Below are 114,904 nucleotides of genomic sequence, written 5' to 3'. Positions count from 1 at the left end.
TTGCCGGATTGTTTGGAGCGCTGCTTACGCTGTGGGCGACGTTTACCCCATGTTTCCTGTGGATATTCCTTGGCGCGCCCTACATCGAAGCGCTGCGCGGCAACAAGGCACTGTCGGCGGCGCTCGGTGCGATCACCGCCGCCGTCGTCGGCGTCATCATGAACCTCGCTCTATGGTTCGGCTTGCACGTCATCTTCGGCGAAGTGCGCAATGTCGGGCTTGGAATGGACGTGCCGGTGCTTTCATCGATAGACTGGCGCGCGGCGCTGCTTTCCTGTGCCTCGATGATCGCCATCCTGAAGCTGAAGATCGGCATGCTGCCGACGCTCGCCGGATCGGCACTGGCCGGTGTCTTGTTGCTGGCTGCGAGCGGGTAACGCTCAGCCGCCCATTCTGTCGCGCGGCAGCTTGATCATATCGCCGAAGCGGGCGCGCAATTTGTCGTCGACCGGTTTTGGCACATGGCGCGGGAAGCGTTCGGCAAGCACGCGTTTCTTCTCGATGATCGCCCGTTGCAGGATATCGGGCCTGCCTTTCTCATTCCATTCCTTCGGCGAAAAGCGGTCGCCGACGGCCGGATAGAAATATTCGGTCTGCATCAGCCGCAGCGTCTGCTCGTTGCCGAGATAATGGCCCGGCCCTTTCAGGCAGACATCGGCAATGGTGTCGATCGACAGCGACTCGTCCGTCACTTCGATGCCGCGCACGCAGCGCAGGCAGTGGCCGAGCATGTCATTGTCGATGATCAGGCTCTCCAGGCAGAAGCCGAGCAGCGACGCGTGCATGCCGGCCGATTCATAGACCAGGTTGAGGCCGGCGAGACCGGCCATCACGTCGGTTATGCCCTTTTCGTAGCCGGACTGAATGTCAGGCAGTTTCGAATCTGTCATGCCGGCGGCCGAACCGCCCGGCAGATCGTAGAATTGCGCCATCTGCGCGCAGGCCGCGGTCAGCACCGCCTGCTCGGCCGAACCGCCCGACATGGCGCCGGTCCTGAGATCCGAGACAAACGGCCAGGTGCCGAAGATCGCCGGATGGCCGGGCTTGATCGCGTTGACATAGATAAGGCCGACGAGCACTTCGGCGACTGCCTGCACCACGGCGCCCGCAATCGCCGCCGGTGCCGTCGCACCCGCCTGTCCTGCCGACAGCAGCAGGATCGGAATGCCGCCCTCGACGCAGGCTTCGAGAACGCCGCAGGCGTCCTCGGCAAACTTCATCGGCGGCACGACGAAGCAGTTCGAATTGGAGACGAAAGGCCGGGCGCGAAAATTCGCTTCGCCGCCCGCGATCGCATAGAGCATGTCGAGCGCCGGCTTAACGTTCTCGCGCACGGTAAACGAGGTCCCGACATGCTTCGACGTGCCCATGACGCAGGCGTAGAGCGTGTTGAAATCCATATCGAGCGGGTCGGGAATGTCGCGCGGCACCATTGGCCGCTGGAAGAAATGGATGTTGTCGAGCCCTTCGACCAGGCGCGCGGCATCGTAAATGTCCTGCAGCAGCGACTCGCGATACTCACGCTTTTCGACATCGACAAGATGCACCGCAGCACCAGCCGTGCCGTAATGCACACGCTTGCCCTGGATCACCATGTCGTGCTTCGGATCCTGGCCGTGCAGGGTGAAATGCCGCGCCGCTTTCTTGATGGTGTCGAGCACAAGGCCGCGAGGAAAGCGCAGGCGGCCGTCCTCACCGAGGGTCGCGCCCGCCTTGGTCAGTGCCTCGATGCAGGAGGGGATGGCATTGGCGAAGCCGACTGTCTCCAGAAGGGTAAGCACGGCCTCATGGATACGTTCGCAATCATTGCCGCTGAGCGGGCTGTAGCTCCCGCCTTCGAGGCCGGCGCGCACCGGCTTGACGTCGTCGGCAAGCGGTGCCGCCCGCATGGCGCGGCGCGCCTCGCGCCCGCCGGACCGCCGCGAACGCTGGTCTGCGGACACGTCCTGCTTCTCATGGGCCATTGGCATGAAGGCACTCCAACTTTAGCTGCGGAGCGGGCGCGGCGGTTGGTCCACCATCGGCCTGCTTCGTCCCCTCTATACAGCGACTATGCCGCCGGCATTGGCACAGCCTATGTGCCAGCCGGTCCCGTCGCATATGCCAAGGAGCTAAAGGACCGGAGCCGCACTACATGCGCCAGGCTCCGGTCGGGGAAGGGAGATCAGGCCGCTGCCGGCCTGCGTCCAGCTGCCGTCGCCAGTTCGCGGATGCCGGGTTCGATGTGCTGCAACGCGATCGAGGAAATGCCCAAGCGCATGAAACGCGATGGCTTTTCGGTGCGATCGAAGAAGCGGTCGCCGGGCTCGATGATGACGCTGCGCGAGGCTGCGGCCTCCGCCAGTCCGCGCGAATCGGTGCCGCGCGGCCCCTCGAGCCAGAGCGACGTACCGCCGGCCGAATCGGTCGAGCGCCACTCAGGCAGGAAGGCGGAAATCGCATGGACCAGACGCTTTCGCCTCTCGTCGAAGGCACTCGACAGCCGCCGCACCAGCGCCTCGTGATGGCCGAGCGACAGGAAGAGCGCCACGGCGCGCTGGTTGTTGGCCGGCGGATGGCGCAGCATGAAGCGGCGCAGCGCCCGCAGCTCGGAGATCAGCCCGGCCGAGGCGACGATGTAGCCGAGCCTGAGGCCGGGAGCGAGCGTCTTCGACATCGAGCCGACGTAGACGACGCGGCCGGACCGATCGAGGCTCTTCAGCGCCTGCTGCGGCGCCTCGTCCAGGAGCTGGCTGTCATAGCCGTCCTCGATGATGATCTGGTTGTGCCGGTTGGCGCGCGCCAGAAGATCCTGCCGCCGCTCCGCCGACAGCGGCACCATGGTCGGGCAATGGTGGCTGGGCGTGACGAAGACGAAGCCGGAATCAGTAGGAATAGCAGAGGTTACGATGCCGGAGTGGTCGACTGGAACCGGCTGGATATCGGCGCCGGCCAGCCGGAAGATCGAGCGTGCATCGGGATAGCCGGGGTCTTCCATCGCCACCTTGGAGCCCTTGGTCATCAAAAGCGTGGCCAGCATGTAAAGCGCGTTCTGCGCGCCCAGCGTCACGATGATCTCGTCCGGATTGGCGAAGATGCCGCGCCGCGGCAGCAGCCGGGCCTGGATCTGCTCGATCAGGAGCGGATCGTCGCGGTCGACCATGTCGGATGCCCAGTTGCGGATTTCGAGCACCGCCAGCGCCATGCGGTTGCACTCGCGCCATTCGGCGGTCGGGAACAGCGCCGGGTCGAACTGGCCGTAGACGAAGGGGTAGGACGACTTGATCCAGTTGTCGTGCTTGGCCGGCGGCGGCATGTCGCTCGCCGCGATCTGCCGGCGCGCCTTCCAGTCGATCTCGTTGGCCTGGTCGGGCGCCTTCTGGTGCGGCTTGGCCGGCGTCGCCAGCACCTCGGGATTGACAAAATGGCCGCGGCGCTCGCGCGCCACCAGGAAGCCCTGGTCGACCAGCTGCTGGAAGGCCAGCACCACGGTGCCGCGCGCTACGCCGAGTTTTTCGGCAAGAATCCGGCAGGACGGAAGCGGCATCGAAGCCGCGATCTGCCGGTCGAGGATGGCGGCGACGATCGCCTGGCGGATCTGCGCCTGCAGGGTCTGACCGGAGTCCGCCGAAATCCGGAACAGGCCGGACCATATGGCCGTGTCGTTTCGCTGTGGCATGGGAGATGTTCCTCGATGGCCAGCTTTTTTCACTTGGCTGGACCAGTCGAATGTACCGGTGGCACAAGGTGTTGCGCCAATCAATTTTTCTGATCGCTGGGATTTATACCAGTGATCCTTTGCGCCGGCCCGCGCTGCGCTGCGGCATCGCTGCGCATTGAAACAGATGGAATTCGACCCGATAGTTTGCCGCGACGACACGCGCCGGAAACATCCGGCCTGATAAGATGCACCTCAAGAACCGGAGCGAGGCAGTGGATCAACCGTCCTTTCAAAAGCAGCTCGGCGCGTTGCGCGATCATCGTGCGGCCAAATCGGGCTCGATGCGCGAGGCTTTCGCCGCCGATCCGCAGCGCTTCGAGAAATTCTCCGCCAGCGACGGCGACGTGCTGCTCGACTGGTCGAAATGTGCGGTCGATGCGCGGACGATGGAGTTGCTGGAGAAGCTGGCTGAGGCCGCCGACCTCGAAGGCCGGCGCGACGCGATGTTTGCCGGCAAGAAGATCAATGTCACCGAAGGCCGCGCCGTGCTGCACACGGCACTACGCAACCTGACCGGCAAGGGCATCGTGCTCGACGGCCAGGACGTGAAGGCGGAAGTCCTTGCCGTACTCGACGCGATGGGTGCCTTCGCCGACGCGGTGCGTTCCGGCAAGGCGGCCGGCGCGACCGGCAAGAAGATCACCGACATCGTCAACATCGGCATCGGCGGCTCCGATCTCGGCCCTGCCATGGCGACGCTGGCGCTGGCGCCCTATCATGACGGGCCGCGCGCGCATTACGTATCCAATATCGACGGTGCGCATATCCACGACACGCTGAAGGGACTTTCCGCCGAAACCACCCTGTTCATCATCGCCTCCAAGACCTTCACCACGGTCGAAACTATGACCAATGCCGAGACCGCGCGCGGATGGGTTGAGAAGGCGCTCGGCAAGGAAGCGGTCGGCAAGCATTTCGCCGCCGTCTCGACGGCGCTCGACCTGGTCGACAAGTTCGGCATCGCGCCCGATCGCGTCTTCGGCTTCTGGGACTGGGTTGGCGGCCGCTATTCCGTCTGGGGTGCGATCGGCCTGCCGGTGATGATCGCCATCGGCCCGAAGGATTTTCGCGCCTTTCTCGACGGCGCCCATGAGATGGACGAGCATTTCCGCACCGCGCCGCTGGCGAAGAACCTGCCGGCGCTGATGGGGCTGATCGGCTGGTGGCACCGCGTGATCTGCAAATACCCCGCTCGCGCCGTCATCCCTTACGATCAGCGTCTGTCCAGGCTCCCGGCCTATCTGCAGCAGCTCGACATGGAATCGAACGGCAAGAGCGTCACCCTGGACGGCGGCGCTGTGACGACGCCGACCGGCCCGCTGGTCTGGGGTGAGCCCGGCACCAATGGCCAGCACGCCTTCTTCCAGCTTCTGCATCAGGGCACCGATTTCATTCCGGTCGAATTCCTCGCCGCTGCCGTAGGCCACGAGCCGGAACTGAAGCATCACCACGACCTTCTGCTTGCCAATTGCCTGGCGCAGTCGGAAGCCTTCATGAAGGGCCGCACGCTGGAGGAAGCCCGCGCACAGATGCTGGCGAAAGGCATGAAGCCGGCTGATGTCGACAGGATTGCTCCGCACCGCGTCTTCTCCGGCGACCGCCCCTCGGTGACGATCCTCTACAGAAAGCTCGACCCCCACACGTTCGGACGGCTGATTGCGCTCTACGAGCACCGCGTCTTCGTCGAAGGCACGCTGTTCAACATCAACTCCTTCGACCAATGGGGCGTCGAACTCGGCAAGGAACTGGCGACCGGGCTGCTGCCCGTCGTTGAAGGAAAGGAGAACGCCGCAAAGCGGGACGCCTCGACTGCCGGACTGCTGGAATACATCCACCGCTTGCGCGGCCTGGAGTGAAAAGCTTGGCGGACATCAAGGGAATATTGTTCGACAAGGACGGCACGCTCGTAGATTTCAACGCGACATGGCTGGGCATCGCCGACTTCATGGCGATGGATGCGGCCGAAGGCGATCGCTGGAAAGCAGACAGGCTGCTTGCGGCGGCGGGCTTCGACTTCGCCAGCAAGCGCTTCAAGCCGGATTCGATTTTTGCCTCGGGGACCAACATGGACGTCGTCGAGCTGTGGTTTCCACGGCTGTCAGACGAGGACCAGATGCTTGCCGTCGCCCGCTTCAACGCCATCACTTCGGCGCAGGGATCGGCAATGGCGGTGGCGCTGCCGGGTGTGGTCGAGACGCTTGGCCTGCTTCACAGAAAATCCTACCGGCTTGGCGTCGCCACCAACGACTCGACCAGCGGCGCGGAAAAGACCTTGGTCACTCTCGGCGTCGCGCAGCTTTTCGACGCCGCCTATGGTTACGATGCGGTGGCCAATCCAAAACCGGCGCCGGATACGATCCTTGCCTTCTCGGATCTGACAGGGCTCAGGCCGGCGACGATCGCAATGGTCGGCGACAATCGCCACGATCTGGAGATGGCGCGGGCCGGCGGCTGTGGCCTGGCGATCGGCGTGCTGTCCGGCACCGGCACACGGGAATCGCTGTCGCAGATCGCCGACGTCATCCTCGATTCAGTTGCCGATCTGCCCGATTTTCTTGCGGCCCGAGTCAGCGAGACGGTCTAGACTCGCAGCTAAACTGTCCGAACGAGAACACGCCACTCGGTTTCATCGCCGCATTCCTGCCTTCGCCGACATCCGCCACCTCGTATTCGGCCAGCAGGCGAAGCCGCGAGCGGGGCAGATAGGCGCGGCCCGGATCGCCGACCAGCACCTCGATGCCGGCAGCGAGGCAGCGGTCGAGGAAGGGAACGACCCGGCCGGCAAGATCATGGGCGTAAAACAGGTCGCCGACCACCACGACATCCACCGGTGGCGGCGGACCGCTGGTTATGTCCCCGCCGATCGTCGCAATCACAACGCCGTTCGCCATCGCATTGAGGCCGATCGCGGCAACGCCGTTGCGGTCGATCTCGGCCGCGATCACCGCGCTTGCGCCGGCTTTTGCCGCTGCGATGCCGACGAGGCCCGAGCCGGCGCCGAGGTCGAGCACGCGACGGCCGGTCACGGTCTCCGGCCGGTCGAAAATATAGCGGGCGAGCACCGCGCCGCCGGCCCAGACATAGGCCCAATACGGTGGCTCCGGTTCAGGTCCGTCTTCTTCGGTAGCGTGTTGGTTCCACTCGACAAGCCGCCTGAGCCCGCTTCCCGGATGGGCGGTGTAAAGCCGAATTTCGGGAACCGCAGGTACTGCCGCGATCCGCATGTTCGCCCGGATGAACTCTGCCGGATCTGGGCGCGAGCCTATACCCACCGCATTGGCGCCGGCGATGCAATCGCTCAAGCTGCGCCTAGCCCCGCAACGCCCGTCGCAGGATCTTGCCGACCGGTGTCTTGGGCAGCTCGGTGCGGAACTCGATATGCCTGGGGCGTTTGTAGCCGGTCAGGTTCTCTTTGCAATAAGCCGCCAGCGCTTCGGCGGTCAGCCCAGGGTCCTTCTTGACGACGAACAGCTTCGGCACTTCACCCGAATGCTCGTCCGGCACGCCGATCGCCGCCACTTCGAGTACGCCCGGATGCTGCGCCACCACTTCCTCGAGTTCGTTCGGATAGACGTTGAAGCCGGAAACCAGGATCATGTCCTTCTTGCGGTCGACGATCTTGGTGTAGCCAAGCTCGTCCATGAAGCCCATGTCGCCCGACTTGAAGAAGCCGTCCTCAGTCATCACCTTGGCGGTCTCGTCCGGCCGGTTCCAGTAGCCGGCCATCACTTGCGGTCCGCGGATGCAGATTTCGCCGACTTCGCCGAGCGGCAAATTGTTGCCGTCGTCGTCGCGGATGGCGATCTCGGTCGAGGGCAGCGGCAGGCCGATCGTGCCGGTGTAAACGCCGTCGCTGAATTTGTTGATGGTTGTCCCCGGTGAGGTTTCGGTAAGCCCATAGGCCTCGCTGATCGGGCAGCCGGTCAGCGCCTTCCAGCGTTCGGCGATGGCCCTCTGCACCGGCATGCCGCCACCCAGCGTCAGGATCAGCGGCTTGAAATCGAGCTTGCGAAAATCCTCATTGTTGAGCAGCGCATTGAACAGCGTGTTGAGGCCCGGAAAGATGTGGATCGGGTATTTCTGCAGCTCTTTGACGAAGCCGGGAATGTCGCGCGGATTGGGGATGAGGACATTCTGTGCGCCTTGCTGCATGCCTACCAGCACGTTCGCCGTCAGCGCAAAAATGTGATAGAGCGGCAGCGCGCAGAGGAAGTTCAGATGCGCCGGCTTAGGCTTGACGGTAAAGGCGTCTTCAGCCCACAGCGCGTTCTGCGCGACGTTCGCCAAAATGTTGCTGTGCAAAAGCATCGCGCCCTTGGAGATGCCGGTCGTGCCGCCTGTGTATTGCAGGAAGGCGATGTCGTCGGCCGCGACCTTTGCGGGCCTGAAGGCCATGCCGGCGCCTGCCTTCAGCGCGGCGCTGAATTTGACATGGCCGGGCAGCGACCATGCCGGGACCATCTTTTTGACGCGGCGTACAACGAAGTTGACGATTGGTCCCTTGAGCCCGCCTAGCATGTCGCCCATCGAGGCGACCACGATATGCGTGACTGCGGTCCTGGCGATCACCGTCTGCAGGGTACAGGCGAAATTTTCGAGGATGACAATGGCTTGAGCGCCGGAATCCTTGAGCTGGTGCTCCAGCTCGCGCGGCGTGTAGAGCGGATTGATGTTGACCACGACATAGCCGGCGCGAAGCACTGCCATGATCGCCACCGGATATTGCAGCACATTCGGCATCATCAGTGCGACGCGCGCGCCCTTCTGCAGCCCCGTTGATTGCAGATAGGCGCCGAAGGCGGCCGACTGTCGCTCGAGGTCGGCATAGGTGATCGATTTGCCCATGCAGACGAAGGCCGGCCGATTCGCAAACTGCTTGCACACGGTGACGAGAAAGTCGCCGATCGAGCTGGCGGGCAGGGCGCCGATCTCGGCCGGCACGATCTTTGGATAACTCTTGAGCCACGGTTTTTCCGGCAGGCCGGCGGCCAGCGACGTGATCGCCTTTGGTAATCTCTTGGCCGGACCTGCCGACGGTCGGGGCGCTGTCGGCACTGCCTTCGCCGCCGGCTTGGCGGCAGACTTTGCAGCAGGCGCCGTCTTGCGGGTTGCCGGTTTAGCAGCCGTTCCAGCCGTGGTCTTCGCCGCCGGCTTCGCGCTTGCCTTCGCGGTAGCCGCCGGCTTGGCGTCGGCCGCTTTTGACTTGACTGCTTTCGATGTTGCCTCGGCCTTTGCTTTCGCCGCGCTGGTTGTCTTTGCCGGTTTTGCCACCTGTCGCTCCCTCAATCGTTCTTATTGTTTCGGCATGCTTGCGCGCCACCACCGCCCTGATCAACAAAGATATCCCAACGCTTGCCGCAATGCCCGAAACCCGGGAAAATTCGGCACGCTGCCCATCTATCTATGTATTGCCACAAGCGGCGGCCATGCAAGCCTTCGCCACCAGGAGTGCGGTAAGACTTGCCGTCAAACCTCTCGGCCGCGACCGGTTTTCGGACGCGGGTCTCTTGAACCGAAAGGCTCGATTCCCACAATTGGCGGCATCGCCGATCAACAAAAAATTGAAGTCGCTAATAATGTCGTGATCTGCGGATTCGGCTCGTTTTTTCCACAATTTGCCGCGTGCCGGAATTTTTTTCTGCTTCCCGTGGGTTAGGCAAACAAGCAGTTCCAAAGCTAGAAAAACGGTGCTTATATGCGGCCTTCGCGAGCCTGATAGAGGGGCTTGGAAGAACATCAGGGAGTGCTCAATGAAAAAGAAACTGACTTTTGCAGCCGCGTTGCTGGCTGCAAGCGTCCTCGGCGGCATGGCCAACGCAAAACAACTGGTCTATTGCTCGGAGGCTTCGCCGGCCGGCTTCGACCCGTCGCCATGGAGCGGCGGCAACGACTTCGACGCCTCGTCGCGCACCATCTATTCGCGCCTGGTCGAGTTCGAGCATGGCAAGACCACCATCTCCCCCGGCCTGGCAGAGAGCTGGACGGTTTCCGACGACGGTCTCGAATACACCTTCAAGCTTCGCCCTGGTGTGAAATTCCAGACGACCGATTATTTCACGCCGACGCGCGACCTCAACGCCGACGACGTGATCTTTTCCTTCGAACGCCAGTGGAAGAAAGAAAGCCCGTGGTACAGCTATCTGGAAGGCACCGGCTGGGAATATTTCACCGGCATGGGCTTCCCCGATCTCCTGAAGGAAATCGTCAAGGTCGACGACCTGACGGTGAAATTCGTGCTGAACAAGCCTGAAGTCGCGTTCCTGCCGGACCTCGGCATGGATTTCGCCTCGATCGTTTCCAAAGAGTATGCCGACCAGCTCGACAAGGCCGGCACCAGGCAGCAGTTCACCCAGAAGCCGGTCGGCACCGGTCCGTTCCAGTTCGTCGACTACCAGGTCGACGCGGTCATCCGCTACGCGGCATGGGACGGCTACTATGGCGGCCGCCAGAAGATCGACGATCTGATCTTCGCCATCACGCCCGATCCCGCCGTGCGCGCGCAGAAGCTGAAGGCGGGCGAATGCGATATCATGTCGTACCCGGCGCCAGCCGACATTGCCGGACTGCAGGCCGACACGAACCTCAAGGTCGATGAGCAGGAAGGCCTGAATATCGGCTACATGGCCTATAACACAACGCAGCCGCCCTTCGATAAGGTCGAGGTCCGCAAGGCCCTCAACATGGCGGTGAACAAGAAGGCAATCATCGACGCGGTCTATCAGGGTGCCGGCACGCCGGCCATCAACTCGATCCCGCCGACCATGTGGTCCTATAACAAGGACATCAAGGACGATCCCTACGATCCGGAGGCGGCCAAGAAGATGCTGGCCGACGCCGGCGTCAAGGATCTGTCGATGAAGATCTGGGCTATGCCGGTCAGCCGCCCCTACAACCCGAACGCCCAGCGCGTCGCCGAGTTGATCCAGGCCGACTATGCCGCCGTCGGCGTCAAGGCGGAGATCGTCAGCTACGAATGGACCGAGTATCGCCAGCGCGGCAAAGCCAAGGATCGCGACGGCGCCTTCCAACTGGGCTGGACCGGGGACAATGGCGATCCGGACAACTTCTTTTTCCTGCTCGGTTGCGATGCCATCGGCCAGTCCAATTATGCGATCTGGTGCAATCAGGAATTCGAAGCCCTGCTGAAAAAAGGCAAGGCAACGACGGACGTCGCCGAGCGCACCAAGATCTACGAGGAAGCTCAGGTGGTGTTCAAGCGTGAGGCTCCGTGGCTGACCATCGCCCACTCCAAGGTCTTCATGCCGATGAACAAGAAGGTGTCGGGCTTCGTTATGGACCCGCTCGGCATTCATCGGTTTGACGGCGTCGACGTCACCGAATAAGTCCTGAGAAATTGAACGGCGGCGCTGGACTTCCCGCGCCGCCGTTCTATGAAGCAAGATGCTCCGTTATCTCCTCCACAAGCTCGCTTTGATCATCCCGACCGTGTTCGGCATATCGCTGGCGGCGTTCGCTTTCGTCCGGCTTCTGCCCGGCGATCCCATCCTGGCCCTGGCCGGCGAGCGCGGCGTCAGCCCCGAACGCTACGCCCAGCTCATCGAGCAGTTTGGCTACAACCGGCCCTATGTCATCCAGTACCTGGAATATATCGGCAGGGTCCTCACCGGCGATTTCGGCATATCCATTGCCACCAAGCGGCCAGTGCTCGGCGAATTCCAGGCGCTGTTTCCGGCCACGCTGGAACTGGCGACGGTGGCGTTGATCATCGCCATCCTGCTTGGCATCCCTGCCGGCATTTTCGCTGCGGTCAAGCGGGGCTCCTGGTTCGACCAGGCGACGATGGGTGTCGCGCTGACCGGCTATTCGATGCCGATCTTCTGGTGGGGGCTGCTGCTCATTATCTTCTTCTCCGGCTATCTCGGCTGGACGCCGGTTTCCGGCCGCATCGGCCTGCAGTATTTCTTCAGGCCGACGACCGGGTTCATGCTCATCGACAGCTTGATCTCCGGCAGGAGCGGCGCTTTCAAATCCGCCGTCAGCCATCTGATCCTGCCATCGATCGTGCTGGCGACGATCCCGCTCGCCGTCATAGCGCGCCAGACGCGCTCGGCGATGCTCGAGGTGCTGGGCGAGGACTATGTCCGCACCGCGCGTGCCAAGGGCCTGGCGCCGCGCCGTGTCATCGGGCTGCATGCTTTTCGCAACGCGCTGATCCCAGTGGTCACCACCATTGGACTGCAGGTCGGCACGTTGATGGCAGGCGCCATTCTGACCGAAACCATTTTTTCCTGGCCAGGCATCGGCAAATGGATGATCGACGCCATCGGCAAGCGCGACTATGTCGTCGTGCAGAGCGGATTGCTGATCATCGCGCTGATCGTCATGGCGGTGAACCTGATCGTCGACGTGCTCTACGCGGTCATCAATCCGCGCATCCGGGTGCAGTGAGATGACCGACGAATCCGCCGCCGAAGCCACTGCTGCCTCCATCCCGACAGGCGGCAGGCAAAGGGCGTTTGCCGAGTTCTGGCATTACTTCTCGATGAACACCGGGGCCGTCATCGGTCTTGTCGTGTTTTCGGCGCTGGTGCTGGTGGCGATCTTTGCGCCGTTCGTCGCCCCGCATTCGCCCGACGAGCAGTTTCGCGATGCACTGCTGGCGCCTCCTGCCTGGCAGGAAAGCGGCAAATCGATGTTCCTGCTCGGCACCGATGCCGTCGGCCGCGACATGCTTTCGCGGTTGATCTTCGGCGCACGTTTTTCGCTGTTCATCGGCCTGGTGGTCGTCGTCTTCTCACTCACCAGCGGCATCGTGCTTGGCGTGCTCGCAGGCTATTTCCGCGGCTGGGTCGACACGCTGATCATGCGCATCATGGATATCATCCTGGCCTTCCCGTCGCTGCTTCTGGCGCTGGTGCTGGTGGCGATCCTCGGCCCGGGCCTGTTCAATGCCATGTTGGCGATCGCACTGGTGCTGCAGCCGCATTTCGCACGCCTCACCCGCGCCGCCGTGATGGCCGAAAAGAACCGCGAATATGTGATCTCCGCCAAGGTGGCCGGCGCCGGTCATCTTCGCTTGATGGTGAGGACGATCTTGCCGAACTGCCTGGCACCGCTGATCGTGCAGGCCACGCTGTCCTTCTCCAACGCTATTCTCGAGGCTGCGGCGCTCGGCTTCCTCGGTGTCGGTGCGCAGCCGCCGACGCCGGAATGGGGGACGATGCTCGCTTCGGCGCGCGAATTCATCCTGCGCGCGCCTTGGGTGGTGACCTTCCCCGGCCTTGCCATCCTGATCACTGTGCTTGCAATCAATCTGATCGGCGACGGCCTGCGCGATGCCTTCGACCCCAAGCTGAAGAGGTCATGATCCAATGCCTCTTCTCGAGATCAAGAACCTGACCGTTTCCTTCGACACCGCCGCCGGACCATTCATGGCGGTACAAGGCATCGACCTGTCGGTCGAACCGCGCGAGGTGCTGGCGATCGTCGGCGAATCCGGTTCCGGAAAATCGGTGGCGATGCTGGCGGTGATGGGGCTCTTGCCCAACACGGCGACGGTGAGGGCCGACCGCATGGCCTTCGACGGCATCGACCTGCTAAAGCTCGGCCCATCCGAGCGGCGCAAGATCGTCGGCAAGGACATTTCGATGATCTTCCAGGAACCGGTCGCCAGCCTCAACCCATGCTTCACCGTCGGCTTCCAGATCGAGGAGGTGCTGCGCTTTCATATGGGCATGGACCGTGCTCAGCGCCGGGCGCGCGCCATTGAACTGATGAAGCTCGTCGGCATCGCCGACCCTGAGGAACGGCTGGGCTCGTTCCCGCATCAGATGTCGGGCGGCCAGTGCCAGCGCGTCATGATTGCCATCGCCATCGCCTGCAATCCGAAGCTTTTGATAGCCGACGAGCCAACCACGGCACTCGACGTCACCATTCAGAAGCAGATCCTCGATCTGCTGGTCGGCCTGCAGGCCAAATACGGCATGGGCCTGATCATGATCACCCACAATATGGGGGTCGTTGCCGAGACCGCCGACCGTGTCATCGTCCAGTACAAGGGCCGCAAGATGGAAGAGGCCGACGTGCTGTCGCTGTTCGAATCCCCCAAGAGCAATTACACGCGCGCGCTCCTGTCGGCGCTGCCGGAAAACGCCGTCGGCGACCGGTTGCCTACTGTTTCCGACATGCTGTTCGAGCCGGCCCCCTCTGTAGTCGCAGCCCGATCCGCAGGAGGAACCGCCTCATGAGCGTGACGGTAGTCGAAGGCAAGAACATTGTGCGCGACTATCATGTCGGCGGCGGGCTTTTCCGCCCTTCCCGTACGGTTCATGCGGTCAAGGGTGTTTCGTTCAGCGTCGACAAGGGCAAGACGCTGGCCATCGTCGGCGAGAGCGGCTGCGGCAAGTCAACACTCGCCCGCATCATCACCCTGATCGACCCGGCGACCTCCGGCGAGCTTTTCATCGATGGCAAGAAGGTCGACATCGCGAGGGATGGTCTGTCGAAGGAAATGCGCCGCAAGGTGCAGATCGTCTTCCAGAACCCCTATGGTTCGCTCAATCCACGCCAGAAGATCGGCGATGTGCTTGGCGAGCCGCTGCTCATCAACACCGACAGCACGGCCGACGAGCGGCGCGATCTTGCCATGAAGATGCTGAAGAAGGTCGGTCTCGGCCCCGAGCACTACAATCGCTACCCGCATATGTTTTCGGGCGGCCAGCGCCAGCGCATCGCCATTGCCCGCGCGCTGATGCTCAACCCCAGTCTTCTGGTGCTGGACGAGCCGGTCTCGGCACTTGATCTTTCGGTGCAGGCGCAGGTGCTGAACCTGCTCGCCGACCTGCAGGACGAGTTTCAGCTGACCTATGTTTTCATCAGCCACGACCTGTCGGTGGTGCGCTACATCGCCGACGACGTGATGGTGATGTATTTCGGCGAGGCGGTCGAATACGGCTCGCGCGACGAGGTCTTCGCCGACCCCAAGCACAGCTACACCAGGACGCTGTTCGCGGCTACGCCGCGTGCCGACGTCGCCAGCATCAAGGCAAGGTTGGCGAAGAAGAAGGCCGCCTGATCCGGCGAGGTTTGCCGGCCGGCTACCGCTTCTCGATCCCCGGAATGCTGGAGATCTCCTCGACGAGAAAGTCGACCAGCAGCCGCACCCGGGCAATGCCCGCACGCTCCGGAACGATCAGCATGCTCAGCGGGACGGGAGGCGGAAAATAGCCCGGCATGACCACTTCCAGCCGGCCGGCGGCCAGAAGATCGTCGACAAGCCAGTGGTGGGCGGGTGCGATACCGCGTCCGGTGACAAGGGCTTCGCGCGCGGCAAGCCCATGGTCCACACGAAATCGCCCGCCAAAGGGCACCGCAAAGGTCTCGCCGCCCGGCCCCTGCAGGGTGAGCGTGTCGCTTCCCGCGATGTTCGACATCCGGATGCCTTCATGCGCAGGCAGACCCTGCGGGACAGCCGGTCTGCCCCGCGCCGCCAGATAGGCCGGCGCCGCCACCAGCAGACGCCGGGATTGCCCGAGCGCCCGCAGTTTCATCGAGCTGTCGGTGAGCGGACCGAGGCGAAGCGCAATGTCGACGCCCTCCCGCACAAGGTCGATGCGCTCGTCGGTGAGGCTAAGATCGATGCCGATATCGGGATAGCGGTCCTGAAAGGCGAAGATCAACCGGCTGACGTGCAAGACCCCGAGCGCCGCCGTGCAGGATATCCGGATCGTGCCGGCCGACGCGCCGCGCGTGCCCCGCGCCTCATCGCCGGCCTGCTCAACGAGGCGCAGGATCTGGACGCTGTCGGCATAGTAACGGCTGCCTTCATCGGTCATCGTCACACGCCGGGTGGTCCTGCTGAGCAAGGGCACTCCGACGGCCTCCTCGAGTTCTCGCAAATGCCGTGTGACCGTCGACTGCCCAACTCCGAGTTCGCGCGCCACCGCCGAGAGGCTGCCGCGCTCGGCGACGCGAACGAAGGTGCGCATGCGCTCGAGAGTGACGTCCGATCTATCCATTATTCGGCATAATCTTATACATTTCCTACATATAGTGGATCAGCCCGCGGCTGGCTACCTTTGGTGTCTATCGTCCTTCTTCGGAGTAGACCCATGAAAGTCCTGCTTGTTTTTGCTCATCCTGAACCGCGTTCGCTCAACGGCGCGCTGCGTGACGTCGCCATCAGGGAACTCGAGGCCCAAGGCCACGAGGTGCGGGTGTCGGACCTCTATGCCGACGGCTGGAAAGCCGAGGTGGACCGTGCCGACTTTCCGGCGTGGCCGCCCGAAGCACGCTTCCTGCCGGCCGGCGCCTCCAAAAAGGCTTTTGCGACCAACACTCTGACCGATGACGTCAAAGCCGAGATCGACAAGCTGCTATGGGCCGACACCCTGATCCTCCAGTTCCCGCTGTGGTGGTACGCCATGCCGGCGATCCTCAAGGGCTGGGTCGATCGCGTGTACGCCTACGGCTTCGCCTATGGCGTTGGCGAGCACAGCGACAAGCGGTGGGGTGACCGCTTTGGTGAGGGAACGCTCGCCGGCAAGCGCGCAATGCTGATCGTGACCACCGGCGGCTGGGAGGAGCATTATTCTGCCCGCGGCGTCAACGGCCCGATCGACGACGTGCTGTTCCCGATCAATCACGGAATTCTCTATTATCCGGGCTACGACGTGCTTCCGCCGTTCGTGGTTTACAGGGTGGACCGTTTTGGGGAAGCCGATTTCGAGCCTGTCGCGGAGCGGCTGCGCGAGAGGATGCGGACGCTCGAGACAATCCGGCCCATTCCTTATCGGCAGCAGAATGGCGGCGATTACCTGATCCCAAGCATGCAGTTGCGCCCCGGCCTGGAGAGCCCGGGTGCAACCGCTTTCGCGCTCCACCAGAACGGCGCAAGCGCAGCCGGACAGCCCGATCAGGACAGCCGGGCGATGACGGTACGCAGCGCCTCGCCGAAACGCCGAACTTCCTCAATCGTATTGTAATGCACCAGCGAGGCGCGGACGGCGCCGCTGTCCATGCTTAAGTTGAGCCGCTTCATCAGGCGCGGCGCATACATATGGCCGTCGCGAATGCCGATCTGCATCTCGGCCATTTCCTCGACGATCCTCTGCGGCGACAGCGTGCCGATGTTGAAACAGAAAGTCGGCACGCGCTCGCTGAGGCGTGCTTCGTCGGCGACACCATAGATCGTCGCGCCGCAACCCTTGAGCACCGCCAGCATTTCGCGCGCCAGCACCTGCTCGTAATCGCGGATGGCATTCATGCCGGCGACGATGTTGTCGCGACGCGACCGGTTATTCTCGGACAAGAAATTGCGGCCGATCGACTCGAGATAGCGCACCGCGGCATCCATGCCGGAGACGTTCTCGTAAATGAAGGTACCGGCCTCGATCTTGTAAGGCGGCTCGTCGGGGATGAAATCCTCGCGGAAGGTCGGCAAGCGCTTCAGTGTTTCGAAGCGGCCCCACAGGAAGCCCATATGCGGCGAGAAATTCTTGTAGCCGGAGCAGACCAGATAATCGCAATCCCAGGCCTGCACATCGATCAACCCGTGCGGGCCGTAATGCACGCAGTCTAGGAACACTTCGGCGCCTGCCGCATGCGCAATCCTAGCCACGGAAGCAACGTCGACAATCGAGCCGATCGAATGCGCCGTCACCGTGCAGGCGACGAGCCGGGTGCGCTCTGAGACCAGCGGGCGCAAATCGTCGACATGCAGATTGCCGTCCTCGCGCATCCGCCACCATTTGAACTTGGCGCCGGCGGGCGCCAGCGCCAGCCACGTCGCGATATTAGCGTCGTGATCCATGTCGGTGATGACGATCTCGTCACGCTCCCCGTTTGGGCGCTCGGAAAGCATCTGGCCGATGCCGAGGCTGACCAGGCGGATGAACGAAGTGGCGTTCATGCCGAAGCAGATCTCCGCCGGGTTGGTAGCGTTGATCAGCAAGGCCACGCTTTCGCGCGCGCCGGCCACTGCTTGATCGACGGTGACGCTGCGGCCATAGCGGCCGCCGCGCTGCACATTATGCGCGACCAAATGGTTGGTGACCGCATCGAGCACGCTTTGCGGGATCTGCGCGCCGGCGGCATTGTCCATGAAGACGAAGTCTCCGGCTTGCTGCAAGGCGGGAAACATGGCGCGGATCGTCTCGACCGGGAAAGCTGCGGCATCGCCGGTTTTCGAAATCTGATGCTGGTTCAAGCTCGTCTCCTGCGAAGTGCCTAACGGAAGTTGATATTCGGGGAATTGGCGGACGGAAATCGTTGGCGACCTCAGCGGGTCTTTTCGGTCTGGAAGCGGCGTTCCAGGAGGCTGACGAGTCGGACCATCGGCCAGAGAAAGATCAGATAGACCAGCGCCGCGCCGATCAGCGGTGAGGGATTGGCATAGAGCGATTGCGCGTTGGTCGCTTCCTTCAGCAGTTCAGGCAATGCTACCGTGGAGGCGAGCGAGGTGTCCTTGAACATCGACACGCAATTGCTGGTCATTGGCGGAATGACGACGCGGATCGCCTGCGGCAGCACTACCTTGCGCAAGGTCAGCAAGAACGGCAGGCCGAGCGCCTGCGCCGCCTCGAACTGGCCGCGCGGAATGCTCTCTATGCCGGAGCGGAACACCTCGGCCGAATAGGCCGCCATGATGATGGCGAAGGCCATCACCGCGGAAGTCCACGATGACAGGCGAATGCCGAGGAACGGCAGCGCATAGTAGATCAGGATCAGCACCACCAGCACCGGCATCGCCCGGAAAATGTCGATGTAGCCGACAGCCAGCAGCCGAAGCGGCTTTGGCGCATAGAGCCGCACTAGGCTGATCGCGAGGCCGACGGGAATACCGATGCCGATGCTCATGATTCCAAGCAGCAGGGTGTTCAGGAAACCGCGCAGCAGCGCCGGCAGGCTGGAGACCATGACGTCGGCGTTGAAGAAGGTGTCCAGCAGCGACATCGCAGCATTCCCGAAACGTTTGGCGTCCCGCGACGCTCGAGCCCAAGCCCGAAATCCGAAATCGTGCCGGCACGAAAGCCGGCACGACATTTAAGAGCGAACTGCCGCTCAGGCCTTCGGCATAGGCATTTCCTTGACGCTCGAGGAATCGGCCGGTGCGTCGCTGCCGAACCACTTCTTGTGGATCGCGGCCAGCGTGCCGTCCTTCTTCATCGCGGTCAGCGCGTCGTTCAGCTTGCCGAGCAGCGGGTGGTCCTTGGTCATCATCAGGCCGTACTGCTCGCCGGTCTTGATGCGCTCTTTTACGGCGAGATCCTTCATCCTGGTGAAAGAATATTCCAGGCCCGGAATATCGCTGACCGCCGCATCGACGCGGCCGGAGCTGAGATCGAGCAGCAAATTCTGCTGCGTGTCGTAGCCTTTGACGTCACTGAACCCGTCCGCCTCCTGGTGGGCCTTCACCCAGGCTTCGCCGGTCGAGCCGGACAGCACGCCGACGATCTTGCCCTTGAGGTCGGCCTCGGCTTTGATTGGGCTGTCGGCCTTCGCGGCGATGCCCATGTCGGAATCATAGTAGGGCTGCGTGAACGACTGAGACTTCAGCCGCTCCGGCGTGATGGTGATCGACGAGATGGCGACGTCGATGCGCTTCGAGGTGGTGGCGGCAAAAAGCGCCTGGAAACCGAGATCGGCGATGTCGGTGGTCATGCCGATACGCTTTGCCGCCTCATTGACGATGTCGACTTCGAAACCCTCGAACGTGCCGCTCTCGTTCTTGTATTCAAAAGGCGGATTGGTCGGATAGGCGCCGACATTCAGCGTGCCTTCGGCGTAGGCCGGGCCGCCGGCGATGCCGATCGCGGCAGCAACAAGAAGCAGGTTGCGACGGGTGAAGTTCATTTTCGTTCCCTCTGGTTGTGATCGGGCGGGTTTGGCCCCGCACGGTTTTGATGCGCCCAGTGACGGGACTGCCGGAAAGCCCTCCCGGCACGGCAGTCGTAAGACATCGGATGCTATCCAAAGTACGGCGCTTTTCAAGGCGAAAGTTTAAGCTTAAAAAATTGCCGCGTGTTGCCGTCACTCCGGAATAACCGCCGTGGCCTGGATCTCAACCTTGGCGCGATCCTCGACCAGCGCCATCACCTGCATGGCGGCCATCGCCGGAAAATGCCGGCCGATCACCTCGCGATAGACCTCGCCGATCCCCTTGAGATTGGCCAGATATTCCGCCTTGTCGGTAAAGTACCAGGTCATCGAGGTGATATGCTGCGGCTTGGCGCCGGCCTCGGCGAGCACGGCGACAATATTGGCCAGCGTTTGCCGCACCTGACCGACAAGATCATCGGTCTCGAAGCAGCCCTGTCCGTTCCAGCCGACCTGCCCGCCGACGAAGACAAGCTGCCCGCGCGCGGCGACGCCATTGGCGTAGCCGACGGGTTTCGCCCAGCCTTCCGGCTGCAGGATGGTGTGCATGTCAAAACCTCCCAATGCTCAAATCCGGTCGCTCAAAACTCGAGGACAAATCAATTTTGCGCAAACTGCTGTCTCAGCCCGCTCCCATCACTTGCCGTGCAATCACCACCTTCTGCACGTCGGACGCTCCCTCGTAGATGCGCAGTGCCCGGATCTCGCGATACAGTCTTTCGACGATATGGCCCTTGCGGACGCCGTCGCCGCCATGCAGCTGCACAGCCTTGTCGATCACCTCTTGCGCTTTGTCGGTAGCGAACAGCTTGGCCATGGCGGCTTCGCGGGTAACCCGAGCCGCGCCCATGTCCTTGGTCCAGGCGGCGCGGTAGACCAGCAAGGCGGCGGCATCGACATCCAGCGCCATGTCGGCGATATGGCCCTGCACCATCTGCAGCTCGGCCATCGGTGCACCGAACAGCTTGCGCTCGGCCACTCTTGTGATGCCTTCGTCCAGCGCGCGCCGGGCAAGGCCGAGCGCCGCTGCGCCGACAGTCGAACGGAATACGTCGAGCACCGACATGGCGATGCGAAAACCGTCACCGGGTTTGCCGATCAGCGCCGAGGCTGGGACGCGTGCATTGTCGAAAGATAGCCGGGCGAGCGGGTGCGGCGCGATCACCTCCAGCCGCTCGGCGATGGTCAGCCCCTCGGCCTCGGAAGGCACGACGAAGGCGGAAAGCCCCCTGGCGCCGGGCGCCTCGCCGGTACGGGCAAAGACAACATAAAAGTCAGCGATACCGCCGTTGGAGATCCAGGTCTTTTCGCCGGATAGGTGATAGCTGTCGCCGTCACGCGCGGCGGTCATTTCCATATTGGCAACGTCCGAGCCCGAACGCGGCTCCGAAAGCGCGAAAGCCGAAATCGCCTTGCCGGCCCGTGTCTTCGCCAGCCAGTGCTGCTGGTCTGGCGTGCCGAACAGGCTGAGCGCGCCAGTGCCGAGCCCTTGCATGGCGAAGGCGAAATCGGCCAGCCCATCATGGCGGGCCAGCGTCTCGCGCGTGAGGCAGAGCGTGCGCACGTCGAGCGGCCCGGGGCTTTCCGTGTCGAGCGCCGTTGGTTTCAGCCAGCCGTCTTGGCCGAGCTTCGCCACCAGCTCGCGACAGGCGGCGTCGACATCGTCATGGGCGACCGGCAGGTTTTTCCCGCACCAGGCATCCAGCTCTTCGGCGAGTGCGCGGTGTCGGTCCTCGAAGAACGGCCAGTTGAGGAAGGACCGATCAGGCATTTCTGCCTCCGCTATGCTTCGGGCCTCGCGCTCTACGGCGCCCCCCTCTGGCCTGCCGGCCGTCTCCCCCTCTAGGGGGGAGATTGGCAGCTTGGCCAGCAGCGCCTTTCCTGCGACGCTGGCGAATGGCGAAACCGGCGGTGACATCCGATCTCCCCCCAAGTGGGGGAGATGTCCGGCAGGACAGAGGGGGGCGCTGTCCCGCGAACCTGTCGGTCTTTATCGAAGCAAACATCCTCAATTCCCCTCGAACACCGGCTTTTCCTTGGCGACGAAAGCCTCGTACGCCCGTTCGAAATCGCGTGTCTGCATGCAGATCGCCTGCGCCTGCGCTTCCGATTCGATAGCCTGGTCAAGCCCCATCGACCATTCCTGATTCAGCTGCGTCTTGGTCATGCCATGGGCGAAGGTCGGGCCGGAAACGACGCGCGCGGCCATGTCGAGCGCGTCGGCCTCTAGCGTTGCGGCATCGACCAGCCGGTTGTAGAAGCCCCAGCGCTCGCCTTCCTCGGCGCTCATCGTGCGGCCGGTATAGAGCAGCTCGGCGGCGCGGCCCTGGCCAATGATGCGCGGCAGGATCGCGCAGGCGCCCATGTCGCAGCCGGCAAGGCCGACGCGGGTGAACAGGAAAGCCGTTTTGGCCTGTGGCGTGGCGATGCGGATATCGGAGGCCATGGCGATGATTGCGCCGGCGCCGACCGCCACGCCGTCGACCGCCGCAATAATCGGCTTGCCGCAATTCAGCATCGCCTTGACGAAATCGCCGGTCATGCGGGTGAAGGCGAGCAGCGCCTTCATGTCCATCTTGACCAGCGGCCCGATGATTTCATGGACATCGCCGCCCGAGCAGAAATTGCCGCCATTGGGAAGGAACACCACCGCATCGACATCGTCGGCATAGACGAGATCGCGAAAAGTGTCGCGCAATTCGGCATAGCTGTCGAAGGTCAGCGGGTTCTTGCGCTCCGGCCGATCGAGCCGGATTTTTGCGATCTTGCCTTCGACCTGCCAGAGGAAATGCTTCGACTTGCGGCCAGCCATCTTCGTCATTCCCGTCCCTCCCAATTGCTGCGGAAGGAGGTCAGCATGCCGGTCAGCCGGCGCGCCTCGTCCTCGCTCACATTGCCCAGCAACTCGCCGACCCATTTTTCATGCGCGGCGGCGATCACGGCGAAAGTCTTCGATCCCTCTTCCGTCAGCCGCACCATCGAAGTGCGGCGGTCGCCATTGCGTCGGGCCCGCATCACCAGCCCTTCCGAGACCAGCCGGTCGATGATGCCGGTGACATTGCCGTTGGACACCAGCAGGAAGCGCGAAAGATCGCTCATCAGCATGCCTTCCGGCGCGCGGTAGAGCGCGGCCATCACGTCGAAGCGTGGCAGCGTCGTGTTGAACTCTTGCCGCAGGCGTTCGCGCAGCTCGGCCTCGATGGTGCGCGAGGCGCGCAGCAGGCGAATCCACAGCCGCAGGCGATCCTTGCCGGGTCCGGACGGGGCGGGTAGGGGACCGGCTACCATGTCTCACCTCCGGAGATCGACATCGTCTGCCCGGTAATCGACCGGGCGGCGTCGCCACACAGATAAAGTACCGCGGCCGCAATTTCCTCCGGCTGGATGAAGCGGTCTTGCGGGTTGGTCGCGGCAAGGCTTGCCCGTGCCTGCTCGGACGAGCGGCCGGTCGCTTCGACGATGCGCTGGACGGCGCTCTCCAGCATCTCGGTTTCGACAAACCCTGGGCACACGGCATTCACTGTTATGCCGGACTTGGCGGTCTCGACGGCGAGTGCCCGCATCAGGCCGACGACGCCATGCTTGGCGGCAACGTAAGCTGAGACATAGGGATAGCCTTTCAATCCGGCGGTGGAAGCGACGAAGATGATACGGCCAGTCTTGCGCACTGCCATGCCGGCCAACGCCGGCTTCACCGTCAGGAACGCACCAGTCAAGTTGACGTCGAGCGTGCGCTGCCAGTCTGCCAGCGAGGTCCGCTGCGCCGGAGCACTGCCGGACATGCCGGCATTGGCAACGACGATGTCGAACGCTCCGCGTGCCGCTTCCGCGGCCTCGTAGAGCGACGCCATCGATGCCTCGTCGGTGACGTCGGCGGCAATGGCGAAGATGCGTTTGTTCTCGGCGGCGACCTCGGCAAGCGGCTCCACGCGCCGGCCGCAGATGGTCACGTTAATGCCCGCGCCGGCCAGCGCCAGCGCGATCGCGCGGCCGACGCCGGAGCCGCCGCCGGTGACCAGCGCATGACGCCCCGAAATCGTCGCCGTGGCACTCATACCTTCAACCCCGCTGCCGCTTCGCGCTCGGCCAGCCGGTAGAGCTGGTCGCGGCCGGGCAGATAGGGATCCGGCCATTTGACGCCGCGATCGCCAAGCGTGACGGCCGCGTGCAGCGTCCAGTACGGATCGGCAAGATGCGGCCTAGCCAGTGCGACGAGATCGGCGCGGCCCGCCATCAGGATCGAGTTGACGTGGTCCGGCTCATAGATATTGCCGACCGCCATCGTCGCCATGCCGACCTCGTTGCGGATGCGATCGGAAAACGGCGTCTGGAACATGCGGCCATAGACCGGTCTTGCCACGGCCGAAGTCTGGCCGGCCGATACGTCGCAGATGTCTACGCCGGCCTCATGCAGCAGCCGCGCGATCTCTACGGCATCGGCCGGCGTCACGCCTTCGATGCCCAGCCAGTCATTGGCGGAGATGCGCATCGAGATCGGCTTCTCGGCCGGCCACGCGGCGCGCACCGCATGAAAGATTTCCAAGGGATAGCGCATGCGGTTTTCCAGCGAGCCGCCATAGGAGTCGGTGCGCCGGTTGGTCAAGGGCGTGATGAAGGAGGACAGGAGATAGCCGTGCGCGGCGTGGATTTCGAGCATGTCGAAGCCGCAGCGCGCCGCCATCTCGGCCGAAGCGACAAACTGGTCGCGCACCATATCCATGTCGGCGCGGTCCATCGCCTTCGGCACCTGGTTTTCCGGCGACCACGGCACGGAAGAGGCTGCCATGACCGGCCAATTGTCTGAGGGCAGCGGCACGTCGGTTCCCTGCCAGCCGAGCCTGGTCGACCCCTTGGCACCGGAATGGCCGATCTGGGCGCAGATCTTGGCCTCGGTCTCGGCATGGACGAACTCGACCAGCCGCTTCCAGGCGACCTCATGCTCGGGCGCATAGAAACCGGGGCAGCCAGGCGTGATGCGGCCCTCCGGGCTGACGCAGGTCATCTCGATGTAGAGGAGGCCGGCGCCGCCCTTGGCCCGTTCGGCGTAATGGGCGAAATGCCAGTCAGTCGGACAGCCGTCGACCGCCTTGTACTGCGCCATCGGCGAGACGACGACGCGGTTCTGCAGCGCCATGCCGCGCAGCCGGAACGGCGCGAACATTGGCGCGCGACGCAGACTGTTGCCGCCGGCACCGGCCTGACGCTGGAACCATTCCTCGGCGCCGGCCAGCCATTCGGCATCGCGCAGCCGCAAATTCTCGTGACTGATGCGCTGCGAACGCGTCAAAAGCGAATAGTTGAACTGCACCGGATCGAGGCCGAGATAGCGCTCGACCTCCTCGAACCATTCGAGCGAATTGCGCGCCGCCGACTGCAGCTTCAGCACTTCGGTGCGGCGGGCGTCCTCATATTTGCGGAAGGCTGCTTCGAGGTCCGGTTCGGACTCGACATAGTCGGCCAGCGCCACCGCGCTTTCCAGCGCCAGCTTGGTGCCGGAACCGATCGAGAAATGCGCGCTCGCCGCCGCGTCGCCCATCAGCGCTAGGTTCTTGTAGGACCAGCGTTCGCACAAGACGCGCGGGAAACTGATCCACGCCGAGCCGCGGATATGATTGGCGTTGGTCATCAGCGCGTGGCCGCCGAGATGACGGGCAAAGATGCGCTCGCAGACGGCAATGGATTCCTGCTGCGACATCGCGCCGAAGCCGAAGCGCTGCCAGGTCTGCTCGCTGCATTCTACGATGAAGGTCGCGGTATCGCTGTCGAACTGGTAGGCATGCGCCCACACCCAACCATGCTCGGTTTTCTCGAAGATGAACGTGAAGGCGTCGTCGAATTTCTGGTGGGTGCCGAGCCAAACGAACTTGCATTTACGGATGTCGATATCGGGCTTGAACACGTCGACGAAGGTGCCCCGCGCTTTCGAGTTTAGCCCGTCGGCGGCGACAACCAGGTCGTGCGTCTCGATAAACGGCTTTGGATCGGCGATGTCGGTTTCGAAGACCAGCTTGACGCCGAGCTCGCGCGCCCGCCGTTGCAGCAGGGTGAGCAGCCGCTTGCGGCCGATGCCGCAAAAGCCATGACCGGTCGAGACCGTTCGCACGCCGTCATGGATGACGGCGATATCGTCCCAATAGGCGAAATGCTTGCGGATCCAGACGGCGCTGACCGGGTCGTTTTTGGTCAGGTTCTCCAGTGTTTCGGCCGACAGCACGACGCCCCAGCCGAATGTATCATCGGCACGGTTGCGCTCGAATACCGTGACCTCATGCGCGGCATCCCTGAGCTTCAGCGAGATTGCAAAGTAGAGCCCGGCTGGTCCGCCACCGAGAACCGCAACTTTCATCGTGCGATCTCCTCTTCGCTTCTGTCTGTCGAGTTTACGCCTGAAGTATATTAATTCAAGCTTGAAGTTTCAGGATTGAAACAATCCGCCTCAGAAACCAAGTCTGCCGGCAGTCGGCTTGCGCGGGCCAGGAAAGCTCCGGGCTATTTCTCCGGGTTCTTCGGGCTCCACAGCACCGTCTCCGCATCTTTTTCATAGGCCATGCCATTGGGATAGCTGATCGCTTCCAACTGCAAGCCCCAGGGCGCCTGGAAGTAGAGGATGGTCTGGCCGGCGGCCGGGCCTTCGGTAACCGGCAGCGGCCCCATCCGCGTCTTGACGCCTTTGCCGTCAAGATAGGCTTTTGCGGCGGCGGTGTCGTCGACATAGAAGGCGATGTGGAAGCCGCCTATGTCGCTGTTGCGAGGCGTCAGGTCCTTCTGGTCCGGCGCGGTATATCTGAACAGCTCGATGTTCGACCCGTGTCCGCAGCGGACCAGGGTGATCTCCTCGATCACTGCCTTGGGATCGACGCCCAGCAGATCCTGCATGAACGTGCCCTTGTCGTCGGCGAACGGGCCGAACGACATCGCCTTCTTGCAGCCGACCACCTCGGTAAAAAACTCGACGGCCTGCTGCATGTCGGGGACGGTGACGCCGGTGTGGTCGTGGCCACGCATGCCGGGTATCGAATCAGCCGAGGCTGCTCCCATCGAGCCGGCCAGAGCGGCGGCAAGCATCGTGTTTCTGATTGCGTATTTCATTCCAGTTCTCCTCCGTTTCGCGAGCTGACTTGTCGGCGCACGTCCGAGGCCCGCTCTTCGGTGTGCGAGTAGGAATGTGTTCATCCCGGCGCCTTTGCGGCGGGAAGCAGCCAGGCGTCATCGATCTCGGGCAGCGGAATGGCGGCAAGGAGGTCGCGCGTGTAAGCCTGCTGCGGCTTCTCGAACAAAGTATCCGTCGCACTGGCTTCGACGATCGCGCCTTCGCGCATGACGATCACTTGCCGGCAGAGCCGCCGGATCACCGACAGGTCGTGGCTGATGAAGGCAACGGTCAGGCCCATCTCGGCGGCGAGTTTTTCCAGCAGCGTCAGGATCTGTGCCTGCGTCGACACGTCGAGGCCTGAGACGATTTCGTCGGCCAGCACGAATTTCGGCGACAGCGCCAGCGCGCGAGCAATGCCGACGCGCTGGCGCTGGCCGCCCGACAATTCATGACGATAGCGGCTGGCGAAGCCTTGAGGCAGGCCGACGCGCTGAAGCGCTTCAGCAACTCGGGCTTTCAGATTGTCGCCGAGGCCATTCTGTTTGAGTGGTGCGGCGATGATGCTGGCGATGGTGCGGCGTGGGTTAAGCGACGACATCGGGTCCTGGAAGATCATCTGCAGATCGCGGCGCACGGGCCGTAGCTCCGCCTCAGGCAGATGCGTGATGTCGCGGCCGTCGAAGCTGACGCTGCCGGCGCTGGGCTCCAGCAGACGCACCAGCGCGCGGCCGAGCGTCGATTTCCCCGACCCGGATTCGCCGACGATGCCGGTCACCGATCCCCTGGGCAGATCGAAGTCCAGGCCTTTCAGGATCTCGGCCAGCGGAGCGCGGCCAAACAACGGCTTGCGCGACATGTCGGGTAAGGCAACCTTCAGCCCGCGCACGGAAAACAGCGGCTCAGCCATGCGGGTGCCTCCAGGCCTGATCGGCGGCGGCGATCTCCGCGGCTAGCCCGGCCAGTACCGCCTCGTCCACGGGTTTCAGCGAAGCGAGGGGATCGGTGTAGCGCGGCGTCGCGGCCATCAGCGCCCGCGTATAGGGGTGCTGCGGGGCAGCGAAGAGAGCAGCCGTCTCGGCCTCCTCCACCACCTTGCCGGCGTAGAGCACTGAAACTTTCTGGCTGATCTTGGCGACGACGCCGAGATCGTGGGTAACGAACAGGATCGCCGTGCCATGCTCGCGCTGCAATTGCGCGATCAGCCGCAAGATCTGCATCTGCACGGTCACGTCGAGCGCCGTGGTCGGCTCGTCGGCGACGATCAGCCTTGGTTCGGCTGCGAACGCCGCGGCGATCAGCACGCGCTGGCGCATGCCGCCGGACAGCTCGTGCGGATAGCATTTGAGGACACGCTCGGGGTCGCGGATCTGCACCTCGTCCAGCAATTGGCGGATGCGTGTATCGGCCTTCTCACCGCTCCAGCCGAGGATGCGCACCAGCCGGTCGGTCATCTGTGGGCCGATTCGCCGTGACGGATTGAGCGCGGTCAGCGGGTCCTGCGGGATCAGCGCGGTGCGCGCGCCGATCAGCGTGCGCCTTGCCTTCGGCTGAAGCTTGCCGAGGTCCTCGCCCTCGAGCAGCATGTCGCCTTCGACAATGCGCACGCTGGGTGGCAGCACGCCGAGCACCGCCTTGCCGATCATCGTCTTGCCGGCGCCGCTCTCGCCGACCAGCGCGCGGACCTCGCCGGGTTGAACGGAAAGCGATACCGAGCGCAACACGCGCAAGCCATTAGGCAGCACCGCGCTAAGGTCGCGTATGTCGAGGCAGGATTTCGCCAGCGCGTTCATCGCAGCACCGGATCGAAACGTGCCCTGAGACCTTCGCCGAGCTGGCTGAACGACAGCACCGTGAGGATCAGGGTGACCAGCGGGAACACCAGCACCCACCAGGCCTGATGGATCGATAGGCGACCCTCTGCGATGATGCCGCCCCAGGTCGGGTCGTCGGTCGAGATCGATAGATTGACGAAGGACAGGATCGCCTCGACGATGACGGCAATGCCCATCTCCAGCGACAGCAGCGCCACGATCGACGGCACCACATTGGGCAGCACTTCGCGCAGCATGATGCCGATGCGGCCGTAACCGGCGATGCGGGCGTTGTCGACATAGTCCATGCGCGACTGGCCCATCGTCTCGGCGCGGATCACCCGGCAGAAGCGCGTCCAGTCGATGACGGCAATGGCAATGATAACCGAGCTCAAGCCGGTGCCGAGCACAGCGACCAGAAGGATGGCAAACAGCACCGGCGGAAACGCCATCCAGACATCGACGATACGCGAGATGATGCGGTCGGCCCAGCCGCCGAAATAGCCGGCGATCAGCCCCAGCGTCGAGCCGACCAGGCAGGCGGCAAGGGCTGCCGCGAAGGCGACGATGAAGGCGATGCGGGCACCGAAGATCAGCCGTGACAGAAGATCGCGGCCGAGGCTGTCGGTGCCGAGCCAGTAGCCGGGCTCAGCACCGCTCAGCCAGAACGGCGGCAGCCGCTCCAGCATCAAATCCTGCGCCAGTGGGTCCTGCGGCGCGACCAACGGCGCAAAAATCGCGGCCAGCAGCCCAATCAGCAGCCAGCCGCCGGCCAGCCACAGGCGTGCCCGCGAGCCATGTCTTGAAATGCGGGCCTCATCCATGGCGCAGCCTCGGATTAAGCAGCGCATACATCATGTCCACGCTGAGGTTGATCAGCACGAACAACAGCGCGAACACCAGCACGATGCCCTGGATCAGCGGCAGGTCGCGGTTGATGACGGCATCGATCGCCATGTTGCCGAGACCCTCATAGGAAAATAGCCGCTCGACGATGACCGTGCCGCCGATCAGGAAGGTGAACTGCACGCCGACCAGAGTGAGCGTCGGCAGGGCGGCGTTCTTCAACGCCTCGCGCAGGATGACCTGCGTTTCCGAAAAGCCCTTTACCCGCGCCAGCACGACATAGTCGAGGTCGAGCACTTCCTTCAGCGATTGTTTCAGCAGCTGCGAGATGATCGCGGCGAGTGGCAGCGCCAGAGCCACGGCCGGCATCAGCATATGCGCCAGCAGATCCTTGGTCAGGTCGAAGCGCAGCCGCACGATGCTCTCGAACAGATAGAACTGCGTGACGAAGGGCAGATCGAGTTGCGGCGACACCCGGCCGGAAATGTCGAAAACCGGCACCAGCACGCCGAACAAAAGGATCAGCACCAAACCCCACAGGAAATCGGGAATCGAGAGCGCCGCACCGCTGGCGATGTCGATGCCAGCCTCGACTGCGGTGCCGCGTTCGCGCGCGCCGAGGATCGCCGTCGTGCCGCCGATCGCCAGCGCCATCAAGAGCGCGATGATCGCGAGTTCCAGCGTCGCCGGCAGGCGGTTGAAGACCAGGCCCAGAACATCCTGCCGGAGCGAAATCGAAGTGCCGAAATCGCCCCTGACGACACCTGCCAGCCAGATGAAAAATTGCTGGACGATGGTCTTGTCCAGCCCGTAAAGCGCGCGCAGACGCGCGATGTCGGCATCGGTTGCACCGGGCGGCAGCATCATCGCGATCGGATCGCCTGGCGCGACACGGATGACGACGAAGACGACGACGGCCACGCCGAAGAGCGTGATCGCCATCGTCAGAAGACGGATCAGGAATCTTTGCAGCAGCATGGTCGCCCGTGACAGAAAATGCGCGCCGTCGTTCCGGACGGCGCGCGGCAAGCCGAAGACTGTCTCAGGCCGGGCTCATCAGCGCCGGCAACAGCGCGCCCGACACATGCTGCACGACATTGACGCCCTTGGCATGCACGATCGGCTGCGCATACTGGATCAGCGGCAGTACATAGGCCTGCTCGGCAATGTACTTGTCGACGGCCTTCCAGCCGGCAATGCGCTTGGCCTCGTCCTTCTCGCCCCACAGCGGGTTGATCATGTCGATCAGATCCTGGCTGTCCCACACCGAATGCGGGCTCGGGCCATACATGGCAAAGCCGGTCGAGGTGGTCGGGTCGCCGATGGCGTTGCCCCAATTGTAGAAGGCGGCCGGCGCCAGCTCGTCGGCGGCGCGCAACTCATAGTGCTTGGCGATCTCGTAGACCTCGATCGTCGCCTCGATGCCGACCTTGCGCCACATGCCGACGATCGCCTGGATCATCTCGTAGTCCTTGGGCTTGAAGCCCTTGGTCGTCTGTATCGTGAACTTGACCGGCTTTTCCGGCGAATAGCCGGAGGCGGCCAGCAATTCCTTGGCCTTTTCCGGGTTATGTTCGGCCTTGATCGACGCATCGTAGGCGGCGTATTCCGGCGTCTCCAGCGTATCGATAGGCTGGCCGTAACCGCACAGCAGCCGGTCGACCAAAAGCCTTTTGTCGACGGCCATCACCGCTGCCTGGCGCACGTTCTTGTCCAGCATCACGTCGATGTCGTTGAAGAAGATCATGCCGATGTCGGAAACATTCTTGCATGAGCCGGCAAGTCCGTCCTTGCCGATCAGGCGGTCATATTCCTCATAGGGGAGTTCGAGAGTCACCTGCGAGGAACCGGACTCGATCTCGGCGACGCGGCTCGCCGCATCGGTGACGAACTTGATGGCTACGTTTTCGAAGGCCGGCTTGCCTCCCCAGTAGTTCGGGTTGGCCTTGAGCCGCACGAAGGCGTTGCGCTCGAATTTGTCGACCATATAGGGCCCGGTGCCGATCGGGGCTTTCTCAAAACCCTCGGCTCCGACCTTTTCGTAATACGCCTTCGGCATGATGTAGCCGGTGAGGAACGACATCCATTTGAAATACACCGGGTCGAATTGCACGACGTCGCCGGTGATCTTGTTGCCGTCGATCTTGAAGTTGTTGACGTTCTTCCAGACGAACTGGATCGGGTTGCCGGTCTTTTCATCGCCCGCCCGCTGCAGCGACCAGACCACGTCTTCGGCCGTGAACGGCGAGCCGTCATGCCAGGTGACGCCCTCGCGCACCGTCATCATGATCTTGCTGCGATCCTCGTTCCAGCCCCACTCGGTGAGCAGGCCGGGCGCGAAAGAAAGATCCGGCTTCTGCGGGATGAACTGGTCGAACACCGATTGGTAGAGACCCTGGATGGTCGGGTTGACCGCCGAAGGCCCGGTGGTCGGGTCCCAGGACGGCAGGTTGACGTTGTAGGCGATAGTCAGTTCGCCGGCAGCCTTGGCGATTTGCGGCAGGCCGAGCGCCGTGGCGCCAAGTGCGGCCGCGCCGTATCCGAGCAATTCTCGTCTGTTGATTGTCATGGTCGTTCCCCTGTTGCTTTTATGCGCGGTGTCGTTGTCAATCGGTGGGTTCAGGCTCCTTGGGCAACCGCGCCTTGTCCTCCTTCACCCTGGATGAAAAATGGAGCCTACCTCCCGCCAAGTTGTTGTGCGAGCATGAAGCCCGACGCCGCCCCGGTGCCGGCGCCCGGCCATGTTGCCGCCCCGGTCAGGTGCAGATTGCCGATCGGCGTGTTCCAGCCGGCGTAACCGCGCGCCGGCCGGAACAGGAAATTCTGCGCCAGATGATGGCTGCCGCAGACCTGGTCGCCGCCGACCAGGTTGGGGTTCTCGCGTTCGAGGTCGATGGGCGAGAACACGGCGCGGCCGAGGATCTTCCGGCGAAGGCCGGGCGCATAGCGCTCGATAATGTCGAGGACGCGCTCGGCGTAGCGCTCCCTAGCCTCGTCCCAGTGGGCCGGTGCGATCATGCCCGCCGCATCGCCCACAATCTCGGCCGGCAGCATGCGCACCTGCACCCAGAGCACATGCTTGCCGTCCGGCGCGCGCGACGGATCGACCGCCGTCGGCTGGCCGACGACCAGCACCGGCTCGTCCGGCAGCATGCCTGCCATCGCCTGCTGATAGGTTCGCGACATGGCGTCGAGCGACGGCGAGAGATGCACATAGGCGAACTGCCGAAGCTCGGCGCCGGCGCGCCAGTCCGGCAAATCGTCGAGTGCCAGATGGATCATCATCGTGCCCGGCGCGTGGCGGAATTTTTTCATGGCCGTGTCGAAGCCGGCGTCGCCCGATCCATTGGGCAGCAGTTTCCCGGTCAGCGCCTTGGGCGCGACACCGGCGATGACGGCCCTGGCGGCGGTGTGAGTCTCGCCGGAAGCGAGCCGCACGCCGGTCGCCTTGCCGGCCGAAACCGTGATCTCGGCGACATCAGCCCCAGTGACGATCTTGCTGCCGGCGGCCGTGAGCATGCCCGACAAAGCGCGGATGATCGTGTCGGCGCCGCCTCTGCCGAGCAGCATGCCGAAGCACTGGTTGGCCATGGATTCGAGGTAAGGGAACACCGCGCCGCCAGCGATGTCAGGCGCGAAATCGAGATGCATGCCCCAGGTGGCCAGCGTCGCCCTGACATGCGGTGACTCGAAAGTCTGCTCGAGCCACGCGCGGGGTGAGGAAAGCAGTAATCGGCCGGTATCGAGCGCGCCGCCAATACCCTTCTTGCGCCAGAGCTTCCAGGCCGTGCCGGCGAGCGCACGCCCACTCATCGGCGAGCCCAGCAGCCGCAACAAATGCTCGGCCTCCGCCGGGAATGCCGCAACCAGACGGCGCCATGTGGCTGCGTCGGTCGCGGAGAAGGCGGTCATCCGTCCAGTGGTCTTCTCCAGGTCGCTGCTGACGCCGAACCAGCGACCGTCGGGGAAGGCGCTGGCAAAACAGTCGGCCACCGGCACGAATTCCAGCCCGTGGGTTTTCAATTCATTTGCATATTTCTTGTGAAAGGCCGAGCCGGCGAACAGGCCCAGATTCATTGCACCGAAATCGTGCCGGAAGCCTGGAAGCGTGAATTCACGCGTCTGGACGGCGCCGCCGATCGTTGGATTGCGGTCGAAAACCGCTGTTTTCCAGCCTTTGAGCGCCAGATGCGCGGCGCATGCCAGACTGTTGTGGCCTGCTCCGACAAATATGGCGTCGAACTCGCTCACGCCCCGTCCCATTTCCTTTATGCTTAAAGATAATTGCAGATGCATATGTTTTCGTCTAGTAGGATATTAAGGGCCGCGAGAGCCTTCAGCACCATCGAGAAAGAGGGAACAGAGACCATGGACACACAACAACTCCTCGGCGACGTCGCCGGCCAGCTTCTTTCAGGCGCCATCCAGGTGGTCGACCTGACGGCGCCGCTCGGGCCCAACACGCCGCTGATCAAGCTGCCGCCGGAGCTGGCGGTGGACACGCCGAAGGTCGAGATCCACGCCATCTCCCACTATGACAAGAACGGTCCGTGGTGGGCCTGGAACTGGCTGAAGCTCGGCGAACACTCGGGCACGCATTTCGACGCGCCGCAGCACTGGATCACCGGCAAGGATTATCCGGACGGTGCCACCGACACCATTCCGGTTCAGAATTTCGTCGGCCCGGTCAATGTCATCGACTGCTCGAAGCAAGCCGCCGCCGATCACGACTTCCTGCTCACCGTCGACCACATCAAGGCCTGGGAAGCCGAACATGGCGCTATCAACGCGGGCGAATGGGTGGTGATGCGCACCGACTGGTACAAGCGCAACGGCTCGGAAGCCGAGTTCCTCAACGCCAATGAGACCGGACCGCACACGCCCGGACCGACGGCCGAGGCCATCCAGTATCTGATCAGCAAGGACGTCAGGGGCTGGGGCAGCGAGACGATCGGCACGGATGCTGGCAAAGCAGGGGGAATGGAGCCGCCATTCCCGGCGCACAGCCTGATGCACAAGGCCAACCGCTATGGGCTCGCCAGCCTGTGCAACCTCGACCGGCTGCCGCCGAAGGGCGCGATCCTGATCGCCGCACCGCTCAAGATCGAGCACGGCACCGGCAGCCCGATCCGCGCACTGGCGCTCGTGCCGAGACAATAGGGCAACTGGCGGTCTTCGGGAGAAGATCATGCTTGCAGGCAATATCGTGATGATGGGTAGAGAGTGGCAGCTTGGCAAGGCTGCCGCTCTACGGCGCCCCCCTCTGTCCTGCCGGACATCTCCCCCTCTAGGGGGGAGATTGGCAGTTTCGGCGCCTCGCTCATTCCTGCGACGTAGGAGAGTGGCGAAGGCCGCGGTGACAGCCGTTCTCCCGCCAAGTGAGGGAGATGTCCGGCAGGACAGAGGGGGGCGCCGTAGAGCGCCAATCTCTGCAATTGAACTCCTGCCGGTTAGGAGCAACCCTCGATGAGCGATATCGATCACGTCATCGTCGGCAGCGGCATCAACGCGCTGGTTTGCGCGGCGATGCTTGGCGGCAAGGGGGCGAAGGTGCTGGTGCTCGAGCGCAACGACCGCATCGGCGGCTGCATGCGCACCGAGGAAATCACCGCGCCCGGCTTCATCCACGACGTGATGGCGACGACCTTTGTCCTGTTCATCACCTCGCCGGCCTATGCGGCGCTGGGCAAGGATCTGGCGCGGCACGGCCTGGAGTTTTGCAACACCTCCACGCCGACCGGCGTGCTGCGCCCGGACGGCAGCCACGCCATCCTGCGCACCGATCGTATCGCCAATGTCACGGCGGCCAATGCGCTTGCCGCGGGCGACGGCGACCGGCACGCAAATGATGTCGGCGAGATCGAGCGCAATGCTGGCCTGCTGTTCGGTCTGCTCGGCGGAAGCCTGTGGTCTTACCCGACGGCAAAGCTGCTGGCGGGCGAAGCCTGGCGGCGCGGCCCGCGCGGCCTTGCCGCCTTTCTCGGCAGCGCGCTGGTGCCGGCGCGCGGTTGGTTGGAAAGCACCTACCAGTCGGAAACCATGCGCGCGCTGTGGGCGCCCTGGGTGCTGCATGCCGGCCTCGGGCCTGAGGACGCGTTCTCCGGCCAGATCGGCAAGGTCATCGCCTTCGCGCTTGAAGCGGCCGGCGCGCCGATCGTCAAGGGCGGCGCCAGGAATCTGCTGTCTGCCTTCGAAGCCCTGATCAGGGAACGTGGCGGCGAAATCCGCACCGGCGCCGACGTCGCGGCCATCGTCCAAAGCGGCGGCCGCGCCGCCGGCGTGCGGCTGGCTTCGGGCGAAACGATCAGCGTGAACAAGAGCGTCATCTGCTCGGTCACGCCGACCCAGCTCTACGAGCGGCTGCTCGGCGACGCGGCGCCGAAAGCCGACGTCGAGGCAGCGCAAAAATACCGCTATGGCAAGGGCGATTTCCAGATCCACTACGCCTTGGACAAGCCGCCGGCATGGCGCGGCGAGGGCCTGGACAAGGTCGCGCTGCTGCATCTGACACCGGGGCTCGACGGCGTCTCGAAGGCCTGCAACGAAGCCGTGCGCGGCATGCTGCCGGAGGTGCCGACCATCTGCGTCGGCCAGCCGCACGCGCTCGACCCATCGCGCTGCCCGGACGGCAAGGCGATCCTGTGGCTGCAACTGCCCGAGGCGCCACGCCATATCAAGGGCGATGCCGCCGGCAAACTGCAAACACCGGCAGACGGTCGCTGGACCGAGGCGCTGCGCGAAGCCTACGCCGACCGTGCCGAAGCGATCCTCGCCAGCCATATCGATGGGTTCAAGAACAGCGTCATCGCGCGCCGCGCCTGTTCGCCGGCTGACCTGGAAGCGATGAACATCAATCTGGTCGGCGGCGACCCCTATGGCGGTTCCTCGACCATCGACCAGTCGTTTCTGTGGCGGCCGCTCAAGACGAGCCGCAATCACGAAACCGGGGTCAGGGGTCTCTACCACATCGGCGCCTCGACCCATCCGGGTGCTGGCTTGGGCGGCGGCTCCGGCTTTCTCGTGGCGGGGAGGCTGTGATGGAACAGAAGGTTGAAAAACGCCAGCGCATCTCGACTTTGGGCCAGATCGGCCTGCAGCAGTTCGCGCCCTATCTGATGAACCGCATCATGGGCCGCTACAACGCCACGCTGCGCGACAATTTCCGCAAGCAAGGCCTGACCATTCCGCAGGTGCGCACGCTCGCCGTGTTGTCGGTCACCGATGGCGTCACCGTCAACGATCTCTCGGTCTATACCGTCATCGAGCAGTCGACCTTGAGCCGCACGCTCGACACGCTGGAGGGGCAAGGGTTTGTTCGGCGCGAGCAGGGGGTCACCGACAGCCGTATCCGCCATGTGTTCCTGACCGACGATGGCCGCGCCGAGTTCGCGCGCGCCTGGCCGGCCATGCACGATGCTTTCGAGGCAATGTTCGACGATGTCGACGATGCCGAATACGCGGCGCTGATCGCGACATTGCAGAAGATGCTGAAGAACATTCGCAAGCACGACATCTAAGCTTACGCGCCGCCGGATCCCGGCGGCAACGGAAGGAGTCCAAAATGGCCGAACGGTCTTTTGCCAAGGAAGTCGAAAAGCTCAGGCTCGGCGCCGGCGAGGAGTTTTCCGGCGAAGGCATTCTCGCCCTCACCAAGGCGCTGCTGCAATGCGGCGTCGGCTATGTCGGCGGCTATCAGGGTGCACCGATCAGCCATTTGATGGACGTGCTGGCCGACGCGCAGGATATTCTGGGCGAGCTCGGCGTGCATTTCGAGGCGAGCGCCTCGGAAGCCACCGCCACCGCCATGCTAGCGGCATCGGTGCACTATCCGATCCGCGGTGCGGCCATCTTCAAGTCGACGGTCGGCACCAATGTCGCCTCCGACGCGCTCGCCAATCTCGCTTCCGGCGGCGTCACCGGCGGTGCATTGATCATCGTCGGCGAGGATTACGGCGAAGGCTCCTCGATCATGCAGGAGCGCAGCCACGCCTTCGCCATGAAGAGCCAGGTCTGGCTGCTCGACCCGCGCCCGAACCTGCCGTCGATCGTCAAGGCGGTGGAGGACGGCTTCGAGCTGTCCGAGGTTTCCAACACGCCGGTCATGCTGCAGGTCCGGATTCGCTGCTGCCATGTCCACGGCCATTTCATCGCCAAGGACAACAAGCGCCCGGCGATGACGGTGGCCGATGCGCTCGAGGCGCCGCGCCGCGACACCGGCCGCATCGTGCTGCCGCCCGCGTCCTTCCTGCATGAGAAAGAAAAGGTGCAGAAACGCTGGCCGGCGGCGGTCGATTTCATCCGCACCAGCAAGATCAACGAGTTTTTCGGCCCGGAGCACGGCTCGGTCGGCATCGTCATGCAGGGCGGCATGTACAATTCGGTCATCCGGGCGCTGCAGCGGCTCGGCCTCGCCGACACTTATGGCAACACCGACGTGCCGCTCTATGTGCTGAACGCCGTCTACCCGCTGGTCGATGACGAATTCCTGTCCTTCTGCGAAGGCAAGGACGCCGTGCTCGTCGTCGAGGAAGGCCAGCCCAACTACATCGAACAGGCCTTTGCCGCGATGCTGCACAAGGCCGGCCGCGGCACCAAGCTCGTCGGCAAGGAACATCTGCCTATGGCCGGCGAATATACCGGCCAGGTGATGCTCGACGGCATCGGATCGTTCCTGCGCGCCACCATCCCGCATCTGCTGCCAAGCGAGGTCCGCGCGCCCAACAAGATCGGCGACGGGCTCGACACGGCCGACCTGATCAACGTCGTCCCGGGCCGGCCGCCCGGCTTCTGCGTCGGCTGCCCGGAGCGGCCGATCTTCGCCGCCACCAAGCTGGTCGAGCAGGAGCTGGGCAAGCACCACATCGCCTCCGACATCGGCTGTCATTTGTTCTCGATCATGCCGCCTTTCGAGCTCGGCGCCACCACCATGGGCTACGGGCTGGGGCCGGCCTCGGCCTCGGCGTTCAACTCGCCCGATGCCAAGCGCCGCTCGATCTCCTTCGTCGGCGACGGCGGCTTCTGGCACAACGGCCTGACGTCCTCGATCGGCAATGCCGTGTTCAACAAGAACGATGGCGTCATCGTCATCGTCGACAATTTCTATTCGGCGGCGACGGGAGGGCAGGATATCCTTTCCTCCCGCGCCGGCAACAAGACCAAGTCGACCAAGCATCCGATCACCGAGGCGGTGAAGGGCATGGGCGTCAAATGGCTGCGCCACATCGACCGCACTTACGACGTAACCAAGATGCAAGACACGCTGCGCGAGGCGCTGACGACGGACGAGAAGGGCCCGAAAGTCATTGTCGCCTCGTCCGAATGCATGCTCAACCGGCAGCGCCGCGAAAAGCCGCTGGTCGACAAGGCGATCAAGGGCGGGACACGCATCGTCAAGCCGAAATTCGGCGTCGACGAGGATATCTGCACCGGCGACCATGCCTGCATGCGGCTCTCCGGCTGCCCGTCGCTTTCGGTGAAATCGCTGGACGACCCGTTGCGTGACGATCCGGTGGCGCATATCGACCAGAGCTGTGTCGGCTGCGGCAATTGCGGCGAGGTCGCCGATGCGGCGGTGCTGTGCCCGTCCTTCTACCGCGCCGACGTGGTGCACAATCCGAGCCGCTGGGACCGTTTCCTTGAAGCCGCGCGGCGCGCCACGATCCGCCTCTTGCAGCGCCGCCGTGAAAGCCGGCGGCTGATATTTGCCGATGCTTGACGCTGTCCCATCAACCCGTTCCAAGGCCGGCGCGCTGGACGACGGGCGCGTCATAAAGCTTGCCGTGCTGGCGGTCGGCGGCCAGGGCGGCGGCGTGCTGGCCGACTGGATCACCGACGTCGCCGAGCGCAACGGCTACGTCGCCCAATCGACCTCGGTTGCGGGCGTCGCCCAGCGCACCGGCGCCACCATCTACTATGTCGAAATGTGCCGCGACACCGGCCGGCTGCCGGTTTTCGCGCTGTCGCCGTCGCAGGGCGACGTCGATATATTGATCGCCGCCGAACTGATGGAAGCCGGCCGCGCCATCATCCGCGGGTTCGTCACGCCGGAGCGCACCACGCTGATCGCCTCGTCGCACCGCATCGCAGCGGTCTCCGAGAAGATCGAACCCGGCGACGGCCGCGCATCGTCCTCGAAGGTGCATGCCACGGCTGAAGCCGCGGCCAAGCGCTTCATCGCCTTCGACATGGAGAAGATCGCCGTGGATAACGGCTCGATGATCTCGGCCAGCCTGCTCGGCGCGCTGGCCGGGTCCGATGCCTTGCCGTTCACACGCGAGAGCTATGAGCAGGCCATCGGCGCCGGCGGCCGCGGCGTCAAGGCAAGCCTCGCCGCCTTCGCCGCCGCCTACGATCGGGCGCGCGCCATCGCGAGTGCGCCTTCGGGCGACAAGACTGCACAGCCGGCGGCCGCTGAAACCCGCTCGGCCGCGGCGACAAATGTCAGCGGCCCGGAAAGCCTGTTGAAGGGCTGGCAACAACTGGCGGCGCGCGTCGCTGCTTTGCCTTTACCCGTGCACGACATGGCGCTTCGCGGCCTGAAAAAAGTCGTCGACTACCAGGACGTCGCCTATGGCGGCGAGTATCTCGACCGGCTCGACCGGGCGGTCGTCCTGGACAATGCCGACCACGACTACGTGCTGTCGATCGCCGCGGCCAAGCATCTGGCCAACGCCATGTGCTACGACGACATGATCCGCGTCGCCGATCTGAAGACACGCTCGACGCGCGACCAGCGCGTACGCCGCGAAGTCGGTGTCAAGCAAGGCTCAGTCCTGCAGGTGACCGAATATTTCCATCCACGCATCGAGGAATTCTGCGGCACGCTGCCGGCCGGGCTCGGCAGCTACATCGAGGACCGGCCGAAGCTCGCCGCCTTTCTCGACCGCCGCATCAATCGCGGCCGCCACATCCGCACCGACAGTTTCGCCGGCTTTGCCGCTTTGTGGTTCATCGGCGGCCTGCGCCGCTGGCGCCGCCGCCTGTTGCGCCACAAGGTCGAGACCGCGCATCTCGATCGCTGGTATGCGCTGGCGCTGGGCCAAGTCGGCCAGGACTACGCGCTTGGTACGGAGATCCTCAACTGCCGCCGGCTGATCAAGGGTTACAGCGACACCCACGCCCGCGCGCAGTCGAAATTCGACCGGGTGCTGTCGGCGCTCGACCTGGTCAAGGGCCGCCCGGACGCCGCCGACTGGATCCGGCGCCTGCGCGAAGCGGCGCTGAAGGACGAGAAGGGCGACATGCTCGACGGCGCGCTGAAGACCGTGGCGTCGCTGGGCGACAATCCGGTGAGGTGAGGCGCTCCTTCGACCCGGCTGCAACTCAGTCTGTCGTCCATGTCGCCTTCGACGCGGCAGTCTACGAAGGGCACCCTGGAAATCCGGACTGCCCGACGTGTCGGTTACGGACATGGATTTCGCTTATTTGGGCTTGCGTCCAAATAACTTTCTAACAGACAGGCTAAATTTGCCGGCAATTCCAAGGATAACTGGTGCCGCTTGCGTGACTCGAACACGCGACCCCATCATTACGAATGATGTGCTCTACCAACTGAGCTAAAGCGGCCCGGGAAGCCGTGCTTCCAAGATGGGCTGGGTGATAGACGCAACCGGCCGCGAATTCAAGATGGCTGCGCGAATTCAGGACGAGCAATTCGTCTCCGTCCCAGGCCGGGCGCAAGGGCAGCCGCCGCGCCGATGCGATGCCGTATCGGCAGGCCGCCCCGTCCGTCACGTCGGGGCCGTGACGGAAAAATCAGCGAAAAAGGTTGATTTCTTTACCGAAAACCGCCGAAATGAGCTTTGTATCCCTCGGCAAGGCAGAATGCAGCCGCTCGCTTGTTGATTGATTGGTCGCCTGCGGCTAACGATCATGACAATGTGAGTGGAATTGCAGAGGGAATTCGTTTGGACGCGATCGAAAAAGCGATCCGCAACGCCTTTGAGAAAGGCAATGCCGACGACCGGGCGTTTCGCGAGCGGGTCTACCGATCGGCTTTCGCGGCACTCGACCGTGCCCTGCAGGCCAATCCAAACGTCACCGTGGAAGTCGCCATCAAGCGCCGCAAGGCGGTCCAGGCGAAGATCACCGAAATCGAATCGGAATTCCTGCCGGCGGTTGCCGCCGTCGCCGCGCCGACCGACAGTTTGGAGGCAGCACCGGAGGTGGAGCCTCCGGCCGAAGCCGAGCCCGCGCCGTCGCCCGATGTCGTCGTTGACCGTCCGCCGCAGTCGCCCGAATCCGATGCGCCCCGGTCGCGCGTCCTGCCGGTCGTCCCCGACATAATGCCCGATGCGCCTGTTCCCGAGGCGCCGGTGATCGACATTGGGGCCTTGGCTCCGACCGAAGCCGAAACCGACGACGCGGAAGTGACGCCCGACCGCGACGACCGGCGGGCGAGGCGGCGGCGCCTGCCTTTGACCGCGATCTTCTTCGGCGTGACGCTGCTCGCAGCCGCCGGCATCGGCCTTTATTTCGCCAACCAGACCGGCGTCTTCAAATCGGCGACCGAGCTCGACACGGCGCCGCCAGAAGCGCCGCCAACGGTCGACGGCGATGATTTCACGCCGGACAACACCGCTTCGCCGCCAAAGCAGGGCGAGGCGGACCAGGCGCGCGACTGGATCAACGTGTTTTCGCCGGGCGACCCGACGCAGGTCAATGCACCGTCGGACGCCAAGGCCGACGTTATCCAGGACGAAAGCGGTTCCTTCCTGCGCATCCGCTCGGGTGCATCCGGTTCGGCCATCAGCTTCGACGTCGGGCAAGGCGTGCTGGAAAAACTCGCCGGCAAGCATGCCACATTCGACATCATCGCGCGCTCCGAGGAGGGCCAGGAGACGCAGATTTCCGTCGATTGCAATTTCGGCGAACTCGGCGACTGCGGCCGCAAACGCTATGCCGTCGGTCGCGAGCGCAATGAATATCTGTTCGACGTGCGCTTTCCCGACAAGCATCCGGGTGCTGCCGGCACCATCGCCATCAATTCCGACTTCGACAAGCAGGGCAAGTCGGTCGACATCTACGAAATTCGCGTCTCGGTCGTTCCGTAAAGCACGTCGCGTTCGGACCGGCCTCATGCGACGCAGTTTAGGTTCTTGTTTTGATGCATGTCGTTACCGCAAAACCGCTGCACACTTTTTGCGCGACATGCATTAACTATCGAGCAGCGCCTGCAGCGTCTCGATGCGGTCGGCTTCCGCGGCCGGCTTGTCCCAGCGCAGCCGCGAAATGCGCGGAAAGCGCATGGCGACGCCGGATTTGTGCCGCGTCGAACGGTTAAGCCCTTCGAACGCCACCTCCAGCACCAGGCCATGTCTGCGGTCGGCCCGTACCGAGCGCACCGGGCCAAAGCGCTCAATCGTATTGTCGCGAACATATTTGTCGATTTGCCTCAGTTCCTCGTCGGTGAAGCCGAAATAGGCTTTTCCCACCGGCACCAGCTCCTCCGATCCCTCCGGCCCGGACCAGACGCCGAATGTGTAGTCGGAATAGAAGCTCGAGCGTTTGCCGTGGCCGCGCTGGGCGTACATCAGCACGGCGTCGACCGTGTGCGGATCGCGCTTCCATTTGAACCACGGGCCCTTCGGCCGCCCGGCCACATAGGGCGAATCCCAGCGCTTCAGCATGACGCCTTCGATGACCGGATGCAGCGGCTTGCGGCGCAATTCCTCCAGCGCCTGCCAGTTGGTGAATTCGACCAGCGGCGACAGATCGAAGCGACTCGGATCGAGTGTCCTGACGAAGGCCTCGAGCCGGCGGCGTCGTTCGCGGAAGGGCAATCCCCGCACATCCTCGTCACCAATCTGCAGCGCATCGTAGCAGCGCATGAAGGCGGGGTATTGCTGCTGGATCTTGGGTGACACGCTCTTGCGGTTCAGCCGCTGCTGCAGGTCCGAGAACGTGCCCGTCGCCCGCCTGGGGTCACCGACCAGAAGCTCGCCGTCGAGGGCGCCTGAAAAATCCATCGCCTCGGCAAGATCCGGAAAGGCGCCGGAGACGTCGTCACCGGTGCGCGAATAGAGCCGGCGAATGCCGCCTTCGCAAACCGCCTGGACGCGGATACCGTCCCATTTCCATTCGGCCGCGTAGTCGGCCGGGTCGAGCTTTTCGAGGTCGCCGTCGCCGACGGCGTTCGACAGCATCACTGGCCTGAACAGCGCCAGCGCCGTCTTCCTGGGTTTTTCCGCCTTGCCCTCCAGCCAGGCGAACAGAGCCGCATAAGGCGGCGTCAGCCCGTGCCAGAGTTCCTCGATCTCGGCGATATCGACCTTGCCGAAATCGGCCAGCGCCTGCTTGGCGAGCCGCGCCGAGACACCGATGCGCAGGCCGCCGGTGACCAGCTTTATGATGGCAAAGCGCGCGGACGTGCTGGCGCTGTCGAGCAGCCGGGCCAGCACCTGTGGCCCGTCGGAACGGCTTGCCGCCTGCAGCTTGGCCACCACCTCGGCCAGCGTCGGCGCGTGGTTCGCAATATCGAGAGGCGATTGCGGCCAGACCAGCGACACGGTCTCGGCCAGGTCGCCGACATAGTCGTAGGAATAGCCGAACAGCACGGGATCCATGCGCTCGACCACCAGCGTGCGCAGCATTGCCGGCTTGACCGCGGCGATGGAAAGATCGCCGGTAATGGCCGCCAGCGCCAGCCCGCGATCCGGATCCTCGACGCTGCGGAAATAGTCGGTCAAAAGCGTCAGCTTGCCGTTGCGCGACGGCGTCAGCACCAGCCGGTCGAGAAGCTCGGCGAAGCGGTTCATGGGGGCGCCAAGGGGGGAAGTTTGCGATCCTTCGCGCCCCCCTCTGTCCTGCCGGACATCTCCCCCACGAGGGGGGAGATCGGATGTCGCGACTGGTTTCGCCGAACGTCGCAGGAATGAGCGCGGCGGCGAAGAAGCCAATCTCCCCCCTTGCGGGGGAGATGGCCGGCAGGCCAGAGGGGGGTGTGAAGGATCGCGGCGCCCGCGATTGGTGGTTCAACAATTGCCATCAATCGCCCTCATCCTCGTAGCCGACGAGATGCAGCGGCCTGGCGGCGATGCCTTCGAGTTCGCACCAGCGCACCAGCGCCTCCTCGCGGCCATGCGTCACCCAGATTTCTTCCGCGCCGGTCTCCTTGATCGTTGTTGTCAGCTCGTCCCAGTCGGAGTGATCGGAGATGATCAGCGGCAGCTCGACGCCGCCCTGCTTGGCGCGTTGGCGGATGCGCATCCAGCCTGAGGCGAAGCACGACATCGGATCGGGAAAACGCCGCGCCCAGCGATCGGCAAAGGCGGATGGCGGGCCGATGACGATGGCGCCGGCAAAGTCGCTTTTTTGGCCGGTCTCGACGGTCGCCGGTTCCAATGTGCCCAGATCGATGCCCTGGCTCTGGTAATATTCGCTGAGCTTGGCCAGCGCACCATGGATGTAGATCGGCTTTTCGTAGCCGGCATCACGCAGCAGCCGCATGACACGCTGCGCCTTGCCCAGCGCATAAGCGCCGACCAGATGCGTGCGCTCGGGAAACTGCTCGGTCGATTTCAGCAGCCGGGCGATCTCTTCGGAATCGGGCGGATGGTGAAACACCGGCAGGCCGAACGTCGCCTCGGTGATGAAGACGTCGCACTTGAGCGGCTCGAACGGCTCGCAGGTCGCGTCCTTCTGGCGCTTATAGTCGCCGGACGCGACGATGCATGTGCCCTGATGCGCGACCTTGATCTGCGCCGAGCCCAGAACATGGCCGGCCGGGTGAAAGCTGACGGCCACACCGCCAAGCGCAATCGTCTCGCCGAGCACGGCGGCTTGCGTCGTTCCGGCAAAACCTTCGCCGTAACGCAGCCCCATAATATCGAGCGTCTGCTGCGTCGCCATCACCGAGCGGTGGCCGGAGCGGGCATGGTCGGAATGGCCATGCGTGATCAGCGCCCGGTTGACCGACCGCACCGGGTCGATGAAGAAATCGCCGGGCGGGCAATACAGCCCTTCCGGCCGGGGATGAAGCAGGTCGCTGGCGCGCATGGCCCCAAGATAGGCGCTAATTCCGGCGCGGGAAGCCTGTTGTAAGTCACTGCTGACTCCAGCATAGAGCGCAAGCCGGCTGCAAACACCCGGCGGAACTCGATCACGATGAAACCGCTCCAGACCTCGTCCGGCGATTTGAACGCCGACCGCCGCGCCGACTATGCCGAAATGCTCTATGGATCCGGCGATCATGCTGCAGCCGCGGAATTGCTGCTCGGCGCGCTCGAACTGGCGCCGCAATGGCCAGCTGGCTGGTTCCGCCTCGGCGAGATGCAGGAAGCGGCGGGCGCGCCCGATCGTGCCGCGCAGGCCTGGACGACGGCACTGCGGCTCGACCCGGCGGACAGGCTCGGCGCGGTGCTCAAGCTGCAATTGATCGGCAGGGCAGCGGCGGCCCAGGCGCCGCCCAGCGCCTTTGTCGAGACGCTTTACGACCACTATGCCGGGAGCTTCGAGGGTGAGCTGGTCGACAGGCTCGGCTACCGTCTGCCCGAATGCCTCGACCGCGCCATCCGGGCAGCGCGGCCGGGCCGGTTTTCGCTGGCGCTCGATCTCGGCTGCGGCACCGGCCTCATGGGCCAGAAGCTGCGGCCAATCGCCGATCGGCTGGAGGGTTACGACATCTCGGCCGGCATGCTGCGGCAGGCGCGCGCCAAAGGCCTCTACGATCTGCTCGTCAAGACGGACCTGCAGGATTTTTGCTATTCTGGCCCGAAAGCCGATCTGGTGACGGCGGCCGATGTGTTCATCTATGTCGGCGCACTCGACAGAGTGGCGAACAAGATTGCCGGAATGCTCGCCGGCGGCGGTCTGTTTGCGTTCTCCGTCGAGACGCTCCCGGGCGGAGAATCGTCTGACCGCGCCGGCTTCGCCCTGCAGCCGTCGCGCCGCTACGCGCATTCGCAAGGCTATATAGAGCGGGTTCTGGATGCCGACGGCTTTTCGATCCTGTCGCTGCAGGCAACGATCATCCGGCAGGATCGCCGCGAACCGGTCGAAGGGCTGGCCGTAGTGGCAAGCTTGCTTTCCGGCAGCGTAAAATCTGGCTAAGACTTCTGCCGCTGCGCATGAGAAGCCGCAGCGGCGAAAGACAAGGAGCACGTTCATGCGCTGGAACATGACGGTCTTGGCATCTTGCCTGGCGATGGCTGGCTGCGTCGGCAATTCGATGTCCGAACGGCAGGACGAAAACGTCCAGTCCTCGCTGCTGTATGACAAGGTGCCTTGCGATCAATTGCTGGCGCAACGAAACGGCCTGGCGCAGCAATATCATCTGCCGGTGGACGCCAAGCCGTCCTTCTCCAACCCGGCGACGGGCTTTGGCCCGTTCACGGCGGATATGCGCTCAAAAGCCAAGCGCGACGCCGACCAGGCAAGCGGCAAGATCGACGCCATGAACCGGTCGATTGCCCGCCGCGAATGCGGCAAGCCGGCCAAAAAGAACAAGCTCGGCCTGACCTGACCGGATCCTAATCCGCCACCTTCCACTGCTCGCGCGAGGCGCTGGCGGGATAGACGCCGAGAATGCGCATTTCGCGCGAGAAAAAGCGCAACTCGTCGAGTGCCAGCTTCACCAGCGGATCGTCGGGATGGCCCTCTATGTCGGCGTAGAATAGCGTCGCTGTAAACGCGCCGAGCTGGTAGCTTTCCAGCTTGGTCATGTTGATGCCGTTAGTGGCAAACCCGCCCATCGCCTTGTAGAGCGCCGCCGGCACGTTTCGGACGCGGAAGATGAAGGTCGTCATCATCTTGGCGTCGGCCGAGGGACGTTCGGCCCATTGCTTGTTCTTGGTCAGCACCACGAAGCGGGTGACGTTGCTGTCGGTGTCCTCGACATTCTCCTCGATGATGTCGAGCCCGTACAGGGTCGAGGCCAGCGCCGGCGCCAGCGCGGCCATGGTGCGGTCCTTCATCGCGGCGACCATCTTGGCGGCGCCCGCGGTGTCGCCGGCAACCGCCGCCTTCCAACCGTTCTTGCGGATGTATTTGCGGCATTGGCCGAGCGCGTGGATGTGGCTGTGCACGGTCCTGATCTCGTCGCGCCTGACGCCCGGCAGCACCATCAGCTGGAAGTGGATCGGCAGAAAGTATTCGCCGATGATGTGCAGCTTCGATTCCGGCAAGAGGTGATGGATGTCGGCGACGCGGCCGGCAATGGTGTTCTCGATCGGGATCATGGCCAGATCGGCCTTGCCGGTCTCGACGGCGTTGAAGGCGTCCTCGAAGGTCGGGCACGGCAACGGCTCCATCGAAGGGAACATGTTGCGGCAGGCGGTGTCGGAATTGGCGCCCGGCTCGCCCTGGAAGGATATTTTGTTGGTCTTTTCAGGCATGCGCGGAGTCTCGGGAATTGGGGGAAGAATTTCTTAGTTGGAAAGGAGCGCCCTGGCGCGTTCGAGATCGTCCGGCGTATCGACGCCAAGCGGCACCGACTGCACGATCTCCGCATCGATGCGCATGCCAGCCTCCAGCGCCCGCAACTGCTCCAGCCGCTCGCGGCGCTCCAGCGGCGACGGCCTTAGCGCAACGAAGCGTTCGAGTGCGGCGCGGCGATAGGCATAGAGGCCGATATGATGGTAGAGCGGGCCTTCGCCCCAAGGGGCGGTGGCGCGGGTGAAATAGAGCGCCCTGAGCCGCGTCGTCGAGAGTGGCGAGCCGACCAGCTTGACGACGTTCGGATTGGTCTTTTCCTCATCGCGGACGATCTCGACGCAGAGCGTGGCGATATCCACCGCCGCGTTCTCGAAAGGCTTCAGCGCGGCACCGATAACAAGGGGGTCGATGGTCGGCAGATCGCCCTGCACATTGACGATGGTCTCGACGCTGTTGCCAGGGTCGAGAATGGTCAGCGCTTCAAAGATGCGGTCGGAGCCGGTTTCGTGGTCCGCCCGCGTCATCACCGCCTCGAAACCATGCGCGCGCACCGCCTCCGCAACGCCTTGCGTATCGGTAGCGACGACCACCCGGCCGAGCCCCGCCTCGGCAGCACGGCGGGCGACGTGGACGATCATCGGAGTGCCGGCAATGTCGGCCAGCGGTTTGCCCGGCAGGCGGGTCGAGGCCATGCGGGCCGGGATCAGGATGAGCGTGGACATGAGGCGGGCAGAGGCTCGAAAAAGAGGGGGACAAAAGTGGCAAAAGGTCTCACTGGCAGCGCCCTTATAGGTGTTGCAACGCCGGAGCAAAAGACCTAGTTTCCGCGCGATTTGACCGCCTCGCAGGGTGGTTCACGATACCGACGGACGGAGTGGACGGATCGGTCCGCCGGAAAAGGGAGCCTGGGGCGTATGGATTCCAACGAAGTCAACAAGCTGCTCGCCGGTTTCCTCGGCACGGTGTTCATTGTCTTTTCCGTTGGCATCGTATCCGACGCGCTGTTTGCCTCGCCGACGCCGGAAAAGCCCGGCTTCGCCATCGAGGCGACCGAGCCCGCCGAAGGCGGCCCGGCCGCTCCCGCCGCGGAGGCCAAGCCGATCGCCGAGCTGCTGGCCACCGCCAACGCCGAAGCGGGTGCCGCCATCTTCAAGAAATGCCAGGCCTGCCACTCCGGCGAAAAAGGCGGCCCCAACAAGGTTGGCCCCGATCTGTGGGACATCATCGACCGTCCGGTCGCCGAGCATGAGGGCTTTGCCTATTCGGCCGGCATGAAGGAGTTCTCCAAGGGCGGCAGCGAGAAGTGGACCTACGACAATCTCAACCACTTCATCACCTCGCCGAAGAAGTTCGTGAAGGGCACGGCGATGGGCTTCGCCGGCCTGCCGAAGGATGAGGACCGCGCCAACGTCATCGCCTATCTGCGCACGCTGTCGGACAATCCGAAGCCACTGCCGGCCCCCGGCGCCTCGGCCGAGAACGCGCCCGCCAAGCCGGCCGAAGGTGCAGCCCCTGCCAAGCCGGCAGAAGGCGCCGCTCCGGCCGCTCCGGCCGCACCCGCAAAATAACAAAACTGTAATGACATAATCCTTGAAAAAGCCGGGTTCAGCCCGGCTTTTTCGTTTGGGAAAATGCATATGCGACGACAAAGCCGCTCGGTTGCGGTTTTCAGCGCCGCCAAATGATCTAGATTGGGCCCAGACGCTATGGTGACGGCGCTATATCGCGAAGAGGAGAACGCATGACGGTTGGCCGAGCGCGGACGCTTCTGAAATCAGTGCTGATGCTGGCTGCTTTTGCCAGCGGCCTGCAGGTGGCCTTCGCGGACCAATGGCGCACGACCTCGTCGCTGATCGGCGAATCCAAATATGGCGACAATTTCCAGCACTACGATTACGTCAATCCGGATGCACCGAAGGGCGGCACGCTGAATTCGGTTGTGCTGGGCACGTTCGACAGCTTCAATCCCTACATCGTGCAGGGTTCGCCGGCCGCCGGCTTTGCACAGTTCGGCGGCGGCCTGCTTTACGACACGCTGATGGAGCAGGCGACCGACGAAGGCAGCACCAGCCATCCGCTGATCGCCGACGCCTACAAATATCCGGCCGACTATTCCTCGGCGACCTACCGGCTCGATCCGCGGGCCAAGTGGCATGACGGCCAGCCGATCACCACCGACGACGTGATCTGGTCGTTTCAGGTGCTGAAGGCCAACAGTCCGCAATACAGCCGCTATTTCGAAAACGTCACCGACGCGGTCGCCATATCCGACCGCGAGGTCGAGTTCCATTTCAATCAGAAGGGCAACCGGGAGCTACCGAAGATCATCGGCGATCTCGTCGTGCTGCCCAAGCACTGGTGGGAAGGCACGGACGCCAGCGGCAAGAAGCGCGACGTCACCAAACCGACGCAGGAGCCGCCGCTGGGATCGGCCGCCTACAAGATCGCCAGCTTCAAGCCGGGCTCCGAAATCATCTGGCAGCGCGTGCCCGATTACTGGGCGGCCAAGCTGCCCGTAAAAATTGGCCGCGAGAATTTCGACAGGCAGCGTTTCAGCTATTTTCTCGACGACAATGCCGCCTGGCAGGCCTTCACCAAGGGCGGGCTGGACGACATCAAGCCGGAGAACAGTTCGAGACGCTGGAACACGGCCTATAATTTCCCGGCTGTCCAGGCCGGCGACGTCATCAAGAAGGAATTCAAGACCGCGTCGCCCGAACCGATGCAGGCCTTCATGCTCAACACCAGGCGCCCGCTGTTCCAAGATCGCCTGGTGCGCGCCGCGCTGATGTACCCGTTCGACTTCGAGACGATGAACCGGACCCTGTTCTTCGGTTCCAACACCCGTACCAGCAGCTATTTCCAGGGCACGGAACTGGCGTCGAGCGGCCTGCCGCAAGGCAAGGAACTGGAGATCCTGGAGCAGTACCGCGACAAGCTGCCGCCCGAAGTCTTCACCCAGGAATTCAAGCTGCCAGTCTACGACACCCCGCAGGCGGAGCGCAAATACCTGAAGGCCGCGGTCGATCTGTTCGCCAAGGCCGGCTGGGTGATCAAGGGCGGCAAGATGGTCAACGCCAAGACCGGCGAACCGTTCAAATTCGAGATCCTCGGTTGGAACGACACCGACCAGGTCATCGCCAGCCCATATATCGCCAATCTGCGCAAGATCGGCGTCGACGCCACGTTGCGCCTGATCGACCAGACCCAGTATATCAACCGCGTCACCCATTTCGACTTTGACGTGGTCACCTCGATACTCGGCCAGTCGGACTCTCCCGGCAACGAACAGCGCGACTTCTGGAGCTCCAAGGCCGCCGATTCGCCGGGATCGCGCAATTACGCCGGCATCAAGAATCCGGTCGTCGATGCGCTGGTCGATCGGATCATTTATGCCACCGACCGCGACGATCTCGTTGCCGCCACCCATGCGCTCGACCGGGTGCTGTTGTGGAATTTCTACGTCGTGCCGCAATATTACCGCGCCGTGGTCTGGCTCGCCTACTGGAACAAGTTCGGTATGCCGGAAAAGCAGCCCGCCTATAGCGGCGTCGACCAGAATTCCTGGTGGATCGACCCGGCCAAGGAAAAGGCGCTGGCGGCCAAATACAAGAGCGGCAATTGATGGCGGCGCTGCCCCGTCGCGACTTCCTCGCCCTGGGCGGTGCCGCCGCGGCCGCAGCGCTGCTGCCCGGCCGGGCTTTCGCGGCCATTCCAACCGGCGTGAAACTGCACGGGTTGTCGGCTTTTGGCGATCTCAAATACGGGCCGGATTTCACGCATTTCGACTGTGTCAATCCGGACGCTCCCAAGGGCGGCCGGATGAATTTCGCCCCGCCGAACTCCACCCTCAATCAGAGCTTCCTGACTTTCAACACACTGAACTCACTGGTGTTGAAGGGGGATTCGCCGCCGCGCACCGAGCTCTGCTTCGATTCGCTGATGGCAAGGGCAGTCGACGAACCGGATGCGGTCTACGGCCTGCTTGCCGAATCCGTTACCTTGTCGCAGGATCGCAATGGCTACCGCTTCAGCCTGCGGCCACAAGCGCGCTTCCATGACGGGTCGCCGCTGACCGCCGACGACATTGCCTTCGCCTTGAACCTCTACAAAGACCGGGGACATCCGAACCTTTCCCAAGCGCTGCGGCACATGACAGAAGCGGTCGCAATCGATCCGCTTACAGTCAACCTTACCTTCAACGGCCAACAGTCCGCGCAGAATATCCTCGCGATCGTCGTAATGCCGATCGTGTCGAAAGCGTTCTACACCGCCAATGATTTCGACGCCTCGACGATGACGCCACCGCTCAGCTCCGGACCATACAGGGTTGGACGGGTGGTGGCCGGGCAGACTGTCGAATATGAACGCGTCGCCGACTATTGGGGCCGCGATCTGGCCGTGAACCGCGGCAGTTATAATTTCGACCGCATCCGTATCGATTTCTACCTTGATCGCCAGGCAGCCTTTGAAGCATTCAAGAAAGGGGATACGCATTTTCGCGAGGAGTTCACCTCGCGGGTATGGGCGACCGGCTACGACTTTCCAGCACTGAAGGATGGCAGGGTCGTCAAACGCGAATTTCCTGGCGAGAAAACGCCATCCATGCAGGCTGTCGCGCTGAACCAGCGCCGTCCGCAGTTCCGCGACATTCGCGTGAGACGGGCAATCGCCTATTGCTTCGACTTCGAATGGACCAGGCGGGTTCTGTTTTTCGACTCCTACGAGCGTTCGCAATCGAACTTCGAGCGATCGGATTACAAGGCCAAGGGCCTGCCCTCACCCAAGGAGTTGGCCCTGCTGGAGCCGTTTCGAGCCGAGTTGCCGCCGGAGACCTTCGGCGAACCGGTGATGCAACCCGTCTCCGACGGTTCCGGGCACGACCGTAAGCTGCTGCGCGAGGCTTCGAGGCTGCTTGCCGAAGGCGGCTGGAAGCGAGCGGGCAATTTCGTCCTCAACGACAAAGGCGAGCGCCTGCGCGTGGAAATGCTTGCCGAGGACGAGGGTCTCGTTCGTATTTTCGCGCCATGGTCCGAGAATATGAAGGCGATCGGCATCGACGCTTCGATCCGGCAGGTCGACTCGACGCAATTTGAAGCGCGGCAGAGCAATTTCGACTTCGACTTCAACATGCTCGCATGGTCGATCGGAGCGACGCCCACCGCCGACGGTTTGGAGATTCTCTACGCTTCCCAAATGGCGAAAACGCCGGGGATGCGCAACTATCCGGGTACGGAAAGCAAAGCCATCGACGCGCTGATCGAGGCAGCCGGCAAGGCGCAGAGCCGGATCGAACTCGTAACCGCGCTCAACGCGCTCGATCGGGTCTTGCGCGCGCGGCTAGACTGGATTCCAACATATCATCTGGCGAATCACCGAGCAGCCTTCTGGGACATGTTCGGCTTTCCCGCTCAAAAGCCGGATTACGACTTTCCGGTCGAGACGTCGTGGTGGTTCGACAAAGACAAGGCGGCAAAGATTGGCAAAGGCTGAGATTTTCGCACAAGCGAGGCAGGGAACCTGATGGGCGCCTATATACTGCGCCGCATCCTGTTGATGATCCCGACCCTGTTCGGCATCATGGCGGTATCCTTCGCCGTCATCCAGTTCGCGCCGGGCGGGCCGGTCGAGCAGGTCATCGCCAGGCTGACCAACCAGGGCGGCAGCGATCGCCTAGGCGGCGGCGGCGGTGATGCCGGCGGCGCCAATTTCGATGTCGCCGGCGACGTCGGCTCGAAATACCGCGGCGCGCAAGGGCTCGACCCGGAATTCATCAAGAAGCTGGAGAAGCAGTTCGGTTTCGACAAGCCGCCGCTCGAGCGCTTCGGCATGATGCTGTGGAACTATCTCCGCTTCGATTTCGGCGACAGCTATTTCCGCGACATCTCGGTGCTCGACCTGATCCTGGAAAAGATGCCGGTGTCGATCTCGATCGGACTGTGGATCACACTCTTGTCCTATCTGATCTCGATCCCGCTCGGCATCCGCAAGGCAGTCAAGGACGGCTCCACCTTCGACGTCTGGACCAGCGGCGTCGTCATTGTCGGTTACGCCATTCCGGGCTTCCTGTTCGGCATATTGCTGATGGTGCTGTTTGCCGGCGGCTCGTTCTGGGACTGGTTTCCGCTGCGCGGCCTCACCTCCGACAATTGGGACCAGCTGTCGTGGCCGCAGCGGATCGTCGACTATTTCTGGCACATGACCCTGCCGCTGACGGCGCTGGTGCTGTCGGCCTTCGCCACGACGACGTTGCTCACCAAGAATTCCTTCCTTGAGGAGATACGCAAGCAATATGTGGTCACAGCCCGCGCCAAGGGCCTGTCGGAGCGGCAGGTGCTTTATGGCCACGTCTTCCGCAACGCCATGCTGATCGTCATCGCGGGTTTCCCCGGTGCCTTCATCTCGGCATTCTTCACCGGGTCGCTGCTGATCGAGAACATCTTTTCGCTCGATGGCCTCGGCCTGCTTGGTTTCAACTCGGTGGTGCAGCGCGACTATCCGGTGGTCTTCGCCAATCTCTACATCTTCTCGCTGCTTGGCCTGTTCGTCGGGCTGCTGTCCGACCTGATCTATACCTGGGTCGATCCGCGCATCGACTTCGAGCGGAGAGACGTCTGATGGAGCAGGCGACAGCCGAAACGGCGCCGCCTCGGATCGCGCGGCCCTTTCTGTCGCCGCTCAACCAGCGGCGCCTGCAGAACTTCAAGTCCAACAGGCGCGGCTACTGGTCGTTGTGGATTTTCCTGTTCCTGTTCGTGCTGTCGCTGGTTTCCGAACTGATCGCCAACGACAAGCCGATCATCGCCTCCTACAAGGGCGAGATCCTGTTTCCGGTCCTGGTCGCCTATCCCGAGGAGAAGTTCGGCGGCTTCTATGCGGTCACCGACTACCGCGACCCGGTCATCCAGGACGAGATCAATGCCAATGGCTGGATGGTCTGGCCGCCGGTGCGCTACTCCTACCAGACCGTCAACAACGCCATTCCCGAAGCAGCACCGACCAAGCCGTCCTGGCTCTACGACGAGAAGACGCGATGCAACCAGTATCCGAAAGGCGAAGCGGACCCCAATTGCAACGTCGGCAACTGGAACTGGCTGGGCACCGACGACCAGGCCCGCGACGTGCTGGCGCGCGTCATCTACGGCTTCAGGATATCGGTGCTGTTCGGCCTGATCCTGACCGCCGGCTCGGCGCTGATCGGCGTGGCGGCCGGCGCCTTGCAGGGCTATTTCGGCGGCTGGACCGACCTTCTTTTCCAGCGCTTCATCGAGATCTGGTCGGCGATCCCAGTGCTGTACCTGCTCTTGATCGTCGCCGCCATCCTGCCGCCCGGCTTCTTCATCCTGCTCGGATTGATGCTGCTGTTCTCCTGGGTGGCGCTGGTCGGCGTGGTGCGGGCCGAGTTCCTGCGCGCCCGCAATTTCGAATATGTCAATGCGGCGCGCGCGCTCGGCGTGCCCAACATCACCATCATGTTCCGGCATCTGCTTCCCAATGCCATGGTGGCGACGCTGACCTTCCTGCCCTTCCTGCTCAGCGGCTCGATCTCGACGCTGACCTCGCTCGACTATCTCGGCTTCGGCCTGCCGCCCGGCTCCGCCTCGCTGGGCGAACTGTTGAAGCAGGCGCAGCGCAACCTCAACGCCCCCTGGCTCGGCATTTCCGGCTTCGTCGTCATCTCGCTGATGCTGTCGCTGCTGGTCTTCGTCGGCGAGGCCACCCGCGACGCCTTCGATCCGCGCAAGACGTTCAGATGAGGGCGATGCAGGCTGGCATTCGGCATGTTATATTCCGGAAATGGCAATCCGGACAAAAGCGGACGTACCCTCAAGTGACCGGCGGCTTTGATCGGTGAAACACCAGTGGCAGCCATCGCTCGATCACTGGAGAGCAAATTGGCCGATATGAGCGAACCCGGAGCCATGACGGTGTGTTGGCGTCCGTGCAGTCCGTCAATCCGCACGTTGGGGAAGGAAGGGTTATGAATAGGATCATCCTTGAACACTACCCGGCATCGAAGCTCCCGGATGAACTGCGAAAAGGCATAGCGCCGAGCGCCTCGGTCAGAGTGACAGTGGAGGAGGAGGCCAACAGGCCCCTTGGCCGCGAACAATTGCTTGAACTCATGCGGGATGCTCAGGCCAACGCGCCGGGAACAAGCCTCGACGAGGCTGTCGCGCGTGTTCGTGCCCTCCGCGATGAGTGGGAGGATTGATGGCTGCAGTCCGGCTTTATGTCGACACCAACATTTTCATCTATGCCTTTGAAAACAATGATGCGCTTGCAAACAAACTGCTTCAGCTCATTTCACTGAACGAGGGCAGAAAGCAGCCTTTCCTGGCGACGAGTGAGATCGTGCTCGCGGAGTTGATGGTCGATCCCTTGAGAAAGAACAATGAGCGACTGATCGAGCTCTACGACAATATTTCAATCGGCAATGCCTTCATCTCAATTGGGACGATAACTCGCGACGTTCTCTGGCACGCAGCACAGTTACGTTCGGAATTCCTTTCGTTGAGATTACCAGACGCGATCCATCTTTCCACAGCGATGCACTTCGGCTGCACCCAATTTCTGACCGCGGACACGAGGTTGAAAGAGACCTATTCTATCGCACCAAATCGTCTCGTCCCCCCTCAAATGGCAGCCAAAATTTCGATCATACGACCGGAAATTTCCGCCTTGGACAGGGTTGTCGCGGAAGTTGAGCTATGACCCCCCCTCTCCTCTCGGTCCAGGATCTCAGCGTCGCCTTCACGCAAGGCGGCAGCCAGTCGGTCGCCGTCGACCATATCTCCTTCGACCTCGCCAAGGGCGAGACGGTGGCGCTGGTCGGCGAATCCGGCTCCGGCAAGTCGGTCACCGCGCTGTCGGTGCTGAAGCTGCTGCCCTATCCGACCGCCAGCCACCCGTCGGGAAAGATCCTGGTCCTCGGCGCCGACCTGCTTGCCGCGGACGAGAGAGACTTGCGCCGCGTGCGCGGCAACAAGATCACCATGATCTTCCAGGAGCCGATGACCTCGCTCAACCCGCTGCACACGATCGAGCAGCAGATCGTCGAGGTGCTGAAGCTGCACCAGGGCCTGGGCGATCGCAACGCCAAGGCGCGCACGCTGGAACTTCTGCACGAGGTCGGCATCCGCGAACCGGAAAAACGGCTCGACGCCTATCCGCACCAGCTTTCCGGCGGCCAGCGCCAGCGCGTCATGATCGCCATGGCGCTCGCCAACGAGCCTGAACTGTTGATCGCCGACGAGCCGACGACCGCGCTCGACGTCACCGTCCAGGCGCAGATCCTCGAATTGCTGGCCGGCCTGAAAAGCCGCAAGAACATGTCGATGCTGTTCATCACCCACGATCTCGGCATCGTCAGGAAGATCGCCGACCGGGTCTGCGTGATGACCAAGGGCAAGATCGTCGAGACCGGCCCGACCAAGGAGATATTCGCCAATCCGCAGCACGCCTACACGCGGCATCTGCTTGCCGCCGAGCCGAAAGGCAAGCCGCCGGCGGCCAACCAGGCCGCCAAGCCGGTGATGGTCGGCAAGGACGTCAAGGTCTGGTTTCCGATCAAGAAGGGCTTCTTCCGGCGCACCGTCGACAATGTGAAGGCGGTCGACGGCATCGACGTCACCGTGCGGGCCGGCCAGACGCTTGGCGTCGTCGGCGAATCCGGCTCAGGCAAGACGACGCTCGGCCTGGCGCTGGCCAGGATGATCTCGTCGACGGGGACCATCCAGTTCAACGGACGCGGCATCGATCAGCTGTCCTTCAGCGAAATGCGGCCGTTGCGACGCGAGTTGCAGATCGTCTTCCAGGATCCGTTCGGTTCGCTCAGTCCGCGCATGTCGGTCGCCGAGATCATCGAGGAAGGGTTGAAGATCCACGAGCCGAAACTGTCTCCTGATGCGCGCGACGAGCGTGTCGTCGACGTCCTGAAGGAAGTCGGCCTCGATCCGGCGACGCGCAACCGCTATCCGCACGAATTCTCCGGCGGCCAGCGCCAGCGCGTCGCCATCGCGCGCGCCATGGTGCTCAACCCGCGTTTCGTCATGCTGGACGAGCCGACCTCGGCGCTCGACATGAGCGTGCAGGCGCAGGTCGTCGACCTCTTGCGCAGCCTGCAGGCCAAGCACGATCTCGCCTACCTCTTCATCAGCCACGATCTGAGGGTCATCCGCGCGCTCGCCAACGAAGTCATCGTCATGCGTAATGGCAGGATCGTCGAGGCCGGTCCTTCCGAACAGATTTTCGGCAACCCGCGGACCGACTATACAAAGGCGTTGATCTCGGCCGCCTTCAAGATCGAAACGGCGCCGGTCGGTATCGTCAGCGAGTAGATTTTCGCCAGAGATCATGCACAAAATCAAAACGCTGCCGCGCCCCTGCGAGTCCGGACGCGAACGCTGTTGGTAAAAGGGAAAAACAATCCGCAATGGAAAAAGGCCGCATCCTGCTTGCCCTCACCGGTATTCATCCGCTGCGCTGGCGCGAACTGCTGTCGGCGGAGCGCGAAGTGGTGCTCGAGCCGAATGGCGCCGGCGATCCCTCGATCACCTATGCTGTGGTGTGGAAACAGAGGCCGAACCTGTTGTCGTCGCTGCCCAATCTGCGGGCTATCTTCTCGATCGGCGCCGGCGTCGACCACATTTTCGCCGATCCCACCTTGCCCGACGTACCGGTCGTCAAAGTGGTCGCCGACAACCTTACCCAGTACATGACCGAATACGTCGTCTGGCGGGTGCTCGACCACCATCGCCAGGGCATGCTCTACCGCGCCCAGCAGCAGAAGAAGATCTGGCACGAGCCGCAGCAGCGGCCGGCCGGCGACATCTCGGTCGGCATTATGGGGCTCGGCACGCTTGGCCGCGCGGCGGCATCGGTACTGTTGTCGCTCGGCTTTCCCGTTAATGGCTGGTCGCGCAGCGATCGGCCGATGGAACGTGTCTCGACTTACGCGGGCGAGGCCGGCCTGATCCCGTTCCTCAATGCCACCGATATCCTGGTGGTGCTGTTGCCGCTGACGCCACAGACGCACGGCATCATCAACCACGGCGTGCTGAAGGAGCTGCGCAAGCGCAATGGCCTCGGCGGCTCGGTGCTGATCAATGCCGGGCGCGGAAGGCTGCAGAAGGACGCCGACATTTTGCGCGCGCTGGACGACGGCACGCTGAAGGAAGCCAGCCTCGACGTGTTCGAGGTCGAACCGCTGCCGAAGACCAGCCCGCTATGGAGCCACCCGAAAGTGTTCGTGACGCCGCACGCGGCGGCAACTTCCGATCCAGTCCACCTGGCGCCGATCATGCTGCGTCAGATGGACGCCTTCGAGCGCGGCGAAGCGCTGGAAAATGTGGTGGATCGCGACGCGGGGTATTGATTTTTTTAGAGCGCCGCTTTCCAGTCTCAGCCCCAGCCGAGCGGCACGTAGTCGATCTCCATAAACGCCTCGACCTCCGGGATCCAGCGGTCGCGGACGAAGGCGACGTGGTCGGGATGGTCGTTATAGCCGGAGTAAGCCCGCTGATCGGCGAACTCCATCGAGAAGCCGAAGCGGTAGTCGTTCTTGGGGCTGACCTGCCGCAACTGCTCGAAATGCGTGACGCCCTTTATCGCCGTGAGGATCGTCTTGGCGTCGGCGAGGAACCTTTTTTCCTCGAGCGAATGCGGCGGGTGCTTTAGCGTGAACACGACGGTGTGACGGATCATTTTTTGCTCCTGCGATGTCTTCGTATCACGCGCTGTCGGCCCAGGCGCGGATAAGGTTATAGGCGATCGCCCCCTTCGGCGGTGTCACCAGGCCGCCCGGATGCTCGCGGGCCAGCATCGAGAGCACCTCGTCGCGAAAGAACCAGCGGCAATCTTCCAGCTCGTTGAAGTCGGGGTGGATATCGTCGTTGAGCGGTTCGCCGAAGCAGCCGATCATCAGCGAATAGGGAAACGGCCAGGGCTGGCTGGCGTGGTAGACGACGCGGCCTAGCCGAATGCCGGCTTCCTCCAGCGTTTCGCGGCGCACCGCCGCCTCGATCGTCTCGCCCGGCTCGATGAAACCGGCGAGCGCCGAATACATGCCGGGCCCGAAATGCCGGCCGCGGCCGAGCAGGCATTTTTCGCGCGTCGCCGTCAGCATGATCGCCACCGGGTCGGTGCGCGGAAAGTGCTCCGTGCCGCAGGCCGGGCAATGCCGCTTGTAACCGCCCGCCCGCATCTCGGCTTCGGTGCCGCACTTGCTGCAGAAGCGATGGCTGGCATGCCAGGCAAGCAGCGCCGCCCCTTGCGCCAGCGCGCCGGCGGCCGCTTCGTCGATCAGCCCCTGCATATAGACCGAGCGATAGTCGATGGCCTTGATCGTCTCGGGAAGCTGCTCGGGCTCGACTCCGGCCGGCACCGCCAGCACCGGGCCGCTTTCGGAAAAACCGAGCAGCACGCCGTTTTCGAGCGATGCTTCGAGCGGCCGGCATTCGGCCACGCCGAACCAGGGGTCGAATGCGCCTTGCGCAAGCTTCAGATAGAGCCGGCCGCCACGCATCAGCAAAAGCCGCGCCGAAGGATCGGCGAGCGCCTTTTCAACGGAATCGTCGGCGCGGTTTTCGGACTGCCGGTCGATAATGTTGCCGGCGAAGCCGACGAACTGGCTCGGCTCGCGCAAGGGCGCGTCAAACAGGCGAAAGCTCATGCAGACTCGGGAAGGTTCAAGATGGACACGGGGGAGGCTTATAGCGCTGCCTTGATCTTTTCCGCAAACTTGCGAAGGTCGGAGCGCTGATAGGGCTCGCGCAGGCCGTGCCCCCACACCGGGCCGGGCCAGCCGGGATCGCCTTCCGAGCGCGCAATAACGTGTACATGCAACTGGCGCACGATGTTGCCGAGTGCACCGGTATTGATCTTGGTGCAGCCGGTCACCCGCTTCAGCGCCAGCGCCACCATATTGGTCTCGAAGGTCAGCATCGCCTGGTCGAGCGGCGTCATATCGTGGATTTCCTCGATGCCCGGCCGCTGCGGCACCAGCAGCAGCCATGGCCAGCGGCGGTCGTTCATGACGCGCAATTCGCACAGGCCGAGCCACATCAGCTGTTCGCTGTCGGCTTCCAGCTGGGCGTCAAGCGTGAATCCGGCCTTGAGGCCCGGCAGCATCGGCGTTTCCCTCACTTTTGGACGTTTTTTGAACTCTATCGACGCTAGAGCGGCTTCCGAAGGGCCGCAAGGGGGAGCAAGCAACATTGGCCGTCGCGGCGCTGATTGTGCGCGAAGAAGTGAAGGCCCGGGCAAATTGCATCAGGTTGGCGCTGCCCCGCCGAGATCGACGATTTTGATCGTGGCCACATTTTGTTCTTGCTTTGTGCCGGCAGCTATGCTACTAATCCCGCTATGGTGATTATTCGCACCAACGACCCGCCCGCCGAGGCGGGTTTTTGGTTTCAGCTTTCGCCGTCGCTCAAGGCCCCCTATCATCCGCACTTGCATTTCATCGCCGGATTGCCGATATGGAGGCTGGGAGGTTGGTGGTGGACGGTCCACTCGCCAACCGGGTCAGGTCCGGAAGGAAGCAGCCCTAACGAGCCCGGAACGGGTCATTGTTCCAGCCTCCCGCCTCTTCGCCTTTTGCCCCGACATTGACGGCGCCAAGCCGTGCGGGCGAAACTATGCGCAGGAATCGGCCGCCTCCAGTGGCAGCCCTTGGAGCTTAACGGGCGAATGAGCGAAGCCGGAAACGAGGCCGGGAAATTGGACAAGCCTGCCGCCTACCGCGTGCTGGCGCGCAAATACCGACCGTCGAATTTCTCCGAACTGATCGGCCAGGAGCCGATGGTCCGCACCTTGACCAATGCTTTTGCCACCGGCCGCATCGCCCAGGCCTGGATGCTGACCGGCGTGCGTGGCGTCGGCAAGACGACGACCGCGCGCATACTCGCGCGGGCCCTGAACTACAAAACATCGACCGTCGACCAGCCGTCCGTCGACCTTGCCGTGCTCGGCGAGCATTGCCAGGCGATCATGGAAGGCCGGCATGTCGACGTCATCGAGATGGACGCCGCCTCGCATACCGGCATCGACGACATCAGGGACATCATCGAGCGTGTGCGCTACGCCCCGGTGTCGGCGCGCTACAAGGTCTACATCATCGACGAAGTGCACATGCTTTCCAACCAGGCCTTCAACGGCCTGCTGAAGACGCTGGAAGAGCCGCCGCCGCACGTCAAGTTCATCTTCGCCACCACCGAAATCCGCAAGGTGCCGATCACCGTCCTGTCGCGCTGCCAGCGTTTCGACCTCAGGCGCATCGATGCGGCAATGATCAAGGCCGACCTTGCCAGGATAGCCGGTCTGGAGGGCATCGAAGTCGAAGACGATGCGCTGGCGATGATCGCGCGCGCGGCCGAAGGCTCGATGCGCGATGCGCAGTCGATCCTCGACCAGGCGATCGCCCATGGCGGCGGCGCGGTCAGCGCCGAAGCGGTGCGCGCCATGCTCGGCCTTGCCGACCGTGCCCGCATCGTCGACCTGTTCGAGCATGTCATGAAGGGCGACGTCGCCGCCGCGCTCGCCGAATTCCGCGCCCAGTACGATACCGGCGCCGATCCGGCCGCGGTGCTGACCGATCTTGCCGAGTTCAACCATCTGGTCACCCGCCTGCGTTTCGTGCCGGCGGCCGTCGACGACGCCTCGCTGTCCGAGGACGAGCGCCGGCGCGGCGCCGATTTCGCCAGCACGCTGTCGGTCAAGGTGCTGTCGCGGACATGGCAGATGCTGCTGAAAGGCATTCCCGAGGTGCAGACTTCCAACCGCCCGGTCAGCGCCGCCGAGATGGTGCTGATCCGGCTGGCGCATGCCGCCGACCTGCCGACGCTGGACGAGGCGCTGAAATCGCTGGAGAACGGCGGTACCCTGCCGGGCACTGCGCCGCGCGTGAATGGCACGCCGGCAAGCCCCGGCCCCGCAAACCATGCGCCTGCAAGCGGTGGTGCCGGCGCCGTGGCGCAGGCGCGGATGCCGACGGCCAATGGCGGCGCCCAGACAATGCGCCTGGTCGAGACGATGCGCCTGGTCGAGGCCGAGCCCGTGCCGACCAACTTCGTTGCTCCGCCGGAGCCGGCGGTCGAGGCGCCGCCGGTGCCGGTGAAATCGCTGGCCGACATTGTCGCCCTTGCCGACGCCCAGCGCGACATGGCCTTCAAGGTGCTGGTGAAGCGTTGCGTGCGCCTGGTGCGCATCGAGCCCGGTCGTATCGACGTCAGCCTGACCGACGATGCGCCGAAGATGTTGCTCAATGATTTGACCGCCAAGCTGCGCGCCTGGACGGGCCGCAACTGGCTGGTGTCGCTGTCGAAGGACGAGGGCGGCCAGACCTTGGCCGAGATGGAATCGACAAAGCGCGAAAACGCCTTCCTCGATGCCAAGAGCGACCCGACGGTCGCCGCCATCCTGGCGCGCTTTCCCGGCGCCAAGATCATCGACGTGCGCATTCCCGACGCGCCGGAAGCCGACGAGGCCGAAGTGCCGGTCGAGCCGCCGGCCGACGACGACGAAACCTGAAACAACCAGCACCAACTGCAAAGGACCGTGCGATGAAAGATCTTCTCGGCCTGATGGGCAAGGCAAAGGAAATGCAGGCCAAGTTCCAGGCCATGCAGGATGAGATTGCCACGCTGGAAGCCACCGGACAGGCCGGCGGCGGCCTGGTCAGCGTGACGCTGACCGGCAAATTCGAGATGAAGTCGCTGAAGATCGACCCGGCGCTGTTCAAGGAGGACGAGGTCGAGATTCTCGAGGACCTGCTCCTCGCTGCCCACAACGACGCCAGGACCAAGGTCGAGCAGATCATGCAGGAGAAGACCAAGGCGCTGACCGCGGGACTGCCGATCCCGCCGGGAATGAAGCTGCCGTTCTAAGGTGTGTTGATATTCACGTGATGCCGGCCTGCAAACAGCGGCTTCCTGCGCTTCCGGTGCTCACGTACGAAACGTACGCTCCGCTCCGGTTCCCGGAAGCCGCCATTTTCGGCTCGGCCTGACCTGAATCTCAGCACACCTCGAGCTGTGTTTACAGTTACCGCGTCGACTGAACCAATCTCTCCAGGCTTGGGCAAGCCCTCTTGCGGAGATTGCGGCGCTCCAAGGTCACGGCATGAATCCTTGGAACCATGCCGGCACCTGACCGAAGAGGGCAGCGATCCAACGCTCTTCGCCCGCCAGCTGTGTCTATTGGGCAACGCCCCAAACTTAATAACGCTTTAGCCATCTTTTTGCCTGAAAGTGTCTCATTCTTGCCGCAACCAGGGGCGGGCTGGCAGCAGAATGAGGGGACACCTGTTGATCTCTACCCGATGGAAGGCGCCGTTGCGGCTCGGCGTCGTTATCTCACCGCTGTTTTTGGCCGCTTGCAGTCAGACCGCCTCGCACGGCATGTCCAGCCTGACCGATGCCATTACGCCGGGTTTCCTGAGCTCGCGCTCCTACAATTCCACGCCGAAGGAGAAGGAATGCCTGGAGCGGGCGATGTTCTTCGAGTCCAACCGGTCGAGCCGTGACGGCATGATTGCGGTCGGCACGGTGGTGATGAACCGGTTGCGGTCCGGCAAGCACGGCAGCACCATCTGCGAAGTGGTTGGCGAGCGCGGCCAGTTCGCGCCGGGCGTCATGACACGGCCGATGAATTCGAAGGCGATGCCCGACGTCGAGGAGGCCGCCGAGGCGGTTCTCAAGGGCGAGCGCAAAGCCAAGCTGAAGAACACCATGTATTTCCACACCGCCGGCCTGCGCTTCCCCTACAAGAACATGCACTACACCATGGTCGCCGGCGGCAATGCCTTTTACGAAAAGCGCGGCCGCAACTGGCAGCCGTTGCCGGACGAAACGGTGGTCGCCATAGCCCAGGCCAAGCCGCAAGCGCCTGCCGCTCAGGCCATACTTGTCGCTTCGGCGGAGCCGGCTCGCGAGGTCAAGCCGACATTCGCCAAGGCAACCTATGTTACCGCCGCCGCATCGCAGCCAGCAAGGCAGACAAGGGTGACTGCAGGAATGGCGACCGCGGCGAGGGCGGCACCGGAGAAGCCAATCCTTGTGGCGTTGCAAGAGCCAATGCACGAACCGGACGCGGCCCGTTTCGGTAGAACCGTGAACCCCCGGCTGGTCACATCATTCCAGGCGGCGCCGGCAGAGCCGACAATGTCGTTCGAGACGACGCCCGAGAACACCGACGCCATCGGCGCGATGATCGCCGGCCAGACCCGGCCGCTGGAGGAAAACTGAGGCGGCCGGCGTCGGCGCGTTGTACCGGGAGAAATGCCCGGCAGGGCAATGAGGGGCGGCGCAACGCCGGGCGATTGCCTCTTTGCAGGCTGAACACCGCGCCTCAGCGCTGTTCCAAAACCCGTTGAAAAATCCTAAACCGGAGCGATGTCGAAGCGAATCGCCGGTCCCGAGATCGAACGCCTGATCCAGCTGCTGGCCAAGGTGCCGGGGCTCGGCCCGCGTTCGGCGCGCCGCGCCGCGCTCCACCTCATCAAGAAGAAGGAGCAGCTGCTGGCGCCGCTCGCCGCCGCCATGGGCGAGGCGGTCGAGAAGGTGCGCATCTGCTCGACCTGCGGCAATGTCGACACCTCCGATCCATGCATGATCTGCACCGACCCGCGCCGCGACCCCACCACGCTCATCGTCGTCGAGGACGTGGCCGACCTTTGGGCGCTGGAGCGGGCGACCGCCATGAACGTGCGTTATCATGTGCTCGGCGGTACGCTGTCGCCGCTCGACGGCATTGGTCCCGATGAGCTCAACATCCGTTCGCTGGTCGATCGCGTCGCCGGCGGCGAGGTCAAGGAAGTGATCCTCGCCGTCAACGCTACGGTCGAGGGCCAGACTACCGCGCACTACCTCACCGACCAGCTTTCCGGCTTCGACATCAAGGTGACGCGCCTGGCGCACGGTGTTCCGGTCGGCGGCGAACTCGACTATCTCGACGAAGGCACGCTCGCCGCGGCACTGCGCTCGCGGACGGTGTTTTGAGGCGAGTTGCGGGGAGGATGATGGTTGCTAAGCATTCTTTAAGGCTGGCACTCCGTCCCACCCCCCTCTGCAGGACAGAGGGGGGTGGGACGGATCGCTGTTTTCGCAAAATAGCCGTCGCGTTTCTTCTTGCAGTCCTCTTTGCCCTCATCCTCGCCACCCCCGCCTCCGCGGCAAAGATCGACGACCAGTTCCGCGCCTGGCTTGGCAACGACCTCTGGCCCGAAGCCAGCGCCAAAGGCATCTCCAGAAAAACCTTCGATGCCGCCTTCGACGGCGTCAAGCCGAACCTCAAGCTGCCCGACCTGGTAAAGCCGGGCGAGAAGGCGGTGACGCCGCGGAAACAGCATCAGGCCGAGTTCGGTTCGCCCGGCGCCTATTTCGCCGAAAGGATCGTCCGTGCGGTGACCGCCGGTGGCCGCACCCGCGAGGCGGCCAACGCTAGGACCCTTGCAGCGATCGAGAAACGCTACGGCGTGCCTGGCGAAGTGCTGCTGGCGATCTGGGGCCGCGAGAGCGGCTTCGGCGCAGCGAAGCTGCCTTTTGACGCCTTCGAGGTGCTGGGCACCAAGGCGTTCATGTCGACCAAGAAGGAATTCTTCCGCACCGAGCTCTTGGCGGCGCTGGAGATCGTCGAGCGCGGGCTTGCCCCGGTCGGTGCGATGAAATCGTCCTGGGCCGGCGCGCTCGGCCAGCCGCAGTTCATGCCGACGTCGTTCCTCAAGCATGCCGCCGATTTCGACGGCGACGGCCGCCCCGACATCTGGAATTCGACGCCCGACATACTGGCATCGATCGCCAATTATCTCGTGCATTATGGCTGGGTCAGGAGCCGTGGCTGGGGCTTCGAGGTGACGGTGCCGGAAAGCGTCTCGTGCTCGCTCGAAGGTCCGGACCAGGGCAAGAAGATTTCCCAATGGGCTGATATTGGCATCAGGCGTGTGTCGGGTAAACCGTTCCCGGCGAGCGAACTGAAAGCCGAGGGCTTTCTTTTGATGCCGGCCGGGCGTAGCGGCCCGGCCTTCATCGTGACCCCCAATTTCTACGTGCTGAAGCAGTATAACACCAGCGATCTCTATGCCCTGTTCATCGGCCATGGCGCCGATCGCATCGCCCATGGCGACAGCAATTTCTCGGGCAATTGGGGCGCGGTCGGCGGGCTCTACCGCTCCGACATCGCCGCCCTGCAGCGGGCGCTGGAAGCCAAGGGCTACGATGTCGGCAGCGCCGACGGCCTGCCTGGCTTCAAGACGCGCCGCTCGATTGGCAAATGGCAGGCCAGCAACGGCCGTTCCGCTACCTGCTTTCCCGACCCCGATCTGGTTACCGCGCTGAAATAGCCGGATTTTCGCACCGCCGGTCTGGCCCAATCGACCGTTCTGCAAATGCTCGTTGCCGCGCTCGAAACCGCCGGATATGGTGAGCTGGAACCGCACAAAAATTGCCAATACGACGGTCCGGGGATCACCGTTCGACGCGGCAAGAAATGCCACAACCCTGAGCCGGGAACTCAGGTCAACAAAAACAGGGAACAGTTGAAATGATGATGGAAAAGTTTGCTCTACGCACCCGCTTCTTGCTGGCGGGCGCCGCCATGTCCGCGCTGCTTCTGGCCGGTGCGCCTGCCTTCGCGGTCACGCCCGCCGACACGCTGGTCGAGGGTTTCGCCATCGACGACATCATCTCCATGGATCCGGGCGAGGCATTCGAACTGTCTACCGCCGAAGTCACCGGCAACACCTACGATCTCCTGGTGCGCCTCGACCTCAGCGACACCTCGAAGGTCAAAGGCGATCTCGCCGAAAGCTGGAGCGTCTCCGACGACGGCCTGACCTACACGTTCAAGCTCAAGCCCGGCCTCAAATTCGCCTCCGGCAATCCGATCACAGCGGCGGACGTCGCCTATTCGTTCGAGCGCGCCATCAAGCTCGACAAGAGCCCGGCCTTCATCATCGGCCAGTTCGGCATCGACGGCGGCAACGTCACCGAGAAGGCCAAGGCTGTTGATGACACGACGTTCCAGTTCACCGTCGACAAGGCCTATGCGCCGAGCTTCGTGCTGAACTGCCTGTCGGCGACGGTCGCCTCGGTCGTCGACGCCAAGCTGGTCAAGGAGCATGTCGCGGCGGTCACGCCGAGCGCCGACTACAAATGGGACAATGATTTCGGCAATGCCTGGCTGAAGACCGGCTATGCCGGCTCCGGTGCCTTCAAGCTGCGCGAATGGCGCGCCAACGAAGTTGTCGTCCTTGAGCGCAACGACAATTACTACGGCGAGAAGGCCAAGCTTGCCCGCGTCATCTACCGCAACATGAAGGAAAGCTCGGGCCAGCGCCTGGCGCTGGAAACCGGTGATATCGACGTCGCCCGCAATCTCGAGCCAAACGATCTCGACGCCATCGCCAAGAACGCCGATCTCACCACCACCAGCGCGCCGAAAGGCACGGTTTTTTACATCAGCCTCAACCAGAAGAACCCGAACCTCGCCAAGCCCGAGGTCCGCCAGGCTTTCAAATATCTGGTCGACTACGACGCGTTGAGCTCAACCATCCTCAAGGGCATCGGCGAGATCCACCAGACCTTCCTGCCCAAGGGCGACCTTGGTGCTCTCGACGAAAACCCGTTCAAGCTCGATGTCGCCAAGGCCAAGGACCTGCTTGCCAAGGCGGGTCTCGCCGACGGCTTCAACGTCACCATGGACGTGCGCACCGGCCAACCGACCACCGGCATGGCGGAATCGATCCAGCAGACGCTGGGACAGGCCGGCATCAAGCTGGAGATCATCCCCGGCGACGGCAAGCAGACGCTGACCAAATACCGCGCCCGCAACCACGACATCTATATCGGCCAGTGGGGCCAGGACTATTTCGATCCGAACTCCAATGCCCAGACCTTTGCCAGCAACCCGGACAATTCGGATGAAGCCAAGACCAAGACCCTGGCCTGGCGCAACGCTTGGGACATTCCGGACTTGACCAAGCAGACGGAAGCGGCCCTGCTCGAGAAGGATTCGGCCAAGCGCGCCGCAATGTACGAGGATCTTCAGAGGAAGATCCTCGATACCAGTCCTTTCGTCATCATCCACCAGCAGCTGGAAGTGGCTGGCCTGCGCAAGAACCTCAAGGGCTTTGCGCTCGGCCCGAGCTTCGACACCAACTTCGTCGGCCCTGTTTCGAAGGAGTGATGTCGGCGGACGCGCCGCATGAGCTTGGCTGAAAGGGAAACAACGGCGGGGCGCGGCAGCGCTCGCGCCGTTGCCGCTGCCTCATCGATCGCCCGGTTCCTGGTCATCGCGATAACGACTTATCTCGGTCTGCTCGCGGTGACCTTCTTCATCGGCCGGGTGATCCCGATCGACCCGGTGCTGGCGGTGCTCGGCGACCGGGCGCCGACCAATGTCGTCGAACGAACGCGCCGCGAGATGGGTCTCGACCTGCCGTTGGTCGAGCAGTTCTACATCTATGTCAAACATGCCTTGAATGGTGATTTCGGCACCTCGGTGCTGACCACCAATCCGGTGATGACGGACATCCGCCGCGCCTTTCCGGCGACGCTGGAACTGGCAACACTGGGGACGCTGATCGGTTCGGTGATCGGCGTGCCGCTTGGTGTGCTGGCGGCCGTGCGGCGCGGCAGCATCATCGACCAGATCGTGCGCATCATCGGTCTTGTCGGCTATTCCGTGCCGATCTTCTGGCTGGGGCTGCTGGCGCTGGTGCTGTTCTACGCCAAGCTGCAATGGGTCGCCTTTCCCGGCCGCCTCGATATCGTCTACGAATACACCTTCACGCCGATTACCGGCTTTTACCTGCTGGATGCACTCTGGCAGCGGCAGTGGGACGTATTTGCCGATGCCTTCCGCCACATCATCCTGCCTGCCTCGCTGCTCGGCTATTTCTCGCTCGCCTACATCAGCCGCATGACGCGCTCCTTCATGCTGAACGAACTCACCCAGGAATACATCGTGGCGGCGCGCGCCAAGGGCCTGTCGGAAACGCGCATCATCTGGGGTCACGCGCTGCGCAACGCCGCGGTGCCGATGGTTACGGTGATCGCTCTGTCCTATGCCGGGCTGCTCGAAGGCTCGGTGCTGACCGAGACGGTGTTTTCGTGGCCGGGCATCGGCCTCTACATCACCAATTCGCTGCAGAACGCCGACATGAATGCCGTGCTTGGCGGCACGATCATCATCGGCTCGGTCTTCATCGGCATCAATCTTTTGTCCGACCTGCTCTACCGGCTGCTCGACCCAAGGACCAAGGCAGGATGAGCGCAGAAGCGATTCAAACCCGCCGTGATTGGCTGCTCAGCGAGCGGCCGGCGTCGCGCGCGCAGGCAAGGCTCGGCCGCGCCTATGTGGCCTGGCGGCGCTTTTCCGCCAACCGCCTGGCATTCATCGGTCTGCTCATCATCATCGCCCTGCTGGTGGTCGCGGCCTTCGCCGACGTGCTGGCGCCCTATTCGCCGACATTCGGCGACCTCAAGGGCTCGCGGCTGCTGGCGCCAAGTGCCGCGCACTGGTTCGGCACCGACGATCTCGGCCGCGATATCTATTCGCGCATCATCTTCGGTTCGCGTTGGACGCTCTATGTCGTCATTCTGGTCGCCATCATCGCCGCGCCCATCGGCTTGCTGGTCGGCACCGTTGCCGGCTATGCCGGCGGCTGGACCGATGCGATCCTGATGCGCATCACCGACATCTTTCTCGCCTTTCCGAAGCTGATCCTGGCGCTGGCCTTTGTCGCCGCGCTCGGCCCCGGCATCGAAAACGCGGTGCTCGCCATCGCCATCACCTCGTGGCCGCCCTATGCCCGCATTGCCCGCGCCGAAACGCTGACGGTGCGCAATTCCGATTACATCAAGGCGGTGCAATTGATGGGCGCTTCGCCGTTCCGCATCGTGCTTCGCCACATCATGCCGCTCTGCATCTCCTCGCTGATCATCAGGGTGACGCTCGACATGGCCGGCATCATCCTGACCGCCGCCGGCCTCGGCTTCCTCGGCCTCGGCGCGCAGCCGCCGCTGCCGGAATGGGGCGCGATGATCGCGTCGGGCCGACGCTTCGTGCTCGACCAGTGGTGGGTGGCGGGCGCGCCGGGCTTTGCCATCCTCATCGTCAGCCTCGGCTTCAACCTGCTCGGCGACGGCCTGCGCGACGCGCTCGATCCGCGAAGCGGTGACCAATGAGCACGCTTCTCGAAGTCGACGAGCTGCGCGTCACCTTCCCGACGCGCACCGGCCTGATCGAGGCAGTGCGCGGCGTTTCCTTCTCGCTCGGCCGCGAACGGCTCGGCATCGTCGGCGAGAGCGGTTCGGGCAAGTCGCAGACCGGCCGCGCCATCATGGGCGTCACCCCGCCGCAGGCCGAGGTGACCGCAAAGACGCTTGCTTTCGACGGCATCGACCTGCTGGCCGCCTCGCCGCGCGAGCGCCGCGCACTGCGCGGCAAGCGTATCGCCATGATCCTGCAGGATCCGAAATATTCGCTCGACCCGGTGATGAGCATCGGCCGCCAGATCGTCGAGACACTGCGCACGCATGAGACAGTCTCCAAGGCCGAAGCCCGCGACCGCGCGCTTGCCATGCTGGAGGCTGTGCAGATCCGCGATCCGGCCCGTGTCTTCGACCTGCATCCGCACGAGGTTTCCGGCGGCATGGGCCAGCGCGCCATGATCGCCATGATGCTGATCGCCGGGCCGGAGATGATGATCGCCGATGAGCCGACCTCGGCACTCGACGTCACTGTGCAGCTCGACGTGCTCGGCATCCTCGACCGGCTGGTCAGCGAGCGCGGCATGGGGCTGATCTTCATCTCGCACGACCTGCGCTTGGTCTCATCTTTCTGCGATCGTGTCATCGTCATGTATGCCGGCAAGGTGGTCGAACAGCTCAAAGCCTCGGAGCTCGGCCGTGCCCAGCATCCCTATACGCGCGGCCTGCTCAACTGCATGCCCAAGATCGGCGCCGACCGTCACCCGCTGCCGGTGCTCGACCGCAAGCCGGAGTGGGCAGCATGACGGCAGCCCTTTCCGTCGACAGGCTGGAGGTGGTCTTCGACCGCTTCCGCGCGTTGAAAGGCGTCAGCCTCGAGGTCGAATCCGGTGAATCCTTCGGCCTGGTCGGCGAGTCCGGCTCCGGCAAGTCGACGTTGCTCAGGGCAATCGCCGGCCTGGCGCCGGCCGCATCAGGCACCATCGCGGTCAACGGCAAAACGCTCGGCGCGCGTCGCGACAAGGCGTTTTACCGCGAGGTGCAGATGGTCTTCCAGGACCCGTACGGTTCGCTGCACCCGCGCCAGACCGTCGACCGCCTGCTGCAGGAGCCGCTCGCCATTCACGGCTTCGCCGACGGCGAAAAGCGCATCCAGCGGGCACTCGACGAGGTCGGCCTGGGCACCGGCTTCCGTTTTCGCTATTCGCATCAATTGTCCGGCGGCCAGCGCCAGCGCGTGGCAATCGCCCGTGCCCTGATCCTCGAACCGTCGATCCTGCTGCTCGACGAGCCGACCTCGGCGCTCGACGCTTCGGTGCAGGCGGAGGTGCTGAACCTGCTGGAGGAGATCCGGCGGCGGCGCAAGCTGACCTTTCTGATGGTCAGCCACGACCTCGCCATCATCACCCATATGTGCGAGCGGCTGATGGTGATGCAGAACGGCGAGGCGGTCGAGCACCTGACCGCCGGCGACCTCGTCGAGCGCCGCGTCACCAAGGACTACACGCGCAATCTGCTGAGGGCGAGCGAGGGGTTTGTCAGGACGGCATGAGCGACGGGCGTTCGGTTGCCGACACCGGCATCGACAGGCCCAATCGCCGGGCGACGGTGCCAACTTGAGGAAAACCTGAAATAAGCCCAAAAGAGTCTCAACAGCCATCAAACGAGAGCGGGCGCCGGTCCGGTGAGGGATACGATGACAAATTCAGCCATTTCCGAACGCAAGAACCAGTCGATTTCGCGCGGCGTCGGCATGACCACTCAGATCTATGCCGATCGCGCCGAAAACTCGGAAATCTGGGACGTCGAAGGCCGCCGCTATATCGATTTTTCGTCCGGTATCGCTGTCGTCAACACTGGCCACCGTCACCCTAGGGTGATCGAAGCGGTCAAGGCGCAGCTCGACCGCTTCACCCATACCTGCTACCAGGTCGTGCCCTACGAGAGCTATATCCGGCTGGCCGAACGGCTGAACGGCATGCTGCCCGGCAAGTTCGACAAGAAGACGATTTTTGTCACCACCGGCGCCGAGGCGGTCGAGAACGCTATCAAGATTGCCCGTAACGCCACCGGCCGGCCGGCGGTCATCGCTTTTTCCGGCGGCTTTCACGGCCGCACCTTCATGGGCATGGCACTGACCGGCAAGGTCGTGCCCTACAAGGTCGGCTTCGGCGCCATGCCGGCGGACGTCTTCCATGCGCCGTTCCCGGTTGCGCTGCACGGCGTGTCGGTCGCCGATTCGTTGGCGGCGCTCGACCGGCTGTTCAAGGCCGACGTCGATCCGGCCCGCGTTGCCGCCATCATCGTCGAGCCGGTGCAGGGCGAGGGCGGCTTCTACGAGGCGCCGCGCGACTTCATGACCGCATTGCGCAAGATCTGCGACCAGCACGGCATGCTGCTGATCGCCGACGAGGTGCAGACCGGCTTTGCCCGCACCGGCAAGATGTTCGCCATGGACCACCACGAGGTGGCGGCCGACATCACCACCATGGCCAAGAGCCTGGCCGGCGGCTTTCCGCTGGCGGCGGTCACCGGCCGTGCCGAGATCATGGATGCGCCGAACCCCGGCGGGCTCGGCGGCACCTATGGCGGCAGCCCGATCGGCGTCGCCGCGGCGCATGCCGTGCTCGACGTCATCGACGAAGAGAAGCTCTGCGACCGCGCCAACACGCTGGGCAACCGTCTGAAGCAGCGCCTGCAATCGATCCGTGACGAAGCGCCGGAGATCGTCGATATCAGGGGCCCCGGCTTTATGAACGCGGTCGAGTTCAACGATGTGACGAAGGGCCTGCCGTCGCCGGAACTCGCCAATGCGGTCCGGCTGAAGGCGCTCGACAAGGGTCTGATCCTGCTGACCTGCGGCGTCTACGGCAACGTCATCCGCTTCCTCGCGCCGATCACCATCCAGGACGGCGTCATGAACGAGGCGCTCGACATCCTGGAAAGTTCGATCCGCGACGCCCGCGCCGCCTGAGCGGCGAGGATATGGCCTGGGATTCAACTGCGGCGAAGGCCGAGATAGGCGGCAAGCCGCCGTTCAACGCCCTATGCGAGCACGAAATTCGGCAGTCGAATTGGTGCGTGGAAACGGTTCGGAAGGCAACTGTACACCGAGAAAGGCACAAAGCGGCTCCCACCCTTCGGAGGCCTGATAGGTAAGAAGGCGTTCAGGTGGCAGCGTTGATTTCACGGAAGCGTTATGTGCTTCATAGACAGCGATTGCGTGATCACGGTTATCAAATCGACCGCCAAAGACAGTGTTTCCAATCACCGCCACACCAAAAGACTGTGGATCATTGGTAGCAGCATCCATCGTGAGCCCTATTGTTTGCGCCATGCTGTCATACCAGGCTTCGGGGTCACGAACTGTCAGGATAACCTTCGCATCAGGGTAGTGGTCACTCACTTCGCGCCAAAAATGCGCCGTTGGCCAATCGACCGCGGAAAGATAGCCGGCATATGCCGCATCCCAGGTCGGGAGTTGTCCCTGGCCGGCGGCGCGCCACAGCGTCTTCTGCTCGGGATTGGCGTGGACATCTGCCATGTGATGACACGGCCCGAACCCAAGATGCTCCAACGCGAGCTTCAGCGAATATGTGCCAGTGCGACCCATGCCTGCGCCAATGACATATAGAGCCATGAGCACCCCCCGACGATTTCAATTGGTCAAAATACCGCTGTTTCCTTTACTTCGCTATATGTTTGAAGGTCAGCTCCCGGTCGAACTAGACTAGGTCATTCAGGGTGATTGGGTTTGATCTTATCCCGCAGCGCGGACAGGCTCTTCTTCCTGGAAGGCGGCGAGCGCCGCCTTCAGTCCATCCGGCCCGGTCGCGACAATCTGCGGCGACGGCGAAAAGCCGGCGCCGAGCATCTTGCGGCCAAGCATGTGGTCGCCGGGCCGGTTGACCGATTCGATGCCGAGCAGCCGGCTTCCGGCGTAGTGATAGATGGAGAATTTGTTCTCGGCCACGTCGCCCAGCACGAGATGGCTGTCGCCGCCCGCAATCAGGCCGACCATCTGCAGCTTCATGTCGCCGATATCGGACCAGAACCACGGCACCGCCGAGTAATTGTCGGTGTGGCCGGCGATGGTGCGTGCGGCGAGCCGCGCCTGGTCGGTGGCGTTCTGCACCGATTCCAGCCGCACGTCGCCGCCTGTGAACCAGTGCCGGTAGGACGCCGCGTCGCCGATGGCGAGGATTTCCGGCACCGACGTGCGCATCTGCTGGTCGACGCGGATGCCGTTGGCGATGGCAATGCCGGCGGCTTCGGCCAATTCGACATTCGGCACGACGCCAATGCCGATGACGACCATCTGCGCCGGCAATCTTTCGCCAGATGAGGTGATTGCAGCCGAAACACGGCCGTTCTCGCCCTCCAGCCGTTCGATGGTGGTGCCGGTAAGGATGCGCACACCGGTCGCCTCCAGCCGCTGGCGCACATGGCCGGCGATGACCGGCGCGACGGCGCGCCCGAGCAGCCGGTCAACCGCCTCGACCACCGTGACCTTGCGGCCGGCGGCGGTGAGCGTTGCGGCAATCTCAAGGCCGATGAAGCCGCCGCCGAGGATGACGACCTCCTCGCTTTGCGCGCTTAATTCGCGGATCAGGCGGGCATCACTGAGCGAGCGCAGCGACACAACGCCAGAAAACTCCGACCCCGGCAGCGGCAGCAGGCGCGGACGCGCGCCGGTGGCGAGGATCAGCCGGTCGAACGGCAGCACGCCGCCTGATATCTCCAGCCGGCGGCCGGCGACGTCGATCCGCTCGACCCGGAGGCCTGGCCGGTAGTCGATGGCGCTGCCGGTATAAAAAGCCTCGCCGCGCAACGGTTGCGGCTTTGCTTGCTGATCCTTGATGAAGGTCTTCGACAGCGGCGGCTTGTGGTAGGGCAATTCGTCTTCGTCGCCGATCAGGATTACCGGCCCGTCATAGCCTTCTTCGCGCAGACTGGCGGCCGCTTGCACGCCCGCATGACCCGCACCGACAATGACGACCCCGATCTTCATAACAGCCCGATTCCTCACCCAAATCTAGGACGTCACGCCAGGTGGCGATTGTCTGGTCCCGCCGCAAGAGCGCCGATCCGGGTCGCACCCGGAACGGCCGCCTGTCAACCGCGTCATGCGCCGGCATTCCTATACATCGGTGTTAAAGTTGACAGTTCTAGTTTAGAATAATTCTAAACTATTGTTTCAATTGAATTTTTTCTACGCCACCAGTTGACATCCGGTGTCTTCGCCGTTTTATGGAAGCTCGCGCGTCAGCGCATCCCTTTGATGTCTGGGCCTTGAACCCTTTCGATTGGAGGCATTTCGGTGTCTTTCTTCCGCGAACCGCGCGATGGCGCGACCCTTCTTTGCCCGCTGGCAGCTGCCCGCCGCGGCGCCGGCATTTCATTGATTCCCGAGGAGAGACAGTCATGAGAACGATGATCAGGGCACGGTATGGCGGCAGGCTTGCGGCGATCGGGGCCACCGCGATGCTCACGGCGGCTGTGTTCGTGCTGCCGGCCAAGGCGCAAACCGATGCCAAGGCGGTCATCAAGACCTATTCCGACATCGCGCTCGCCAAATACGAGGATTCGCTGATCACGGCCGAGGCGCTCGACAAGGCTGTCGATGCGCTGCTCGCCAAGCCATCGGCCGAGACGCTGAACGCCGCCCGCGAGGCCTGGAAGGCATCGCGCGTTCCCTATCAGCAGACCGAGGTCTATCGCTTCGGCAATGCCATCGTCGACGACTGGGAAGGCAAGGTGAACTCCTGGCCGCTCGACGAGGGCTTGATCGACTATGTCGCCAAGGGCTACGGCACCGAGTCGGATGCCAACGCTTTATACACCGCCAATGTGATCGCCAATAAGTCGATCGAGATCAACGGCAAGAAGGTCGACGCCACCAATCTGACGCCGGAGTTCCTCTCCGGCACCCTGCAGGAGGCCGGCGGTATCGAGGCCAATGTGGCGACCGGCTATCACGCCATCGAATTCCTGCTTTGGGGTCAGGACCTGCACGGAACCGGTCCGGGCGCCGGCGAGCGGCCCTACACCGATTACGACCTCGCCAATTGCACCGGCGGCAATTGCGACCGTCGGGCGCGATACCTGAAATCGGCGAGCGACCTTCTGGTTTCCGATCTAAAGGATATGGTCGACGACTGGAAGGAAGGCGGCGCCGCCCGCAAGAACCTTGTCGATGGCGAGCCGAACGCCGCCATTTCGACCATCTTCACCGGGATGGGCTCGCTGTCCTATGGCGAACTCGCCGGCGAGCGGATGAAGCTCGGCCTTTTGCTGCACGATCCGGAAGAGGAGCATGATTGCTTCTCCGACAACACCTACAACTCCCATCTCTACGATGCGATCGGCATCCGTGCCGCCTATCACGGCAGCTACACGCGGCTTGACGGCACTGTCGTCGAGGGGCCGTCGGTGGCCGACATGGTCAAGGCGGCCGATCCGGCGATCGACAGGGAATTGTCGGCTAAACTGGATATCACCATCGCCAAGATGGAGGCCATCAAGGCGCGGGCGCTTGCCGGCGAGGCCTATGACCAGCAGATCGCCGAGGGTAACGCTGACGGCAACGCCACCGTGCAGGCGGCGATCGACGCGCTGGTCGATCAGACCAAGTCGATCGAACGCGCCGTCGGCACCCTGAAGCTCAATGCCATCGCCTTCGAGGGCTCGGACAGCCTCGATTCACCGGACAAGGTGTTCCAGTAAACTTCGAAACCAACAGCCACGCGGCGCAATGAGCGCCGTTAGCCAGAGCGACAAATGCTGATCTGCCATTGCAACATCATCACCGAAAAGGAGATAGAGCAGACGATCGTCGGACTGCTGGATGAGGACCCCTGGCAGCTGATCGTGCCGGCGAAGGTCTACCATGCCATGCACAAGCGCGGTCGCTGTTGCGGCTGCTTCCCAAATGTGGTCGAAACGATCATTCGGATCACCGAAAATTATCACGCCCGCTCGGCGGCGAGCGGCGTGGACATCGTTTCACACCTGGATCGCGTCAGAGGCCTGCGCGTCCAATACGGGAGCAGAATCCATGAAAGGCGAACAGCAGATCATAGAGCGGCTTAACGAGGCTCTGTTTCTGGAACTTGGAGCGGTCAATCAATATTGGGTGCATTTCCGGCTGCTGGAAGACTGGGGATACGCCAAGCTGGCGAAGAAGGAACGCGCTGAATCGATCGAAGAAATGCACCATGCCGACCGGCTCGTGGCGCGCATCATCTTCCTTGAGGGCCATCCGAACCTGCAGTCCGTGGCGCCGCTGCGTATCGGGCAGAATGTCAAGGAAGTGCTCGAATCCGATCTTGCCGGCGAATATGACGCGCGCACCGCCTACAAGCGTTCGCGCGAGGTTTGCAACGAAGCAGGCGACTACGTGACGATGAAGCTGTTCGAGGAATTGCTGGCTGACGAGGAAGGTCACATCGACTTCCTCGAGACGCAACTCGACCTGCTCGCCTCCATCGGCGAGGAAAAGTACGGCCAACTCAACGCAGCGTCGGCCGACGAGGCGGAATAAGGACATGCCGGAATGCGGCGCCCCCTAGATTTCTTGCGCCTCTTGCCGGCCGAAGATTGCGGCCTGCCGCCTCAGAAGAAGCCGCGGTACGGGATCCTTCGCGGCCCTTTTCTTGCCGTGGTGGCGACGCTCACAGCCTCGGCGCTGGCCGGAGCGCCGCAACCGGCGGGGCTTGCCACCAGCCGCACCGATCTGACGCCGAAGGATCTGGCGCGCGTCATTGCGATCACCAGGCCGACCAGCGATTTCTCCAAGCCCGAGCAATTCGAATTGATGCAGGGCGGCGCCGGCACCTCGAAGAAGGACGTCAACAAGGATGCCTTCTCGCAATCCTCCGCCAACATCGGCTTCGAGGAAGAGGGTACCTTCAAGCTCGGCAATGCCATTTTCCGCAAGAACTGGGTGTCGTCGCCATCCTCGACACAAGCCTCGGATGGGCTCGGTCCGCTGTTCAACGAGCGCGCCTGCCAAAACTGTCATCTGAAGGACGGCCGCGGCCATCCGCCCGAAGGCGACAGCGGCACCACCTCGATGTTCCTGCGCCTGGCAAGGGAAGCCAGTACCGAGGAGGAGAAAGCCGCACTCGCCGATCACAAGGTGCTCAACTTTCCCGACCCGGTCTATGGCACACAACTTCAGGAGCTAGCCGTTCCCGGCCTGCAGGGCGAAGGCAGGATGCATGTCGATTATCAGGAGCAGAAAGTAAAACTGGCGGACGGCAGCGTCGTGTCGCTGCGCAAGCCGAGCTATTCGGTCGAGGGTCTCGCCTACGGGCCGCTCGATCCGCACACCACGCTGTCGCCGCGCATGACACCGCCGATGATCGGCCTTGGCCTGGTGGAGCAGATCGCTCCTGCCGACATCCTTGCGCATGCCGATGCGACCGACCGCGATGGTGACGGGATTTCCGGCAGGCCCAACATAATACGCGACAGCAGCAGCGGTGAACTGACGCTCGGCCGTTTCGGCTGGAAGGCGCAGGCGGCTTCGATCCGTCAGCAATCGGCGGACGCTTTTGCCGGCGATATCGGCATTTCGACGCCTGAGGTGCCGAGGCACTGGGGCGATTGCAGCGCCGCAGAAAAGACCTGCCTTGCCCTATCCAACGGTGTACAGGAGCGCCTCGGTCCGGTCGAAGCGCCGCCGCCGGTCGTGGACCTCGTCACCTTCTATTCGCAAAACCTTGCCGTGCCGGCTCGGCACGATCTCGACAGACCGGATGTGCTCGCCGGCAAAAAACTGTTCTACGATATGGGCTGCATCTCCTGCCATACGCCGAAATTCGTCACCCGTCGCGGAACCCCGAACAGAGCGCACGCCTTCCAGCTGATCTGGCCTTATTCCGATTTCTTGCTGCATGACATGGGACCCGGCCTTGCCGACGGACAGGCGGTGGGCGAGGCCACGGGAAGCGAATGGCGCACGCCGCCGCTGTGGGGCATCGGGCTCACCCAGACCGTCAGCGGCAACACCTTCTTCCTGCATGACGGGCGCGCACGCAGCCTGGCCGAGGCAATCCTGTGGCATGGCGGCGAGGGCGAGAAGGCGCGTGACCGCTTTGCCGCTGCCAATGCGGCCGAACGCGCCGCGCTGATGAAGTTTCTGGAGTCGCTCTGATGCGGAAGCGTCTTGCACTCGCGCTGATGCTGGTCCTCGCCGATGCGCTGCCGGCATCCGCCGCGGTGAAGGCTTCGGATGTGATCCAGCGGGCGATCGACGGCTTCGTCCGCCCGGCCTATACCAGGCTGCATGACCATGCGGACAGCTTGGCCAAGACCATGCACGCGCTTTGCCAGGCGCCTTCGCAAGATACTCTCGATGCGGCACGCGCCGAATTCTCAGGCGTCGTGGATGCCTGGTCGGTGGTGGAAATCATCCGTTTCGGGCCGATCGCCGAAAACAACCGGCTTGAGCGCATGCTGTTTTGGCCGGACCGCAAGAGCATCGGCCTGAAGCAGGTGCAGGCAGCACTGGCCGGCAAGGATCCGGCGGCCGCCGATCCGGCCCAACTGGCGACAAAGAGTGTCGCCATGCAAGGGCTCGGCGCATTGGAGTTCGTGCTCTACGGCGATGACGCCGGTCAATTGGCCGGCAAGGGCGACGCCTATCGCTGCGCCTATGGTGCAGCCATTGCCGGCAATGTCGAGACGATTGCCGCCGAGGTCGGCGAGGCCTGGAACAAGCCCAACGGCTTTGCCGCGCTCTGGGCCCATCCCGGTCCGCAGAACGCGCTCTATCACGACGGAACCGAAGCGGTGACCGAACTGGTCGGCGTCTTCATCAACGAGTTGGAAATGGTTCGCGACGTGCGCCTGAAAGGCTTCCTGGGCGCCAAGCCGGAGGCCGACAAACCGAAACAGGCGATTTATTGGCGCTCGCAGAACACCGCACGCTCGCTGACCGGCAATCTGGCGGGCATGGATGCGCTGTTCCAGGCCTCCCAGCTTGGCGATGCGCTGCCGCCTGATGCACGCTGGATGGCGGAATCGGTCCACATCCAATTCACCAACGGGATCGAGGCCGCCAAGGCGATCAGGGGTCCGATCGACAAGGCACTAGCCGATCCGACGTTGCGCCAGAAGCTAGACTACTTCGCACTGGTGACATCCAGCCTGACGACCCTGATCGGCACCAGGCTGACCGCCGAATTCGGCCTGACCGCCGGGTTCTCGTCACTGGATGGCGACTGATCATGAGGACGCCGCTGATCGATCGGCGCGATTTCCTGAGGGCCGCGGGCGCTGGTTTCGTGGCGGCGATGGCGCCGTCGGCCTGGGCAAATACACTCGACGCCGACGCGGTCTTCGCCACGGCTTTCGTCAAGCGCGACGGCAGCTATGGCGCGGCCGTCCTGTCCGAGGCCGGCAAGTTGTTGCACACGATCGATCTGCCCGATCGGGGCCACGACGTTACCTTCGACCCGGTGTCTAAGCGTTCGGTGGTGTTTGCCAGGCAGCCGGGCACCTTTGCTGTCGTCTTCGACCATACCGGCCGCGATGAACCGCACACCATTGCCAGCGTTGCCGGCCGGCATTTCTTCGGCCATGGCGTGTTTTCGGCCGATGGCACGCTGCTCTACGCAACCGAGAACGATTTCGACAATGCCGACGGCGTCGTCGGCGTCTATGACGCGCATGCGAAATTCAAGCGCATCGGCGAGTTCCCGACCTACGGCACAGGCCCGCACGAGCTTTTGCTGCTTTCCGACGGCAGGACGATTGCTGTGGCCAATGGCGGCATCGAGACGCATCCGGATTATGGCCGCGCCGAGCTCAACATCGCAACGATGAAGCCTTCCTATGTTCTGGTCGACCGCCTTACCGGCGATCTCACCGAAAAGCACGAATTGCCGCCAGCGCTGCACCAACTGTCGATCCGCCATATGGATGCCGACCGCTCCGGCACCGTCTGGTTCGGCTGTCAATACAGGGGGCCGGGTACCGATCGTCCCCCACTGCTCGGCCGCGCGCCGCGCGGCATGGACTTGAAATTGCTCGACATGCCGCAGGACGTGCTCTCGGCCTTCAGAAATTATATCGGCTCGGTCGCGGCCAACCCTGCCGCCGGCACCATCGCCGTGTCTTCGCCTGAGGGGAATTCGCTTGCCGTGATCGACACGGCCAGCGGCCGCATCGTCGCCAGCAAGGCGCTGGTCGAGGTCTGCGGCGTTGCACCCGATGGGGAAAGCTTCATGGCGACGACCGGCGCCGGCGAAATCGTCGAGGCCGGTGGCTCGATACGTTCCGAGCCGGACTATGTCTGGGACAATCACCTGCTGCGTATCGAGCAGGTCGGCTAGTTCCGATACCTATTGTGGCGATTGCGTGCGTTGGAACTTACATTCTTGGACCCGCGCCGAAGCCAAGTCGCCTGACGATTTATCCATTATTCCCTTGCGGGGATCAGCTCTGGCGGGCAGAGGGAAGCTGTTTTCGAAACTGTCTCAACCGGCCGCTTCATGAAGTTGCTTGCCATCGACTGTGCCGCCAATCTCTGCGCCGCCTGCGTCTACGACGCGGCGGCCGGGAAAGAACTCGGCCGTTCGGTGCTCGATCTCGGCAAGGGTCATGCCGAGCATCTGATGGGTGTCATCGAAGGCGCGTTGAAGGCGGCCGGAAGCGATTATGCCAGCCTCGGCGCCATTGCCGTTTCAACCGGTCCGGGCTCCTTCACCGGACTGCGTGTCGGCGTCTCGGCGGCGCGCGGCCTGGCGCTGGCGCTGAAAATCCCGGCGATCGGCGTGACGACTCTGGAGGCACTGGCGGCAGAGACCGCAGCGATATTTCCCCGCCGCGCCGTGATCGCAGCGCTCGATGCAGGCCGCGAGGAGATCCATGCGGCACTTTACGATGAGAGGTCGGTTCTGATCTATGGTCCGGCTGTGACCACGCTCTCGCACGCCGCAGCCATGGCGATCGACATCTCTCCGGTTCTGGCGGGCACGGCGGCAACCCAAATTGCCGCGGCGGCCGGACGCAGCTTCGATCTCGGTGAGACGGCGGCCACCGCCGACATCGCTGTCTATGCGCGGCTGGCCGCGGCCCAAGGTGCCGGTAAACACGGCGAGGGCGAAAAGCCGAAACCGCTTTATCTGCGGGGCGCCGACGCCAAGCCGCAGGCCGGCTTTGTTCTATCCAGGCAAAAAAACTGATGCGTATTCCATTCCTCCAGCCGCGTCGCAGGGACTATGCGATCGAGCCGCTGACGGTTGCCGACAGCGCGGCCATGTCGGTGCTGCATCGCGAGGATTTCGCGCGGCCGTGGACCGACGACGAATTCGCCGCGCTGCTCGAGCAGGACACGGTGTTCGGCTATGCCGCGCGCGAGACCGGACAGGGCGCCAAGCCGCCGGTGGGCTTCGTCCTGGCGCGGCTGGCCGCCGGCGAGGGGGAGATCCTGACGGTCGCAGTGGCACGCTCGCACCGGCGCCGGGGGCTCGGCTGGCAATTGATGGATGCGGTGCTGCGTGAACTGCACGCACAGCGCGCCGAGGCGCTTTTCCTTGAGGTCGACGAGACCAACGTCGCCGCGATCGCGCTCTACCGGCGGCTGGGCTTCCGCGAGGTCGGCAAGCGCGCCAACTATTACAAGTCGCCGGAGCACGGCCCGACCGGCGCCCTTGTCATGCGCCGCGATCTTCGCTAGCCAAACGCCGGGGTGGTGCGGATGATCGGAAAAATCAGGATTTTCCTGGCGCTGGGGCTGGTTGTCGTCGGCTCATTGGTGCTTGTGCCGCTGCAGGTCTTGTCGATGAAGACCGGGCTCTGGCGCGAGACCTTCATCCTGAAGATCTGGCACAGGATGATCATCAGGGCGCTCGGGCTGCGCATCCATGTCAAAGGGGCGCTATCCGGCCAACGCCCATTGCTGGTCGCCGCCAACCACATCTCCTGGACCGACATCATGGTGCTGGGATCGATGGTCGACGTGACGTTCATCGCCAGAGCCGACATGGCCGGCTGGCCGCTGATCGGCATGCTGTCGAAGCTGCAACGCACCGTCTTCATTGAACGTGAGCGCAAACGTTCGTCGGGCGACCAGGCGAGCGAGATCGCCCGCCGGATGGCCAAGGGGGACGCCATGGTGCTGTTCGCCGAAGGCTCGACCGGCGACGGCAACATGATCCTGCCGTTCAAGAGCACACTGTTCGGCGCCGCTACGATGGCGATTGCTGAAGGGGCGGCCGAACAGGTCTTCATCCAGCCGGTGGCGATCGTTTATACGCGCCTGCATGGCGTGCCACTCGGCCGCCGGCATCGGCCGGTTGCCGCCTGGATCGGCGATGAGGAGCTGATGCCGCACCTCAAGGTGCTGATGGCCGAGGGCGCTCTCGACGTCGAGGTGCATTTTGGCGAGGCGATTGCTTTCTCCAAGGGGTCCAGCCGCAAGGAGACGGCAAAGCAGATGGAACGCCAGGTGCGCGAGATGGTGCAGGCGGCGCTCGCCGAACCGCGCCCGAGCCGGTAGTCTGCTCGGTACCGGCCAGATTCGTCTGTTTTTTGTCAGGGAAAGGCGCTAGAAGCCGCGAAATGGAATTGAACACGATAGAACGCGACGACATCGGCGCTGCCGCCGAAGACCTGGTCGTTCTGCCTGCCGCGACCAGGAAGGTCTTCGTCAAGACCTATGGCTGCCAGATGAACGTCTACGATTCGCAGCGCATGACCGATGCTCTGGCCATCGACGGCTATGCCGCGACAGACGCCATTGGCGAGGCCGATCTGGTGCTGCTCAACACCTGCCACATCCGCGAGAAGGCGGCGGAAAAGGTCTATTCCGAACTTGGGCGCATCCGTGAGTTGAAGGCGGAACGTGCCAAGGCCGGGCGCGAAATGCTGGTCGGCGTCGCCGGCTGCGTGGCGCAGGCCGAGGGCGCCGAGATCATCCGTCGCTCGCCGTTGGTCGATCTGGTCATCGGCCCGCAGACCTACCACCGGCTGCCCGGTGTGCTGGCGAAGGCGCGGAGCGGAGAAAAGATCGTCGAGACCGACTATGCCGTCGAGGACAAGTTCGAGCATCTGCCGCAGCCCAAGCGCGCCGAACTGATCAGGCGCGGCGTGACGGCGTTCTTGACCGTTCAGGAAGGCTGCGACAAATTCTGCACCTTCTGTGTCGTGCCCTATACGCGCGGCTCGGAAGTCTCGCGGCCGGTGGCACAGATCGTCGCCGAGGCCGAGCGCCTGGCGGATGCCGGCGTGCGCGAGGTGACGCTGCTCGGCCAGAACGTCAACGCCTGGCATGGAAGAGGCGAAGACAGCGAGGAATGGGGCCTTGGCCGGCTGCTGTTCAGGCTCGCAGAGATTCCAGGTCTGGCGCGGCTGCGCTACACGACCAGCCATCCGCGCGACATGGACGATGAATTGATCGCCGCCCATCGTGATTTGCCTGCGCTGATGCCCTATCTACATTTACCGGTGCAATCCGGCTCCGACCGCATACTCAAGGCGATGAACCGCAGGCATATGGCCAAGGACTACCTGACGTTGATCGACCGCATCCGTGCCGCGCGGAACGACATCGCACTGTCCGGCGATTTTATCGTCGGCTTTCCCGGTGAGACGGAAGCGGATTTCGAGGCGACGATGCAGTTGGTGGAAGACGTCAACTATGCCTCGGCCTTCTCGTTCAAATACTCTCCGCGGCCCGGCACGCCGGGCGCCGAAATGAACGATCAGGTGCCGGAGGCCGTCAAGGACGAGCGCCTGCAGCGATTGCAAGCGCTGCTTCTGAAACAGCAGCAGCATTTCGGCGCAAGCCTGGTCGGCAAGACCATCGACACGCTGATCGAAAAGCCGGGCCGCCAAGCCGGCCAGAAGGTTGGCCGCTCGCCGTGGCTGCAGCCGGTTATTGTTGATGAAAAGGCTGGCGAAATCGGTGACATTATCCGGGTACGAATCACGAAGACAGGCTACAACAGCCTGTTCGCCGAATTGGCCTGAAGGCCTCGGCAGATGAGGAGAGACGGTTGAGCGCTGCTGAAGTCAAGAACCTGCCCCAGAATCTACCCTCCGGGGCCTCGGATATGGCGCACATCGTACTGACTTTCGACAATAACAAGCTTGCCAGCGCCCTTTACGGCCAGTTCGACGAGAATCTGGCCAGGCTCGAGCAGAAGCTCGGCGTCGACATCCGCTCGCGTGGCAACCAATTGACCATCAAGGGCTCTTCCTCGGCCGCCGAGCAGGCACGCCGCGCCTTGGACAATCTTTACGGCATTCTGCAGAAAGGCACTGATATCGGCCAGTCCGATGTCGACGGTGCGGTGCGCATGGCGATCGCCACCGACGACCAGCTGACGCTGCCGACGCTGGAGCGCAAGGGCAAGGTGTCCGCCGCCCAGATATCGACACGCAAGAAGACCATCTATGCCCGCTCGCTGAACCAGGACGCCTATATGCGCGCGCTGGAGCGGTCGGAACTCGTCTTCGGCATCGGCCCGGCCGGCACCGGAAAGACCTACCTGGCGGTGGCGCACGCGGCAATGCTGCTCGAACGCGGCATGGTCGAACGCATTGTGCTGTCGCGCCCCGCGGTCGAGGCCGGCGAACGGCTTGGCTTTCTGCCGGGCGACATGAAGGAGAAGGTCGATCCCTATCTGCGGCCGCTCTATGACGCGCTCTACGACATGATGCCGGCCGACAAGGTCGAGCGGGCGATTGCCGCCGAGGTCATCGAGATCGCGCCGCTGGCGTTCATGCGCGGCCGTACGCTGGCGCATGCCGCCGTCATCCTCGACGAGGCGCAGAACACCACGCCGATGCAGATGAAGATGTTCCTGACCCGGCTCGGCGAGAACTCGCGCATGATCGTCACCGGTGATCCGACCCAGATCGATCTGCCGCCGAACACCAAGTCCGGCCTGGTCGAGGCGCTGAGAATTCTCGACGGCGTTACCGGCATGGTGACGGTCCGCTTCAATGAAGGCGACGTCGTCAGACATCCGCTGGTCGCCGAGATCGTCAAGGCCTACGACCGTGACGGCAAGCTGGCCAGGGGCTTAGGTGTCGAAAGCTGATATGATTATGCGGCCGCATGGCTGAGGAGCAAAAGGCGGGAGGGCCGCTTCCCGTCGAGATCGATATCGCCATAGAGGCGGGCGACTGGCCCGACGAGACGACGCTGACGCGGCTGGTCGACCACGCCGTATCGGCCGCCTTTGTCGAAACCGGTGCGGACGGCCGTTCCGAGCTCAGCATCGTCTTCTCCGACGATGCCCATATCCGTACGCTCAATGCCGGCTGGCGCGGCAAGGACAAGCCGACCAACGTCCTGTCTTTTCCGGCTTTTCCCTTTACCAGGGGCGGGCCTCTGCCGCCGATGCTCGGCGGCATCGTGCTGGCCGCCGAGACTGTCGCGCGCGAGGCGGCACTGGAAGACAAGCCCGTCGAGGACCATATCTCCCATCTCGTCATCCATGGCCTGCTGCATTTGCTGGGCTATGATCACGAAACGGATGCCGAAGCGGATCTGATGGAAGCGACAGAGCGCGCAGCACTTGCGAGGCTTGCCATTCCCGATCCCTACACGTAATTACAAAAGACCAATTGACCGGACGATGATGAACGACAAACCAGAGACTGCCGCCCGCTCCGACGCCGGCAGTGTGATCAAGCCTTCCGAAACGACGGAAGAGGGCTCGAGTCCGAGTACCACGACCGGCAGCTTCGCCACCGAGGCATCGCCTGCCGGTCCTTCCCTGTTCGATCGCGTGCTCGGGCTTTTCAGGCATCGCAACGGCACCAGCCTGCGCGAGGAAATTGCCGGTGCGCTTGCCGAAACGGCGAGCGATGCAGAATCCTTCTCGCCCGGCGAACGCGCCATGCTCAATAACATCCTGCGCCTGCGCGAAGTGCGGGTCGAGGACGTCATGGTGCCGCGCGCCGACATCGAGGCGGTCGAGATCACGACGAAGCTCGGCGATCTTCTGGGGCTGTTCGAACAGTCCGGCCACTCCCGCATGCCGGTTTATTCGGAGACGCTCGACGACCCGCGCGGCATGGTTCATATCCGCGACGTGCTGGCGCATATCACCAAGGTCGCCCGCGTCAGAAAGGGCAGGACGACCAGGAAAACCCCGGTCGCGACGGTTCTCGATCTCGCCCAGGTCGATCTGGCGCGCACCATCGGCGATCTCAACCTGATCCGACCGGTGCTGTTCGTGCCGCCGTCGATGCTCGCCTCTGACCTGATGGGACGGATGCAGACGACGCGCACCCAGATGGCGCTGGTCATCGACGAATATGGCGGCACCGACGGTCTCGTCTCGCTCGAGGATATCGTCGAGATGGTGGTCGGCGACATCGAGGACGAGCACGACGAGGACGAGCCGATGATTACACAGGCCGGCGAAGGCGTCTTCATCGTCGACGGCAAGGCCGAGATCGACGATGTCGCCAAGATGATCGGCGAGGATTTCGCCGCCGGCGAGCACGGCGAATATGTCGACACGATCGGCGGCATGATCTTCAACACGCTTGGCCGGGTGCCGGCGCGCGGCGAAGTGGTGCAGGCCATACCCGGCTTCGAGTTCCATGTGCTCGACGCCGATCCGCGCCGCGTCAAGCGCGTGCGCATCGTCGAGACCTTGAAGGGCGAGCGGCGGCGCCGCGCCGTGCGCACCGAGCAGGCTTAGGGTTTGTTTGGAGGCAAGCCCGCGGCCTGATAAATCTTGCGTCCTGATTCGCACGACTCGGAAGCATTGATGGAGCGCCAGGCCGGCCGGATAATTCTGCTTTGGGGCTGGCGGCGCGCGCTGGTGGCGTTTCTTGCCGGGGCGCTGGCGGTTCTTGCCCAGGCGCCTTACGATTTCTTCGCCGTCTGCTTCGTTTCGTTCCCACTGCTGGTGTGGCTTCTCGATGGCGCGACCGGCGAAGCCTCGGACGGTTTTCTGCGGCGCTTGCGGCCGGCTTTCGCCGTCGGCTGGTGGTTCGGTTTCGGCTACTTTCTTGCCGGTCTCTGGTGGGTCGGCTCGGCGCTTCTGGTCGAGGCCGACAGCTTTGCCTGGGCCTTGCCGTTCGCGGTGGTCGGCATCCCCCTCGCGCTGGCCTTCTTTTACGGTTTCGCTGCCGTGGTTGCCCGGCTGTTGTGGAGCAACGACATCGGCCGCATCGCCGCGCTCGCCTTCGGCTTTGCGCTGGCGGAATGGCTGCGCGGCTTCCTGTTCACCGGCTTTCCGTGGAATGCCGTCGGCTATGCGGCGATGCCGGTGCCTTTGCTGATGCAGAGCGTCTCGGTGACCGGCATGGTCGGCATGAACGCGCTGGCGGTCTTCGTCTTCGCGCTGCCGGCGCTGCTTGCGGCGCGCCAGCATCTTCGCCTCGGCGCGGCGTTGCTTGTCGTTCTCGTCGCCGCCCATGCCGGCTTCGGCTATATCCGGCTCGCCGCCCCCGAAAAACCGGCGGCCCATAGCCTCGACGTCCGTATCGTGCAACCTGCCGTCGATCTCACGGAAAAATGGGATGCCTCGGTGCGTGACCGCATCTTCGCCACCATGATGGGGCTTTCGGCCAGGGCACCGGAACCCGGCCATGACAGGCCGCAATTGATCCTGTGGCCGGAGACCTCCGTGCCGTTTCTGTTCACCGAACGTCCGGATGCCTTGCCTGCCATCGGAGAGATGCTTGGCGATGGCCAGATGCTGCTTGCCGGCGTCGTTCGCGAGGAAGGCGGCTCGGCGGCTCGCAGCCGTTACTACAACTCGGTCGTGGCGATCGACGAAAGGGGCGAAATCGTCGATGCCGTGGACAAGGTCCACCTGGTCCCCTTCGGCGAATATCTGCCTTTCGCCGATCTGCTCGGCCGCCTCGGGCTTGAGCAGCTTGTTGCCGGTCCGATGACCTTCGCGGCCGGCAATGAGCGGCACCCGATCGCGCTGCCCGGCGGTATGCGGGCGCTGCCGTTTATTTGCTATGAGGTCATCTTTCCCGATCTCGTCGCGGTTGACGCTACGACAGCCGCGCTTATTGTGAACGTCACCAATGACGCTTGGTTCGGCGACACGCCGGGGCCGTACCAGCACTTCAGGCAGGCGCAGATCCGGGCGGTGGAGAATGGGGTGCCCCTGTTGCGCGCGGCTAATAACGGCATTTCGGCCGTTGTCGACCCGCACGGTCGCATCGTCGACGCGCTGGCAATCGATGCACGCGGCGCCATCGATGTGCGTGTGCCGATCTCCAACCAAGCCATCGTTTCCTCCAGCCAACGACGCATTAACGGAATGCTGATCATGTTTTTGCTCGCCGTAGCGGCATGCATTTTGAACGTAAGGCAAAGGCTACGGGCGAATTGACAGCCGACACATTAGAAACTCATACTGTAAGCGCCTGAAAATTTTCGAAGTCGATAAGGTCGTTCTGTTGGGGCACGGGCCGCGGCGTCGTTTGGGCAGCAAAGTAGAAAAAGCCGGAAAAATTCGGCGAGGACAAAATGACAGAAGAAAACAAGAAAAAGCCGAATCCGATCGACATCCACGTCGGAAGCCGCATCCGGCTTCGCCGCAATATGCTGGGAATGAGCCAGGAAAAACTGGGCGAAAACCTCGGCATAACGTTCCAGCAGATCCAAAAGTACGAAAAGGGCACCAATCGCGTTGGCGCCAGCCGTTTGCAGGCAATCGCCTCCATACTCGGCGTGCCCGTCGCCTTCTTTTTCGAGGATGCGCCCGGTCAGGAGCCCGTGGGCAACCGTGGATTTGCCGAGGATGCGTCGATGACCTCCGCCGTCGAATTCTGCGGCAGCCCGGAAGGGCTCCAGCTGAATCGCGCCTTCGTCAAGATCGCCGACGTGAAAGTGCGCCGTAAGATCATTGAGCTTGTGAAGTCGCTCTCCACCGACGAGGTCGATTGACTGGCTCGCGAAGAGTTCAAAGAGGTAGAGTTCGTCGTGGCTGGGCAGGCAATTTCTCGCGCTTGCCCGCATCGAGGGATGTGCATTCCGCAGATGCGCCAAAGCGCGGATCGATTTTGCTCGACACGCTTCCTCGAAGCCGTTTTCCCTCAGTCTGTTGGCGCAAGGGCTGATCGCAGTGCGCCCTGCCGCCGTCTCGGGATGCAAAGATAAATAACGTCAAAATTCATGCCAGAACGGCTGCATGGCTTGACGACCGGCGCCCGGCACCGTTAACAACTGGCGCGCCAAAATCGGCGGCCTGCCGATATTTTTTCAAGAGGGGACACCCGTGACGCGGCACAATTACTTCTTCACCTCGGAATCCGTTGCCGAGGGCCATCCCGACAAGGTCTGCGACCGCATCTCCGACGAGATTGTCGATCTCGTCTATCGCGAAGCCAGAAAGACCGGCATGGACCCGTGGAAGGTCCGCGTTGCCTGCGAGACGCTTGCGACAACCAATCGCGTTGTCATCGCCGGCGAGGTGCGCGTCCCCGAGACGCTGCTCAAGAAGGACAAGGAGGGCAATGTCCTGAAGGATGCGGCCGGCCATCCGATTGTCAACCCGGCCAAGTTCAAGTCGGTCGCCCGCAAGGCAATCCGCGAAATCGGCTACGAGCAGGCCGGCTTCCACTGGAAGACGGCCAAGATCGAGGTCCTGCTGCACGGCCAGTCGCCGGATATCGGCCAAGGCGTGGACAACGCCTCCGACCGGCAAGGTGAGGAGGGAGCCGGCGACCAGGGCATCATGTTTGGCTATGCCTGCCGCGAAACCCCGGACCTGATGCCTGCGCCGATCTATTACAGCCACAAGATCCTCGAACTGCTGGCCGCTGCGCGCCATGAAGGCAGCGGTGATGCAGGCAGGCTCGGGCCAGATGCCAAGAGCCAGGTCACCGTCCGCTATGTCGACGGCAAAGCGGCGGAAGTGACGCAGATCGTGCTGTCGACCCAGCATCTCGATGAGACATGGGATTCGAAGAAGGTGCGCAACGTCGTCGAGCCCTATATTCGCGAAGCACTGGGCGACCTGAAGATCGCCGACAATTGCAACTGGTACATCAACCCGACCGGCAAGTTCGTCATCGGCGGGCCCGACGGCGACGCCGGCCTGACCGGCCGCAAGATCATCGTCGACACCTACGGTGGGGCTGCGCCCCATGGCGGCGGCGCTTTCTCCGGCAAGGACACCACCAAGGTCGACCGCTCGGCCGCCTATGCGGCGCGCTATCTCGCCAAGAACGTGGTTGCCGCGAAGCTCGCCGATCGCTGCACTATCCAGCTTTCCTATGCGATCGGTGTCGCCCAGCCGCTGTCGATCTACGTCGACCTCCACGGCACCGGCAAGGTCGACGAGGCAAAGCTCGAGCGTGCACTGCGCACCGTGATGGACCTGTCGCCGTCCGGCATCCGCCGCCACCTCGATCTCAACAAGCCCATCTATGCCAAGACGTCGTCCTACGGCCATTTTGGCCGCAAGGCCGGCCGCGACGGATCCTTCTCCTGGGAGAAGACCGATCTCGCCAAGGCGCTCAAGGACGCTCTCGCCGAACCGGTCGCCGAAGCAGTCGCCGCCTAACCGCGGCGCCTATGGACCCGAAGGACCGGCCAAGCCGTGCGACCGAGGCCTTTTTCGGTCGCCGGCGCGGCAAGACCATTCGACCACAGCAGGCAGCGGCGCTGGAGAGCGGCTTTGCCGCCTACAAGCTCGATCTGACGGTTGGACCACCGGCCGATCTGCGCAGCCTTTTCGAAGCCGGAGTTTCCGCTGTCCAGCTCGAAATCGGTTTTGGCGGCGGCGAACATCTTCTGCACCGTGCTACGGCCAGCCAGGCGACCAGCTTTATCGGCGTCGAACCTTTCGTCAACGGCATGGCCAAGATGATGATGGCGGTCCGGGAGCGGCCGCTTGCCAATCTGCGCGTCTATGATGACGACGCCACGCGCCTGCTGGACTGGCTGCCGCAGGCTTCGCTTGACGGCATTGACCTCCTCTATCCGGATCCGTGGCCGAAGAAGAAGCACTGGAAGCGGCGCTTCGTCAGCCCGGTCAATCTCGACCGCTTCGCGCGCGTCCTGAAGCACGGCGGAAAGTTCCACTTTGCGTCCGACATCGACAGCTATGTGAACTGGACGCTGCTGCATTGCCGGGCCCACGGCGCCTTCACGTGGCAGGCAAACGAAGCAGCCGACTGGCATCGGCCCTATGATGGCTGGCCGGGGACGCGCTATGAGGCCAAGGCCATTCGCGAAGGCCGACGGCCCGCCTATCTGACCTTCGTGCGGAAATAAGCGGGAAATTAGAGCTGAGTAAAGGCGAGCGGCCGAAGGCTCTCGGCGCTCACTTGGCTCAGAAGCGACGGATCTTGTCGAAGGCTGCCGGCTCCATGCCGAGATTGCGCAGATCATGCGCACGCGGCTTGCGACCGTTTTCCACAGCCCGCGACGCTGCTACGGCGCTGCCGAACACGCTAAAGACATCGCCTATGGCTGAAAAAAATCCACGATTGTTCATGATCGTACCCTTTCGAGCGCAGTGAGCGCTCCAATTGTGCAATGCAACATAGATAGTCGTGCGTGGCCGGTGCTCAAAGGGGGATAACTGCATGGGCGCCATGCATTTGGCGCAGCGCTGCGGACTCGGTGCCTTGCCGTCATGCAGGACGGGCTTGAAACGAGGACCATGATCGTCTATATCAGCTTCAAATTCTTGGTCGGTATGACGAAGAGTGGGTCCACCCGGTCCCGCTCTTTTTTATTACCTGCCGACCAACAGGGATCGAGCGACAGGACCGAATGACAGTGACGGCGAGCGAAGGCGACGACCGCATCATCCGCGAAAGCGGCATCGATGCGCGCATCGCGCTGATCGTTCAGCCGGTACTGCGCGCCATTGGCTTCCGCTTGGTACGTGTGCACCTGTCGGGCCAGAACGGGCTGACGCTGCAGATCATGGCCGAGCGCGAGGACGGCACCATGACGGTCGAGGATTGTGAAGAGGTCAGCCGGGCGGTGTCGCCGGCGCTCGATGTCGATGATCCGATCGAGAAGGCTTATCATCTCGAAGTGTCGTCGCCGGGCATCGACCGGCCGCTGGTCCGCAAATCGGACTTTGCAGCCTGGGCCGGCCATCTGGTGAAGATGGAGACGTCTGTCCTCGTCGCCGACCGCAAGCGCTTCAAGGGCAAGATCGCCGAAAGCGACGCGGACGGTGTGGTGATCGAGCGCGACAAGGCCGCTTACGGCGAGGAGCCGACGGTGCGTGTTCCCTACGATGCGATTGCCGAAGCGCGGCTGGTTCTGACCGACGATCTTATCCGCGATGCACTGTCGAAGGACAACCGGGCGCGCAAGGAAGCCAGGAAACGCCGCGGCGAACCCGAAGACGCACCAGCGGGTGCGGAAGACGAAACCGAACAGGAAATGTGATTGGGCTGCCGGCGGTAAGGTCGGCGACAAGCTCGGGAGAAACAAGATGGTTGTAAGCGCCAACAGGCTTGAACTGCTGCAGATCGCCGATGCGGTCGCGCGTGAAAAGTCGATCGACAAGTCGATCGTCATCGCCGCCATGGCCGATGCGATCCAGAAGGCCGCGCGCTCGCGCTACGGCCAGGAAACCAATATCCGGGCGGATATCAATCCGAATACCGGCGAGATGAAGCTGCAGCGGCTGATGGAAGTGGTCGAGAAGGTCGACGACTACGCGACCCAGATTGCCATTTCCTCGGCGCGCGAGCGAAATCCGGACGCCCAGCTCGGCGATTTCATCGCCGAACAGCTGCCGCCGATGGATTTCGGCCGTATCGCCGCCCAGTCGGCCAAGCAGGTCATCGTGCAGAAGGTGCGCGAGGCCGAGCGCGACCGGCAATATGACGAATACAAGGACCGTATCGGCGAGATCGTCAACGGCACCGTCAAGCGCGTCGAATACGGCAACGTCATCGTCGATCTCGGCCGCGGCGAGGCGATCATCCGCCGCGACGAGCTGATTCCGCGCGAAAACTACAAGTATGGCGATCGCGTCCGCGCCTATGTCTATGACGTGCGCCGCGAACAGCGCGGCCCGCAGATCTTCCTGTCGCGCACCCATCCGCAGTTCATGGCGAAGCTGTTCACCATGGAGGTGCCGGAAATCTACGACGGCATCATCGAGATCAAGTCGGTCGCCCGCGATCCGGGTTCGCGCGCCAAGATCGCTGTCATCTCGCGCGACAGCTCCATCGATCCGGTCGGTGCCTGCGTCGGTATGCGCGGCAGCCGCGTCCAGGCGGTCGTCGGTGAATTGCAGGGCGAGAAGATCGACATCATTCCGTGGTCGCCTTCGGCGGCGTCCTTCATTGTCAATGCGTTGCAGCCGGCGGAAGTCGCCAAGGTCGTGCTCGACGAGGATGCCGAGCGCATCGAGGTCGTCGTTCCCGATGATCAGCTGTCGCTGGCCATTGGCCGTCGCGGCCAGAACGTCCGTCTTGCCTCGCAGCTCACCGGCTGGGATATCGACATCCTGACCGAGCAGGAAGAAAGCGAACGCCGCCAGAAGGAATTCGTCGAACGATCGTCGCTGTTCATGGAAGCCCTCGACGTCGACGAGATGGTCGGCCAGGTGCTCGCTTCCGAAGGCTTCACCAGCGTCGAGGAAGTCGCGTATGTCGATTCCGGCGAAATCGCGTCGATCGACGGCTTCGACGAGGACACTGCTTCGGAAATCCAGACCCGCGCCCGCGAATATCTGGAGAAGATCGAAGCCGAGCACGACGAGAAGCGCAAGGCCCTCGGCGTCAAGGATGAATTGCGCGAGATTCCCGGCATCACCACCGCTATGATGGTGACGCTCGGCGAGGACGGCGTGAAGACGATCGAGGATTTCGCCGGCTACGCCGCCGACGACCTGACCGGTTGGAAAGAACGCAAGGACGGCGAGACGAAGGTATTCCCGGGTGTGCTCGCCAACCATGGCGTATCACGCGCCGATGCCGAGCAGATGGTCCTGGCGGCTCGCCTGAAGGCTGGCTGGATCACCGAAGACGAGCTTGCCGCCGAGGGCGCGCCGGCTGACGAAACCGTCGGTGCGTGAGGTGAAACCGCATCGCACCGAACCCGCCCTTGGACGAGATGAACGATCGCACCTGCATCGTCACCCGCAGGCAAGCCGAACCGGATGAACTGATCCGTTTCGTCGTCGGCCCGGATTCGGCCGTCGTTCCGGACATCAAGAGAAACCTGCCCGGCCGCGGTTGCTGGGTGACGGCCGACCGCCTACATATAGACAAGGCAGCGGCGAAAAACCTGTTTGCCCGTGCTTTTAAGGCGCAGGTGAGCGTGCCAGCCGATCTTGGCGGTATGGTCGACGCGCTGCTTTCCAGGTCCGCTCTGGGCATGCTTGGCCTGGCCCGCAAGGCGGGCGCCATAGCGCTCGGAGCGACCAAGGTCGAGAGTGCCGTGCGCGGCGGACTTGCACTTTTCGTGCTCCACGCGACCGAGGCTTCCGACGATGGCGTCCGCAAGATAAGCCAGGCGCGACGGGCAACCGTCCACCTCGGCGGGCCTGCGATCCGCGCTTACAAACTTTTCTCCGAGGCCGAGTTGAGCTTGGCATTGGGGGGTACAAATGTGATACATGCTGCCGTTCTCGCGGGAGACGCGGGCAGGGCGGTCCAGAAGCGCATGGTTGCGCTCGACCGATATCGGGGCGGTTCCCCGGACGATCTGGCAATGCTTGCGGCCGTTGCTGACGAGGATGATGCCGCAGAGGATATGGAATGAGCGATACGAAATCGGGCGACGACAAGACGCTGAGTGTTACGCCGAAGAAGACCTTGACGCTGAAGCGCCCCGGTATGGAACAGGGCACGGTGCGCCAGAACTTCTCGCATGGCCGCACCAAGTCGGTGGTCGTCGAGACCAAGAAGCGCAAGTTCTCGCTGCCTGGCGACAAGCCGGAGCCGGCGGCAGCGCCTGTGTCCGTTTTCACGCCGAAGCCGGTTGCGGCAGTGCCTGCCGTGCAGGAAGCTCCCAAGGCGCCGCCGCTCGAACGCGGCGGCATGGTGCTGAACGAGTTGTCGCGCCAGGAAATGGAAGCACGCCGCCGGGCTCTCGAGGGCTCGAAGGTCCGCGATGTCGAGGATCGCCAGCGCGCCATCGAGGAGGCCAAGCGCCGCAGCGAGGACGAAGAGCGCCGCCGCCGCGAGCGCGAGGAATCGGCTCGCCGTCAGGCCGAGGAAGAGGCACGGCTGCAAGCCGAGGCCGAATCCCGCCGCCGTGCCGAGGAAGAGGCGCGCCGCCGTGCGCCGCTCGCCGCCGAACTGGCGACAGTCGATGACGAGGAAGAGGTCAAGCCGAAGCGGACCGGTGCCGGTGCACCGGTGCGCCGTCTCGTCACCCCCGAAGTGGCACGTCCTGCCAAGCCGACCAAGGGCGAGGAAGACCGCCGCCGCGGAAAGCTGACGCTGAATTCGGCTCTTTCCGACGAGGATGCGCGCGCCCGCTCGCTCTCGTCGATGCGCCGTCGTCAGGAGAAATTCAAGCGCGCGTTGCATAACGAGCCACGCGAGAAAGTCATGCGTGAAGTGATCCTGCCCGAAACCATCACCATCCAGGAGCTGGCGCAGCGCATGTCCGAGCGCGCTGTCGACGTGGTCAAGTTCTTCATGAAGCAGGGCCAGATCCTGAAGCCTGGAGACGTCATCGACGCCGACACGGCCGAACTGGTCGCCACCGAATTTGGCCACACGGTCCGCCGCGTCGCCGAGTCCGACATCGAAGAGGGCTTGTTCAACATCGCCGATCGTCCGGAGGACCTGCAGCCGCGTCCGCCGGTGGTAACGATCATGGGCCATGTCGATCACGGCAAGACCTCGTTGCTCGATGCCATCCGCAATGCCAACGTCGTGTCCGGCGAAGCCGGCGGCATTACCCAGCATATCGGCGCTTATCAGGTCGAGAAGAACGGTCACAAGATCACGTTCATAGACACGCCCGGCCACGCCGCCTTCACGGCGATGCGTGCCCGCGGCGCCCAGGCGACCGATATCGCCATCCTCGTGGTGGCAGCCGACGACAGCGTCATGCCGCAGACGATCGAATCGATCAATCACGCCAAGGCGGCCGGCGTTCCGATAATCGTGGCGATCAACAAGATCGACAAGCATGACGCCGATCCGCAGAAGGTGCGCTCGGAACTGCTGCGCCACGAGGTGTTCGTCGAATCGATGGGCGGCGAGGTGTTGGATGTCGAGGTGTCGGCGACCAAGGGCATCAATCTCGACAAGTTGCTCGAAGCGATCCTGCTGCAGGCCGAAATCCTCGACCTGAAGGCCAATCCGGACCGCACCGCCGAAGGCGTGGTCATCGAAGCCCAGCTCGACAAGGGCCGCGGCCCGGTCGCTACGGTGCTGGTGCAGACCGGCACGTTGATGCCGGGCGACATCCTCGTCGCCGGCAACGAATGGGGCCGGGTACGCGCGCTCGTCAACGATCGCGGCGAGCAAGTCAAGGAAGCGCCGCCGGCAATGCCGGTGGAAGTCCTCGGTCTGCAAGGTACGCCGCTGGCCGGCGACCGCTTCGCCGTTGTCAACAACGAGGCCCGAGCCCGCGAGATCACCGAATATCGCCAGCGTCTGGCGCGCGAGAAGGCGGTGGCCAGGCATGCCGGCCAGCGCGGCTCGCTTGAACAGATGATGTCGCAATTGCAGACCAGCGGATTGAAGGAATTCCCGCTGGTCATCAAGGGCGACGTGCAGGGTTCGATCGAGGCGATCAACGCGGCGCTCGACAATCTCGGCACCGACGAGGTGCGCGCCCGCATCGTCCATGCCGGGGCTGGCGGCATTACCGAAAGCGACGTGTCGCTGGCGGAAACCTCGGGGGCTGCGATCATCGGCTTCAACGTTCGCGCCAATGCGCAGGCCCGCGCGGCCGCGGCTGCGGCAGGCATCGAGATCCGCTACTATTCGATCATCTACAATCTGGTCGATGATGTGAAAGCGGCTCTTTCCGGCCTGCTCTCGCCGGAGCGTCGCGAGACCTTCATCGGCAATGCCGAGATCCTCGAGATCTTCGACATCACCAAGGTCGGCAAGATCGCCGGCTGCCGTGTCACCGAAGGCAAGGTCGAGCGTGGTGCGGGCGTGCGCCTGATCCGCGACAATGTCGTCATCCACGAAGGCACGCTGAAGACCCTGAAGCGCTTCAAGGACGAAGTTTCGGAAGTTCCGGCCGGCCAGGAATGCGGCATGGCCTTCCAAAACTACGAGGACATGCGCGTCGGTGACGTCATCGAGTGCTTCCGCGTCGAGATGGTGACCAGGACGCTGTAGTGTCGGCATATGGAGCAAGAACGAAGCCTTGAGTACCGCTTTGTTCTGTCTCCTGCCGATTTTTCAGGGGTCTACTCAAGGGCGCGGAGCGAAAGTCGTCTCGGCGCCCTGAGACGGTTGTTTTACTGCTTTCTCGTTGGCATTCCGCTTGTGCTTGTCACAAACTATCTCGACGGCTCCGGTGCTTTGGCCGGAGTCGCGGGAGTTGTGGGCATGATGACCATTGTCACGGGTATCATGATCAATCTCGGCCCCATTCTGGCGAGGCGAGTCGAGGTTGCTCATTTCGAGCCTGAACCCACCATGATCCGAGTGGATGTCGCCGGCATCTCAAAGCGTGCCGCAGATACAGAGATCCACATCGGATGGAAATCCGTAAGCCGAGTTACTCTGACCGAATTCGGCATCGGTTTTGTGACGCAAGAGGGTGGCTGGTTTATTCCGATGAGTGCATTTGGGTCCGAGAGCGATTTGAAAGCCGAATACGACAGGATCGTTTCGTTCATGGTCTCATTACAGGCCGGCCCGGAGACAGAGCATTCAGTGCCGCGCACCTTACATTAGCTGAGGTGCAGGTTCCTTGGGGTAGCCAAGCCGGATCAACGGCGCTAAGTCAACCGTTTGAGGCGGTTCGAACCCGCACTGAGAGAAGAGATTTTCATGCCAAGACCACCATCGGCTGGCCCATCCCAGCGCATGCTGCGCGTCGGCGAGCAGGTGCGCCATGCGCTGTCCGAGACCTTGCAGCGCGGCGAGATCCTCGATCCGCTGATCGAGAATGCCGTGGTCTCGGTCTCCGAAGTGCGCATGTCGCCCGATCTGAAGATCGCCACCGCCTTCGTCTCGCCGCTTGGCGCCAAGGATGCCGGTGCGGTGGTCGAAGCGCTCAACAAGCATGCGAAGTTCGTCCGCGGCCGCGTCTCCGGCGCGCTGCGGCAGATGAAGTACATGCCGGAATTCCGCTTCCGGCTCGACACCAGCTACGACAATTTCCAGAAGATCAACGAATTGCTGCACTCGCCCGAAGTGGCGCGCGATCTCAGCGCCGACGACAAAGACAAAGACGACCGGAAGGACAGCGAATAGTGGCGCGCCGCGGCAAGAAGAAGGGCCGGCCGATCTCGGGCTGGCTGATACTGGACAAGCCGGTCGGCATGGGCTCGACCGAAGCCGTCTCCAAGATCAAGTGGCTGTTCCAGGCGGAGAAGGCCGGCCATGCCGGCACGCTCGACCCGCTCGCGTCCGGCATGCTGCCGATCGCACTTGGTGAAGCGACCAAGACGGTGCCTTACGTCCAGGACGGCGCCAAGGTCTACCGCTTCACGGTTGCCTGGGGCGAGGAGCGTTCGACCGACGACCTCGAAGGCCCGGCGACCAAAAGCTCGGACCGCCGTCCGGCGGAAGCCGACGTGCTGGCGCTGCTTTCGAAATATACCGGCGTCATCATGCAGACGCCGCCGCAATTTTCGGCGATCAAGATCGCTGGCGAGCGCGCTTATGACCTTGCCCGCGATGGCGAGACGGTCGACATTCCGGCACGCGAGGTCGAGATCGGCCGGCTCGACCTGGTCGAGCATATGGTCGATCGCACCATCTTCGAGGTCGAATGCGGCAAGGGCACCTATGTCCGCTCGCTGGCGCGCGACATGGGCCGCGAGCTCGGCTGTTTCGGCCACATCGCCGAGCTGCGGCGGGTCGAGGTCGAGCCGTTCACGCAGGAAGATTTCGTTACCCTGGCCGAGTTGGAAGCCGCCCGCTTCGGCGAGCAGGGCGAGCCGCAAGCAGCGGACGCCCCGATCGACTTCGGTGCCATCGATGCACTTCTGGTCGACACCGCCGCCGCGCTCGAATGCCTGCCGCAGGTCGCGATCAGCGATGATGCGGCAACCAAAATCCGCCTCGGCAATCCGGTCATCATTCGCGGCCGTGACGCGCCGGTAGAAGCGGAGGAGGCTTGCGCCACCGCGCGCGGCAAGTTGGTCGCCATCGGCGCTATCGAGCAAGGCATGTTCAAGCCAAAGCGGGTCTTTATCGGGTAACAGCTGTCGCCCGGCGCATGATCTCCAAACCGGATTCTATTTTGGGAAACGATCATGCGTTAAATCAACGGCGCTACGGTGCCGTTTGCCGTCCGAAAGGATGCGCTGCGCTGTAGTGCCGTTCGACGCTGCACTCGAGGGGGCACATGGCAAAGGCTGACACGGTCAACAAACGAGCGGCGCTCAAAACACGGAGGCCGCCGGTTGGGGCTTCGCCGGGCACGCTGATCGCCGACCCGGCGGCGCGCCGCTCCGAGCTCAGGCTGACGTTGATCTCGCCCGAGAAGTTCAAGACGATCGACAATGCCAGCATCGACGACGTCAACACCCATTGCCACAATTGGCCGGTCATCTGGCTCGACTGCACAGGCCTCGCCAATATCCAGCTGATCGAGGAGATCGGCCGGATTTTCAACCTGCATCCGCTGGCGCTGGAAGACGTCGTCAACACCGGTCAGCGGCCGAAGGTGGATTTCTTCGAGGACCACGCCTTTGTCGTCGTCAGGATGATCGACGACGTCACCGCGCACCGTTACGAACAGATCGCCGTCTTCTTCGGCAAGACCTTCGTCGTCACCTTCCAGGAGCGCGAAGGCGACCCATTCGATCCCGTGCGCAAGCGGATCGCAAGCTCGGTGCCCAACCGCTTGCGCTCGCGCGGCGCCGACTATCTCGCTTATGCTTTGATCGACGCCATCGTCGACAGCTATTTCCCGCCGATCGAGGCTGCTGGCGAATTGGTCGACAGCATCGAGGACCAGATGCTGCACCAGGCGCACAAGCACCAGATGCGGCAGCTTCACGAATTGCGGCGCGATGCCAATGTGCTGAAGGGCGTGCTTTGGCCGATGCGCGATGCGCTGGCGACCATGATCCGCAACGACGTGCCCTATGTGAAGGCCGAAACCAAGATATTCCTGAACGACACGCTCGATCATTCGCTGCGATTGATCGAACTGGTCGAAACCCAGCGCGACATGCTGACCGGCCTGATCGAGATGCACTTGTCGCTCAGCCAGGCGCGCACCAACGACGTCATCAGCTACCTGACGATCGTCTCGGTGATCTTCATGCCGCTTACCTTTCTCGTCGGCGTATGGGGCATGAATTTCGACCCCGACACCTCGCCCTGGAATATGCCGGAGCTGAAGGCCTATTACGGCTATCCCCTGTCGCTCGCCTTCATGGCGCTTGTTGCGGTCGGGCTCTTTGCGTACTTCAAATGGAAGAAATGGCTCTGACTAGGCGGAAGTGCCCGTTTATGCAGCGAAAAGCCGGCTTGTGAATTAGGCTGGCCTTTTTGTCGGAATTGCACTATATGCGCCGCAGCTTCGCGCTTTGACGCGTTGCTTGCACCGGCCCCTGCTGGACGACATCCCGGCTGAGGGCGTCCCGTTTCCTCAAACAGACAAGGAAAAACACGATGTCGATTACTGCCGAACGCAAGAAGGAATTGATGGGCGAATTCGCAACCGCCAAGGGCGATACCGGGTCTCCGGAAGTCCAGGTGGCCATCCTTTCCGAGCGCATCAAGAACCTGACCGATCATTTCAAGGACCACAAGAAGGATAACCATTCCCGCCGTGGTCTGCTCGCTCTCGTTTCCCAGCGCCGCAGCCTGCTTGATTATCTCAAGCGCAAGGACGACGCGCGCTATCAGACGCTGATCGAGAAGCTCGGTCTGCGCCGTTGACGAATTGACCGGCGGGTTCTTTCGAGAGCCCGCCGGTCGCGCATTGGAGCATCGGATCATCCAAGGCTCCAATGAAGAAAGCAGAGCGCCGCGCACCGGTTTGGCTACGCAAAGGACGCTCTGAAGTTTTAGATTTGCGCAGGATACTTTCCGAAAACCTGGTTTTCGGGTTCACGCGCAAGGCCAGTCGGATCGATTGGCCAACCCGGTTTCGAAACAGCAGAGGGCCATTCGAAACCGCCCATGGACGGTCATGGGGCAGGATTGCAGGACGCTCGTGCGGCACCGCGCCGAACAGCCGAGCTTCCCGTTGTCTTGCCCGTGGCTGCCCGAGAAAGGAAGCCAAGGGAAAGGGGCATCCGCGCACGCTGAAACGGCGCGGCCCTTTCCGCATACGAAGGACAAGACATGTTCAATTACCACAAAGTGGAAATCGAATGGGGCGGCCGCCCGCTCATTCTCGAAACCGGCAAGATCGCGCGTCAGGCTGATGGCGCGGTGCTGGCCACCTACGGCGAAACCAAGGTTCTCGCCACCGTCGTCTCGATGAACGAGCCGAAACCCGGCCTCGATTTCTTCCCGCTGACGGTCAACTACCAGGAAAAGACTTACGCCGCAGGCAAGATCCCGGGTGGCTATTTCAAGCGGGAAGGCCGTCCGAGCGAGAAAGAAACGCTGGTTTCCCGCCTGATCGACCGCCCGATCCGCCCGCTCTTCGCCGAAGGCTACAAGAACGACACCCAGATCGTCGTCACTGTCGTCCAGCACGATCTCGAAAATGATCCGGACATCCTGTCGATCGTCGCCACCTCCGCCGCCCTGACCTTGTCCGGCGTGCCGTTCATGGGTCCGGTCGGCGCCGCCCGCGTCGGCTACATCAACGGCGAATATGTGCTCAACCCCCACGTCGACGAGATGCAGGAATCGAAGCTCGACCTGGTCGTCGCCGGCACCGCCGACGCCGTGCTGATGGTCGAGTCCGAAGCCAAGGAACTCGGCGAGGACCTTATGCTGGGCGCCGTCATGTTCGGCCACAGGGGCTTCCAGCCGGTGATCGACGCGATCATTAAGCTGGCTGAAGTCGCGGCCAAGGACCCGCGCGACTTCACCGCCCCGGACTATTCCACACTTGAAGCCGAGATGCTCAAGATCGTCGAAGGCGAGCTTCGCGACGCCTACAAGATCACCGACAAGCAGAAGCGCTATGCCGCCGTCGACGCCGTCAAGGCGAAGGTCAAGGCCGCGTTCGCGCCGGCAGAAGGCGAAGAGGCCAAGTACACGTCCGAACAGATCGGCACCGTATTCAAGGAACTCCAGGCCAAGGTCGTACGCTGGAACATCCTCGACACCGGCTCGCGCATCGACGGCCGCGACCTGAAGACGGTCCGCAAGATCGTCTCGGAAGTCGGCGTCCTGCCGCGCACGCACGGCTCGGCGCTGTTCACCCGTGGCGAGACCCAGGCGCTGGTCGTCGCCACGCTCGGCACCGGCGAGGACGAACAGTATGTCGATTCGCTGACCGGCATGTACAAGGAGAAGTTCCTCCTGCACTACAACTTCCCTCCCTATTCGGTCGGTGAAACCGGCCGCATGGGTTCGCCGGGCCGCCGCGAAATCGGTCACGGCAAGCTCGCCTGGCGCGCCATCCGGCCGATGCTGCCGACCGCCGACCAGTTCCCCTATACGTTGCGCGTCGTTTCGGAGATCACCGAGTCCAACGGGTCGTCCTCGATGGCTACCGTCTGCGGCACCTCGCTGGCTCTGATGGACGCGGGCGTGCCGCTTGCCAAGCCGGTCGCCGGCATTGCGATGGGCCTGATCAAGGAAGGCGAGCGCTTCGCCGTGCTCTCCGACATTCTTGGCGACGAGGACCACCTCGGCGACATGGACTTCAAGGTTGCCGGCACCGCCTACGGCATCACCTCGCTGCAGATGGACATCAAGATCGAGGGCATCACCGAGGAGATCATGAAGATCGCGCTTGACCAGGCCAAGGAGGGCCGTCAGCACATTCTCGGCGAAATGGCCCACGCGCTGTCCGGCGCGCGTGCCGAACTCGGCGAGTTCGCACCGCGCATCGAGGTCATGCACATCCCGACCGACAAGATCCGCGATGTGATCGGCTCGGGCGGCAAGGTCATCCGCGAAATCGTCGAAAAGACCGGTGCCAAGATCAACATTGAGGATGACGGCACGGTCAAGATCGCTTCGGCCAACGCCAAGGAGATCGAGGCGGCGAAGAAGTGGATACACACCATCGTCGCTGAGCCGGAAGTCGGGGAGATCTACGAAGGCACGGTCGTCAAGACCGCCGACTTCGGCGCTTTCGTCAACTTCTTCGGCCCGCGTGACGGTCTCGTCCACATCTCGCAGCTCGCCAATGATCGTGTCGCCAAGACCTCCGATGTCGTCAAGGAAGGCGACAAGGTCTGGGTCAAGCTGATGGGCTTCGACGAGCGCGGCAAGGTCCGCCTGTCGATGAAGGTCGTCGACCAGGCCACCGGCAAGGAAATCGCTCGCGACAAAAAGAGCGAAGGCGAAGAAAACGCCGCCTAAGCTGATCTAACTATGCAATCGAAGCGGGCGCGCCGGAAGGTCGCGCCCGTTTGCATTCAACAACAGCCTTGCAGTTCAAGAGTGGTGAATGTCCGCCGAGCCGCTGAAGACGCTTTTCCATCCATTCGAGGCGGGGGCTGTGTCCCTGCCACGAAAGGATGAATGCATTCTCTTTCTCGGTGCCGAGCCCGGCTTTCGCTTACCCGAAGGCTTTGATGCCAAGCTTCATCTCGTCCAAGGCTTCAGGCCGCATTTTCGTGCCTTGCAGGCATCCGGCTTCACTGTCACGCCGCAAGTGGAAGGCAAGGCTTTCGACGCGGCGCTAGTGCTCGCTGGCCGCCATCGCGGACAAAACGAGTTGCGCGTCGCAGAAGCGATCGAGCACGTGGCATCAGGCGGGTTGATCGTCGTCGCCGGCGGTAAGGACGATGGTATCGCCAGCCTGCGCAAGCATGTCGGCGCCCTTGTGCCGCCCGAAGGCCACCTGCCGAAGCATCACGGCATTGCCTTCTGGTTTCGCCGGCCGGCCGATACCGTTGCCGCGGCAACGCTTCGCGCCGCCAATCCGGACTTGGTGGTCGAGGACCGCTTCCGCACGGCCCCAGGCATGTTTTCGTTCGACAAGATCGATGCCGGATCGAAGCTGCTGGTCGAAAATCTGCCCAACGATCTGCGTGGCAGCGTTGCGGATTTCTGTGCCGGTTGGGGCTATGTCGCCGCCGAAGTCGCCGCCCGCTCACCCGGCATATCGGCGCTTGACCTTTACGAAGCGGATTTCGAGGCGCTGGAGGCGGCGAAGGTCAATGTCGGCAACACAGGCCTGGAGCCACGTTTCTTCTGGATAGATCTTTTGAGCGAGCCGGTCGAGCACCGCTACGATGTGATCGCCATGAACCCGCCCTTTCACCGCAGCCGGGCGACTGAGCCCGAAATCGGTGCCGGCATGATCCGCGCGGCAGGCAAGGCGCTGAAGTCGGGCGGCCGGCTGTTCATGGTGGCGAACCGTCAGCTTCCCTACGAACCGGTGCTGGCGGCCGCCTTCTCCAGCCATGCGGAGCTCGCCCGCGACGGCATGTTCAAGGTCTTCTCGGCGCGACGCTGAAACGCTGCGGGGCAAGCCGGCGACACGTCGCTCGCGCTATTCCCGCCCGCCGTCGGTTTGCTTCAACTCGTCAAGCGTCGGCATGGACACGATGTGATAGCCGGAATCGACATAGTGGATTTCGCCGGTGACGCCGGAGGACAGATCGGACAGCAGATAGAGCGCTGAGCCGCCGACTTCGTCGATTGTCACCGTGCGGCGTAGCGGCGAGTTGCGCTGCTGGTAGGAGAACATGTGGCGTGCGTCGGAAATCCCGGCGCCGGCAAGCGTCCGCACCGGTCCAGCCGATATGCCGTTCACCCTGATGCCGCGCGGGCCGTAGTCGTTGGCTAGATAGCGGACGCTGGCCTCCAGCCCGGCCTTGGCGACGCCCATGACGTTGTAGTTCGGCATGACGCGGACCGAACCGGCATAGGTCAGCGTGATCATCGAACCGCTATCCTTCATCAACGTGGCGGCGTGACGGGCGACCTCGGTGAAGGAGTAGCAGGAGATCACCATGGTGCGGATGAAGTTGTCGCGGCTGGTGTCGGCGTAGAGGCCTTTCAGCTCGTTCTTGTCGGAAAAGCCGATGGCATGGACGACGAAATCCAGCCCGCCCCACGCCTTGCCCAAAGTCTCGAAAGTCGCGGCGACCGATGCGCTGTCCTCGACGTCGCAAGGCACCACCAGCGATGCGCCCAGTTTCTCGGCGAGCGGCTTGACGCGGCGCCCGAAGGCCTCACCCTGATAGGTGAAGGCGAGATCCGCGCCATGTTCGGACAGTTTGCGGGCGATGCCCCAGGCGATCGAATGATCGTTGGCGACGCCCATGACAAGCCCGCGCTTGCCCTTCATCAATCCGTCCATGGTCGGCAAATCCTTATGCGGAATAGCGCTGGAAAATCAGCGTAGCGTTGGTGCCACCAAAACCGAACGAATTGGACAAAACGGTGTCGATCCTGGCTTCGTCGATGCGCTTGCGCACGATCGGCATGCCTTCGAATTCCGGATCGAGGTTGTCAATGTGGGCGCTCTCGCCGATAAAGCCGCCTTGCATCATCAGGATCGAGTAGATCGATTCCTGCACGCCGGCCGCACCCAGCGAATGACCGGTCAGCGATTTGGTCGACGTGATGAAAGGCATCTTCTCGCCGAACACCTCGCGGATGGCGCCCATTTCCTTGGAGTCGCCGACCGGCGTCGAAGTGCCGTGCGTATTGACATAGTCGACCGGCGAGGACACCGTTGCGAGCGCCTGCTTCATGCAGCGAGCCGCGCCTTCGCCCGACGGCGCCACCATGTCGTAGCCGTCGGAGGTGGCGCCATAGCCGACGATCTCGGCATAGATCTTGGCGCCGCGTGCCTTGGCATGCTCGAGCTCTTCAAGAATCAGCACGCCGGCGCCGCCGGCAATGACGAAACCGTCGCGATCGACGTCGTAGGCGCGCGAGGCGACTGATGCCCTGTCGTTGAACTTGGACGACATGGCGCCCATGGCATCGAACAGATCCGACATCGTCCAGTCGAGATCCTCATGACCGCCGGCGAAGACGATGTCCTGCTTCCCCCACTGGATCAGCTCGTAGCCATTGCCGATGCAATGCGCTGACGTCGAGCAGGCCGATGAGATCGAATAGTTGACGCCGTGGATCTTGAACCAAGTGGCAAGCGTCGCTGAAGCGGTCGACGACATCGCTTTTGGCACCGCGAACGGGCCGATCCGCTTGGGGCTGCCGTTTTTGATCGTCGTCTCGGCCGCTTCGACGATTGCACGGGTCGACGGTCCGCCGGAGCCCATTACGATGCCGGTGCGCTCGTTGGTGATGTCGGTCTCGTCGAGGCCGGCGTCTGCGATCGCCTGGTCCATCGCGACATGGTTCCAGGCAGCACCTTGCGACAGGAAGCGCATAGCGCGACGGTCGATCATTCCCGACGGATCCAGCGTCGGCGCTCCCCACACCCGGCAACGGAAGCCATGCTCGGCGAAAGAGTCGGAAAAGCTGATGCCGGACCTGGCATCATGCAAGGAGGCCTGCACCTCGTTGGCATTGTTGCCGATCGACGACACGATGCCGAGACCTGTGACTACGACCCGTCTCATTCGCAACTCCTTCCAGCACGGACCTCCGAAACCTGATTAAGTTTCCGGAACGGAACCATGCGCAAATTAAAGTGCTACAGCGTCCTTTAGATGTCCAAGACGTGGCACTGTTGGTCTTCGCTCAGCCGGCGGCCGATTGCTTGGACAGACCGACCTTCAGATCCGTTGCCGCATATATGGGCTCGCCATCTGCCTTCAGCCAGCCATCGGCGATGCCAAGCACAAGCCGACCGCGCATCACTCGCTTGAAGTCGACGCCATACTCCACCTTCTTAACCGAAGGCGTGACCATGCCTTTGAATCTCACCTCACCTGTCGATAGCGCCATTCCCTTGCCTGGTTCGCCGAGCCATCCAAGGTAGAAACCCGTCAACTGCCACATGGCGTCCAGGCCCAGGCATCCCGGCATGATCGGATTGCCGATGAAATGGCAGGCGAAAAACCACAAATCCGGCTTGATATCGAATTCTGCGCGGATGAAACCCTTGTCGAACGCACCGCCGTTTTCGCTGATCTCGGTGATGCGGTCGAACATCAGCATCGGCGGATAGGGCAGTTGCGCATTTCCCGGTCCGAACAGCTCGCCGCGGGCGCAGGCAAGCAATTCCTCGTAACCGTAGCTGGATTTCGAACCCGCCATCAATCTCGTCCCCGTGATCGTCCCGGGCGATAGGCGCCCATGCTGGTGGTTTCCTAACACAATCTGTTTCAGGCCGGAAACCGGCGTTTGCGCTTAACCTGCCCGTCTGCCCGGGTCAATGCGCGCTATTGATCGCATTCGGCCGACAGAATATATGTCAGGACACGTCCAATTTCGGCAGATGCTCTATTTCTGCCATTTTGGACGTGTCTGAGACGGAACTGTGGGCGCGACGGATAGATGGATCTGGGTTGCCGGAAGGATAATGTCGCTGTGGACAAGCGGGTTCGCGAAGCCGGTCTGAGGCCGACACGCCAGCGTATCGCGCTGGCCGATCTGCTTTTCGCCAAGGGCGACCGCCACCTTTCGGCCGAGGAACTGCACGAGGAAGCGCTTGCCGCCGGCGTGCCGGTGTCTCTGGCCACCGTCTACAATGCTCTGCACCAGTTCACCCACGCTGGCCTTTTGCGCATCCTTGCCGTCGAGGGATCGAAGACCTATTTCGACACCAACACCTCCGATCACCATCATTTCTATATCGAGGGCGAAAACAGGATCTTCGATATCGACAGCGGCCCGGTGACGGTTTCCAACCTGCCGGAACCGCCGGAAGGCATGGAGATCGCCAATGTCGATATCGTGGTGAGACTGCGTCCGAAACGCTGCGACTGACCGGCGCCTTATGAATTTCCTGGATTTGACGCTCCGGCTCGAATGGGTCGCCGTCGCGGTGGCGGCTCTTGTCTTCTATGCAATGGCCGGTGCTTCCTGGTGGCTATTTGCAGTGCTCGTTCTGGCGCCCGACCTGTCGATCCTGGGTTACATGGCCGGGCCGCGCGTCGGGGCCGTCGCCTACAACACCTTGCACATACTGGTCTTGCCCGTTCTGCTGGCGCTTTTCGGCAGCGTCTTTGACAATGCATTGGCGACATCCGTTGCGCTGATCTGGATCGCCCACATCGCCATCGACCGCGCCCTGGGCTATGGCTTGAAGCTGTCGAGCAGTTTCCAGGATACCCATCTCGGCCGCATCGGCGGCTAGATCATCCCCGAATTGAAGAACAGCGAAACAAAATGCCGGATCCGGTGCTTGCAGCGCTGGCCTGACCTCCGGTTCGGAAGCGTCAGTTCTTGACCTTTTCGCCGGGATAGGCGCCCCAGACGAGCGACTGGGCGAGCCAGCCGGTATGGCCGTCGAAGGTCATTTCGCACCATTGGCCATCGCAGGACTTGATCGTGCCCATCACCCCCGGTTCGAGGATCGCGATGACGCTTGCATCTTTTGCCGGGTCGTCGAGGAGGTTGATGCGGGCGTCCTTGCCGCGCTGCCAGGGGGCGACGATCGCCGTGCGGCGGCCCGAAAGCAGCGACTGATTGATCCAGCCTTCCGAGCCGTCGGCATCGCGCACGCGGCGCCATGTATCGAACTCCTGGATGATCTCCATCGGCAGGCCTGGTTTCATGTACATCCAATCGACGGAATAGTTGACGCCCGGCCCGACGCGCGAGTTGACGCGGCCGGATTTCAGGCTGACGAAGCGCGGCAGCGGCAAGCCGCTTGGTCCGAGCGTGACGCTCTGGGCGGGGGCCGCGGCACTTTGCGCCATCACCAGTGGGCTATGGATGAGAGCGCCGAGGAATGCTGCACTGAGGGTCAGGCGGAGCGACGCGAAACCAGACACTTTCGTTCCTTTCGGCGCCGGCCCATCGGCCTTCGCGCCCCTTTTTCTTTGTCTTCGGCGGAACCACTTGTTACATGGATGACCGGTACCGCGATCGGCTCTCAGTTTCGCCGTTCTTGGTTAAAGAGGTCTCAACGAGATCGGGTTCGAGGAAACAATGGCAGGCAAAAAGAAGCCCCTCGTCGTCATCACGCGCAAGTTGCCCGACCCGGTCGAGACCCGCATGCGCGAGTTGTTCGACGCCCGGTTGAATGTCGAGGACAGGCCGATGACGCAGCCGGAACTGGTGGCGGCGGTCAAGGAGGCTGACGTGCTGGTGCCGACCGTGACCGATAATATCGACGCGGCGCTGATTGCCCAAGCCGGCGACAAGCTCAAGCTGATCGCCAATTTCGGCAATGGCGTCGACAAGATCGACGTTGCGGCAGCGGCCAAGAAAGGCATCACCGTCACCAATACGCCGAACGTGCTGACCGAAGATACGGCCGACATGACCATGGCGCTGATGCTGGCCGTGCCGCGACGGCTGGCCGAAGGCGCCAACGTGCTGACCGGGGACAAGAAATGGGCGGGCTGGTCGCCGACCTGGATGCTCGGCCGTCGCATCTGGGGCAAACGGCTCGGCATTGTCGGCATGGGTCGCATCGGCACCGCCGTCGCCAGGCGCGCCAAGGCCTTTGGCCTCTCGATCCACTACCACAACCGCCACCGCGTGCTGCCGGCAATCGAGGACGAGTTGGAAGCCACATATTGGGAAAGCCTCGACCAGATGCTTGCCCGTATGGACATTATCTCGGTCAATTGCCCATCGACACCGGCAACCTTCCACCTGCTTTCGGCGCGGCGGCTGGCGCTTCTGCAACCGTCCGCTTACATAGTCAACACCGCGCGCGGCGATATCATCGATGAGGAATCGCTGGTCAAGCTCATCCATGACGGCAAGATCGCCGGCGCCGGCCTCGACGTCTACGAGCACGAGCCGGCGCTGAACAGCAAGCTTCTGAAGCTCGCCCACAAAGGCAAGGTCGTGCTGTTGCCGCATATGGGCTCGGCGACGCTCGAAGGCCGCATCGACATGGGTGAGAAGGTGATCATCAACATCCGCGCCTTCTTCGATGGCCATCGTCCGCCCGACCGCGTGCTGCCGCTGCGGGCGTGACCTGCCATCATGCCGGCATGGCCTTGCCGCGGCAACCACGCGTTCGTCTTTGGATAGTGTTGGCTTACGAAAGCGCCTTGCGCATGGTGATTGAGGTCGGCCGGTCGTAGCCCTTGTGCGCTGTCCGTTCGGTTTCGCGAAAGCCGAGGCGGGCGAAGGCAGCGTGGTTTCCGGTCAGTTCGACCCGGGTCTGGAGCTCGATGGCGGCCCGGTTGTGGCTACGGGCAAGATCTTCGACAGCCTGCATCAGCCGCTTTCCGATGCCTTGTCCCTGAAGAGCCGGCACAACCGCGAGCTTTCCGACGTAGAGGTCGTCTGCCCGCTCCAGGATGAAGACGCAACCGACGATCTCCCTTTCCTTCAGCGCCAGGAATCCTGTCTCCTCCAGCGCTTTAGTCTAGCCCTAAGATTTTCGACAGTGAGCCGATGCGCCGAGGACGGCGGATCAATAACGTCTTCCATGAAGGCGAAGGCGCGCATGACCAGTGCCAAGACCTCGTCCCAACGATCGAAGTCGGCCGCAAGCTGCACAATGGAAACGTCGGCAGGCAGGCTCACCGGCTAGTTCGCTTGTAGCGGATCGTGTCGAAGCGTGCCGCCAGTGCATCGTAGAGCAGCAGTCGCCCGACCAGCGGCTCGCCAATCCCGGTGATCAGCTTGATTGCCTCCATGGCTTGCAGCGTGCCGATGACCCCGCTCAGCGCGCCGACAATGCCGGCCACCGCGCAGGACGGCACCAGTCCCGGCGGCGGCGCTTCGGGAAAAAGATCGCGGTAGCTTGGGTTCAACGTGCCGTCCGGACCGGTTTCGAACGGCTTCAGCACCGTGACCGAGCCGTCGAAGCGGCCAACGGCGGCATGGACGAGCGGCCGGCTTTCGGCGGCGCAGGCGTCGGCCACGGCGTAGCGCGTCTCGAAATTGTCGGAGCCGTCAACGACGATGTCATAATCGGCGATGAGGGCAGGGGCGTTGTCCGCGGTCAGCCTGAAATTGTGCTCTTCCACGACGACGTTTGGATTGATGCGGATGATCGCCGCCTTGGCGCTGTCGGTTTTCGCCATGCCGACATCGCCCGTGGCGTGGATCACTTGTCGTTGCAGGTTGGAAAGCGAAACGATGTCGTCGTCGACGATACCGAGTGTGCCAATCCCTGCGGCGGCGAGATATTCGAGCACCGGCGCTCCCAACCCGCCGGCGCCGATGACCAGCACCCGCGCCCGCTTTAGCCGCTGCTGGCCGGCGCCGCCGATTTCGGGCAGCACGATGTGGCGGGCGTAGCGTTCGAGCTCTTCGTCGGTGAGAGCGGCTGTGATCATCGCCGGACCATATAACGGAGGAAAAAACTTGTCAGGCGTCAATGCATGCGGCTCAGAAATGCGTCATGGACGAAGTTCAGATGGTCGGCCTGACCTTGCCGTGATCGACGGTCAGGAACTGCGCGCGTCCCTTGAGGCTGTCAAACAACGCGGCATCGGTCCCGGTCATGAAAGCCTGGCAGTTCAGCTCCTCCAGGATCGAGAACAAGGCCGCGCGCCGGCCGCCGTCGAGATGGGCGGCGATCTCGTCGAGCAGCAGGATCGGCGTCATGCCCGACATTTCGCCGGTTAGCCGTGCATGCGACAAGACGATGCCGACCAGCAGCGCCTTCTGCTCGCCGGTCGAGCAGAGTTCGGCCGGCATTGCCTTGGGCCGGTGGCGCACCACGAGATCGGAACGGTGCGGGCCGTCGAGCGTGCGTCCGGCGGTGCGGTCACGGTCGCGCCCTTGGGCAAGCGCACGACGGAACCGTTCCTCGACGTCGACGGCCGGCGAAATGCCGACTTCGCCTTCCAGTTCCCCCGAGATGCCGATGTCGGCTTGCGGAAACGGTCCGTCGCCGGGCAGACGGTCGATCATGGCGGCGAGCAGGCGCACCAGTTCGGCACGCGCCGCGGCAATTGCCACGCCGGTCTCGGCCATTTGCATCTCGATGGCATCGAACCAGGCACCGTCGCGCGAACCGTCGGCGAGCAGCCTGTTGCGGCCGCGCATTGCCTTTTCGTAGTCAAGCGCGCGCTGGCCGTGGCCGGGGTCGATCGCCAGCACCAGTCGGTCGAGGAAGCGCCGACGGTCGGCGGCTGGCCCGGGGAACAGGCCGTCCATGGCCGGTGTCAGCCAGACCACGCGCAGCCATTCCAGCATGTCTTCGGCTGAGCGCGCCGCCGCGCCGTTGATCCGCACCCGCCTGCCGCCTTCGCTGTCGCTGCCTGCAATCCCGGTACCGATCTCGACCTGGCCGTCCGGCCCGTCAAGCCGGGCATGCAGCGCAAAGCCACCGTCGCCGCCTTCGCGCGCCACCTCGCCATAGGGTGCGCGGCGCAGGCCGCGGCCTGGCGTGAGCAGCGAGATCGCTTCAAGCAGATTGGTCTTGCCGGCGCCATTGTCGCCGGAGAAAACCACAGCGCCGGGATCAAGGTCGATTGCCAACGCCGCATAATTGCGGAAATTCGTAAGTGTAAGCTTACTTATGTAAGTCTGCCGCGGGTTTGCAAATCTGGTCACGACAGCAGATGGCCTCGTTCGGGCCCTACACCCGCATCGGCATCAACACGTAGAGCGCGGTCTCGTCGGCCATGTCGTGGATCAGTGTCGGGGATCCGGCATCCGCCAGCATGAACTTCGCCTCCGTGCCGGTCAGTTGCGCGGCAACGTCGAGCAGGTATTTGGCGTTAAAGCCGATTTCGATCGGATCGGACGAATAGTCGGCTGCCAGTTCTTCGGTGGCGCTGCCTGAATCCGGATTGTTGACTGCAAGCGTGACCTGGCCTTCGGCGATCGAAAGCTTTACAGCCCGGCCGCG

The 114,904-nt window shown here is 63.2% G+C and carries 107 protein-coding genes, 1 tRNA gene, 1 other RNA gene and 1 pseudogene (2 of these 110 cut by a window edge); 70 read left to right on the top strand and 40 right to left on the bottom strand.

Translation table 11 applies throughout. The features are described from left to right. Window positions 1-377 carry the final stretch of a chromate efflux transporter gene (gene chrA, locus NKH80_RS06710; RefSeq protein WP_352739371.1) on the top strand. Its footprint begins 1,012 nt before the window's first position, so only the last 377 of its 1,389 coding nucleotides appear in the window; its start codon lies beyond the left edge, outside the window; the stop codon is at window positions 375-377. A gap of 3 nt (window positions 378-380) precedes the next feature. On the opposite strand, the gene NKH80_RS06705 is transcribed toward chrA, so the two are convergent. Beyond that, a complete protein-coding gene (locus NKH80_RS06705; RefSeq protein WP_352476035.1) occupies window positions 381-1,970 on the bottom strand; it encodes a trimethylamine methyltransferase family protein in 1,590 nt (529 codons plus the stop codon). A gap of 194 nt (window positions 1,971-2,164) precedes the next feature. Next, window positions 2,165-3,658, bottom strand: coding sequence for a MocR-like pyridoxine biosynthesis transcription factor PdxR (pdxR, locus tag NKH80_RS06700; RefSeq protein ID WP_352506076.1), 1,494 nt, complete (start codon window positions 3,656-3,658; stop codon window positions 2,165-2,167). Window positions 3,659-3,912: 254 nt separating this feature from the next. Here pdxR and pgi point away from each other — a divergent pair, with 254 nt between their 5' ends. Both pgi and NKH80_RS06690 read left to right on the top strand, forming a co-directional pair. Next, window positions 3,913-5,556, top strand: coding sequence for a glucose-6-phosphate isomerase (gene pgi / locus NKH80_RS06695; RefSeq protein WP_352990374.1), 1,644 nt, complete (start codon window positions 3,913-3,915; stop codon window positions 5,554-5,556). Window positions 5,557-5,561: 5 nt separating this feature from the next. Continuing rightward, a complete protein-coding gene (locus NKH80_RS06690) occupies window positions 5,562-6,284 on the top strand; it encodes an HAD family hydrolase (RefSeq protein WP_352506078.1) in 723 nt (240 codons plus the stop codon). Here NKH80_RS06690 and NKH80_RS06685 read toward each other — a convergent pair. Both NKH80_RS06685 and NKH80_RS06680 read right to left on the bottom strand, forming a co-directional pair. Further along, window positions 6,268-7,002 carry a class I SAM-dependent methyltransferase gene (locus tag NKH80_RS06685; protein ID WP_352739376.1) on the bottom strand — a complete coding sequence of 245 codons (735 nt, stop codon included), beginning with the start codon at window positions 7,000-7,002 and terminating at the stop codon, window positions 6,268-6,270. The two genes, NKH80_RS06690 and NKH80_RS06685, sit on opposite strands and share 17 nt — an antisense overlap. Window positions 7,003-7,009: 7 nt before the next feature. Next, window positions 7,010-8,641, bottom strand: a complete 1,632-nt coding sequence (locus NKH80_RS06680) for a long-chain-fatty-acid--CoA ligase (RefSeq protein ID WP_352990372.1) — start codon at window positions 8,639-8,641, stop codon at window positions 7,010-7,012. A gap of 16 nt (window positions 8,642-8,657) precedes the next feature. Between NKH80_RS06680 and NKH80_RS06675 the strand changes: the two genes are divergently transcribed. The 6 genes from NKH80_RS06675 (at window position 8,658) to NKH80_RS06650 (ending at window position 14,735) form a co-directional block, all read left to right on the top strand. After that, window positions 8,658-9,356: a hypothetical protein gene (locus NKH80_RS06675; protein ID WP_352702392.1), complete on the top strand. Its 699-nt coding sequence runs from the start codon at window positions 8,658-8,660 to the stop codon at window positions 9,354-9,356. Window positions 9,357-9,450: 94 nt separating this feature from the next. Beyond that, window positions 9,451-11,043, top strand: coding sequence for an ABC transporter substrate-binding protein (locus tag NKH80_RS06670; RefSeq protein ID WP_352990368.1), 1,593 nt, complete (start codon window positions 9,451-9,453; stop codon window positions 11,041-11,043). A gap of 58 nt (window positions 11,044-11,101) precedes the next feature. Next, complete coding sequence (locus NKH80_RS06665; protein WP_254816243.1) at window positions 11,102-12,109, top strand: ABC transporter permease subunit; 1,008 nt, start codon at window positions 11,102-11,104, stop codon at window positions 12,107-12,109. Between the two features lies 1 nt (window position 12,110). Beyond that, window positions 12,111-13,028, top strand: a complete 918-nt coding sequence (locus NKH80_RS06660; RefSeq protein ID WP_352990365.1) for an ABC transporter permease subunit — start codon at window positions 12,111-12,113, stop codon at window positions 13,026-13,028. A gap of 4 nt (window positions 13,029-13,032) precedes the next feature. Then, window positions 13,033-13,908: an ABC transporter ATP-binding protein gene (locus NKH80_RS06655; protein ID WP_023676824.1), complete on the top strand. Its 876-nt coding sequence runs from the start codon at window positions 13,033-13,035 to the stop codon at window positions 13,906-13,908. Then, complete coding sequence (locus NKH80_RS06650; protein ID WP_254816240.1) at window positions 13,905-14,735, top strand: dipeptide ABC transporter ATP-binding protein; 831 nt, start codon at window positions 13,905-13,907, stop codon at window positions 14,733-14,735. The genes NKH80_RS06655 and NKH80_RS06650 overlap by 4 nt, the downstream gene beginning before the upstream one ends. A 22-nt stretch (window positions 14,736-14,757) precedes the next feature. Here NKH80_RS06650 and NKH80_RS06645 read toward each other — a convergent pair whose 3' ends face one another. Then, entirely contained in the window at window positions 14,758-15,678 is a 921-nt protein-coding gene (locus tag NKH80_RS06645; RefSeq protein WP_352990362.1) for a LysR family transcriptional regulator, read from the bottom strand. Window positions 15,679-15,771: 93 nt separating this feature from the next. On the opposite strand from NKH80_RS06645, the gene NKH80_RS06640 reads away from it, so the two are divergent. Next, on the top strand, window positions 15,772-16,644 hold the full coding sequence (locus tag NKH80_RS06640) for an NAD(P)H-dependent oxidoreductase (protein WP_352990446.1): 873 nt from the start codon (window positions 15,772-15,774) through the stop codon (window positions 16,642-16,644). On the opposite strand, the gene NKH80_RS06635 is transcribed toward NKH80_RS06640, so the two are convergent. From NKH80_RS06635 to NKH80_RS06560, 16 genes are all read right to left on the bottom strand, one after another. Next, the gene (locus NKH80_RS06635) at window positions 16,575-17,867 is read right to left on the bottom strand and encodes a cysteine desulfurase-like protein (RefSeq protein WP_352506086.1); all 1,293 of its coding nucleotides are present in this window, start codon (window positions 17,865-17,867) and stop codon (window positions 16,575-16,577) included. The two genes, NKH80_RS06640 and NKH80_RS06635, sit on opposite strands and share 70 nt — an antisense overlap. A gap of 71 nt (window positions 17,868-17,938) precedes the next feature. Next, a complete protein-coding gene (locus NKH80_RS06630; protein ID WP_292656040.1) occupies window positions 17,939-18,613 on the bottom strand; it encodes an amino acid ABC transporter permease in 675 nt (224 codons plus the stop codon). A 108-nt stretch (window positions 18,614-18,721) separates the two neighbouring features. Next, window positions 18,722-19,513 carry an ABC transporter substrate-binding protein gene (locus tag NKH80_RS06625; protein WP_352990359.1) on the bottom strand — a complete coding sequence of 264 codons (792 nt, stop codon included), beginning with the start codon at window positions 19,511-19,513 and terminating at the stop codon, window positions 18,722-18,724. A 177-nt stretch (window positions 19,514-19,690) separates the two neighbouring features. After that, the gene (locus tag NKH80_RS06620) at window positions 19,691-20,086 is read right to left on the bottom strand and encodes a RidA family protein (RefSeq protein WP_254816235.1); all 396 of its coding nucleotides are present in this window, start codon (window positions 20,084-20,086) and stop codon (window positions 19,691-19,693) included. 73 nt (window positions 20,087-20,159) lie between these two features. Next, a complete protein-coding gene (locus NKH80_RS06615; RefSeq protein WP_352990356.1) occupies window positions 20,160-21,308 on the bottom strand; it encodes an acyl-CoA dehydrogenase family protein in 1,149 nt (382 codons plus the stop codon). A 237-nt stretch (window positions 21,309-21,545) separates the two neighbouring features. After that, window positions 21,546-22,358, bottom strand: coding sequence for an enoyl-CoA hydratase family protein (locus NKH80_RS06610; RefSeq protein WP_352990354.1), 813 nt, complete (start codon window positions 22,356-22,358; stop codon window positions 21,546-21,548). Next, window positions 22,355-22,825 (bottom strand): MarR family winged helix-turn-helix transcriptional regulator, encoded by a 471-nt coding sequence (locus tag NKH80_RS06605; protein ID WP_254816232.1) that lies wholly within the window; start codon window positions 22,823-22,825, stop codon window positions 22,355-22,357. The genes NKH80_RS06610 and NKH80_RS06605 overlap by 4 nt, the downstream gene beginning before the upstream one ends. Next, entirely contained in the window at window positions 22,819-23,592 is a 774-nt protein-coding gene (locus tag NKH80_RS06600; RefSeq protein WP_352990351.1) for an SDR family NAD(P)-dependent oxidoreductase, read from the bottom strand. Before NKH80_RS06600 ends, NKH80_RS06605 begins: the two co-directional genes overlap by 7 nt. Then, window positions 23,589-25,883, bottom strand: a complete 2,295-nt coding sequence (locus NKH80_RS06595) for a bifunctional salicylyl-CoA 5-hydroxylase/oxidoreductase (protein ID WP_352990348.1) — start codon at window positions 25,881-25,883, stop codon at window positions 23,589-23,591. Before NKH80_RS06595 ends, NKH80_RS06600 begins: the two co-directional genes overlap by 4 nt. Before the next feature lie 143 nt (window positions 25,884-26,026). After that, complete coding sequence (locus NKH80_RS06590) at window positions 26,027-26,626, bottom strand: VOC family protein (protein ID WP_352990345.1); 600 nt, start codon at window positions 26,624-26,626, stop codon at window positions 26,027-26,029. Between the two features lie 80 nt (window positions 26,627-26,706). Beyond that, a complete protein-coding gene (locus NKH80_RS06585; protein ID WP_352990342.1) occupies window positions 26,707-27,537 on the bottom strand; it encodes an ATP-binding cassette domain-containing protein in 831 nt (276 codons plus the stop codon). Beyond that, complete coding sequence (locus NKH80_RS06580; RefSeq protein ID WP_352990340.1) at window positions 27,530-28,420, bottom strand: ABC transporter ATP-binding protein; 891 nt, start codon at window positions 28,418-28,420, stop codon at window positions 27,530-27,532. The genes NKH80_RS06585 and NKH80_RS06580 overlap by 8 nt, the downstream gene beginning before the upstream one ends. Further along, complete coding sequence (locus NKH80_RS06575) at window positions 28,417-29,265, bottom strand: ABC transporter permease (RefSeq protein WP_352990337.1); 849 nt, start codon at window positions 29,263-29,265, stop codon at window positions 28,417-28,419. The genes NKH80_RS06580 and NKH80_RS06575 overlap by 4 nt, the downstream gene beginning before the upstream one ends. Further along, a complete protein-coding gene (locus tag NKH80_RS06570; protein ID WP_352895780.1) occupies window positions 29,258-30,265 on the bottom strand; it encodes an ABC transporter permease in 1,008 nt (335 codons plus the stop codon). Before NKH80_RS06570 ends, NKH80_RS06575 begins: the two co-directional genes overlap by 8 nt. Before the next feature lie 64 nt (window positions 30,266-30,329). Beyond that, complete coding sequence (locus NKH80_RS06565) at window positions 30,330-31,856, bottom strand: ABC transporter substrate-binding protein (protein ID WP_352990334.1); 1,527 nt, start codon at window positions 31,854-31,856, stop codon at window positions 30,330-30,332. 107 nt (window positions 31,857-31,963) lie between these two features. Next, a complete protein-coding gene (locus NKH80_RS06560; RefSeq protein WP_352990332.1) occupies window positions 31,964-33,538 on the bottom strand; it encodes a phytoene desaturase family protein in 1,575 nt (524 codons plus the stop codon). A 117-nt stretch (window positions 33,539-33,655) separates the two neighbouring features. Here NKH80_RS06560 and NKH80_RS06555 point away from each other — a divergent pair, with 117 nt between their 5' ends. The 5 genes from NKH80_RS06555 to NKH80_RS06535 all read left to right on the top strand — a co-directional run bounded on the left by NKH80_RS06555 (window position 33,656) and on the right by NKH80_RS06535 (window position 40,584). Next, window positions 33,656-34,447, top strand: coding sequence for a cyclase family protein (locus tag NKH80_RS06555; protein WP_352822559.1), 792 nt, complete (start codon window positions 33,656-33,658; stop codon window positions 34,445-34,447). A 306-nt stretch (window positions 34,448-34,753) separates the two neighbouring features. Further along, window positions 34,754-36,325 (top strand): phytoene desaturase family protein, encoded by a 1,572-nt coding sequence (locus tag NKH80_RS06550; RefSeq protein ID WP_352990329.1) that lies wholly within the window; start codon window positions 34,754-34,756, stop codon window positions 36,323-36,325. Next, window positions 36,325-36,804 (top strand): MarR family winged helix-turn-helix transcriptional regulator, encoded by a 480-nt coding sequence (locus NKH80_RS06545; RefSeq protein ID WP_352455076.1) that lies wholly within the window; start codon window positions 36,325-36,327, stop codon window positions 36,802-36,804. Before NKH80_RS06550 ends, NKH80_RS06545 begins: the two co-directional genes overlap by 1 nt. Before the next feature lie 44 nt (window positions 36,805-36,848). Beyond that, window positions 36,849-39,002 carry a thiamine pyrophosphate-dependent enzyme gene (locus NKH80_RS06540; RefSeq protein ID WP_352990326.1) on the top strand — a complete coding sequence of 718 codons (2,154 nt, stop codon included), beginning with the start codon at window positions 36,849-36,851 and terminating at the stop codon, window positions 39,000-39,002. Beyond that, window positions 38,995-40,584, top strand: a complete 1,590-nt coding sequence (locus NKH80_RS06535; RefSeq protein ID WP_352990323.1) for an indolepyruvate oxidoreductase subunit beta family protein — start codon at window positions 38,995-38,997, stop codon at window positions 40,582-40,584. Before NKH80_RS06540 ends, NKH80_RS06535 begins: the two co-directional genes overlap by 8 nt. Window positions 40,585-40,776: 192 nt before the next feature. On the opposite strand, the gene NKH80_RS06530 is transcribed toward NKH80_RS06535, so the two are convergent. Continuing rightward, a tRNA-Thr gene (locus NKH80_RS06530) sits at window positions 40,777-40,852 on the bottom strand. A 341-nt stretch (window positions 40,853-41,193) separates the two neighbouring features. Here NKH80_RS06530 and NKH80_RS06525 point away from each other — a divergent pair. Next, on the top strand, window positions 41,194-42,339 hold the full coding sequence (locus tag NKH80_RS06525) for a hypothetical protein (protein ID WP_352990320.1): 1,146 nt from the start codon (window positions 41,194-41,196) through the stop codon (window positions 42,337-42,339). A 102-nt stretch (window positions 42,340-42,441) separates the two neighbouring features. On the opposite strand, the gene NKH80_RS06520 is transcribed toward NKH80_RS06525, so the two are convergent. After that, window positions 42,442-44,043, bottom strand: coding sequence for a cisplatin damage response ATP-dependent DNA ligase (locus tag NKH80_RS06520; protein ID WP_352990317.1), 1,602 nt, complete (start codon window positions 44,041-44,043; stop codon window positions 42,442-42,444). Between the two features lie 229 nt (window positions 44,044-44,272). Beyond that, window positions 44,273-45,283: a ligase-associated DNA damage response exonuclease gene (locus tag NKH80_RS06515; protein WP_352990314.1), complete on the bottom strand. Its 1,011-nt coding sequence runs from the start codon at window positions 45,281-45,283 to the stop codon at window positions 44,273-44,275. 108 nt (window positions 45,284-45,391) lie between these two features. On the opposite strand from NKH80_RS06515, the gene NKH80_RS06510 reads away from it, so the two are divergent. Both NKH80_RS06510 and NKH80_RS06505 read left to right on the top strand, forming a co-directional pair. Then, entirely contained in the window at window positions 45,392-46,336 is a 945-nt protein-coding gene (locus tag NKH80_RS06510; RefSeq protein ID WP_352990311.1) for a class I SAM-dependent methyltransferase, read from the top strand. 55 nt (window positions 46,337-46,391) lie between these two features. Next, complete coding sequence (locus NKH80_RS06505) at window positions 46,392-46,748, top strand: hypothetical protein (protein WP_352990308.1); 357 nt, start codon at window positions 46,392-46,394, stop codon at window positions 46,746-46,748. A gap of 7 nt (window positions 46,749-46,755) precedes the next feature. Here NKH80_RS06505 and NKH80_RS06500 read toward each other — a convergent pair whose 3' ends face one another. Together NKH80_RS06500 and NKH80_RS06495 are read right to left on the bottom strand one after the other, a co-directional pair. Then, window positions 46,756-47,619: a prephenate dehydratase gene (locus tag NKH80_RS06500; protein ID WP_254816209.1), complete on the bottom strand. Its 864-nt coding sequence runs from the start codon at window positions 47,617-47,619 to the stop codon at window positions 46,756-46,758. Window positions 47,620-47,652: 33 nt separating this feature from the next. Then, on the bottom strand, window positions 47,653-48,381 hold the full coding sequence (locus NKH80_RS06495; RefSeq protein ID WP_023676856.1) for a 3-deoxy-manno-octulosonate cytidylyltransferase: 729 nt from the start codon (window positions 48,379-48,381) through the stop codon (window positions 47,653-47,655). Between the two features lie 192 nt (window positions 48,382-48,573). On the opposite strand from NKH80_RS06495, the gene NKH80_RS06490 reads away from it, so the two are divergent. The 9 genes from NKH80_RS06490 (at window position 48,574) to NKH80_RS06450 (ending at window position 59,036) form a co-directional block, all read left to right on the top strand. Further along, complete coding sequence (locus NKH80_RS06490; protein WP_352476004.1) at window positions 48,574-49,227, top strand: c-type cytochrome; 654 nt, start codon at window positions 48,574-48,576, stop codon at window positions 49,225-49,227. A 173-nt stretch (window positions 49,228-49,400) separates the two neighbouring features. Then, entirely contained in the window at window positions 49,401-51,284 is a 1,884-nt protein-coding gene (locus NKH80_RS06485; RefSeq protein WP_352990305.1) for an extracellular solute-binding protein, read from the top strand. After that, the gene (locus tag NKH80_RS06480) at window positions 51,284-53,152 is read left to right on the top strand and encodes an extracellular solute-binding protein (protein WP_352686862.1); all 1,869 of its coding nucleotides are present in this window, start codon (window positions 51,284-51,286) and stop codon (window positions 53,150-53,152) included. The genes NKH80_RS06485 and NKH80_RS06480 overlap by 1 nt, the downstream gene beginning before the upstream one ends. Before the next feature lie 30 nt (window positions 53,153-53,182). Then, complete coding sequence (locus tag NKH80_RS06475; RefSeq protein WP_254816205.1) at window positions 53,183-54,277, top strand: microcin C ABC transporter permease YejB; 1,095 nt, start codon at window positions 53,183-53,185, stop codon at window positions 54,275-54,277. Then, a complete protein-coding gene (locus NKH80_RS06470; RefSeq protein WP_352990301.1) occupies window positions 54,277-55,416 on the top strand; it encodes an ABC transporter permease in 1,140 nt (379 codons plus the stop codon). The genes NKH80_RS06475 and NKH80_RS06470 overlap by 1 nt, the downstream gene beginning before the upstream one ends. Window positions 55,417-55,640: 224 nt before the next feature. Next, window positions 55,641-55,874, top strand: coding sequence for a hypothetical protein (locus NKH80_RS06465; protein WP_352506116.1), 234 nt, complete (start codon window positions 55,641-55,643; stop codon window positions 55,872-55,874). Beyond that, window positions 55,874-56,374, top strand: a complete 501-nt coding sequence (locus tag NKH80_RS06460) for a type II toxin-antitoxin system VapC family toxin (protein ID WP_352506117.1) — start codon at window positions 55,874-55,876, stop codon at window positions 56,372-56,374. Before NKH80_RS06465 ends, NKH80_RS06460 begins: the two co-directional genes overlap by 1 nt. After that, on the top strand, window positions 56,371-57,999 hold the full coding sequence (locus tag NKH80_RS06455; RefSeq protein WP_352686858.1) for an ABC transporter ATP-binding protein: 1,629 nt from the start codon (window positions 56,371-56,373) through the stop codon (window positions 57,997-57,999). The genes NKH80_RS06460 and NKH80_RS06455 overlap by 4 nt, the downstream gene beginning before the upstream one ends. A gap of 95 nt (window positions 58,000-58,094) precedes the next feature. Next, window positions 58,095-59,036 (top strand): 2-hydroxyacid dehydrogenase, encoded by a 942-nt coding sequence (locus NKH80_RS06450; RefSeq protein WP_352506119.1) that lies wholly within the window; start codon window positions 58,095-58,097, stop codon window positions 59,034-59,036. A 26-nt stretch (window positions 59,037-59,062) separates the two neighbouring features. On the opposite strand, the gene NKH80_RS06445 is transcribed toward NKH80_RS06450, so the two are convergent. The 3 genes from NKH80_RS06445 to NKH80_RS06435 are packed head-to-tail and all read right to left on the bottom strand — an operon-like array spanning window position 59,063 to window position 60,790. Next, complete coding sequence (locus tag NKH80_RS06445) at window positions 59,063-59,365, bottom strand: Dabb family protein (RefSeq protein WP_254816201.1); 303 nt, start codon at window positions 59,363-59,365, stop codon at window positions 59,063-59,065. Window positions 59,366-59,390: 25 nt separating this feature from the next. Continuing rightward, window positions 59,391-60,332, bottom strand: coding sequence for an NAD(+) diphosphatase (gene nudC / locus NKH80_RS06440; RefSeq protein ID WP_352506120.1), 942 nt, complete (start codon window positions 60,330-60,332; stop codon window positions 59,391-59,393). Between the two features lie 38 nt (window positions 60,333-60,370). Next, window positions 60,371-60,790 (bottom strand): HIT family protein, encoded by a 420-nt coding sequence (locus NKH80_RS06435; RefSeq protein ID WP_023676868.1) that lies wholly within the window; start codon window positions 60,788-60,790, stop codon window positions 60,371-60,373. 360 nt (window positions 60,791-61,150) lie between these two features. Between NKH80_RS06435 and ffs the strand changes: the two genes are divergently transcribed. The 12 genes from ffs (at window position 61,151) to NKH80_RS06375 (ending at window position 73,843) form a co-directional block, all read left to right on the top strand. Continuing rightward, window positions 61,151-61,247: signal recognition particle sRNA small type (gene ffs, locus NKH80_RS06430), an RNA gene on the top strand. A gap of 104 nt (window positions 61,248-61,351) precedes the next feature. Then, complete coding sequence (locus NKH80_RS06425) at window positions 61,352-63,190, top strand: DNA polymerase III subunit gamma/tau (protein ID WP_352506121.1); 1,839 nt, start codon at window positions 61,352-61,354, stop codon at window positions 63,188-63,190. Between the two features lie 32 nt (window positions 63,191-63,222). Then, window positions 63,223-63,546 (top strand): YbaB/EbfC family nucleoid-associated protein, encoded by a 324-nt coding sequence (locus NKH80_RS06420; protein ID WP_254816197.1) that lies wholly within the window; start codon window positions 63,223-63,225, stop codon window positions 63,544-63,546. A 420-nt stretch (window positions 63,547-63,966) separates the two neighbouring features. Next, window positions 63,967-64,905, top strand: coding sequence for a cell wall hydrolase (locus NKH80_RS06415; RefSeq protein WP_352506122.1), 939 nt, complete (start codon window positions 63,967-63,969; stop codon window positions 64,903-64,905). 147 nt (window positions 64,906-65,052) lie between these two features. After that, entirely contained in the window at window positions 65,053-65,658 is a 606-nt protein-coding gene (gene recR, locus NKH80_RS06410; RefSeq protein WP_352506123.1) for a recombination mediator RecR, read from the top strand. 17 nt (window positions 65,659-65,675) lie between these two features. Then, the gene (locus NKH80_RS06405; protein ID WP_502900913.1) at window positions 65,676-66,998 is read left to right on the top strand and encodes a lytic murein transglycosylase; all 1,323 of its coding nucleotides are present in this window, start codon (window positions 65,676-65,678) and stop codon (window positions 66,996-66,998) included. Window positions 66,999-67,198: 200 nt separating this feature from the next. Then, entirely contained in the window at window positions 67,199-68,842 is a 1,644-nt protein-coding gene (locus NKH80_RS06400) for an ABC transporter substrate-binding protein (protein WP_254816193.1), read from the top strand. Between the two features lie 18 nt (window positions 68,843-68,860). Next, window positions 68,861-69,928: an ABC transporter permease gene (locus NKH80_RS06395; RefSeq protein WP_254816192.1), complete on the top strand. Its 1,068-nt coding sequence runs from the start codon at window positions 68,861-68,863 to the stop codon at window positions 69,926-69,928. Further along, a complete protein-coding gene (gene nikC, locus NKH80_RS06390; RefSeq protein ID WP_352644435.1) occupies window positions 69,925-70,845 on the top strand; it encodes a nickel transporter permease in 921 nt (306 codons plus the stop codon). Before NKH80_RS06395 ends, nikC begins: the two co-directional genes overlap by 4 nt. Continuing rightward, complete coding sequence (locus NKH80_RS06385) at window positions 70,842-71,675, top strand: ABC transporter ATP-binding protein (protein WP_352644433.1); 834 nt, start codon at window positions 70,842-70,844, stop codon at window positions 71,673-71,675. The genes nikC and NKH80_RS06385 overlap by 4 nt, the downstream gene beginning before the upstream one ends. Continuing rightward, entirely contained in the window at window positions 71,672-72,421 is a 750-nt protein-coding gene (locus tag NKH80_RS06380; RefSeq protein WP_352644432.1) for an ABC transporter ATP-binding protein, read from the top strand. The genes NKH80_RS06385 and NKH80_RS06380 overlap by 4 nt, the downstream gene beginning before the upstream one ends. Before the next feature lie 144 nt (window positions 72,422-72,565). Next, entirely contained in the window at window positions 72,566-73,843 is a 1,278-nt protein-coding gene (locus tag NKH80_RS06375; protein ID WP_352475991.1) for a 4-aminobutyrate--2-oxoglutarate transaminase, read from the top strand. A 63-nt stretch (window positions 73,844-73,906) separates the two neighbouring features. Here NKH80_RS06375 and NKH80_RS06370 read toward each other — a convergent pair whose 3' ends face one another. Both NKH80_RS06370 and NKH80_RS06365 read right to left on the bottom strand, forming a co-directional pair. Continuing rightward, window positions 73,907-74,509: a sulfotransferase family protein gene (locus NKH80_RS06370; RefSeq protein ID WP_352644430.1), complete on the bottom strand. Its 603-nt coding sequence runs from the start codon at window positions 74,507-74,509 to the stop codon at window positions 73,907-73,909. Window positions 74,510-74,629: 120 nt separating this feature from the next. Further along, complete coding sequence (locus NKH80_RS06365; RefSeq protein WP_352644429.1) at window positions 74,630-75,880, bottom strand: NAD(P)/FAD-dependent oxidoreductase; 1,251 nt, start codon at window positions 75,878-75,880, stop codon at window positions 74,630-74,632. Window positions 75,881-76,302: 422 nt separating this feature from the next. On the opposite strand from NKH80_RS06365, the gene NKH80_RS06360 reads away from it, so the two are divergent. From NKH80_RS06360 to trmB, 17 genes are all read left to right on the top strand, one after another. Then, entirely contained in the window at window positions 76,303-77,595 is a 1,293-nt protein-coding gene (locus NKH80_RS06360; protein WP_352644571.1) for an imelysin family protein, read from the top strand. Between the two features lie 54 nt (window positions 77,596-77,649). Next, window positions 77,650-77,961: a (2Fe-2S)-binding protein gene (locus NKH80_RS06355; protein WP_352990291.1), complete on the top strand. Its 312-nt coding sequence runs from the start codon at window positions 77,650-77,652 to the stop codon at window positions 77,959-77,961. Continuing rightward, the gene (gene bfr / locus NKH80_RS06350; RefSeq protein WP_023676883.1) at window positions 77,927-78,412 is read left to right on the top strand and encodes a bacterioferritin; all 486 of its coding nucleotides are present in this window, start codon (window positions 77,927-77,929) and stop codon (window positions 78,410-78,412) included. Before NKH80_RS06355 ends, bfr begins: the two co-directional genes overlap by 35 nt. 12 nt (window positions 78,413-78,424) lie before the next feature. After that, complete coding sequence (locus NKH80_RS06345; protein WP_352990288.1) at window positions 78,425-80,029, top strand: di-heme oxidoreductase family protein; 1,605 nt, start codon at window positions 78,425-78,427, stop codon at window positions 80,027-80,029. Beyond that, window positions 80,029-81,102, top strand: coding sequence for an imelysin family protein (locus NKH80_RS06340; protein WP_352644427.1), 1,074 nt, complete (start codon window positions 80,029-80,031; stop codon window positions 81,100-81,102). Before NKH80_RS06345 ends, NKH80_RS06340 begins: the two co-directional genes overlap by 1 nt. A 2-nt stretch (window positions 81,103-81,104) precedes the next feature. Further along, window positions 81,105-82,211, top strand: a complete 1,107-nt coding sequence (locus NKH80_RS06335) for a DUF1513 domain-containing protein (RefSeq protein ID WP_352506133.1) — start codon at window positions 81,105-81,107, stop codon at window positions 82,209-82,211. A 159-nt stretch (window positions 82,212-82,370) separates the two neighbouring features. Further along, the gene (gene tsaB / locus NKH80_RS06330; RefSeq protein ID WP_352506134.1) at window positions 82,371-83,063 is read left to right on the top strand and encodes a tRNA (adenosine(37)-N6)-threonylcarbamoyltransferase complex dimerization subunit type 1 TsaB; all 693 of its coding nucleotides are present in this window, start codon (window positions 82,371-82,373) and stop codon (window positions 83,061-83,063) included. Then, on the top strand, window positions 83,063-83,557 hold the full coding sequence (gene rimI / locus NKH80_RS06325; RefSeq protein ID WP_254816257.1) for a ribosomal protein S18-alanine N-acetyltransferase: 495 nt from the start codon (window positions 83,063-83,065) through the stop codon (window positions 83,555-83,557). The genes tsaB and rimI overlap by 1 nt, the downstream gene beginning before the upstream one ends. A gap of 21 nt (window positions 83,558-83,578) precedes the next feature. After that, a complete protein-coding gene (olsA, locus tag NKH80_RS06320) occupies window positions 83,579-84,379 on the top strand; it encodes a lyso-ornithine lipid O-acyltransferase (protein WP_352506135.1) in 801 nt (266 codons plus the stop codon). A gap of 62 nt (window positions 84,380-84,441) precedes the next feature. Next, on the top strand, window positions 84,442-85,851 hold the full coding sequence (miaB, locus tag NKH80_RS06315) for a tRNA (N6-isopentenyl adenosine(37)-C2)-methylthiotransferase MiaB (protein ID WP_352990284.1): 1,410 nt from the start codon (window positions 84,442-84,444) through the stop codon (window positions 85,849-85,851). Between the two features lie 83 nt (window positions 85,852-85,934). Then, window positions 85,935-86,927 carry a PhoH family protein gene (locus NKH80_RS06310; protein WP_352464821.1) on the top strand — a complete coding sequence of 331 codons (993 nt, stop codon included), beginning with the start codon at window positions 85,935-85,937 and terminating at the stop codon, window positions 86,925-86,927. 17 nt (window positions 86,928-86,944) lie between these two features. Then, window positions 86,945-87,442 (top strand): rRNA maturation RNase YbeY, encoded by a 498-nt coding sequence (gene ybeY / locus NKH80_RS06305; protein WP_352740329.1) that lies wholly within the window; start codon window positions 86,945-86,947, stop codon window positions 87,440-87,442. 28 nt (window positions 87,443-87,470) lie between these two features. Next, window positions 87,471-88,544, top strand: coding sequence for a hemolysin family protein (locus NKH80_RS06300; RefSeq protein WP_352702339.1), 1,074 nt, complete (start codon window positions 87,471-87,473; stop codon window positions 88,542-88,544). Between the two features lie 69 nt (window positions 88,545-88,613). Beyond that, window positions 88,614-90,200, top strand: coding sequence for an apolipoprotein N-acyltransferase (gene lnt / locus NKH80_RS06295; protein ID WP_352506138.1), 1,587 nt, complete (start codon window positions 88,614-88,616; stop codon window positions 90,198-90,200). Between the two features lie 137 nt (window positions 90,201-90,337). Further along, on the top strand, window positions 90,338-90,757 hold the full coding sequence (locus NKH80_RS06290) for a helix-turn-helix domain-containing protein (protein ID WP_023676895.1): 420 nt from the start codon (window positions 90,338-90,340) through the stop codon (window positions 90,755-90,757). Between the two features lie 331 nt (window positions 90,758-91,088). Then, complete coding sequence (gene metK, locus NKH80_RS06285) at window positions 91,089-92,378, top strand: methionine adenosyltransferase (protein WP_023719567.1); 1,290 nt, start codon at window positions 91,089-91,091, stop codon at window positions 92,376-92,378. Between the two features lie 11 nt (window positions 92,379-92,389). Next, window positions 92,390-93,091, top strand: coding sequence for a tRNA (guanine(46)-N(7))-methyltransferase TrmB (trmB, locus tag NKH80_RS06280; RefSeq protein WP_352506139.1), 702 nt, complete (start codon window positions 92,390-92,392; stop codon window positions 93,089-93,091). A 58-nt stretch (window positions 93,092-93,149) separates the two neighbouring features. Here trmB and NKH80_RS06275 read toward each other — a convergent pair whose 3' ends face one another. Continuing rightward, window positions 93,150-93,314: a hypothetical protein gene (locus NKH80_RS06275; protein ID WP_254816264.1), complete on the bottom strand. Its 165-nt coding sequence runs from the start codon at window positions 93,312-93,314 to the stop codon at window positions 93,150-93,152. Between the two features lie 281 nt (window positions 93,315-93,595). Here NKH80_RS06275 and rimP point away from each other — a divergent pair, with 281 nt between their 5' ends. The 11 genes from rimP (at window position 93,596) to NKH80_RS06220 (ending at window position 106,501) form a co-directional block, all read left to right on the top strand. Continuing rightward, window positions 93,596-94,228: a ribosome maturation factor RimP gene (rimP, locus tag NKH80_RS06270; protein WP_254816265.1), complete on the top strand. Its 633-nt coding sequence runs from the start codon at window positions 93,596-93,598 to the stop codon at window positions 94,226-94,228. Between the two features lie 46 nt (window positions 94,229-94,274). After that, window positions 94,275-95,870 (top strand): transcription termination factor NusA, encoded by a 1,596-nt coding sequence (gene nusA / locus NKH80_RS06265; protein ID WP_352686820.1) that lies wholly within the window; start codon window positions 94,275-94,277, stop codon window positions 95,868-95,870. Between the two features lie 38 nt (window positions 95,871-95,908). Next, window positions 95,909-96,559 carry an RNA-binding protein gene (locus tag NKH80_RS06260; protein WP_352644408.1) on the top strand — a complete coding sequence of 217 codons (651 nt, stop codon included), beginning with the start codon at window positions 95,909-95,911 and terminating at the stop codon, window positions 96,557-96,559. After that, entirely contained in the window at window positions 96,556-99,111 is a 2,556-nt protein-coding gene (gene infB / locus NKH80_RS06255; RefSeq protein ID WP_352990282.1) for a translation initiation factor IF-2, read from the top strand. The genes NKH80_RS06260 and infB overlap by 4 nt, the downstream gene beginning before the upstream one ends. A 213-nt stretch (window positions 99,112-99,324) precedes the next feature. Then, window positions 99,325-99,675, top strand: a complete 351-nt coding sequence (locus tag NKH80_RS06250; protein WP_352506142.1) for a hypothetical protein — start codon at window positions 99,325-99,327, stop codon at window positions 99,673-99,675. A gap of 96 nt (window positions 99,676-99,771) precedes the next feature. Then, window positions 99,772-100,197 carry a 30S ribosome-binding factor RbfA gene (gene rbfA / locus NKH80_RS06245; RefSeq protein ID WP_254816270.1) on the top strand — a complete coding sequence of 142 codons (426 nt, stop codon included), beginning with the start codon at window positions 99,772-99,774 and terminating at the stop codon, window positions 100,195-100,197. Further along, window positions 100,197-101,150 carry a tRNA pseudouridine(55) synthase TruB gene (gene truB, locus NKH80_RS06240; RefSeq protein ID WP_352506143.1) on the top strand — a complete coding sequence of 318 codons (954 nt, stop codon included), beginning with the start codon at window positions 100,197-100,199 and terminating at the stop codon, window positions 101,148-101,150. The genes rbfA and truB overlap by 1 nt, the downstream gene beginning before the upstream one ends. 146 nt (window positions 101,151-101,296) lie before the next feature. Continuing rightward, the gene (corA, locus tag NKH80_RS06235; RefSeq protein WP_254816272.1) at window positions 101,297-102,391 is read left to right on the top strand and encodes a magnesium/cobalt transporter CorA; all 1,095 of its coding nucleotides are present in this window, start codon (window positions 101,297-101,299) and stop codon (window positions 102,389-102,391) included. Window positions 102,392-102,531: 140 nt separating this feature from the next. Further along, entirely contained in the window at window positions 102,532-102,843 is a 312-nt protein-coding gene (gene rpsO / locus NKH80_RS06230; protein WP_280940423.1) for a 30S ribosomal protein S15, read from the top strand. 408 nt (window positions 102,844-103,251) lie between these two features. Continuing rightward, window positions 103,252-105,399, top strand: coding sequence for a polyribonucleotide nucleotidyltransferase (gene pnp / locus NKH80_RS06225; protein WP_352990279.1), 2,148 nt, complete (start codon window positions 103,252-103,254; stop codon window positions 105,397-105,399). An 88-nt stretch (window positions 105,400-105,487) separates the two neighbouring features. Then, window positions 105,488-106,501 (top strand): class I SAM-dependent methyltransferase, encoded by a 1,014-nt coding sequence (locus tag NKH80_RS06220; RefSeq protein ID WP_352990277.1) that lies wholly within the window; start codon window positions 105,488-105,490, stop codon window positions 106,499-106,501. Window positions 106,502-106,537: 36 nt separating this feature from the next. On the opposite strand, the gene fabI is transcribed toward NKH80_RS06220, so the two are convergent. From fabI to fabA, 3 genes are all read right to left on the bottom strand, one after another. Further along, window positions 106,538-107,350, bottom strand: a complete 813-nt coding sequence (gene fabI / locus NKH80_RS06215; protein WP_023719555.1) for an enoyl-ACP reductase FabI — start codon at window positions 107,348-107,350, stop codon at window positions 106,538-106,540. A 13-nt stretch (window positions 107,351-107,363) separates the two neighbouring features. Beyond that, window positions 107,364-108,584, bottom strand: a complete 1,221-nt coding sequence (gene fabB / locus NKH80_RS06210; protein WP_352990274.1) for a beta-ketoacyl-ACP synthase I — start codon at window positions 108,582-108,584, stop codon at window positions 107,364-107,366. Between the two features lie 121 nt (window positions 108,585-108,705). Beyond that, a complete protein-coding gene (gene fabA / locus NKH80_RS06205) occupies window positions 108,706-109,224 on the bottom strand; it encodes a 3-hydroxyacyl-[acyl-carrier-protein] dehydratase FabA (RefSeq protein WP_352857452.1) in 519 nt (172 codons plus the stop codon). A 240-nt stretch (window positions 109,225-109,464) separates the two neighbouring features. Between fabA and irrA the strand changes: the two genes are divergently transcribed. Then, a complete protein-coding gene (gene irrA / locus NKH80_RS06200; protein WP_352857454.1) occupies window positions 109,465-109,896 on the top strand; it encodes an iron response transcriptional regulator IrrA in 432 nt (143 codons plus the stop codon). Between the two features lie 10 nt (window positions 109,897-109,906). After that, window positions 109,907-110,266, top strand: a complete 360-nt coding sequence (locus NKH80_RS06195) for a DUF4260 domain-containing protein (RefSeq protein ID WP_023719552.1) — start codon at window positions 109,907-109,909, stop codon at window positions 110,264-110,266. An 82-nt stretch (window positions 110,267-110,348) separates the two neighbouring features. Here NKH80_RS06195 and NKH80_RS06190 read toward each other — a convergent pair whose 3' ends face one another. Further along, the gene (locus NKH80_RS06190; protein WP_023719551.1) at window positions 110,349-110,906 is read right to left on the bottom strand and encodes an SH3 domain-containing protein; all 558 of its coding nucleotides are present in this window, start codon (window positions 110,904-110,906) and stop codon (window positions 110,349-110,351) included. A 157-nt stretch (window positions 110,907-111,063) separates the two neighbouring features. Between NKH80_RS06190 and NKH80_RS06185 the strand changes: the two genes are divergently transcribed. Beyond that, complete coding sequence (locus tag NKH80_RS06185; RefSeq protein ID WP_023719550.1) at window positions 111,064-112,065, top strand: 2-hydroxyacid dehydrogenase; 1,002 nt, start codon at window positions 111,064-111,066, stop codon at window positions 112,063-112,065. Between the two features lie 64 nt (window positions 112,066-112,129). Here the strand turns inward: NKH80_RS06185 and NKH80_RS06180 are convergent. The 4 genes and pseudogenes from NKH80_RS06180 to dnaN all read right to left on the bottom strand — a co-directional run. Then, a pseudogene (locus NKH80_RS06180) lies at window positions 112,130-112,623 on the bottom strand (GNAT family N-acetyltransferase). Further along, the gene (locus NKH80_RS06175) at window positions 112,620-113,381 is read right to left on the bottom strand and encodes a molybdopterin-synthase adenylyltransferase MoeB (RefSeq protein ID WP_031194176.1); all 762 of its coding nucleotides are present in this window, start codon (window positions 113,379-113,381) and stop codon (window positions 112,620-112,622) included. The pseudogene NKH80_RS06180 and the gene NKH80_RS06175 overlap by 4 nt, the downstream one beginning before the upstream one ends. A gap of 76 nt (window positions 113,382-113,457) precedes the next feature. After that, window positions 113,458-114,606, bottom strand: coding sequence for a DNA replication/repair protein RecF (gene recF / locus NKH80_RS06170; protein WP_352990270.1), 1,149 nt, complete (start codon window positions 114,604-114,606; stop codon window positions 113,458-113,460). A gap of 25 nt (window positions 114,607-114,631) precedes the next feature. After that, window positions 114,632-114,904 carry the 3' portion of a DNA polymerase III subunit beta gene (gene dnaN / locus NKH80_RS06165; protein ID WP_352990267.1) on the bottom strand. Its footprint extends 846 nt past the window's final position, so the window shows 273 of its 1,119 coding nt (coding positions 847-1,119); the start codon falls outside the window, past its right edge — the gene reads right to left on this strand; its stop codon occupies window positions 114,632-114,634.

The sequence above is a fragment of the Mesorhizobium sp. M0904 genome (assembly GCF_040319475.1).
Lineage (GTDB): Bacteria > Pseudomonadota > Alphaproteobacteria > Rhizobiales > Rhizobiaceae > Mesorhizobium.
The sequence above is the reverse complement of the archived record's forward strand: the minus strand, read 5'-3'. Positions and strand labels throughout refer to the sequence as shown.

Coding starts and splice junctions, on each gene's coding strand:
- NKH80_RS06610 (WP_352990354.1), bottom strand. CDS start 22,358: ATGACGAAGATGGCTGGCCGCAAGTCGAAGCATTTCCTCTGGCAGGTC.
- NKH80_RS06480 (WP_352686862.1), top strand. CDS start 51,284: ATGGCGGCGCTGCCCCGTCGCGACTTCCTCGCCCTGGGCGGTGCCGCC.
- NKH80_RS06420 (WP_254816197.1), top strand. CDS start 63,223: ATGAAAGATCTTCTCGGCCTGATGGGCAAGGCAAAGGAAATGCAGGCC.
- NKH80_RS06340 (WP_352644427.1), top strand. CDS start 80,029: ATGCGGAAGCGTCTTGCACTCGCGCTGATGCTGGTCCTCGCCGATGCG.
- NKH80_RS06365 (WP_352644429.1), bottom strand. CDS start 75,880: ATGAAGATCGGGGTCGTCATTGTCGGTGCGGGTCATGCGGGCGTGCAA.
- NKH80_RS06185 (WP_023719550.1), top strand. CDS start 111,064: ATGGCAGGCAAAAAGAAGCCCCTCGTCGTCATCACGCGCAAGTTGCCC.
- NKH80_RS06580 (WP_352990340.1), bottom strand. CDS start 28,420: ATGAACGCGCTGGCGAAATCCTGCCTCGACATACGCGACCTTAGCGCG.
- ybeY (WP_352740329.1), top strand. CDS start 86,945: ATGGCTGAGGAGCAAAAGGCGGGAGGGCCGCTTCCCGTCGAGATCGAT.
- NKH80_RS06600 (WP_352990351.1), bottom strand. CDS start 23,592: ATGAGTGCCACGGCGACGATTTCGGGGCGTCATGCGCTGGTCACCGGC.
- NKH80_RS06475 (WP_254816205.1), top strand. CDS start 53,183: ATGGGCGCCTATATACTGCGCCGCATCCTGTTGATGATCCCGACCCTG.
- NKH80_RS06665 (WP_254816243.1), top strand. CDS start 11,102: ATGCTCCGTTATCTCCTCCACAAGCTCGCTTTGATCATCCCGACCGTG.
- NKH80_RS06590 (WP_352990345.1), bottom strand. CDS start 26,626: ATGAAATACGCAATCAGAAACACGATGCTTGCCGCCGCTCTGGCCGGC.
- NKH80_RS06465 (WP_352506116.1), top strand. CDS start 55,641: ATGAATAGGATCATCCTTGAACACTACCCGGCATCGAAGCTCCCGGAT.
- NKH80_RS06275 (WP_254816264.1), bottom strand. CDS start 93,314: ATGAACAATCGTGGATTTTTTTCAGCCATAGGCGATGTCTTTAGCGTG.
- NKH80_RS06335 (WP_352506133.1), top strand. CDS start 81,105: ATGAGGACGCCGCTGATCGATCGGCGCGATTTCCTGAGGGCCGCGGGC.
- NKH80_RS06545 (WP_352455076.1), top strand. CDS start 36,325: ATGGAACAGAAGGTTGAAAAACGCCAGCGCATCTCGACTTTGGGCCAG.
- NKH80_RS06195 (WP_023719552.1), top strand. CDS start 109,907: ATGAATTTCCTGGATTTGACGCTCCGGCTCGAATGGGTCGCCGTCGCG.
- NKH80_RS06555 (WP_352822559.1), top strand. CDS start 33,656: ATGGACACACAACAACTCCTCGGCGACGTCGCCGGCCAGCTTCTTTCA.
- NKH80_RS06655 (WP_023676824.1), top strand. CDS start 13,033: ATGCCTCTTCTCGAGATCAAGAACCTGACCGTTTCCTTCGACACCGCC.
- NKH80_RS06310 (WP_352464821.1), top strand. CDS start 85,935: ATGGCGCACATCGTACTGACTTTCGACAATAACAAGCTTGCCAGCGCC.
- NKH80_RS06495 (WP_023676856.1), bottom strand. CDS start 48,381: ATGTCCACGCTCATCCTGATCCCGGCCCGCATGGCCTCGACCCGCCTG.
- NKH80_RS06585 (WP_352990342.1), bottom strand. CDS start 27,537: ATGGCTGAGCCGCTGTTTTCCGTGCGCGGGCTGAAGGTTGCCTTACCC.
- rbfA (WP_254816270.1), top strand. CDS start 99,772: ATGCCAAGACCACCATCGGCTGGCCCATCCCAGCGCATGCTGCGCGTC.
- NKH80_RS06395 (WP_254816192.1), top strand. CDS start 68,861: ATGAGCTTGGCTGAAAGGGAAACAACGGCGGGGCGCGGCAGCGCTCGC.
- NKH80_RS06515 (WP_352990314.1), bottom strand. CDS start 45,283: ATGCGCGCCAGCGACCTGCTTCATCCCCGGCCGGAAGGGCTGTATTGC.
- NKH80_RS06660 (WP_352990365.1), top strand. CDS start 12,111: ATGACCGACGAATCCGCCGCCGAAGCCACTGCTGCCTCCATCCCGACA.
- NKH80_RS06575 (WP_352990337.1), bottom strand. CDS start 29,265: ATGGATGAGGCCCGCATTTCAAGACATGGCTCGCGGGCACGCCTGTGG.
- NKH80_RS06250 (WP_352506142.1), top strand. CDS start 99,325: ATGATGACCATTGTCACGGGTATCATGATCAATCTCGGCCCCATTCTG.
- infB (WP_352990282.1), top strand. CDS start 96,556: ATGAGCGATACGAAATCGGGCGACGACAAGACGCTGAGTGTTACGCCG.
- NKH80_RS06470 (WP_352990301.1), top strand. CDS start 54,277: ATGGAGCAGGCGACAGCCGAAACGGCGCCGCCTCGGATCGCGCGGCCC.
- NKH80_RS06640 (WP_352990446.1), top strand. CDS start 15,772: ATGAAAGTCCTGCTTGTTTTTGCTCATCCTGAACCGCGTTCGCTCAAC.
- NKH80_RS06375 (WP_352475991.1), top strand. CDS start 72,566: ATGACAAATTCAGCCATTTCCGAACGCAAGAACCAGTCGATTTCGCGC.
- miaB (WP_352990284.1), top strand. CDS start 84,442: ATGGAATTGAACACGATAGAACGCGACGACATCGGCGCTGCCGCCGAA.
- NKH80_RS06435 (WP_023676868.1), bottom strand. CDS start 60,790: ATGCTGCCGGGCCTCAAGGCCGGATTCACGCTTGACGCCCAGCTGGAA.
- NKH80_RS06290 (WP_023676895.1), top strand. CDS start 90,338: ATGACAGAAGAAAACAAGAAAAAGCCGAATCCGATCGACATCCACGTC.
- NKH80_RS06540 (WP_352990326.1), top strand. CDS start 36,849: ATGGCCGAACGGTCTTTTGCCAAGGAAGTCGAAAAGCTCAGGCTCGGC.
- NKH80_RS06595 (WP_352990348.1), bottom strand. CDS start 25,883: ATGAAAGTTGCGGTTCTCGGTGGCGGACCAGCCGGGCTCTACTTTGCA.
- NKH80_RS06500 (WP_254816209.1), bottom strand. CDS start 47,619: ATGCCTGAAAAGACCAACAAAATATCCTTCCAGGGCGAGCCGGGCGCC.
- lnt (WP_352506138.1), top strand. CDS start 88,614: ATGGAGCGCCAGGCCGGCCGGATAATTCTGCTTTGGGGCTGGCGGCGC.
- NKH80_RS06570 (WP_352895780.1), bottom strand. CDS start 30,265: ATGCTGCTGCAAAGATTCCTGATCCGTCTTCTGACGATGGCGATCACG.
- NKH80_RS06650 (WP_254816240.1), top strand. CDS start 13,905: ATGAGCGTGACGGTAGTCGAAGGCAAGAACATTGTGCGCGACTATCAT.
- rimI (WP_254816257.1), top strand. CDS start 83,063: ATGCGTATTCCATTCCTCCAGCCGCGTCGCAGGGACTATGCGATCGAG.
- NKH80_RS06370 (WP_352644430.1), bottom strand. CDS start 74,509: ATGGCTCTATATGTCATTGGCGCAGGCATGGGTCGCACTGGCACATAT.
- fabI (WP_023719555.1), bottom strand. CDS start 107,350: ATGGACGGATTGATGAAGGGCAAGCGCGGGCTTGTCATGGGCGTCGCC.
- trmB (WP_352506139.1), top strand. CDS start 92,390: ATGGACCCGAAGGACCGGCCAAGCCGTGCGACCGAGGCCTTTTTCGGT.
- NKH80_RS06360 (WP_352644571.1), top strand. CDS start 76,303: ATGATCAGGGCACGGTATGGCGGCAGGCTTGCGGCGATCGGGGCCACC.
- NKH80_RS06550 (WP_352990329.1), top strand. CDS start 34,754: ATGAGCGATATCGATCACGTCATCGTCGGCAGCGGCATCAACGCGCTG.
- NKH80_RS06520 (WP_352990317.1), bottom strand. CDS start 44,043: ATGAACCGCTTCGCCGAGCTTCTCGACCGGCTGGTGCTGACGCCGTCG.
- NKH80_RS06490 (WP_352476004.1), top strand. CDS start 48,574: ATGGATTCCAACGAAGTCAACAAGCTGCTCGCCGGTTTCCTCGGCACG.
- NKH80_RS06455 (WP_352686858.1), top strand. CDS start 56,371: ATGACCCCCCCTCTCCTCTCGGTCCAGGATCTCAGCGTCGCCTTCACG.
- NKH80_RS06175 (WP_031194176.1), bottom strand. CDS start 113,381: ATGATCACAGCCGCTCTCACCGACGAAGAGCTCGAACGCTACGCCCGC.
- NKH80_RS06630 (WP_292656040.1), bottom strand. CDS start 18,613: ATGTCGCTGCTGGACACCTTCTTCAACGCCGACGTCATGGTCTCCAGC.
- tsaB (WP_352506134.1), top strand. CDS start 82,371: ATGAAGTTGCTTGCCATCGACTGTGCCGCCAATCTCTGCGCCGCCTGC.
- NKH80_RS06505 (WP_352990308.1), top strand. CDS start 46,392: ATGCGCTGGAACATGACGGTCTTGGCATCTTGCCTGGCGATGGCTGGC.
- NKH80_RS06405 (WP_502900913.1), top strand. CDS start 65,676: ATGATGGTTGCTAAGCATTCTTTAAGGCTGGCACTCCGTCCCACCCCC.
- bfr (WP_023676883.1), top strand. CDS start 77,927: ATGAAAGGCGAACAGCAGATCATAGAGCGGCTTAACGAGGCTCTGTTT.
- NKH80_RS06605 (WP_254816232.1), bottom strand. CDS start 22,825: ATGGTAGCCGGTCCCCTACCCGCCCCGTCCGGACCCGGCAAGGATCGC.
- NKH80_RS06620 (WP_254816235.1), bottom strand. CDS start 20,086: ATGCACACCATCCTGCAGCCGGAAGGCTGGGCGAAACCCGTCGGCTAC.
- NKH80_RS06445 (WP_254816201.1), bottom strand. CDS start 59,365: ATGATCCGTCACACCGTCGTGTTCACGCTAAAGCACCCGCCGCATTCG.
- NKH80_RS06400 (WP_254816193.1), top strand. CDS start 67,199: ATGATGATGGAAAAGTTTGCTCTACGCACCCGCTTCTTGCTGGCGGGC.
- NKH80_RS06615 (WP_352990356.1), bottom strand. CDS start 21,308: ATGCCTGATCGGTCCTTCCTCAACTGGCCGTTCTTCGAGGACCGACAC.
- pdxR (WP_352506076.1), bottom strand. CDS start 3,658: ATGCCACAGCGAAACGACACGGCCATATGGTCCGGCCTGTTCCGGATT.
- NKH80_RS06485 (WP_352990305.1), top strand. CDS start 49,401: ATGACGGTTGGCCGAGCGCGGACGCTTCTGAAATCAGTGCTGATGCTG.
- nusA (WP_352686820.1), top strand. CDS start 94,275: ATGGTTGTAAGCGCCAACAGGCTTGAACTGCTGCAGATCGCCGATGCG.
- NKH80_RS06535 (WP_352990323.1), top strand. CDS start 38,995: ATGCTTGACGCTGTCCCATCAACCCGTTCCAAGGCCGGCGCGCTGGAC.
- nudC (WP_352506120.1), bottom strand. CDS start 60,332: ATGAGCTTTCGCCTGTTTGACGCGCCCTTGCGCGAGCCGAGCCAGTTC.
- NKH80_RS06385 (WP_352644433.1), top strand. CDS start 70,842: ATGAGCACGCTTCTCGAAGTCGACGAGCTGCGCGTCACCTTCCCGACG.
- rimP (WP_254816265.1), top strand. CDS start 93,596: ATGACAGTGACGGCGAGCGAAGGCGACGACCGCATCATCCGCGAAAGC.
- NKH80_RS06380 (WP_352644432.1), top strand. CDS start 71,672: ATGACGGCAGCCCTTTCCGTCGACAGGCTGGAGGTGGTCTTCGACCGC.
- NKH80_RS06460 (WP_352506117.1), top strand. CDS start 55,874: ATGGCTGCAGTCCGGCTTTATGTCGACACCAACATTTTCATCTATGCC.
- NKH80_RS06220 (WP_352990277.1), top strand. CDS start 105,488: ATGTCCGCCGAGCCGCTGAAGACGCTTTTCCATCCATTCGAGGCGGGG.
- NKH80_RS06705 (WP_352476035.1), bottom strand. CDS start 1,970: ATGCCAATGGCCCATGAGAAGCAGGACGTGTCCGCAGACCAGCGTTCG.
- NKH80_RS06345 (WP_352990288.1), top strand. CDS start 78,425: ATGCGGCGCCCCCTAGATTTCTTGCGCCTCTTGCCGGCCGAAGATTGC.
- NKH80_RS06260 (WP_352644408.1), top strand. CDS start 95,909: ATGAACGATCGCACCTGCATCGTCACCCGCAGGCAAGCCGAACCGGAT.
- NKH80_RS06645 (WP_352990362.1), bottom strand. CDS start 15,678: ATGGATAGATCGGACGTCACTCTCGAGCGCATGCGCACCTTCGTTCGC.
- fabA (WP_352857452.1), bottom strand. CDS start 109,224: ATGGCGGGTTCGAAATCCAGCTACGGTTACGAGGAATTGCTTGCCTGC.
- NKH80_RS06450 (WP_352506119.1), top strand. CDS start 58,095: ATGGAAAAAGGCCGCATCCTGCTTGCCCTCACCGGTATTCATCCGCTG.
- corA (WP_254816272.1), top strand. CDS start 101,297: ATGGCAAAGGCTGACACGGTCAACAAACGAGCGGCGCTCAAAACACGG.
- NKH80_RS06300 (WP_352702339.1), top strand. CDS start 87,471: ATGAACGACAAACCAGAGACTGCCGCCCGCTCCGACGCCGGCAGTGTG.
- nikC (WP_352644435.1), top strand. CDS start 69,925: ATGAGCGCAGAAGCGATTCAAACCCGCCGTGATTGGCTGCTCAGCGAG.
- pnp (WP_352990279.1), top strand. CDS start 103,252: ATGTTCAATTACCACAAAGTGGAAATCGAATGGGGCGGCCGCCCGCTC.
- recR (WP_352506123.1), top strand. CDS start 65,053: ATGTCGAAGCGAATCGCCGGTCCCGAGATCGAACGCCTGATCCAGCTG.
- NKH80_RS06565 (WP_352990334.1), bottom strand. CDS start 31,856: ATGACAATCAACAGACGAGAATTGCTCGGATACGGCGCGGCCGCACTT.
- NKH80_RS06670 (WP_352990368.1), top strand. CDS start 9,451: ATGAAAAAGAAACTGACTTTTGCAGCCGCGTTGCTGGCTGCAAGCGTC.
- NKH80_RS06425 (WP_352506121.1), top strand. CDS start 61,352: ATGAGCGAAGCCGGAAACGAGGCCGGGAAATTGGACAAGCCTGCCGCC.
- NKH80_RS06625 (WP_352990359.1), bottom strand. CDS start 19,513: ATGAACTTCACCCGTCGCAACCTGCTTCTTGTTGCTGCCGCGATCGGC.
- olsA (WP_352506135.1), top strand. CDS start 83,579: ATGATCGGAAAAATCAGGATTTTCCTGGCGCTGGGGCTGGTTGTCGTC.
- fabB (WP_352990274.1), bottom strand. CDS start 108,584: ATGAGACGGGTCGTAGTCACAGGTCTCGGCATCGTGTCGTCGATCGGC.
- NKH80_RS06510 (WP_352990311.1), top strand. CDS start 45,392: ATGAAACCGCTCCAGACCTCGTCCGGCGATTTGAACGCCGACCGCCGC.
- NKH80_RS06355 (WP_352990291.1), top strand. CDS start 77,650: ATGCTGATCTGCCATTGCAACATCATCACCGAAAAGGAGATAGAGCAG.
- irrA (WP_352857454.1), top strand. CDS start 109,465: ATGGATCTGGGTTGCCGGAAGGATAATGTCGCTGTGGACAAGCGGGTT.